Here is a 113968-nt window from a genome sequence, read left to right on the forward strand (position 1 = left end):
TGCGATCGGCATCGAATTCGCGTCGTTCTACCGGTCGATGGGCGTCGACGTTACCGTCGTCGAACTGATGTCCGACATCATGCCGGTCGAGGATGCGGAAATCTCCGCCATAGCGCGCAAGGCGCTCGAAAAGCGCGGTATGAAGATCATCACCGACGCAAAGGTCAGCAAGGTCGACAAATCCGCCAGCTCGGTCACAGCGCATATCGAGACCAAGGACGGCAAGACGCAGACGATCACGGCCGACCGGCTGATCTCAGCGGTGGGCGTTCAGGGCAACATCGAAAACCTCGGCCTCGAAAAGCTGGGCGTGAAGACCGACCGCGGCTGCGTCGTCATCGATGGCTACGGCAAGACCAACGTCGCCGGCCTCTATGCGATCGGGGACGTGGCCGGGCCGCCGATGCTCGCCCACAAGGCAGAGCATGAAGGCGTGATCTGCATCGAAAAGATTGCAGGCGTTCCAGGCGTCCATGCCATGGACAAGAACAAGATCCCAGGCTGCACCTATTGCCACCCGCAGGTGGCATCCGTGGGGCTGACCGAAGCCAAGGCAAAGGAAGCCGGCCGCGATATCCGCGTCGGCCGCTTCCAGTTTGCCGCAAACGGCAAGGCTATTGCGCTCGGCGAAGACAACGGACTTATCAAGACGATCTTCGACAAGAAGACCGGCGAACTCATCGGCGCGCACATGGTCGGGGCCGAAGTGACGGAGCTGATCCAGGGCTTCGTCGTCGCCATGAACCTCGAGACCACGGAAGAGGACCTCATGCACACGATCTTCCCGCACCCCACTCTGTCGGAGATGATGAAGGAGAGCGTGCTCGACGCCTATGGCCGCGCTTTGAACGCCTGATACGTCTGGCAGCAGTCCATCAGCAAATTCGAAGACACCGGGAACCGCGAAGCGTTTGTAACGTTTTAAGGCCGACTTCTAATTGAAGAAAAGGAGATGGGGTCATGGATCTGAACGGCATGGGACTGCTGGGCGCAATCATCGTCGGCGGCATCGCGGGTTGGCTCGCGGAACAATTCATGAAGAGCAATCACGGTCTCTTCATGAACATCATTCTCGGCATCATCGGTGCCGCGCTGCTGAACTTCTTGCTCAGCGTTCTCGGCATCTACACCGGCACCGGCGTTCTGATCTACTTGATCGTTGGCTTCATCGGCGCGTGCATTCTGATTGCCATTGGTCGCGCCGTCAGGCGATAAACGACCTCAAGCAATGCTTTGAGACAAGGCCGCCATGCAGATGGCGGCCTTACTTTTTTCTGGCCAACCGCCTATAACCGCTCCATCTATTTCATCGCGCGCCTGATCGCGTTCTGGAGCATTCATGGTCACTGTGCTGGATACAATCGCCGAGGCAAAGCAGCGTCTGCGTCATCCCGAAAAGGCCCACCGGCCCGATAACGAGATCGCGCGCAAGCCAGAGTGGATTCGCGTCAAGGCGCCAACGTCCCAAGGCTATCGCGAAACCCGCGAGCTCGTGAAATCGCACAATCTCGTCACGGTTTGCGAGGAGGCGGGCTGCCCCAACATCGGCGAGTGCTGGGACAAGAAGCACGCCACCTTCATGATCATGGGCGAGATCTGCACCCGGGCTTGCGCGTTCTGCAACGTTGCAACCGGCATGCCGAACGCGCTCGATCCCAATGAGCCCGAGAATGTAGGCCTCGCCGTCGCGAAGATGGGCTTGAACCACGTGGTGATCACATCGGTCGATCGCGACGATCTCGCCGATGGCGGTGCCCATCATTTTGTCGAGGTGATCCACGCGATCCGGCGCCACGCTCCGGGAACGACAATCGAAATCCTGACCCCTGATTTCCTGCGCAAGCCAGGAGCCTTGGAAACTGTGGTCGCGGCGCGGCCGGATGTCTTCAATCACAATCTGGAGACCGTCGCCTCGAACTACCTGACGGTGCGTCCCGGAGCGCGCTATTTCCACTCGATGCGTCTTTTGCAGCGGGTTAAAGAGCTCGATCCGACGATCTTCACCAAATCCGGCATCATGGTCGGTCTCGGTGAGGAGCGGAACGAAGTGCTGCAGTTGATGGACGATCTGCGCACGGCGGATGTCGATTTCATCACGATCGGCCAGTATCTGCAGCCAAGTCGCAAGCATCACCGCGTCGTCAGCTTCGTGACGCCGGACGAATTCAAGTCCTATGAGACCGTTGCATACTCCAAGGGCTTTCTGATGGTTTCGGCCAGCCCGCTGACTCGCTCTTCCCACCATGCGGGCGACGATTTTGCCCGGCTTCGCGTTGCGCGCGAAAAGAAGCTCGCGCTGGCGTCCTGAATGCGCTGTCGGCGCCGTGCCGGCCTTTTATGGTCGACATGGCGCCAACAGCCCTTATCTATGGGCAAATCGACTTGTCCCGAAGCGGCCCTGCCGCCAACAGCCGTGATTCATGCCTCAGTTCGAAACCACCCGCCAAGTGAATCACTCCGCACGCGACATGTTTGCACTTGTCGCCGATGTGGAGCGCTATCCTGAATTCCTGCCGCTCTGCGAAAGCCTCACGGTGCGCTCCCGCAAGGAGGGTGAGGACGGGAAAGAGCTGCTCGTCGCCGATATGTCGGTCGGCTACAAGGCCATTCGCGAGACGTTTTCGAGCCAGGTCGTTCTGCGCCCCGCCGAGAATCGCATCGACGTGAAATATATCGATGGCCCGTTCCGGTATCTCGACAACCGCTGGACGTTCGAAGAAACGGGCCCGGACAGTTGCGCCGTTCACTTCTTCATCGACTACCAGTTTCGCAATCGCATGCTGGGCATGCTGATGGGCACGATGTTCGATCGCGCCTTTCGCACCTTTGCCGAAGCATTCGAGCGCCGCGCCGACAAGATTTACGGTCTGCGCAAGCAGACCGGCTGATTTCTCCGCCGATCAAAGTGCAGCGCGGATTTTCTCCGCATTGGCTTTCAAAATGTCCGGATCTTCCATGGTGCCGGTGTGCGGCTTCAGCGCAACGCCGTCGAAGCGCGGGATCACATGGACATGCAGGTGGAAGACGACCTGACCGCCAGCGCTTTCGTTGAACTGCTGAATGGTCACGCCATCGGCATCGAACGCCTTCTTCACCGCCCGGGCAAGTTTCTGCACGGTGGCCATCACATGCGAGAGATCGCCGGGCTCGACATCCAGGATGTTGCGTGATGGAGCCTTGGGCAGGACGAGGCAGTGGCCGTCGCCGCGCGGCATGATGTCCATGAACGCAAGAGTGTGATCGTCCTCGTAGACGCGATGCGCCGGCAGCTCGCCGCGCAGGATCCTGGCAAAGATGTTGGCGTCGTCATAAGCCTCGGGCGTGGTCATCGTCGTGTCTCCTCGGATTGCGTCCATGTGCGAAATTCTCCGCCGGCCCGTCAAGCCTTTGGCTGTGTCACGCCCCCAAACGATGAACCGGTACCCACTTCACCTGAAACGCTTCAGTGGCCGACGGTTCGCGAGAAGAGATTGACGATCAGGACGCCTGCGATGATCAGCGCGAGGCCGATGATGGCTGGAAGATCGAGCCGCTGCCCGAAAGCGAAATAGCCGATGGCCGCAATCAGCACGATGCCTGTGCCCGACCAGAGCGCGTAGACGATCCCGACCGGCATCGTCTTCAGCGTCAGCGATAGGAAGAAGAACGCTATGCTGTAGCCGCCGACCGTGACGATGGAAGGCCACAACCGCGTGAAGCCTTCCGACAGCTTGAGCGCAGACGTGGCGATCACCTCGAAGATGACGGCGACGACGAGGTAGACGTAAACCATGGAGCTGCTCTCGGGCGCGTGTGGCGACTGTTCTCCGTCTAGCCGGTCGGATGGGCGAAAGCGAGCGTCATGCCTTCTTGAACGGACCGTGCTCGGTGAGGATCGCGCCGATCTGGTCGACCTCGCGGCGCTCCCGTTCGAGATAGTCGGCAACCGCGCGCTTCAGGCCTGGATGGGCGATATAATGGGCGGAGTGGGTGGTGACTGGCAGATATCCGCGCGCCAGCTTGTGTTCCCCCTGGGCGCCGGCCTCGACACGGGGCAAGCCCCGTTCGATCGCGAAATCGATGGCCTGATGATAGCAGATCTCGAAATGCAGGAAGGGGTGATCCTCGATGCAGCCCCAATGGCGACCAAAGACGCAGTCGCCGCCGATGAAATTGATCGCTCCGGCGATGTAGCGACCCTCTCGCTTCGCCATCACAAGCAGGATGTCGTCCGCCATCGTCTCCCCGATCAGGCTGAAGAAGGCGCGGTTGAGATAGGGCCGGCCCCATTTTCGGGCGCCGGTATCGATATAGAAGGCGTAGAACGCGTCCCAGTGCTCTTCGGTGATCGATGGGCCCGTGAGGCGCTCGATGGAGATGCCGTTTTCCATCGCCTGCTGACGTTCGCGCCTGAGCGCCTTGCGTTTGCGTGACGCCAACGTGGCGAGAAAATCGTCGTAACTGCCGTAGGATTGATTGTGGAAATGGAATTGCTGGTCGGTTCGATGGAGGAAGTCTGCTTCTTCGAACACGGGCATCTCGTCTTCGGGAACGAAAGTAATATGAGCCGATGAAATGCCCAGCCGATCCGTCAGCGCTATAAGGCCTTGCGCCAGCGCGGCCTGCACGACCGTGCGGCGTGCATCCGCAGGTGCCAGAAGTCGTGGCCCGGTCGCCGGCGTGAAGGGGATCGATGCCTGCAGCTTGGGGTAATACTCGCCGCCGGCACGCTCGAAGGCATCCGCCCACCCGTGATCGAAGACATATTCGCCCTGGCTGTGGCTCTTGAGATAGGCCGGCACGGCGCCACAAAGCGCCCCTTCAGGGTCTTTCAGCATCAGATGGCGCGGCAGCCAGCCGGTCTTGGCGGCGACCGAGCCGGATTGTTCGAGAGCAGACAGGAAATCGTAGGAAAGAAAGGGATTGTAGGGGATATCCGGAGTGGCGCTCGCCCGCGTCGTTCCGGCCAGCTGGTCCCAGGTTGGCCGGTCCACATCGACCATCGATGACGCAACTTCGATCGTGAATTCGATCTGGCCGCGATCCTCAGCAGCTTTTCCGGCGGTCATCGCATTCCCCATGTTCGCACTTGCGAGAAAGTAGTGCGCCGCTCGGCTATTTTAAGGCCTGCCTAGATCGGGGATGGCGAGACCGTTCGCGGATCGAAGCCTTCAAACGTGATCTGGTCTGCATGGCGCATGCTGTGAGCCAGAGCCGCTTCGTCGCGCACCGTCCACGTGATGACCGGTTTGCCGCTTTCACGCACGCCGTCGATGAAGCGGTTCGGCAGATGAAACGCACAGTAGGACACGAAATCGAGCCCGAGACGCATCGCATCCTCGTGCCGCTGCAGGTCCTCGTTGCGCTGTCCCTCGGCCGTAAGCCCAAGCGGGTAGGGGCATTCGAGCGCCCTGAGGTCCCTGAGGAGCCAGTGGTCGAACGACATCAGGGCTACCGGTCCCTCGTAACCGTCCAGATCTTCGAGAACCGCCCCGGCGAAATCGTCATCGTCACCCTCGCAGCCTTTCAGCTCAACGACGATCGGAACACGGCCGGCAACAAGCGCCAAAAGCTGTTTGAACGTTGGGATCCGCTCCCTGGTGCCGCCGACGGTCAGCAGTGCAAGCTCCGTCGAAAGCTTGTCGCGCGTTCGCCCGGGCAGGCTGCACAGGCGCTCGAGCATATCATCGTGAAAAACCACCGGCACGCCGTCGGCAGCCAGGTGCAGGTCGCACTCGATGGCGAAGCCGGCCTCCACCGCCCGCTCGAATGCGGCAATCGTATTCTCCCAGACGGTGCGATTGAGGTCGTGATATCCACGGTGGGCGATGGGGTGTTCAGTCAGCCAGGCAAGCGTCTGCATAGGTGTTCCGCGGCAATTCGATCAGGGGATCAGGCGATCTGGAAGATGGCGTCGACCTCGACGGCCGCATTGAGCGGCAGCGAGGCGGTGCCTACCGCAGCGCGGGCATGCTTGCCCTTGTCTCCGAGGACCGCAGCGAAGAGATCGGACGCGCCGTTGACGACGAGGTGCTGCTCGACGAAATCCGGCGTCGACGCGACATAGCCAGTGATCCGCACGAGCTGGACGATCCGTTCCAGATCGCCATCAAGCGCCGACTTGGCCTGGGCAAGAACATTGATGGCGCAAAGTTCGGCAGCCGCCTGGCCCGCCAGAACTTTGTGGTCATGACCAAGGTGCCCCGTATAGGCGAGGTGCCCCTTCTCGAGAGGAAGCTGGCCGGAAATGTAGAGCATGTCGCCTGCGATCACCCAGGCAACGTAGTTGGCGGCTGGAGCAGCCGCTTGTGGAAGATCGATACCGCGTTCGGCAAGTCGATCGGCAATCGTATTGGCCATGAAAGGTTCACCCGTTTTTCTGCGCCTAAGATGTCGTATGCGGACGCGGCGTCAAGCGCCTCGCTTTTGCCCCGAGGCTTCCTGTAACATGTGTGAGGTTTTGCTAGGAGACATGAATGTTGGGATTTGCCGGTCGTATGGCATTCGGATCAGCTGCGGTAATGGCCGGGCTGCTTTCAACCACTGCGTCCGGCATGGCGCAGCCGGCAGGTGCTTCGGCCCTCGTTCCGCACCGTGCCGTCTATGATCTCGAACTCGCCAATTCGGAGGAGCGATCGGGCATCTCGGGTGTCTACGGCCGCATGGTCTACGAAATGAACGGCTCGGCCTGCGACGGCTTCACCGTGAACTTTCGATTCGTGACGCGAATCGACACCGAGGAATTTTCCCGGGTCACCGACCAGCAGACGACAACTTATGAGGATCTGCGCGCCGGCACATTCGAATTCGTCAACCGCTCCTTCGTCGACGATGCGCTCGACAGCGAAACGCGCGGCACCGCCCGCCGCACCGATGATTCGATCGACGTCGAGATGGAGGAACCCGAGGAGACGTCGCTGGCGCTCGACCGCGCGCTCTTCCCGACCGACCACATGATCGAGCTGATCGCAAAGGCGAAGGCAGGCGAGCGTTTCTACCAGTCGCACATCTATGACGGGTCCGACGACGGCGACAAAATCATGCTGACGACGACCGTCATCGGAACGCCGCGTGAGCCGGAAGCGGAGGATGCCGAGGCGGAGCAGGCCGGCCCATTCGCCAACGAAGCCGCCTGGCCCGTGACGATCGCCTATTTCAATGAAGCCGAAACCGGCGACGGCGTTCCGGATTACCAGATCTCGTTCAAACTCTACGAGAATGGCCTGACCCGGGACCTGGAGATGGACTATGGCGATTTCGTCCTTCGCGGCACGCTGACGGGCCTTGAAGTGTTTGACGCCAAGGAATGCGCCGAACAGCCTTAGATCTCAAATTCCCGCATACCAGTCATAGGCTCCTGCATCTTCCCAGTAGCCGCCGCGACCTCGGCCGATCGCATCGAGGCTTTCGACGGCTTCGATGCGCATGACGAACTTCGCCTGCTTGTAGCCGAGCTGCCGTTCGACGCGCAGACGCAACGGTGCGCCATGGCCGATGGGCAGGTCGCCGTCATTCATGCCGTAGGCAAGGATGGTCTGCGGATGAAACGCTTCGACGAGGTCGATGCTTTCGTAATAGGGCGTCCCGCGAAAATCGTCCGCACAGTGGAAGACGATGTAGCGGGCGTTGGGGGCAAGCTCGGCACGGTCGAGCAGTGGACCGAGTGGCGTGCCCGTCCATTTGCCGATCGCGCTCCAACCTTCCACGCAGTCGTGACGGGTGATCTGGGTACGGGCGGGCAGGGTGCGAATCTCGGCCATCGAGATCGATTGCGGCCGCGCGACGAGTCCATCGATGCGGAGGCGATAGTCGGAAAACGCCGAAGCTGCGTGCCGCTCCCATTCAGAATTTTCCGGCCGCGTGTTGCCGTTCATGCAGAAGGTCGGTGACAGGGATCCCTCCGGATATTCGCGCGCCAGGGCGTCGCCCACGATGAACCGCTGGATACGGTAGCTCAACCATTCGCCGCCCGAGAGAAACTGGCGGAACGCCGGGCTCTGGCCGAGCGCATCGCAGCCTGAGAGTGCCATTGCGGAGCCCGTCAGCGCTGCTCCGGTAATCAGCCGGCGCCTGGAAAGAAGAGTGGTCATCGTGTTTTCTCCTGGGGCAGGCGATAGCGGCCGGTGATCATGGAGCGGATCTCGTTGATAGGTCCTGCCAGCACGACCATGACGAGATGGACCAGGATGAACGCCACCATGCCGAATGCGGCGATGAAATGGATGGAGCGTGCGGACTGTCGGCCGCCGAAGATGTCGATCAGCCATGGCCAAGCAGCGACCATCGTCGGCGACATCGTCAGGCCGGTGAGCACGAGAACGGGCAAAAGCACGGCCAGAACGGAAAGATAGGCGAGCTTCTGCAGCACGTTGTAGTGTCGCGCGGCCTCGCCTGTCGGAAACCGAAGTCGCGCATGGGCTGCGATGTCACCGAGGATATGCGACGGCGCCAGTTCGGCGCGCTTCGGGAGGAGGTCGCGGCGCAGGTGACCGTTCACGAGACTGATCAGCGCGTAGAGCGCGAGACCACCTGCAAAAAGCCAGCTGAACGTCAGGTGCCAGCGCCGTGAAAGCGCGAGATTGTAGCTCGATGGTATCGTGACCCAATGCGGGAAGGCCCGGTTCTGCCAGGCCCCTTCCGCGTTCTGCCAGCGTCCCAGAACGCCTGTCGTATCGAACTGGATCGCACCGACGCGCAAATATCCGCGCTCGTCCTCGGCTCCGATCTGCAGCCATGCGGGATCGGGGTTCGCGCCGTAGTCGCCCCAATAGAGGCGGGGATGCGCGTTGAAGATCATCAGTCCGCTCATCAGCATGACAAGAAAGACGACCACATTCGTCCAATGCCACAGCCGCGTCGAAAGCCGATGACGGCGAACGACGATCGGCGCATCTGCGATCGGCGGTGAAAACTCGGTTGCAGACATGGCGGCGCTCCAGGCGGGTTGCGCCGGGTGACGCCTGTCGCGGGTCACCCGGCTCCAAGGCATGCGGCGATGCTTACATCGTGTCCGAAATCATGCTGTCGGGTGCGTCGGCGCAGGCGGTCGTGACACTGGCAACGGTTGCGTCTGCAGCCATGTCGTCAGCGGCCATATCGTCGGACGCCATGTCATCGGCAGCCATATCGTCGGACGCCATGTCATCGGCAGCCATGTCATCGGACGCCATGTCATCTGCGGCCATGTCATCGGCAGCCATGTCGTCAGCGGCCATGTCATCAGAAGCCATGTCGTCGGCCATCATGTCGTCGCTGTGCAACGCCTCGACGGCAGCCATCTGACCGGCTTCGTCGAGGGCAAGGAAATCGGCGCAGGTGAGATCCGAACCGCTCTGTGCGAAGGCCGGCATGGCAAGCATGAGGGTGAGGGCAGTCGTCGTCAGGATCGTCTTCATGGTGGTGGCTCCCAGGGGTTGCCGCCTCAGCGGGCGGTGAGAGCCAATCCACACCAAGTGCCGATCACTGTCGAAACAACACTGCGCGCGTTTTTGCCACAGCCAACTCACGCCGATGTCGGCGCTGCGTGAAGTCGGCGTGATCCGGTCTGGCAGAGCAGAGATATCCGGGGCTAGAACCCCATCGTCACCTTGGCTCGGGTGCCGGGATGCTGCAGCTCGTAAGTGAGCGTGGCGCCGAGATTGGCGGCCATGGAATTCACGAGGCGCGTGCCGAGGCCGGTGCCCTTGGCGCTCTGACCGGTACCGTCCCAGCCGACACCATCATCTTCGACGACAAGCACGGCACCGTCCGGGACAGCGTCGAGAAAAACCCGGACTTCGCCTTTGACGCCTTCGGAGTATGCGTATTTCAGCGCATTGGTCACCAGTTCGGCGGTCATGATTCCAATGGAAATCGCCATGTCGGTGGGCACGCGCACCGCGTCCATCCGGATCCTGAGCCTGGCGCTCGATGCAAGCGACATGTCCAGTTCCTTGACGAGCGTCGTCAGGTACTCGCCAATATCGACGAAGCGCACGTCGTCGGACGTATAGAGGCGCTTGTGCACGCCGGCGATGGCGGAGATGCGCGCCTGGGTTTCGATCAGCGCATTCTTGGCGGCGGGTTCGGTCAGGGTGTTGGCCTGCATGCGGATCAGCGCCCCGACGATCGCGAGACTGTTCGCCACGCGGTGGTTCACTTCGCTGAGCAGCAACTCCGCGCGCTCTTTTGCCTCGCGCAGCTCGCCTTCGACTCGCTCTTTCGCCCGCATCAGGCGGGCGCGCTCGACTGCCTGGTCGATAGCGCTTGCCAAAAGCTCGGGGAAGTCTTCCGAGACGCTCTTGGTGACGTAGTCGAAGGCTCCTGCCTTCAGCGCCGCAACGGCGATTGCCGTTTCGGCCGAGCCCGTGACGTAGACGACCGGCGGCGCATGCTCGATCTTGGCGAGTTCGGCCAGCACGTCCAAGCCGGTTCCCGTATCGAGATAGTGATCGAGGCCGACGACGTCGATGCCGCCGGCGCGGATCCGCTCCAACCCGCTGCTGGCCTTGTCGGCACGTTCGACCACATAGCCACGCCGCTCCAGATTCTTCTGGATGAGACGCGCCAGTCCGGGATCGTCATCGATATAAAGAACGCGCGTCGGCCGGGAAGCCATCATCAGGCACTTTCGGGGATCTGCATCACCGAGAAGAACAAGCCAAGCTGACGGATCGCATTGGCGAAGCCTTCGTAGTTGACGGGTTTGGTAATGTAGACGTTGGCGCCAAGGTCGTAGCAGCGCTGGATCTCGCGTTCGTCGTCCGTCGTCGTCAGCACCACGACGGGTGCCCGCTTCGTGTTCGGGTTGGCCTTGACCTTTTCGAGGATCGAGACGCCGCTCATGTCCGGCAGATTGAGATCGAGCAGGATGAGGAGGTGGCGGCTTGCGCTGACGTCGCCAGAGCCATCGGAGCCGAAGAGGTGGGCAAGCGCGCTCGTGCCGTCGGTGAACGGAATGATCTCGTTGCTGACGCCGGCGCGCCGGATGTTCTTCTCGATGAGTCTCGCATGGCCTTCGTCGTCTTCGATCATCACGATCGTGACGGGCTTCGCTTCACTGCTCATTGCATGCTCCCGATAAATCTACGCATATCGCGGGCCAGAACGACCCTGAATGTCGATCCCTTGCCGAGCTCGGACGTGACGGTGATGTCGCCGCCGAGATTTCGGACGAGGGTCCTCACATGGGCGAGGCCGATGCCTTCACCCGGTTTGCTTTGCTCTCCGGACCGCCGGAACAGTTCGAAGACGCGTTCGTGATCGTCGGCCGCGATCCCCCGGCCATTGTCTGCGACATCGATCGCGATACGGTTTCCGATCAGCTTCTCGCCCGAGATCTTTATGCGCAACGGCCGGCTCGCGTCTGCGTACTTTACCGCATTGTCGAGCAGATTACCGAATATCTGATCGAGCGACATGCGGTCGGACAAGATCGTCGGCAAATCGTCGGCAACTTCGATGACGCCGTCGAGTTCGCCGACCTGATGCTGGATGGCGTCGGCGCTGGCCTGAAGCATGGCCGTCAGCGCAATCGATTCTGCCCTGATCGGTCGGCGCCCGTCGCGGGAAATCTTGAGGATAGCGTTGATCAGACCATCCATCTTCCGAGTCGATGAGCGGATGAACCCGACGGCTTCCGGCAAATCCTCCGTCGCTGCGAGATGCGCTTCGTTGGCGAGCTGGTCGTCACCGGCAACCTCACTGCGCTCCATGTAGTCCCGGATCGGCTTGATGCTGGCTTCGAGCTCGCTCGTGAACCCCATGATGTTGACGAGCGGGGCTCTGAGGTCGTGCGTCACGATATAGGCGAAGCGCTGAACCTCTTCGTTCGCCCGCGCAAGTTCCGCGGTGCGCTCGGAAACGCGCTCCTCAAGCGTGATGTTCGTCGACGACAGAAGCCTTCGCGCCTCCGCGATCTCGCGCGTATAGAGAATGACCACCCATGCGCTGCCGCCGACGACGGCTATGATGACGAGGGCGCCGATCAGGCTGACCCAATAGAGAGCGGACGCGCTGCCCCGCTGTTGCTCGACGCTTTCGGCAAGACGCCGGTCTGCGTCCTCAACGATGCCGGTGAACAGCTCCCGCAGTTCGCTCATCGCCGTCTGGCCGGTATCGGACTGGACGAGTTCCAGGGCTGTCTGACGGTCGCCGGTGCGGGCGAGGCGGACGGTCTCCTCAAGTTCATCCAGTTTGACTGCGGCCGCATCGTTGATTGCTGACGAGATCGCGTCGCCGTTTGGGCGAGACTGAAGAAGGGTCGTCAATCGCTGCCGGTGCGATTCCAGCTCTTGCCGAGCTTCGTTGTAAGGCGCCAGATAGCTGTCGTCCTGGGTCAGCAGATAGCCGCGCTGACCGGTCTCCGCATCCTGCAGTGTCGTGCGGAAATCGAGTGTCGCTGCCCGCAGATCGCGGGCCGCCAGCACCTCGTTGAAATGGTCCTGGCTTCGATTGCCGAGCCACAGGCTCATGCCGACGATGACGAGCAATGCGGCAAGCCCGGCCAGCATGAGAGCTGCCGTCGTACGGACGAGTGTCGAACTTGAAATGGGCATGGGGTGCTATCTTTTGGAAACGATGTTTGATGACCGAAAACCAGCCCTTGTGCAAGCGAGTTGTCAAACGCAGGAAGGGCCGTCCACGGCTGTCGCTGAGAAGCAGTATGCGGGGCTTGGCTGAGGCGACGGGTTGCCATCCGTCGGCGAGTTCTATATGGCAGCCACCATTCCACACGCGCGGTTTGGGATTGGCCGGGAGAAATCCGGTCCGTTCCGCCGGTGGCCGAAAGGCTGTTGCCGCGCGGAGGTTCAACCGGAAAGGATACCCAAGGCATGTCACTGCCCGATTTTTCCATGCGTCAATTGCTTGAAGCTGGCGTTCACTTTGGTCACCAGACCCACCGTTGGAACCCCAAGATGAAGCCTTTCATCTTCGGTGACCGCAACAACGTCCACATCATCGATCTCGCACAGACCGTTCCGCTCCTGCACCAGGCGCTGAAGGTGGTGTCTGATACGGTAGCCGGCGGCGGCCGCGTGCTCTTCGTCGGCACCAAGCGCCAGGCTTCGGAAATCATTGCCGATGCTGCCAAGCGTTCGGCCCAATACTACGTCAACGCCCGCTGGCTCGGCGGCATGCTGACCAACTGGAAGACGATCTCCAATTCGATCCAGCGTCTGCGCAAGCTCGATGAGCTACTGGCCGGCGACGCCCAGGGCCTGACCAAGAAAGAGCGTCTCAACCTCGACCGCGAGCGCGAGAAGCTTGAGCGTGCGCTTGGCGGTATCCGCGACATGGGCGGCACACCGGACCTGATCTTCATCATCGACACCAACAAGGAAGCAATCGCGATCGACGAAGCAAAGCGCCTCGGCATCCCGGTTGTCGCCGTTGTCGATTCGAACTGCGATCCCGACCGCGTCGACTACCCGATCCCAGGCAACGACGATGCTGCCCGTGCGATCTCGCTCTATTGCGAACTGATCTCGCGCGCCGCTCTCGACGGCATCGCGCGTCAGCAGGGCGCTTCGGGCGTTGACGTCGGCGCATCCGCCGAAACGCCAGTCGAGCCTGCGCTCGACGACGCCGGCAGCGTCGAAGGCGAAGGCGCCACCGCCTAAGCTCCGATCGTCCTGAAATTCAGACGGCCGGCGCTGCGACAATCGCTTCGCCGGCCGTCATGCATATGAAGGCGATGTCGGCCTAACGTGCCGAAGCATTCGACAGGGCGCGGTCCCCACGCCCCAACCAGGTCCCGCCCAAGCCGGCCGGACCATGACAGACGACAAGAGGCTAGAATGAACATTACCGCTCAGATGGTGAAAGAACTGCGCGAAAAGTCCGGCGCAGGCATGATGGATTGCAAGAAGGCGCTGGCCGAAACCAACGGCGACATGGAAGCAGCGATCGATTGGCTGCGCGCCAAAGGCATCGCCAAGGCCGACAAGAAGGCAAGCCGCACGGCCGCCGAAGGTCTGGTCGGCGTTGCCAGCGAAGGCACGAAGGCCGTCGTCGTCGAGCTGAACTCGGAAACCGACTTCGTTGCGCGCAACGACAAGTTCCAGGATCTCGTGGCAGGCGTGGCCAAGGTCGCGCTGACCACCGATGGTTCGGTCGATGCCGTTACGGCAGCGACTTATCCCGCGACATCCAAGCCGGTCGGCGAGACCATCAAGGATGCGGTCGCCACCATCGGTGAGAACATGGCCCTGCGCCGGACCGCTCTCCTGACCGTGTCCGACGGCGTGGTCGCGACCTACATGCACAACGCTGTTGCCACCGATCTCGGCAAGCTCGGCGTGCTCGTTGCGCTGGAATCGACCGGTGACAAGGACAAGCTCAATGCGATCGGTCGCCAGGTTGCCATGCATGTGGCAGCAACCAACCCGCTTGCTCTGACGTCGCAGGACGTCGATGCGACCGTTGCCGATCGCGAGCGCCAGATCTTCATCGAGCAGGCCCGCGAGTCCGGCAAGCCGGAAAACATCATCGAAAAGATGGTGGAAGGCCGCATGCGCAAGTTCTACGAGGAAGTCGCCCTGCTGTCGCAGGCCTTCGTCATGAACCCCGACCATACGGTTGGTGATGCCGTGAAGGCAGCCGAAGCTGAAGTCGGCGCGCCGATCAAGGTCACGGGCTTCGTTCGCTTTGCGCTGGGTGACGGCATCGAACGCGAAGAAACCGACTTCGCAGCCGAAGTCGCAGCAGTCGCCAAAGGCTGATCGCCCAGTCGATCGTACACGGCCGTAAACGCCGCAAGGGCACTGCGTGACAACGTGGTGCCCTTCGTGTATGCGGCTTGTCCAGCTTCAGAAAAAGACGAGTGAACGTATGAAAACCGACGCCCCGCGCTACAAGCGCATCCTGCTGAAGGCCTCGGGTGAGGCGTTGATGGGCAGTCAGGGCTTCGGAATCGACGTCGAAGTGGCCGACCGCATCGCCGGTGATATTGCCGAAGTGCGAGCCATGGGTGTCGAAGTCGGCGTGGTCGTCGGCGGCGGCAACATTTTCCGCGGCGTCGCTGTCGCCTCCAAGGGTGGCGATCGCGTGACGGGCGACCACATGGGCATGCTTGCGACGGTGATCAACGCACTGGCGTTGGCGACCTCGCTGCGCAAGCTTGGCATCGACACGGAAGTGCTGTCGGCCATCGCCATGCCGGAGATTTGCCAGAGCTTCTCGCAGCGCGCGGCGCTCCATCACCTCGACAAGGGCCGGGTCGTGATTTTCGCCGGCGGAACGGGCAACCCGTTCTTTACGACCGATTCCGCTGCAGCATTGCGCGCGGCAGAAATGGGTGCTGAAGCGATCCTCAAGGGCACGCAGGTCGATGGCATCTATTCGGCCGATCCGAAAAAGGATCCGACGGCGACCCGGTTCGACAGCCTGACCCACGCCGAGGTCCTTGAGAAGGGACTGGCCGTCATGGACGTCGCCGCGGTTTCGCTTGCCCGAGAAAACGCGATCCCGATCATCGTTTTCTCCATCCACGAAAAAGGCGGCCTGGCCGCAATCGTAACAGGCGGCGGCCGCGGTACGGTCGTCACCGACAGATAGAACGAGGTGGCTGGTGAGCGTTGAGGCGCCGCCGATCACCCGCGCATGGGAGCATTATCATGGCTGATGGAACCAACTTTTCCGAGCTGAAGCGGCGCATGGAAGGTGCTGTCACGGCATTCAAGAACGACGTCAACGGTCTTCGCACGGGCCGCGCTTCGGTAAACGTCCTGGATCCGGTGATGGTCGAGGCCTACGGCTCGCGCATGCCGATCAATCAGGTCGCAAACGTCGGTGTCGCGGAAGCGCGCATGCTGTCCGTTCAGGTTTGGGACAAGCAGATGGTCGGCGCCGTCGATCGCGGCATCCGTGAAGCCAATCTCGGCCTCAACCCGATCGTCGACGGTCAGACGCTGCGCATCCCGCTGCCGGACCTCAACGAAGAGCGTCGCCGCGAGCTGGTCAAAGTGGCACATAACTATGCCGAGACTGCGCGAGTCGCGGCGCGGCACGTTCGTCGCGATGGCATGGACGAATTGAAGAAGAACGAAAAGGCCGGCGTCATCAGCCAGGATGACAGCCGCCAGCAGTCTGACCGGGTCCAAAAGATGACCGATGAGACCATTGCCGAGATCGACCGCTTGCTCGTCGATAAGGAAAAGGAAATCATGCAGGTCTAGATTGGCGCCTGCATGACCGGGCGGCCTTGTCGTTCTCGGTGCGAAGCCTCAGCGGAGTTCTGCCTTTGACCACGCCGCATCACGTCGCGATCATCATGGACGGCAATGGCCGGTGGGCCAAGCGGCGCGGCCTCCCACGGACCATGGGACACCGCAAGGGTGTCGAAGCCGTGCGCGAAACGGTGCAGGCAGCGGGCGAGGCGGGTGTTCGCTATCTGACGCTGTTCGCCTTTTCGTCGGAGAACTGGAACCGCCCGGAAGACGAGATCACCGATCTCATGGGGCTTCTCAAACTCTTCATTCGGCGCGACCTGGCGGAGCTCCACAAGGAGAACATCCGCATCCGGGTCATCGGCGACCGCGCAAGGCTCGATCGCGAAATCCTCGGCCTCTTGGTCGAAGCGGAGGAGTTGACCCGCAACAACAGCGCGATGCACCTCGTCATCGCTTTCAACTACGGCGGTCGCGACGAGATCGTGCGCGCGGCCAAGCGTCTCGCCGAAGCAGTCGGGCGAGGCGAACTGTCTCCGGCAAATGTCAACGAGCACACGTTGTCTGCTTTTTTGGATACCGCTGGCATTCCCGATCCGGACGTCATCATCCGCACCAGCGGCGAACAGCGGCTGTCGAATTTTCTCCTGTGGCAGGCGGCCTATACGGAATTCGTCTTCGTACCCGTGCTCTGGCCGGATTTCGACAAGTCGGCATTTCACCGCGCGCTTGACGAATACGCCTCGCGGGAGCGCCGCTTCGGGGCCGTTCCCGAACGCGATGTCGCGCTCGGTTCGTGATGCAGCTGGAATTGAAGCAGCGGGTCGTTTCCGCAGTTATCCTCGGCATTGCAGTCCTGTTTCTGGCCTGGTTCGGCGGCCTGCCGTTCCGCATCTTCTGCGCCGTTCTTGCCGCGCTCATCTATTATGAGTGGACAGCGATCGTTCAGGCTGAACGCCGGTCGCGGCCTGCCTTTCTTGTCGGCTGGGCAAGCATGGGCGCCATCATGTGGTTCATCGTCGGCAACGCCTTTGCGTATTCGACGGCAGCCATCCTGATCGGCGCAGGCGCTGTTGCCCTGGCGGCGCGCACCAGTGGCCGCGGTCCATGGATGGGTCTCGGCGTTCTCTATGCCGGCTTTTCCGGCCTGGCACTCGCCGCGTTGCGCGACGATACGACGCTCGGTCTGATCGGAATGGCATTTGTGTTCGCCGTCGTCTGGGCAACCGACATTCTCGCCTATTTCTGTGGTAGGGCCCTCGGCGGACGAAAGCTTGCTCCGCGGATTTCACCCGGCAAGACGTGGTCCGGCGCAATATTCGGCATGTTCGGCGGCATTGCAGCCGGCACGGCTGTCGCGCTCTTGACCCTCGACAGAGGCGGTATCTGGATCCCTATCCTGTGCGCTGTCCTCTCGATCGCCAGCCAGGTCGGGGATCTGTTCGAATCCTGGATGAAGCGACGTTATGCGGTAAAGGACTCCGGCCGGCTCATTCCCGGCCACGGTGGCGTCATGGACAGGGTCGACGGTCTCGTATTTGCCGCTTTTGCGGCCTTTCTCATAGCTCTGGTGATCGCGGGTGGGATTCCCAGTTCTTCCAGCGGTTCACCGATTGCCGCGGCGTTGTTGGGCGGATAGGAACCAGCAGTCGTCACTCACAAACCTTCCATGCGCGCCTCACGGTGCGCCGCCATTGAGCAGGGACACGTCCGATGGATGCGCTGGCATCGACCTTCGCCTTTCTGACCGGCTACATTCTTCCATTTCTCGTGGTTCTGACGATCGTCGTCTTCGTCCACGAAATGGGCCACTACCTTGTCGGTCGGTGGTGCGGCATCCGCGTGATGGCCTTCTCGGTCGGCTTCGGTCCGGAAATCTTCGGGTTCAACGACAAGCACGGAACGCGCTGGAAGCTCTCCGCCATTCCGCTTGGCGGCTACGTGAAATTCTTCGGCGACGAGAACGCCGCCAGCGTGCCTGACAATGACGGCTATGCGGCCATGAGCGAGGCGGACCGCAGGAGCTCCTTCCAGGGCGCGGCCTTGTGGCGCCGGGCTTTGACTGTTGCAGCGGGTCCGATCGCGAACTTCATCCTCGCGATTGCCATCTTCGCGACGGTCTTCACGCTTTACGGTCGACCTGTGTCCGATCCGGTCGTGGCCGAAGTTCAGCCGGGCAGCGCAGCGGAAACCGCTGGCATCGCTCCCGGCGACATCTTCGTCGCAATCGACGGGAACCCGATCGAGACCTTCGATGACGTGCGCCGCTACGTGTCGAGCCGCCCCGAGGTCGAAATCACCGTCACCATGCAGCGCGATGGGGTCGAGCGTGATTTCACGTTGGTCCCGGCCCGTGAGGAGATCGAGGACAATTTCGGAAATCGCCTGGAAGTCGGCCTGATCGGCGTGGTCACAAACCAGGACACGGGCAATTTCCGCACAGTCGAGATGGGGCCGTTGGAAGCGACGGGGCAGGCGGTCGCCGAGACGAGCTATATCGTCACCCGCACCTTTGGTTACATCCGCAACATCATCATCGGCCAGGAGAAGGCAGACCAGCTTGGCGGACCGATCCGCGTGGCCCAGGTTTCAGGCCAGATGGCGACGCTGGGCATCCTTGCCGTGATCCAGCTTGCCGCAGTCCTGTCGGTTTCCATTGGACTGTTGAACCTTATGCCGGTACCGATGCTGGACGGCGGCCATCTGTTCTTCTATGCGATTGAGGCGGTCCGTGGGCGACCTCTTGGCGAAAATGCGCAGGAGATGGCGTTTCGGATCGGTTTGGGGATGGTGCTTGCGCTCATGGTCTTTGCGACCTGGAACGATGTCAACATGCTGCTGGGGTAGCAGTCGAAAGTCCGCTATCCGCCCGAAAATAAAGGGTTTGTTGACCACGTTTCAATGCTTGAGTGGCCTTTGGGCCACGCCTCTAAATGAAGTAAACAGAAATTAACCGCCAGCCTTGCTTGTAAGGCAAAAGCGGGTAAAAAACGACGGACCATTCGGAATCGGGGCATCCGTCTGGTGTGGTAGTTCGGGCAAAAAGGTTAGAGTTCATAATGAGAGCCGGTTCGAAGTTCATGGGTGCGGTATCTGCCGTCGCCCTAGCCACGGGGATTGCATCCAGCGGAGCGGGTATTGCTTTCCTGAGTGCAACGACCGCTGCCCAGGCAGCCGTCGTCAACAGCATTCAGGTGCAGGGGAACAGCCGCGTCGACGCCGAAACGGTCCGCGGCAACATCACCATCCGCCCGGGGCAGGACTTCTCCAATGCCGATATCGACGAATCCGTTCGTCGCCTGTTCGCCACCGGCTTGTTCTCCGACATCCGTATTGCCCAGCAGGGTGGGGCGCTCGTCGTCACGGTTTCCGAAAACCAGATTCTCAATCAGGTGGTCTTCAACGGCAACAGCCGTATCCGCGACCGTCAGTTGGAGACGATCGTCCAGACCAAGCCGCTCGGACCTTACAGCGAGCCTCTCGTCCAGGCAGACATTCAGGCGATCCGCGATGCTTACGCCGCGATCGGCCGAAACGATGCCACGGTGACCACCAACACGGTCACGCTCGCCGATGGCCGCATCAACCTTGCATTCGAAGTCAACGAAGGCGACCGCACGAAGATTTCGACGGTGAACTTCGTCGGCAATCAGGCATTCAACGATGGCCGTTTGCGCGAAGTGATCACGACGAAGCGCTCGAACTTCCTCTCGTTCCTGACGCGCCGTGACGTTTACGCGGAAGACAAGCTGCGCGCGGATGAAGAGCTGCTGCGCCGCTTCTATTACAATCGCGGATATGCCGACTTCCAGGTCGTGTCCTCTTTCGCTGAGCTTGACCCTGCAACGAACGAATACACGGTGACGATCACCGTCCAGGAAGGCGAGCGTTACAATTTCGGTGCGGTCAACGTCGAAAGTTCCGTCGCCGACGTGAACACAGCCGACCTTCAGGCTCTGGTCGAAAGCCGTTCCGGCGCAACCTACAGCGCCGAAGATGTCGAAGACACCATCGTCGCCATTTCCGAGCGCGTCGCCGATTCCGGTTTCCCGTTCGCCCAGGTCACCCCGCGTGGCGATCGCGATTTCGCGAACCGCACTATTTCGGTCAGCTACCTGATCGACCAGGGTCCGCGCGCCTATGTCGAGCGCATTGAAATCCGCGGCAACACCCGGACGCGCGACTACGTCATCCGCCGCGAATTCGACCTGTCGGAAGGCGATGCCTTCAACCAGGCCATGGTTCGCCGGGCACGTGAGCGCCTGCAGCGTCTCGGCTATTTCGGTTCGGTCGAAATCTCGACCGCGCCAGGCTCGCAGCCGGACCGCATCATCATCATCGTCGATGTTCAGGATCAGCCGACCGGTGAGTTCTCGATCGGTGCCGGTTACTCGACGGGCAGCGATGGCGGTGCATCCGTCGAAGCGTCCGTGACGGAACGCAACTTCCTCGGCCGTGGCCAGTTCATCCGTGTTGCCGCCGGTGGCGGCGAGAATTCGCGCAGTTACCGCGTCAGCTTCACCGAGCCCTATTTCCTCGGCTACCGTCTTGCCGCCGGTTTCGACGTGTTCCGCGTCGAAGACGACCGTCCGGACAACTACAGCTACGAGCAGACCGGCGTGACGCTGCGTGTTGCAGCGCCGATCACCGACAATCTGACGGCGGGCCTTGCCTACAACTTCTCCGAAACCCGTTACACGGGCACGGACTCGTCGTTGTCGCTGGCCTATCAGCAGGGCATCGCCAGCAGCCCGTGGATCAAGTCGTCGATCTCGCCGACCTTGACGTTCAACACGTTGGATGATCGCCAGCTGCCGCGCGAAGGCATTTTTGCCGAAGCAGGCATGGAGTTTGCTGGTCTTGGCGGCGACGCCGAGTTCATCAAGTTCACGGGCGAAGCCAATTATTTCCAGCTTCTGTCTGAGTCCCAGGACATCATCGGTTCGGTGTCCGTTGGTGCAGGCCACATGGTTTCGCTTGGCGACAATGCCCGCGTGTTCGACCAGTTCCTGCAGGGCGGAGAGACCATCCGCGGCTTCGATGCGCGTGGCTTCGGTCCTCGGTCTGAACTGCTGGCCGATGGCGATCGCGATGCGCTGGGTGGTACGACCTACTTCAACGCATCGGCCGAAGCGTCCATGCCTATGCCGGTTGTCCCGCGCGACTTCGGTCTCCGCGTCGCTGCCTTTGCCGATGCCGGTACGCTTTACGGCACGGATCTCGATCCGGCGGTCACTGTCGGTGGCGTTGGCTTCGACCAGAGCTGGCGTGCGTCTGTTGGCGCGTCGCTCATCTGGGCGTCTCCTTTCGGCCCTCTGCGTCTCGACTACGCCGTACCGGTCGCCAAGGAAGAGTACGACGATGTGCAGGAATTCCGTTTCGGTGCATCGTCGCGGTTCTAGCCGCTTCTTGCCGCGAGCACGCAATCCAAAGCCGGGTATGATGCCCGGCTCATTCATTCTGTAAGCTGCCGATGGATCGTCCAATTTTCTTCCCGCCGCATAGAGGCATCCCGCTTGGGCAGCTCGCGGCGGACATCGGCGCGGAATTGCACGATCCGCGTCTGTCTGATCGTCTGATCACCTCGGTTGCCCCACTTTCGCGCGCGGATATCCAGGATCTGACCTTCATCACGTCCCGGCGTCATGCCGAGATGCTGATTGGGTTGAAAGCTGGCGCGATCGTCTGCCATAGAGACATGGCGCCCTCTGTTCCCGAAAATGTCGCGGCGCTGCTTGCTCCGGCACCCCAGTCGGCCTTCGCCCGGGCGGCAGCACTGCTTTACCCCTCATCCATGCGTCCGCTGACTCTCACGAACGAAAGCGGCATCTCGCCAAAGGCGTATGTGCATCCGGGTGCGCACCTCGAGCCGGGCGTGGTCGTCGATGTGAGTGCCGTCGTCGGCGATGGCGCGGAAATCGGTTCGGGAACGATCATCGGCGCTGCCGCCGTTATCGGGCCCGGCTGCAAGATCGGTCGCAACTGCTCTATCGGTCCCAACACCACCGTGCAGTGCTCCTTCATCGGCAACGATGTGATCATCCATCCGGGCGCACGGATCGGTCAGGATGGCTTCGGTTATGCTCCGTCGCCCTCCGGCATGCTCAAGATCCCGCAACTCGGACGCGTCATCATTCAGGATCGTGTCGAGATCGGCGCCAATACGGCTGTCGACCGTGGCGCCATGGACGATACGGTGATCGGAGAGGGCACGAAGATCGATAACCTCGTCCAGGTCGGGCACAATGTCCGCGTCGGCCGACACTGCGTGATCGTCGGGCAGGTCGCCATCGCCGGCAGCGTGACGATTGGCGACCAGGTGATGATCGGCGGCGGCACCACGATCGCCGGACATCTTCAGATCGGAGCCGGCGCACAGATTGCCGGCATGAGCGCAGTTGCTGCCGATGTGCCCGGCGCTGCCCGCTGGGGCGGCATCCCGGCCCGGCCGATGCGAGCCTTTTTGCGCGATATGGCCGAAATCCGTGCCCGCGCATTCAACAGAAGCCCAAAGAACGTAGGAGTTGAGCCGGATGAATGACCTGACCGGCACCGAGACGATGGATGAACTCGATGTGCGGGCGATCATGCGTCTGTTGCCCCATCGCTATCCATTCCTGCTCATCGACCGCATCGTCGGCATCGTTCGTGACGAGCGTGCGATCGGCATCAAGAACGTGACGGCAAACGAGCCGCACTTCACCGGGCATTTTCCGGAGAACCCCATCATGCCGGGTGTTCTGATCGTCGAAGGCATGGCGCAGACGGCCGGCGCGATTTGCGCGCGCCATCAGGCACGCAGCTCGACCCTGGTCTACTTCATGACCATCGACAATGCGCGCTTCCGCAAGCCGGTTGTTCCGGGCGACCGGGTGGAGTATCACGTCGCCAAGATCAAACAGCGCGGCAATGTCTGGAAGTTCCACTGCGAAGCGCTCGTCGGCGGCGTCAAGGTGGCCGAAGCCGATATCGGCGCCATGCTTGCGCAGCAGGAAAGCGAGAACGAATGACCTCTGCCTCAGCGCGGGTTCACCCTTCCTCGGTCATCGAGGAAGGCGCAATCATTGGCGAAAACGTCACGATCGGCCCATTCTGCCATATCGGCCCGAATGTCGTTCTGGGAGATGACTGCCAGATCCTGAGCCATGTCGCGATTTCCGGTTCGACCGTTCTTGGCAAAGGCTGTCGTGTGTTTCCCGGCGCCATGCTTGGGTTCGAACCGCAGAATCTCGCCTACAAGGGCGAGGAGACGCGTCTCGAGATCGGCGAAGGCTGCACGATCCGTGAAGGCGTGACCATGCATCCCGGCATGCCGAATGCTGGTGGGCTCACGTCGGTCGGCAAGAACTGCCTGTTTCTTGCCTATAGCCACGTCGCCCATGACTGCCATGTCGGCGATAACGTCGTCCTATCCAACAACGTCATGCTGGCCGGCCACGTCACGGTTGGTGACCGGGTCATCATCGGCGGCGGCGCTGCCGTTCACCAGTTTGCCCGCATCGGCCACCGCGCCTTCATCGGTGGTCTGTCGGCCGTCAATTTCGACGTCATCCCCTACGGTATGCTGAACGGCAATCCCGGGGTGCTCGGCGGTTTGAACATCATCGGCATGCAGCGCGCCGGCATGGACAAGGCCAGCATCCACGAAGTGCGCCGCGCCTTCCGCCATATCTTCCAGGGTCCAGGCTCCGTGCGTCAGAATGCCGGCGAGGCGCGCGCGCTTTATACCAGCAACGAGACTGTCGGACAGATCATCGATTTCATCGAGGCTCAGAGCGAACGCGCGCTGTCGTCGCCGGCCCGGGCTCATCGGTAAGCCTCCCATGGCTGCGGTCAGCCGAGAACCGGGCAGGGGTCGCGTCGCGATCCTGGCCGGTGCCGGCAATCTGCCGACCCATGTCGCCCGCGCCATCCGATCCGCGGGCGAAGATCCTTTCATCATTGCCCTGAGCGACGAAGCCGATGGTGACTGGTCCAGTTTCCAGCACGAACGCATCGGCACAGGCGATTTCGCCGCCGTGGAGCGTATCGTCAGGGTCAACAGCATCGACCGCCTGATCCTGTCGGGAAGCGTCAAGCGACGTCCGGAGTGGCGCGAAATCCGCCCCACATGGAAAACGCTCGCACGCATGCCCAGCGTCGTCCGTACGTTGCTGCGAGGCGGCGACGACCAGGTATTGCGCATGGTGATCGCTCTGATCGAAGGCGCGGGCGCTCGTGTCATCGGCGCACACGAAGTGGCACCAGATCTGGTCGCGACACACGGATCCCTGACGTCCATTGAGCCCGACGCAGCCAGCAAGCGTGACATTGCCGCCGGACGGGAAGCCGCTTTGGCCCTCGGCCGGCTGGATGTCGGTCAAGCCGCCGTTGCGATCGGCGGCCGGGTCGTAGCGCTTGAAGGTGTCGAAGGAACCGACGAGATGCTTGCGCGCGTCGCCGATCTGCGGGGCCGCGGCCGGCTTTCCACATCGCGCAAGGGCGTACTGGTCAAATTCTGCAAGCCCGATCAGGATGAACGCGCCGACCTGCCGACGATCGGTGCCGGCACCGTGAAGGGCCTGATCGAGGCGGGCCTCGCGGGCGTTGCCGTCGAAGCCGGACGATCATTGTTGCTGGAGCGCGAAGCCGCGATTGCGGCTGCCGATCAGGCAGGCATCTTCATCGCCGGCGTAACGCGGGAGGATTGATGATCGACCGGGCCATGACATCGCGCCGCGTGAAAGTCGCGATTATCGCCGGCGAACCATCTGGCGATCGCTTGGGGGCGGATTTGATCGCCGCCATGAAGATGCAGGTGGGTGATCTCTCGATCGATCTGGTGGGCATCGGTGGCGAGGAGATGCAAGGCGAGGGGCTGGTGTCGCTGTTCGACTATTCCGAGCTCTCCATCGTCGGCGTGAGCGCCGTCGTCGCCAAGTTACCCAAGCTGTTGTGGCGCATCCGCCAGGCGGCCGATGCGATCGTCGAGGCCAAGCCCGACGTCCTGGTCATCATCGACAGCCCGGATTTCACGCACCGTGTTGCCCGCCGCGTAAAGGCGAGGCTGCCCGATCTGCCCGTCATCGACTATATATGCCCGTCCGTCTGGGCGTGGAAGCCGGAGCGCGCGCCGGCGATGCGCGGCTATATCGACCACGTGCTGTCGGTTTTCCCGTTTGAACCCCAGGTGGTTGCCGCGCTGGGTGGTCCTCCGACCACCTATGTGGGCCACCGGCTGATTTTCGACATGGGCCTCTTATCAGCGCGGGCCGAACAACTGGATCGCCGGCGCAAGCAACAGCTGACCGGCCTCTGCATGCTGCTTCCCGGTTCGCGCAAATCCGAGCTGACGCGCCTGCTGCCGGTTTTCGCCGATGCCGCGGCTGAGCTGTCCGCCTTGCGTCCGGGTGTGCGGTTTATCCTCCCCACGATCGCGCGCCATCATGCGTTTGTCTCCGAACAGGTCACGGCCTGGCCGGTCAAAGTGGACGTGGTCGCGGGCGAGGACGCCAAGTGGGGCGCGTTCGCACAATCCGACGTCGCGCTTGCCGCCTCAGGCACCGTGCTCCTGGAATTGGCACTGGCCGGCGTCCCTTGCGTCTCGGCCTATAAGCTGGACCCCTTGGCCAAATTGCTGATCTCGAAGATCACCGGCTGGAGTGCTGCGCTTCCCAACCTGATTGCCGATTATCCCGTCATCCGCGAATTCTTCAATGATCAGGCCCGTGGCAACCGTCTGGCCCGTGAGACCTTGCGTCTGATGGATCATACGATCGAGCGCAAGGCGATGCTGGAGGGCTTCGATATCGTCCGCCGGGCGATGTCCGTGACCCGAACGCCGGGCGAGCACGCCGCCGAAATCGTGCTTGCTTTCATCGATCGTCCAAACGTGACCGCCGATCGTCCTGCAATTGCGCATTGAATGCGCAATCCCTACATAAAGGCCGGGAAAAGCACCGTTCGAGAGCCCTCGAAATTGGCTTTGACCGCACCGTTTCGTTATAAACGGCAAGCCGAATCTGACCTTAGAGAACGTGATCCATTTTGACTGAGATAGTTCCCCCCGGCGGGCCGCAGGGCCCATCTGGCATAGAGCCGGTTTCGATCGTCGATGAGATGCAGCGCTCCTATCTCGATTACGCCATGAGCGTGATCGTGTCGCGCGCATTGCCCGACGTGCGCGACGGCCTAAAGCCGGTGCATCGGCGTATCCTCTATGCGATGCACGAGAGCGGTTACCACTGGAACAGGAAATACGTGAAGTCGTCGCGCATCGTCGGCGACGTCATGGGTAAATATCACCCGCACGGCGACAGCGCGATCTACGACGCCATGGTCCGCATGGCGCAGCCCTGGTCGCTGCGCGCGATGCTCATCGACGGGCAGGGCAATTTCGGCTCGATCGACGGCGATCCGCCGGCGGCCATGCGTTACACCGAAGCGCGGCTCGCGAAGCTAGCGCATGAGCTGCTGGAAGACATCGACAAGGATACGGTCGATTTCCAGGAAACCTACGACAGCTCCGGCTCGGAGCCGAAGGTGCTGCCGGCGAGGTTCCCCAACCTGCTCGCCAATGGCGCAGGCGGCATCGCCGTCGGCATGGCGACGAACATTCCGCCGCACAATCTCGGTGAACTGGTCGATGGCTGCATAGCGCTGATCGACGATCCGTCGCTCGACCTGATCCAGCTCATGGAATTCATTCCCGGTCCCGATTTCCCGACCGGCGGCATCATCCTTGGACGCTCCGGCATCCGCAGCGCGTTCGAAACCGGCCGTGGCTCGGTCGTCATGCGCGGCAAAGTGCATTTTGAGCAAATCCGAGGCGACCGCGAAGCCATCATCATCACCGAAGTTCCCTATCAGGTGAACAAGGCGACGATGATCGAGAAGATGGCCGAGCTGGTGCGCGACAAGCGCATCGAGGGCATCTCGGACCTTCGCGACGAGTCCGACCGGCAGGGTTACCGCGTCGTCGTCGAGCTGAAGCGCGACGCCAATGCCGACGTCATCCTCAACCAGCTTTATCGCTACACGCCACTGCAGACCTCGTTCGGCTGCAACATGGTGGCGCTCAACGGCGGCAAGCCGGAGCTGATGAACCTGATGGACATGCTGAGGGCGTTCATCGCCTTCCGCGAGACCGTCATCTCCCGGCGCACCAAGTTCCTGCTGCGCAAGGCGCGCGACCGCGCCCACGTGCTTGTCGGGATGGCGATCGCCGTCGCCAACATCGATGAAGTCATCCACCTGATCCGCAATGCGCCGGACCCGCAGGCTGCACGCGAGCAGTTGATGGAGCGCCGCTGGCCGGCAAAGGACGTTGCGCCGCTCATCCGGCTCATCGACGATCCGCGCCATCGCATCAACGAGGACGGTACCTACAATCTTTCCGAGGAACAGGCGCGCGCCATCCTCGAGCTGCGTCTGCAGCGCCTCACTGCGCTCGGCCGCGAGGAAATCGACGACGAGCTCAACAAGATCGGCGAGGAGATCAAGGATTACCTCGATATCCTGTCTTCGCGCGTTCGCATTCGCGAGATCATCAAACAGGAACTGCGCGACGTCAAAGACGAGTTCGGCACGCCGCGGCGGACTGAACTGGGCGACGGCGGCCCCGACATGGACGATGAGGACCTCATCGCCCGCGAAGACATGGTCGTCACCGTTTCGCATTCCGGCTACATCAAACGCGTACCGCTTGCGACCTATCGCGCGCAGCGCCGCGGCGGCAAAGGCCGCTCCGGCATGGCGACGCGCGACGAGGATTTCGTAACCCGCCTGTTCGTCGCCAACACGCACACGCCCGTTCTGTTCTTCTCCTCACGTGGCATCGTCTACAAGGAAAAGGTCTGGCGCCTGCCGATCGGCACGCCACAGTCCCGAGGCAAGGCGCTCATCAACCTCCTGCCCATCGAGCATGGCGATCGCATTACTGCGATCATGCCGCTGCCCGAAGACGAGGACAGCTGGGCCAATCTCGACGTCATGTTCTCCACGACGCGGGGAACGGTTCGTCGCAACAAGCTGTCGGATTTCGTCCAGGTGAACCGCAATGGCAAGATTGCCATGAAGTTCGACGACGATAGCGATCAGATCCTGAACGTCGAGACCTGTACCGAACAGGACGACGTCGTACTCACGACCGCGCTCGGACAGTCGATCCGTTTCCCGACGACGGATGTGCGTGTCTTCGCCGGCCGCAACTCGATCGGCGTGCGCGGCATCTCCTTGGCCGACAGCGACCATGTGATCTCCATGGCGATCCTGTCGCATGTCGATGCGGATCCGGCCGAACGCGCTGCATTCCTGAAGCGGGCAACCGCGGAACGGCGTGCGGCGAACGGTGACGAGGAAGAAGTCACGCTGGTGGGCGAGGACGTCGTCGAAGCCGTCGACCTCAACAACGAGCGCTTCGAGGAACTGAAGGCCCGCGAGCAGTTCGTCCTGACGGTCAGCGCCAAGGGTTACGGCAAGCTTTCCTCATCCTACGATTTCCGCATCTCCGGACGTGGCGGCAAGGGCATCCGGGCAACCGACATCGCCAAGATCGGCGAAATCGGTGAACTCGTGGCCTTCTTCCCGGTCGAGCGTGGCGATCAGATCATGCTGGTGTCCAATGGCGGCCAGCTGATCCGGGTGCCCGTGAGCGGGATCCGCATCGCCAGCCGTGCGACCAAGGGCGTCACGATCTTCTCGACGTCGAAGGACGAGCGGGTCGTCTCGGTCGAGCGCATCAGCGAGCCTGAGCCCGAGGCTGTCGATGAGGTTCTTGAAGAAGCGGCCGAAGCGGATGCCTTGGAAGAGATCGCACGCGAGAACGACGGCGACGAGACCGGCAGCGGCGAAGAAACGGGCAGCAGCGAAGAATAAGCTGCTGCATCAGCCGCCAGAATACAAAAAAACCGGTCGCGGAGGGAACGCGACCGGTTTTTTGATGTGTCCTCGTCGGGGCAGGGAAACCCAAACTTCGGACTGGAGGTCAGTCAGTAGTTTTGCCCGGGGGGCAAAGTCTAAAAGCGGCGCGTGGTCCGCGCTCTTGCTCTTGCTTGTTTTGCTTCTCGTCTCATCTGCGACAGCATCGCCGCCACATCTGTAATCAACACGCACGCTATGAAAGCGGCAAAGATGGTCAAGGTCGTCAGCATGGCGTGCTCTTTATGCTCGAGCTTAATAGTATTGGTGACGAACCGGGTTACGCACAGACTTGGACTGCCGGTTTTCGCTGCTGAGCGCCACTGCGGTGGCAACTGTCATAGCGATGAACATGACGATAGCGAGGATCAGAAGAGGCATGGTTCCAGTCTCCGTTATGCCCAATGAACGCAGGCGTCCCAAAAAGGTTTCATTCGATACTTGGATTTTAAGCAGTGTATCGCTGAGCCGGACTTGAACACGCCATTCATTCACCGTTCATATGCCGGATATCGGACGCTGGACGTCTAGACTCCGTCGCTTGCACGACGGCCAACGCCGTGACAAAAGGCAGCCCACGCCAGGGAACCACCGATGACCACTGCCTTCTATCCCGGGTCTTTCGACCCACTGACCAACGGCCATCTCGATGTGCTGCTGCAGGCGTTGTCGCTCGGCGAGAAACTCGTCGTCGGCATCGGCATCCACCCGGGCAAGAAACCACTCTTCAGCTTTGAAGAGCGCGCCGATCTCATTCGCGCCTCCTTGAAGGAAGCCCTGCCGGAAGGTCTGTCCCGGGTCACGGTCGTCGATTTCGGCAATCTGGTCGTCGATGCTGCGCGCGACAACGGCGCATCCATCCTGATCCGCGGCCTGCGCGACGGCACCGACTTCGATTACGAAATGCAGATGGCAGGAATGAACCGTCAGATGGCGCCCGATATTCAGACGGTGTTTCTGCCGGCCGGCGCTTCGTCCCGGCCGATTACGGCCACATTGGTGCGCCAGATCGCTTCGATGGGTGGCGATGTCAGTGCCTTCGTTCCGGGTTCGGTTCGATCGGCTTTGGCGGCGCGTTTCCCGGCCACAAACCACATTTGATTCAATTGGAGATTGCCTGATGAAATTCGTGCTGGCCGCGACAACCGCACTTATGTTGGGAGGCCTTTCGGCCATTGCACAGGAAAGCGGCGCACAAGAAGCCGGTGGTGATCTCGTCATCGAATTGAAGGATGGGGTCGTGCGCGTCGACCTGCTCGACGAGTTGGCACCTCAACACACGCAGCGCCTGCGCGACCTCGCCGCTGCGAGCGAATACGACAATGTCGCCTTTCACCGCGTGATCGACGGTTTCATGGCCCAGACCGGCGATGTGGAATTCGGTGACCTGACGGATGGCTATATGGCACCACGTGCCGGCACCGGCGGCTCCGACCTGCCGAACCTTCCTGCCGAGTTCTCCGATCTTCCGTTCGAGCGCGGTGTCCTCGGCATGGCCCGTTCGCAGGATCCGAATTCGGCGAATTCGCAGTTCTTCATCATGTTCGACGAGGGCTCGTTCCTGAACGGCCAATACACGGTCGTCGGCCGCGTGACTGAAGGCATGGAATTTGTGGACGCGATCAAGAAGGGCGATCAGGCAGCCAACGGCTCCGTCGACAGCCCGGACCGCATGATCAGTGTCCGCGTCGAATAATCAACGATACCAATCAAAAAACAGGAGCGACCCATGGCCGAGATCAAGGATCCGGAAAACGCACTCGTGATGGAAACGACCAAAGGCAAGGTCGTCATCGAACTCATGCCGGACCTCGCGCCCGAGCACGTCAATCGCATCAAGGAACTCGCCCGCGAGACCGCCTATGACGGCGTCGTCTTCCATCGCGTCATCGATGGCTTCATGGCGCAGACCGGCGACGTCAAGTTCGGCAAGAGCGGCGGCAACGACTTCAACCCGGGCCGTGCCGGCATGGGTGGATCCGACAAGCCGGACCTGAAGGCGGAATTCTCCAACGTCAGCCATGTGCGTGGCACATGCTCGATGGCCCGCTCGCAGAGCCCGAATTCAGCCAACTCGCAGTTCTTCATCTGCCTGGCCGATGCTCCTTGGCTCAACAAGCAGTATTCCGTCTGGGGCCAGGTCATCGAAGGCATGGACGTCATCGACCTGATCAAGAAGGGCGAGCCCGTTCGCGACCCGGACCAGATCGTCTCGCTGCGTATCGCCGCCGACGCATGATGGTTTTGCGCTACGCCGCCCTGATCCTCGCATTCCTGGCGATCGCGCCGGCCGCCCACGCGACCGGTACGATCACTTGTGCCGATCAGGACGACCGCGTGGCTCTGGAGCTTTCAATCGGCTCCTTGCCGGTCCTCAAGGTGGTCGGCGGCTCCATTGCCGTCGACGACCGGATGATCGCCATCGGCGGTGACGACGCGGATGCCTTCGCCGTCGGTCAGGCTTTCCGCGCAGACGGACGACTGATGGTGGATTTCACCGACATGAATATCGAGGCGGTGACCGCTCGGTTGCGCCTCGAAGAGGCCGGTGAGGACCGCGATTTTGTGACAGCCGGGACCTTTCAGCTCGTCGGCACCGGCGCCTACGCCGTCACCTGCGTCGGACCTTGATCCATGCGCGTCGATCTCTTCGATTTCGATCTGCCCGATGAGCGGATCGCCCTCCGACCTGCCGTTCCGCGTGACAGCGCCAGGCTGCTGGGCGTCGATCCAAACGCTAAACCCCACTTAAGCGACCATATCGTCAGCGATCTGCCGTCGTTGCTCAAGCCGGGCGACGCGCTCGTCTTCAACGATACCAAGGTTATTCCCGCGCAATTCGAGGGTCTGCGCCGCCGTCCGGGTCCGGATGGCGCTGATGGCACCGTCGGCGTTTCGGCGACCCTGCACATGCGCGCGGCTTCAAACCGCTGGTGGGCATTCCTGAAGCCCGGAAAGCGCGTGAAGCACGGCGACCGCATCGAATTCGGTGGCTCCACCGATACCTGCCTGGTCGGCCGCCTCGATGCGACGGTGATTGAGAAGGGCGAGGGCGGCGAAGTCCTGCTCGCTTTCGATCTCGACGGTCCCGCGCTTGATGAAGCGATCATTTCCGTCGGACACGTGCCGTTGCCGCCCTATATCGCCTCCAAGCGACCGGAAGACGCGCAGGATCGCGCCGATTATCAGACGATCTATGCCCGCGAAGACGGAGCCGTCGCCGCTCCGACCGCTGGTCTGCACTTTACCGACGAATTACTGAGCGCTCTGGAAGAGCGGGGGGTCGAACGCCACTTCGTGACCCTACATGTCGGGGCAGGGACCTTCCTCCCCGTAAAGGCCGACACGACGGAAGATCATCGCATGCATTCCGAGATCGGCCATGTGTCTGCGGCGACCGCCGATGCTCTGAACGCTGTGCGCGCCCGTGGCGGGCGGATCGTTTCGGTCGGCACGACCTCGCTGCGGCTTCTGGAAAGTGCCGCCAGCGAAGACGGAAAGATCGAGCCATGGTCGGGTGCGACCGATATCTTCATCACGCCCGGCTATCGCTTCCGCGCCGTCGATATGCTGATGACGAATTTCCATCTGCCGCGCTCGACGCTTTTCATGCTGGTATCCGCCTTTGCCGGGCTGGAAACGATGCGGGCGGCCTACGCGCACGCAGTCGCCAACGAGTACCGCTTCTATTCCTACGGCGATTCCTCGCTGCTCAAGAAAGCCGATCATGAGTGACGTCTTCCGCTTCGACATCGCCGCGACCGACGGGGCGGCGCGCACCGGCGCGATATCGATGCCGCGCGGCACCGTACGCACGCCGGCCTTCATGCCGGTCGGCACCGCCGGCACCGTCAAGGCGATGTATCTCGATCAGGTGCGCGATCTCGGCGCCGACATCATTCTGGGAAACACCTACCACCTGATGCTGCGGCCAGGCGCCGAACGAGTCGCCCGACTTGGCGGCTTGCACGACCTGATCCGCTGGCCGCATCCGATCCTGACGGATTCGGGCGGATTCCAGGTGATGTCGCTTTCCGGTCTTCGCAAGCTCGACGAGCAGGGCGTCACGTTCCAATCGCATGTCGATGGCAGCCGCCATCATATGAGCCCCGAGCGATCGATCGAGATCCAGGGGCTCCTCGGCGCGGACATCCAGATGCAGCTCGACGAATGCGTGGCGCTGCCGGCCAATCGCTCCGAAGTCGAGCGCGCCATGGAAATGTCCGTTCGCTGGGCCGAGCGCTGCAAGACTGCGTTCGGTGATCAGCCGGGCAAGGCGATGTTCGGCATCGTCCAAGGCGGAGATCAGCCGGATCTGCGCGTCAAGTCGGCCGAAGCGCTGAAGGCGCTGGACCTCAAGGGTTATGCTGTCGGCGGTCTGGCGGTCGGCGAACCGCAGGACGTGATGCTGGCCATGCTGGAGACCACGTGCCCCGTGCTGCCCAGCGAGAAGCCGCGCTATCTCATGGGCGTCGGCACACCGGACGACATTATCAAGTCGGTCGCCCGCGGCATCGATATGTTCGATTGCGTAATGCCGACCCGCGCCGGTCGTCATGGCCTGGCGTTCACCAGGCGCGGGCGGATCAATCTACGCAACGCCCGCCATGCGGAAGATACGCGGCCGCTGGATGAGCAGTCGTCATGCCCCGCTAGCCGCGACTATTCGCGTGCCTACCTGCACCATCTCGTGCGCGCCAACGAGGCTCTGGGCGGCATGCTGCTCACCTGGAACAACCTGTCCTATTATCAGGATCTGATGCGCGGAATTCGCCAGGCGATCGCCGATGGTCGCTTTGCCGATTTCATGGCCGAGACGCAGGATGAATGGGCGCGCGGAGACATCGCGCCGCGCTAATCGAGCGTCAGGTCTGGGGTGCGGCGGACTTCACCATCTGCACGCCGTTGATCTTGAAGGCGCCGTCTTCCTGCTTCTTGAGGATATAAAGCGCTGTCCAGTCGTCGCCGTCGGGCCCGGCGATCAGCACCTCTTGGGCGATGCGATCGCCATCCATCGCCCGTGACCGGCCGAAGGCAAAATTGTCGGGTCGGTAGACCGGCGCATAACTATTCTGGACCATTTCGAAAAAGCGATCCTTGTCGATGAACATCGTCTGGATTTCTGGCGCCGCATGAAAATAGGCGCTCTCGGCGTCATCGTTTAGAAACGCCGCGATCTGGCTTTCGATGACGGCCTGAGCGTCCTCGACATCGTCCGCCAGGGCCGCAATCGGAGCGAGAGGCAAGGCGGCAAGAAGCAGGCGGACAAATGCAGTCTTGATGCGCATGGTGACCTCCAGCAGGGCTCATGACTGGAAGGATAGGCCAGTTCCAGCGCGGGGGAAGTGCTCGGCGATCACATTCGAGCGACCCGAATGGCCGATGTGGAGCGCCTCATCGAAACCTCTTTGATTTCCTGAAGATTTTTGCGCTTCCGGCGCTTCAGGAAGAAATCGTTCGCTTTTCCCGACGGAGATGAAAAGCGCATCCGGCAAGACTTTTGCGAACGCATTCCTGTTTCTTCATTGAGGCGCCGCGCTCCGGCACAATGCACGCTAGATCAACAGGAGTGCATCGTGGCCGACCGCGAACAACAGCTCAGCGTCTTTCCGGCCTTTTTCAAGGTCGAGGACCGCGTTGTTGCGATCTTCGGTAACGGCGCCGAAGCTTTCGCCAAGACGCGCCTGCTTCTGAATACGCGCGCCGACATCCGCCTTTACGCAGACGCTCCGGAAGATGATTTCGCGCGTTTCATCCGCGAAAACGCCATCTCCCACATCCTCGCCGGCTTTTCGCGCGACGCGATCGAGAACGCGGTTCTCGTCTTCGCCGCGACGGGCGATGCTGCCGAGGATCGGCGGATCGTGGCGGAAGCGCGTGCGTTGCGCATCCCGGCAAACGCGGTCGACCAGCCCGATGAATGCGACTTCTATACCCCGGCTCTGGTCAATCGCGCGCCGGTGGCCGTGGCGATCGGCACCGAAGGGGCTGGGCCGGTTCTCGGCCAGATGATCCGTTCGCGCATCGACCAGATGCTGTCACCGTCACTAGGACCTTTGGCGCGTCTTGCAGCGAGCTACCGTATCGCGGTCGACCGGCTGATGCCTCGTGGCGTCGCCCGACGCATTTTCTGGCGCCGGTTCTTCGAAGGCGGCGTTGCCGACCAAGTCGCTCGCGGCGATCTCTCCCAGGCACGGCGCGAGGCGACACTCATGCTGCGCCAGCGCGAGGATGTCGAAGGCCATGTCTGGCTGGTTGGCGCTGGTCCTGGTGCGGTCGATCTCCTGACGCTGCGCGCCCAGCGCGTGTTGATGGAAGCCGATGTCATCGTCTACGACGCGCTCGTTCCCCAGGCGATCGTGGATATGGGCCGTCGCGATGCCGACCGCATTGCCGTCGGCAAGCGCAAGGGCTGCCATTCCAAGTCGCAGAATGAAATCAATGCGCTGCTGGTTGAACTGGGATCGTCCGGCCGTCGCGTTGCGCGGCTGAAATCCGGCGACCCGCTGGTCTACGGCCGTGCCGCAGAGGAAATGGCGGCACTGCGTGACGCCGGGATCGGTTATGAGATCGTCCCTGGGATCACGTCTGCGTTCGCCGCCGCCGCCGACTTCGAGTTGCCGCTGACGCTGCGCGGCGTCGCATCCTCGATGGTGTTCACGACCGGCCATGATCTGCAGGGCGAGACGCTGCCCGACTGGGCCAGCCTGGCGTGCTCGGGTGCGACGATCGCCGTCTATATGGGCCGCACGGTGGCCGCCGATGTGGCGCGCAGGCTGGTCGCCGCCGGCATGTCGTCCGATACGACGGTTGCCGTGATCGAGAATGCCAGCCGCTCGGACCGGCGGCTCTTTCACGGCGTCCTTGCCGATTTGCCAGTCATCCAGGATCGAAGCGACCTGTCCGGTCCCGTCATGGTCATCATCGGCGACGCGGTCGCCGGCGCCAATTTTGCAAATTCAACGCTGCTGGAGCCGCTGATGGCGGCCAGCGAAGCGGCATAGCGATAAGAAAAGGAGTTCACGCATGGCTCTCAAGGTTCTCACCGCCAATCGGCTGAGCGACGGCATCGCTGTCTGGCTCGGTGCCGACGGTTCCTGGCAGGAAACGATCGACGAAGCTTTCGTCGCGCGCCACGAGGCAGCGCTGACAGGTCTTCAGGATGCCGAAAAGGTGGCAGCATTCGACATCCAAGTCGTCGATGTCGCGCTGGTCGATGTCGAGGAGCGCGAGGGACACCTTTATCCGCTTCGGTTGCGTGAGCGCATTCGTGCGACAGGCCCGACCGTACGCCTCGATCTCGGTAAGCAGGCCGACGCGCTTGCAGATGATTCCGCTGCAATCGCAGCCTAAAGGACGCTCCGCATGTATCGTTACGATGAATTCGACCACGCCTTCGTGCGCGAGCGGGTCGAGCAGTATCGCGACCAGGTCGATCGCCGCGTCTCCGGCGAGATCACCGAGGATCAGTTCAAGCCGCTTCGGCTGATGAACGGCGTCTATCTGCAGCTGCATGCCTACATGCTGCGCGTGGCGGTTCCATACGGCACCCTGTCGTCGGCGCAGATGCGCAGGCTCGCCCACATCGCGCGCATTTACGACCGTGGCTACGGCCATTTCACCACCCGCCAGAACATCCAGTACAACTGGCCGAAACTGGTCGACACGCCAAAGATCCTCGAAGAGCTTGCCGAAGTCGAGATGCATGCCATCCAAACCTCGGGCAACTGCATTCGCAACGTGACGGCCGATCACTTCGCCGGCGTCGCCGCCGACGAGGTCGCCGATCCGCGGCCTTACGCCGAAATTCTGCGTCAATGGTCGTCCGTACATCCGGAATTCTCGTTCCTGCCGCGCAAGTTCAAGATTGCCGTCACGGGTGCAGAGCGGGATCGCGCCGCGATCCAAACGCACGATATCGGCTTGCACCTGAAGAAGAACGATGCCGGCGAGCTCGGTTTTGCCGTCTACATCGGTGGCGGGCAGGGCCGTACGCCCATGGTCGCCAAGAAAATCCGGGATTTCCTGCCGGAAAGCGAATTGCTGTCCTACACGACGGCAATCCTGCGCGTGTACAACCTCTTCGGTCGCCGCGACAACAAGTATAAGGCACGCATCAAGATCCTCGTCCACGAAACCGGCACCGAGGAACTGACGGCCCAGATCGAAGCCGAGTGGGAAAAGCTGCGCGCCGGCGACCTTGCTTTGCCGGATGCGGATATCTCGGCGATCACCAGCTATTTCGCCATGCCGGATCTGCCCGAGCGCTCCGAAGGCTGGGCTCAACTGGCTGCGGAAAAGAAGCGTGACGCACAGTTCGCCGCTTGGGTGCAGCAGAACGTGACGGCGCACAAGAACCCAGACTATGGCGTCGTGACCATTTCGTTGAAGCCGATCGGCGGCATTCCCGGCGATGCGTCCGACGTGCAGATGGATCTGATCGCCGACATCGCCGAGGAATTCAGCCACGACGAGATCCGTGTGACCCACGAGCAAAATCTCGTCCTGCCACACGTTGCTCTTGGCGATTTGAAGGCCGTGTTTGATCGTCTGGCTGGTGCGGAGCTCGCCACGGCCAACAACAATCTGATCACCGACATCATCGCGTGCCCCGGTCTCGACTACTGTGCGCTGGCAAACGCACGCTCGATCCCGGTCGCCCAGGAAATCTCCAACAGGTTTGGCAGTGCTGAGCGTCAGCTTGAGATCGGCGAGTTGAAGATCAAGATATCGGGCTGCATCAATGCCTGCGGCCACCACCATGTGGGCCACATCGGTATTCTCGGCGTCGAAAAGAAGGGTGCCGAACTCTACCAGATCACGCTTGGCGGATCGGCCGACAACGAGACATCCATCGGCGAGATCATCGGACGTGGCTTCGAGCCCGAAAAGATCACCGATGCGATCGAGACGGTCGTCGACACCTATCTCGGACTGCGCAGTTCGCCGGAAGAAACCTTCATCCAGGCCTATCGCCGTGTCGGCGCGCAGCCCTTCAAGACAGCGCTCTACGGCGAGCCGGCCAAGGCGGCGTGAGGACAGGTGATGACCGAGAACAAAGTCTGGACGGAGCAAGGTTTCGTCGACAACGATCCCTGGCAGATCGTGGAGTTTCAGGATGAACTGCCGGAGGGCGACGTCATCGTCCCCCTGGAAGCTTTCGTCGCGCTTTCCGATGAGCAGCGCCACGGCGTTGGCCTGGAAGCCGGGCGCAACACGCGCCGTATCGGCGTGTTGATTTCGCCCGATGACGAGCCCGAGACGATCGCCGACATGCTGGGCGACATCGCATTGGTCGCCATCGATTTCCCGAAGTTCTCCGACGGCCGCGGCTTCTCGCATGCCGCGATGTTGCGCGAGCAGTTGGGATACCGTGGCGAAATCCGCGCCGTGGGCGATGTGCTGATCGATCAGATGCCGCTCATGCGCCGCGTCGGCTTCGACAGCTTTTCGGTCAAGAGCCCAACGACGCTGAAGCGGCTTGAGGAAGGCCGGTTAGGCGGTATATCTCTGCACTATCAACCGACTGCGAAGGATGCGCAGGCCGGACAAGGCTATAGCTGGCGGCGTCGCTCCGCCTGATCCCCGTTCCTTTCCATGAAGGCGATCTGATGCATATCAATGTCACCGATCAGGACGGCGCCCAACACCGTCTCGAGGCTCTCGAAGGCTTCCGGGTGATGGAAATCATCCGCGACTGGGGCTTGAACATCAACGCCGAGTGTGGTGGCGCCTGCGCTTGCGCCACCTGCCACGTCTATGTCGCGGATGAATGGCTCGATCGGCTGCATCCGCAGGAAGACGAGGAAGTAGACATGCTCGACGCGGCCTTCATGGTCGAAGGCAACTCGCGCCTGTCGTGCCAGATCATCATGAGCGAAGACCTCGACGGGCTGGAAGTCACGCTTGCGCCCGGCACCGAAAAGGAAAAGGCGGCAGCCTGATCTTGGATCATAGGCGGCGGGTGATGACCGCGCCTTAGCCATTGCTGGCAATTGTCATTCCATCGCGATAGTGCAACCTTCCGCCAACGATCGGGAGGGTCATACGATGGATTTTGCGCTGAGCGAGGAGCAGCTCGCGATATTCGAAATGGCGCGCGATTTCGGTGCCGAACGAATCGCGCCCCATGCCTCCGCCTGGGAAGAGGCGGGCACCATCCCGAAAGACGTGCTGAAGGACGCTGCCGCACTCGGCCTGGCTGCGATCTACGTCCGCGAAGAGAACGGTGGCTCCGGCCTCACGCGGCTCGATGCGGCACTGATCTTCGAGGCGCTGTCGATGGCCTGTCCATCGGTCGCCGCTTTTCTTTCCATCCACAACATGTGCGCCTGGATGATCGATCGATTCGGCGACGAAGCGATGCAGGAGCGCTGGTTGGCGCCGCTCGCCCGCATGGATGTGATCGCATCCTATTGCCTGACGGAGCCGAATTCCGGCTCCGACGCCGCCGCGCTTGCCACGCGGGCCGAGCATATCGGCGACATGCTGCGCCTCAATGGCACCAAGTCGTTCATTTCGGGCGGCTCCTATTCCGATCTCTATATCGTCATGGCGCGCACCGGCCAGGCCGGAGCTGCGGGCATCTCCGCCGTCATCGTCGAGGATGGAACGGCGGGGCTGTCTTTCGGAGCGCTGGAAAAGAAGATGGGATGGCGTGCGCAGCCGACGAGCGAAGTGCGGTTCGATGATTGTGAGGTTCCGGCTCACAATCTCATCGGCAAAGAAGGCGAAGGCTTCAAATATGCCATGGCCGGCCTCGACGGCGGGCGCCTGAACATCGCTGCCTGCGCATTAGGAGCGGCCCAGACGGCGCTGGACAAAGCGCTGGCCTACACCGGTGAGCGCAAGGCTTTCGGCCAGACACTCGATCAATTCCAGGGCTTGCAGTTCCGCTTGGCGGATATGGAAACGGAGTTGCAGGCCGCGCGTATCTTCTTGCGTCAAGCCGCCTGGAAACTCGATCAAGGCGCGCCAGACGCAACGAAATTCTGCGCCATGGCCAAGCGTTTTGTGACCGACACCGCATTCGAGGTCGCCAATCAGGCCCTCCAGCTGCACGGCGGCTACGGATATTTAGCCGACTATGGAATTGAGAAGATCGTGCGGGATTTGAGGGTGCACCAGATCTTGGAAGGCACGAACGAGATTATGCGCCTCATCACCGCGCGCGCGCTTTTGAAGGAACGCGGGCATTGAGCGAAGCGCCTGAAGTCATAATCCGCAAGCAGGGCCGAGCAGGGCGCGTTACGCTCAACCGTCCACATGCCTTGAACGCGCTGACGCATGCCATGGCGCTCGCCATCGAGCACGCGCTGCTGATCTGGCGCGACGACCAGGAGGTGGCGTTGGTCATCGTCGACGCTGCCGGTGAAAAGGCGTTTTGCGCTGGGGGCGACATTCAGGATTTATACCGGTCCGGCATGGAAGGGGACCTGGAGCACGGTCGGCGTTTCTGGAGCGACGAATACCGCCTCAATGCGCTGATCGCCTATTATCCGAAGCCCTATGTGGCGTTGATGGACGGCATCACATTGGGCGGCGGCGTCGGCATCGGCGCCCATGGCTCGCACCGCATCGTCACCGAACGCACCATGCTCGCCATGCCCGAATGTGGCATCGGGCTCGTCCCGGATGTCGGCGGGTCTTTCATTCTCGGCCATGCGCCCGGCCGGATGGGCTTCTATCTTGGGCTCACCGGCATGCGTCTGAAAGCCGATGGCGCGATCTACACGGGCTTTGCCGATCATCTGGTCCCGCACGACCGCATTGCCGATCTGATTGCTGCGCTTTGTGAGAATGGCGACATATCCGTGATCGGTGACCATTGCGCTGAGCCGGATGCCGGCAATCTGCGCTCCATTGCGCTTGAGGTCGATGACGTATTCCAGGGCACCGATCCGGTCCTGCATCTGCAGCGCCTCGATGCAGCATCGGCGGACGGAAATTGGCAGCAGGATGCTGCGAGGGCGATCAGGCGTGCCAGCCCGCTGTCGGTTCAGTGTACAACCAGGATCATTGCAGCGGCTGCCGATTTTTCCGACATCAGCGACGCTCTCCGCCAGGAATATCGGTTCGTTTGGCGTTGCATGGCCGAGGGCGATTTCCTGGAAGGCGTGCGCGCGCAACTGATCGACAAGGACCGCAATCCGCAATGGCGCCATGCAGGCCTTGAGGAGGCTGCCGGTCACGCCGACGCGATGTTGGCGCCGCTCGGTGACGATGAACTGGTAATTTGACTGCGAAAGACGAGGGAGGTTTCATCATGCGCATCGGTTTTATCGGTCTTGGCAACATGGGTGCGCCGATGGCGACCAATCTGGTCAAGGCTGGCCACGAGGTCACCGGCTTCGATGTGGCCGGCATCCAGATCGATGGCGTAAGAGCAGCCACAACCGCCGCCGAGGCTGCGCGTGATCAGGACGTGGTGATCACCATGCTGCCGAGCGGGAGCATTTTGCAGTCCGTTTATGCCGAAATCGTTTCGGCCTGCCGCAAGAGCGCCTGCGTCATCGATTGTTCGACCGTCGATGTCGAGAGCGCGCGCGCGGCCCATGCCGCTGCCGATGCGGTCGGGTTGCTCAGCGTCGACGCCCCTGTGTCCGGTGGCGTGGGTGGTGCTGCTGCTGGCACATTGACCTTCATGGCAGGCGGGACCGACGATGCGTTCGCCGTGGCGTTGCCGCTGTTCGAGATCATGGGCAAGAAGGCGGTGCATTGCGGTGCCGCCGGTGCCGGCCAGGCTGCGAAGATCTGCAACAACATGATCCTCGGCATTTCGATGATCGGCGTCTGTGAAGCCTTCGTGCTGGCCGATAAGCTCGGTCTGTCGCGACAAAGCGTTTTCGACGTGGTCTCGACGTCATCGGGATCCTGCTGGTCGATGAACACCTATTGCCCTGCACCGGGCATCGGTCCGCAAAGCCCCGCAGATAACGACTACCGGCCAGGCTTTGCCGCAGAACTCATGCTGAAAGATTTGAAATTGTCCCAGGCGGCGGCGGAGGCAGTCGACGCGGCGACGCCCATGGGCGAACGGGCGACGGAGCTGTACGAAGCCTTTGTCGCCGCCGGCGGGAAGGGCAGGGACTTCTCCGCCATGATCGAAGACCTAGCCGGGCAATCCCGCCGCTGATCGGCGAGCTCGAAGTTGGATATATTTGGCGTTGCGGCTATCAGGCCGCGCGCAGCACCGCGTTCAACGCGTCCAGATCGACGACGGCTTCACGCACCACGAGCCGGTGAATCTCATCGGGCTCGCACCCATCCTGTCGCAAGCGTTCGACGATCGCCTGCAGGGTCTCGTCATCCGTGACGCGTGGTTTGTGGCCAATCGGCTTGCTGCGCATTCCTGATTATCCTCATCCATTTCGATTGGTCTCGGGGTAGGAATCAATCGAGTCCGAACTGTGTCGAGATTCTCACGATCCACAGATCAGTTGAACCTGTGGATTCTTGAGGTGGACAATCGAACAGGATGCCGCGCGATGTCGTGAATCAGACATGGCGTGTCCATGTGAAGCAGAGAAGCGGGCTTGTGCTCGGCTACAGCGCATGGACAAGCATATTTCCTTGGCAACGAATGAGACCGCGATGACCCACCCCTATGTCCTGACCCTTTCCTGCACCGACCGTCCCGGCATCGTGGCGGCCGTGACGACGGAACTTGCGGCTAGCGGGTCGAATATCGCGGAAAGCGCCCAGTTCTGGGATCGCGTGACCGGGCGATTCTTCATGCGCATCGCCTTCCAGGCGCCGGATGCCATGACGAAGGACGAAATCGAGCGTGCCCTGAAGCCGGCCGTCGAACGCTTCGACATGAAGACTGCGATCAACGATCAGGCGCGCCGGCCCCGGATGATCGTGATGGTCTCGAAGTTCGACCATGCGCTTCTGCATCTTCTCTACCAGATCCGTGTCGGCTGGCTGGATGCGGAGGTGGTCGCCGTCGTATCGAATCACGAGACCTCGCGCCGCACGGCGGAGCTCGAAAACATCCCGTATCACTACTGGCCGGTGAACAAGGAGAACAAGACCGAGCAGGAGGAGAAGCTGATCACGCTGGTCAAGGAGACGGGCGCCGACATCGTCGTGCTCGCCCGCTACATGCAGGTGCTGTCGGACACTCTGTCGAAGCGGCTGTTCGGCAAGGTGATCAACATTCACCACTCCTTCCTGCCGTCCTTCAAGGGCGCCAAGCCCTATCACCAGGCGCATGAGCGCGGCGTGAAGCTGATCGGCGCAACAGCGCACTATGTGACGCCGGATCTGGATGAAGGCCCGATCATCGAGCAGGAAACCGAGCGCGTCACCCATGCCATGAGCGCCGATGATTTCGTGGCGACCGGCCGGGATATCGAAAGCCGCGTGCTCGCGCGTGCGGTCAAGATGCATCTCGAAAGCCGCGTCATGCTGAACGGGCACAAGACGGTCGTCTTCAATTGATCACAAAAGAACGCCGGACCAACAGCCCGGCGTTCTTCTGGAGGTTTGTCAGCCCATCGTCGGGATGACGAATTCTGCCCCATCCTTGATGCCGGACGGCCAGCGCTGAGTCACCGTCTTGGTGCGCGTGTAGAAGCGGAAGGCGTCCGGGCCGTGCTGGTTGAGATCGCCGAAGCCAGAGCGCTTCCAGCCGCCGAACGTGTGGTAGGCGAGCGGCACGGGGATCGGGACGTTGACGCCGACCATGCCGACATTGATGCGGCTGACGAAGTCGCGGGCTGCGTCGCCATCGCGGGTGAAGATCGCGACGCCGTTTCCGTATTCATGCTCCATCGGAAGACGGATCGCGTCCTCGTAGTTCTTGGCGCGAACGACCGAAAGCACGGGGCCGAAAATCTCCTGTCGGTAGATGTCCATGTCCGTCGTGACGTGGTCGAACAGGCAGCCGCCGATGAAATTGCCGTTCTCATAGCCCTGAAGCTTGAAGTCGCGACCGTCGACGACGAGCTTTGCACCCGCTTCCACGCCCGAATTGACGAGCCCGAGCACGCGGTCGCGCGCTTCCTTAGTCACGAGCGGCCCGAAATCGACATCGTCGCCGCCGGTGTAGGGGCCGATCTTCAGCGCTTCGACCATAGGCGTGAGCTTTTCGATCAGACGGTCTGCCGTTTCCTGGCCGACGGGAACGGCCACCGAGACGGCCATGCAGCGCTCGCCCGCCGCACCGTATCCCGCCCCGATCAGGGCGTTCGCCGCCTGGTCGAGATCGGCATCGGGCATGATGATCATGTGGTTCTTGGCGCCGCCGAAGCACTGGACGCGTTTGCCGTTGGAACAGCCGCGGCCATAGATGTATTCGGCGATCGGTGTCGAGCCGACGAAGCCGATCGCCATGATGTCCGGATGATCGAGAATCGCGTCGACGGCTTCCTTGTCGCCATTCACGACGTTGAGGATGCCAGCCGGCAGACCGGCTTCCAGCATGAGTTCGGCAAGCATCATCGGAACGGACGGATCGCGCTCGGAGGGCTTGAGAATGAAGGCGTTGCCTGCTGCGATGGCCGGGCAGAACTTCCACATCGGAATCATCGCGGGAAAATTGAACGGCGTGATGCCGGCCACGACGCCAAGCGGCTGACGCATCGAATAGAGATCGATGCCGGGGCCGGCCCCTTCGGTGTATTCGCCTTTGAGAAGATGCGGTGCCCCGATGCAAAACTCGGCCACTTCGAGCCCGCGGATGATGTCGCCCTTGGCATCTGGGATCGTCTTGCCGTGTTCGCGCGACAGCATTTCTGCAAGCTTTTCCATGTCGCGGTGGAGCAGGTCGACGAACTTCATGAGGACACGTGCGCGCCGCTGCGGGTTGGTCGCAGCCCAAGCGACCTGTGCCGTCTTCGCGTTCTCGACTGCCGCTGCGAGATCGTCCTTCGACGCAAGCGCAACCGTGGCATCGACTTCGCCGGTAGCCGGATTGAAGACCTGGCCACTACGGCCGCTCCCTCCGCCGACGTGCTCTCCGCCGATGAAATGACCGATTTCCCGCATGTGTTCCTCCGCTATCGCCATTGAACTGGTGAATTGTGCCGGCATTAGTGCACTATAAATTCGGCAGAACAACAGCGCTGAAGCCGGATCCGTTGTGCGAAATTCGAAGGAGGGTTTTCCGTGAACTGGGACGACGTGCGCATATTCCTGGCAGTCGCGCGCCGCGGACAGATATTGTCGGCCGCCCGTGCGCTCGGTCTCAATCACGCAACGGTCAGCCGGCGGTTGACGGCGCTCGAGAAGGCACTGGAAACGCGACTGGTCCTGCGGCGAACCAATGGCTGCGAATTGACCGGCGAGGGCGAGGCCTTCGTCGACGCCGCGGAACGCATGGAGGCCGCCATGCTCACCGCACAGGCGGGCTTTTCGGGTCAGGATGCGGCCTTGTCCGGCACCGTCCGCATTGGTGCCCCGGACGGCTTCGGTATTTCATTCCTCGCGCCACGCCTCGGCCGGCTTTTGACGCGCTATCCGGGGCTGCATGTGCAGCTCGTCCCGGTGCCTCGCGTGTTTTCTTTGTCGCGCCGCGAAGCCGATATCGCAATCACCGTCGAGCGACCGGATCAGGGCAGGGTCGTCGCGCGCAAGCTCGTCGACTACTCTCTCGGCTTCTATGCTTCGCGGGACTACGTCGCCGAGTATGGCATGCCGGGTGCGATGGAAGATCTGAGGCATCATCGGTTGATTGGATATGTGGAAGACCTCGTCTTCTCGCGCGTTCTGAATTTTGCCGAGGAGCTGCCGCGCGACGTGCGTGCGACCTTCGAGATATCGAGTGCCGTGGGTCAGGCCGAAGCCGTGCGTTCCGGCGCGGGCATAGGCATCCTGCACGATTTCACCGCCCGGCACGATCCGGATTTCGTGAATGTCCTGAGCGAGCACTCATTCAAGCGGGCCTACTGGATCGTCTACCACGAGAACGCGCGTGGCGTGGCGCGGGTCAAGGCGGTCAGCGATTTCGTCATGGAGGAGGTGGCGGCAGCGAGGGGCGCTTTTCTGCCCGATTCGGGCATGGTGAGTGGCGAGGTCCTAGCGGCGACGGGTTGATGTCATGGCCTCGTCTGGTAGAACCGGACCCATGGAGCGCTTCGGGCAGCGCATATCAACCGTCAAACCTTGGATCACGAGTGGGGTGATTTGTGGTGATCGACGGGAAACAAGAATAAGAGCGACGTCTCGATGTTTGAGCCTAAGACCATCGTCTCCCAGTATTTTCTATTTTTCAGAACGTGCCTGTCAGTTCTTCTTCTGGTCGCAGCGTTCAGCACCGCCGGCAGTCTTCCCGTTTCCGCGCAGGACGCCGAGCCCGCGGCCGAGACCGAGGAAACTACGCAGGGCGCGTCTCCCGAACTTCAGCTTCTGATCGAAGCGCTGCGCAACGACGAAAGCCGAACCCGGCTGCTGGAAGAGTTAGAAGCGATTGCCGGTGAGGTCGAGCCCGGTCCGGTCGAGACGATCGACGATGCTCTGTTCGGTACCTCCGAAACGTCGCTGGGACGGCGTATTGCGGAGACGACGCGGTTCTTTGCTGAAAATGCCGCTGGCTCAGCTGCGGCATTCGCCAATCAATTGTCTGCCGCACCACGCATGTTCTCGGCGCTGGATGCCGATCAGATCGAGGTCCTGTGGCAGGCTCTGCGCGATCTGGCTCTGGTGATCGTCGCGACCTACGCGATCTTCGCTACGCTTCGCAGTTTTGCCAAGGGCTATTACCGGTCGATGGGCGCTCGGTCGGCATCCGCCACACTGCTGCAACGGATCGTCTTCATCGTCGTATCCGCTCTGCTTGACGTGCTTGTCGTCGTCGCCGCCTGGGCGGCTGGGTATATCATCGCGTTGACGCTGTTCGGTGAGCTCGGCACGATTGGCCTGCGCCAGACGCTCTATCTCAATGCATTCCTGATCGTCGAACTGGCGAAGGTTATGCTGCGCATCGTGCTGTCTCCGTCAGCACCCGAACTGCGGCTGTTGCCGGTATCGAACGATGCCGCAAGGCGAATGAACCGCGGCTTCACCTGGATCATATCGATCCTCGGCTATGGCCAGCTGTTGCTTCTGCCGATCTTCAACCAAAGTGTTTCTACGGCTGCGGGCCAGGCGATTTCCGCGCTGGTGGCCTTGATTGCGCTGCTCATCGCCGTCGGCATGACGCTGACCAACCGCCTGCGCGTGTCCCGATGGCTGCTCGATACGCCCGAGGATCAGCCGCGCAGCCGGCACGTGCGGTTCCTGGCGCATCGCTGGCACTGGCCGGTTCTGCTCTATCTGGCATTCCTGTTCATCATCGTGCTGGCGAGCCCCGCCGGGGTGTTGCTGAGCGTGCTCGCTGCCAGCGGCCAAATCCTGCTCGCGGTGATCATCGGCTTCATGGTCTCGAACTGGATCGCGCGGGCGATCGCGCGGGGCATCAATCTGCCCGAGCGCCTCAATCAGCGCCTGCCGCTCCTCGAACGGCGCCTCAACGCGTTCGTGCCGAAGTTCCTGACCGTCATACGCGGTCTGATCTTTCTGGCCGTTTTGCTGTTCGTCCTCGACACCATCAATTTCTTCGATCTGCAGGGCTGGATGCAAAGTCAAGTCGGCGTGCGCACGACTGCCGCGATCATCTCGGTGTTCTTCATCCTCATTTTCGCATTCGCCGCCTGGCTCGCCCTGAATTCCTGGGTCGATTATCGCCTCAACCCCGACTACGGGCGCCCGGCTACGTCGCGAGAACAGACGCTGCTCAGCCTGCTGCGCAATGCGGCGACGATCGCTATCCTCGTCATCGGCATCATGTTCGCCCTCTCGGAAATCGGCATCAACATCGCACCGTTGATTGCGTCCGCTGGTGTGCTCGGACTCGCCATCGGTTTCGGTGCGCAGAAGCTCGTTCAGGACATCATCACCGGTGTCTTCATTCAGCTTGAGAACGCCATCAACGTCGGCGACGTCATCACGGTCGGCGGCACTACGGGCACCGTGGAACGCTTGACGATCCGCTCCGTCAGCCTGCGCGACCTGGAGGCCGGGTACCATATCATCCCGTTCTCCTCGGTCGACATGGTCACCAACTTCGTTCGTGACTACGGCTATCATGTTGCCAATATCGGCATCGCCTACCGCGAGGATGTCGAGGATGCACACCGGGCGATGGAAGAGGCGTTTGCGCTCATCAAGCAAGATCCTGCCATCGCCGCCAACATCATCGGTGATCTGGAATGGTTCGGCGTGACGCTGCTGGGCGACAGCGCCGTTACGGTGCGTGCCCGCATCAAGACGAAGCCCGGCACGCAGTGGGGTGTCGGCCGCGCCTACAATGCAGCCGTCAAGCGCGTCTTCGACGAACACGACATCGAAATCCCGTTCCCCCATCAGACGCTCTTCTTCGGCGTCGACAAGCACGGCAAGGCGCCGGCGGCGCACATTCAGGTCGATGGAGCAGCCTCGACAGGGCAGGAAGTACTCGCCGCGGCGGCGCAACCGGCAGAAGAGCGCAACGTCGATCCGGGGAGCGACGCGGCATTGCCTGCGTCAGCCACCTCCGCGCCCGCGAAACGTCGACGCCGTCGGGTTATCCGCGACGACGTCCCTGATGATGACGAGGAAACTTGAAGGTGCGAATGCAGGCAATCGGCTTTGCGGCTAGAAAGCCTTGAAGGTCAGCACCGTGTGGGTGCGCTGCACGCCCTCGATAGTGTGCAGGTTTTCTGCCACGAAGTGCCCGATATCGACGGAATCCTCGACATAGAATTTGACGAGAAGATCGTATTGGCCGCTGACGGAGTAGATCTCGGACGCGATCTCACGCGCGGCGATTTCTGCCGCCACCTGATAGGCCTTGCCGAGCTGGCATTGGAACTCAACGAAAAAACAGCGCATCAAAGGTCTCCGCTCGATCGATCCACACGATGAGGCCTAGCCGGTTTGGGGCGCTATTAGAAGCGCCCATTGCGATCGCCCCGGTCGATCATGACAAGACGGAGCGAAGCGGCTAGGGTCCGGCATCCGCAACGGGAAAGGCTGAAATGGGCATGACTGGCATCGTTATCGGGGTGATCGTCGTCGCGCTCATCCTCTACGGCATCGTCGTCTATAACGGGCTGGTTCGGGCAAGACAGCTCGTCCAGGAGGCGTGGAGCGGCATCGACGTTCAGTTGAAGCGCCGCGCTGACCTCATACCCAACCTGGTCGAAACGGTACGTGGTTACACCGATCACGAAGCCAACACGTTGCGCGAAGTCACAGAAATGAGGGCGCGCGCGCAAGCGGTCCCGGCCGATGACGTCAAGGGCAGGGCGGCTGCCGAAGGATTGCTGAGCCAGGCGCTTGGCCGCCTGATTGCCGTTGCCGAATCCTATCCCGACCTCAAGGCGAGCGCGAATTTCAGCCAGTTGCAGACCTCGCTCGAAACGCTTGAAGGCGAAATCCAAATGTCCCGTCGTTATTATAACGGTGCCGCGCGCGACCTGAACATCAAGGTCGAGAGCGTGCCGTCAAACATCGTGGCGAACATGTTCGGCTTCCAGAAAGCAGAGTATTTCGAAATCGACGATCCAGCCGACCGGATCGTTCCCAAGGTCGCCTTTTCCTGAATTAGCCAGCGAGCCGTCGAAAGCATGACTGCCAAGCCCTGCCATCTGTATCGGCTGGTTGCCGTATTTTGTGCGGCTCTCACATTGGCGATGATGCCGATCGCCGCGAGCGCTCGCGAGGAAATCCTCGCATTCGACTCTCAGATCGACGTGTCAGCGGATGGTGTTTTGTCCGTTGTCGAGACGATCCGGGTGCGCGCTGAAGGCGACCGGATTCGGCGGGGCATCTACCGGGATTTTCCTCTGCGCATGGAGGACGCCTCCGGCAGGCTTCGTGACGTCGGCTTCGATGTCCTGAGCGTCTCGCGCGACGGCGCCAACGAGCCCTATCGAGTGGAAGAAAGCAGCGGCATCGCACGGTTGTACATCGGGGATGCGGACACCATCGTGTCCCCAGGCCTCCACACCTATGAGATTCGCTACGAGACCGACCGCCAGATCCGCTATTTCGACGCGCACGACGAGGTCTATTGGAACGTCACCGGCAATGGCTGGCTCTTTCCGATCCTGTCCGCATCGGCTGAGGTTAATTTGCCAAGCGGCGCTACCATTGAGGATCTCGCAGTCTTCACCGGTCTCTACGGTGAGACGGGAGGTGCCGCGACGTCAGAACAGCTCGCCGATAACCGGGCGGTCTTCGCCACGACGGAGGTTCTTCAGCCGCAAGAAGGCCTGACAATCGCGGTTAAGATTTCCAAGGGTGAGATCGCTGCGCCGAGCAGCGCTCAGGAACGCGCCTGGTTCTGGCGTGACAACGCGGGCAGCATTCTGGCCGTCGTCTTTCTCGTTCTGATCGGCCTTTATTATATGTGGGCGTGGAACCGCGTCGGTCGCGATCCGCCGGACGGCGTCGTCGTGCCGCGATGGGATCCGCCGGAGAATGCCTCTCCGGCCATGGTGAATTACATTGCCAACCGTGGGCTCTCCGGCGGCGGATTCACTGCCATTGCCGCGGCCTTGCTGAACCTCGCGGTCAAAGGCTTCGTTACACTGCGCGATCTCGACGGCGACATGATCGTCACCCGCACGGAACAGCGCGATGATGGCAAGCTGCCCGTGGGCGAGAGGGCCGTGCTTGTCGGCCTGGGCGAACCTGGGAGCTTCCTGGCCATGAACCGCGCCAATGGCCCAGCCGTGCAAAGCCTGTCTCGCAAATTCGTGAGCGCAATCGAAAGCGAACACCGCGGCAAGTTCTACCGCCATAATTGGGCTTATGTGGCCGGCGGCATTGCGCTGACTGTGCTCGGTCTTTTTATGATCATCCTGTTCGGCGGCATGGATCAGGCGGCCGTCATCGCTCTGGTGATGGCGGCGATACCTGGCATCATCCTTGCCGGCGTGATGGTGCGCATGGGCAAGACGTTCCGTTCGGCCCGCAGTCTCGCGCAACGCATCCTGTCCATCATCGTCCTCGGCTTCATCGCATCGACGGCGCTGACGATCGGAAGTGGTCTGATCGGGGCGCTCTTCTTCACGGAATTCAACGGCTTTCTCGTCGGCGCGATGGTCGCGATCTTCCTCTTGAACGGTGTGTTCTTTTTTCTGATGGGCGCCCCGACAGCCATCGGAGCGCGCATGCAAGATGGCATCGCCGGTCTGAAACAATATCTGACGGTTGCCGAAGCGGATCGCATGAACATGCAGGGCGCGCCCACCATGTCGCCGCGCCATTTCGAAACGCTCTTGCCTTATGCTGTCGCGCTCGGTGTGGAAAAGCCCTGGAGCCAGGCCTTCGAGCGCTGGCTGGCCACGGCTGCCGGAGCTGCGATGGCGAGCCAAGCGGTGCCTTACTGGTTCTCCGGAAGGGATTTCTCGCCCGGTTCTTTCGCTGACAGCATCGGCGATGTCGGCCATGACATCTCGCGCAGTCTCTCGGCGGCAATACCGCCTGCCAAATCGTCGTCGTCAGGATTTTCCGGTGGCGGCGGCTTCTCCGGTGGTGGCGGCGGCGGCGGCGGCGGTGGGGGCTGGTAGAAGCCTGTGGATGGTCGACCTCTGCGTTGACTTGACCGGGCTGCCGGGTTTGTCTCCGCACGCGTGATTTGCCCGCCGGATTGATCCAGAGGTTCCAGAGTGTACGACAGCCCGAATTCCGTGCTGCGTGAAGTCTTCGGCTATCGAGACTTCAGGCCCGGCCAGCGCGACGTCATCGACCGGATCATAGCCGGGCGCAACGTTCTCGCTGTCATGCCGACGGGTGCCGGCAAGTCGATCTGCTTCCAGGTACCGGCTCTTATGAGCCCACGTCTCACGATCGTGATCTCGCCGCTGGTCGCCTTGATGGACGACCAGACCGCGGCTCTGCGTGCGAACGGCGTCGCCGTTGCAGCGATCCACTCCGGCCATGACCGCCAGGTGAATGTCGACGCATGGCGCGATGTTTCCTCCGGCCGCGCCAAGCTTCTCTATCTGTCGCCGGAACGATTGATGACCGACCGGATGCTGGACGCGATCGGGCGGCTCGACCCGGGACTGTTTGTCATTGATGAAGCGCACTGCATTTCGAAGTGGGGAGCGAACTTCCGGCCGGAATACGAACGCCTGTCGGAGTTGAAGACACGCTTTCCGAAAGCGCGCATCGCTGCCTTTACGGCGACGGCCGACAGCGCGACGCAAGGCGACATTGCCGAGAAGCTGTTTGGCGGCAAGGGCGAGATCGCCCTTCAAGGGTTCGATCGTCCGAACCTCTTCCTTGCGGTCGAGCCGAAGCGCGACTGGAAGCGCCAACTCGTTGCGTTTCTGGAAGAGCGCGCCGATCAATCCGGCGTCGTGTATTGCCTGTCGCGGCAGTCGACCGACGATGTCGCTGCCTATCTTGTCGAGAAAGGCTTCAACGCCATCGCCTATCACGCCGGTCATCCGCCGGAAGTGCGCCGCGAGCGGCAAGGGCGTTTCATGCGCGAATCCGCCATCATGGTGGCGACCATCGCCTTCGGCATGGGCATCGACAAGCCGGATATCCGCTTCGTCTGCCACATGAACCTACCGAGCAGCATGGAGGCCTATTACCAGGAGATCGGCCGCGCCGGCCGTGATGGTCTGCCCGCCGACACCCAGCTCTTCTTCGGCCTCGACGACGTCCGCATGCGGCGACAGTTCATCGAAAATGATGGCGAAGACCGAGACCACATTCTGCGCGAACACAAGCGACTGGACGCGCTTCTCGCCTATGCGGAGACCGCCGGATGCCGCCGCGTCGCGCTGCTCGCCTATTTCGACGAGGAAGCGAAGCCCTGCGGCAACTGCGACAATTGCACCGATCCACCGGAGGTCATCGACGGTACAGGCGAGGCACTGAAGCTCTTCGGTGTGATCGCCGCCACCGGCCAGAGTTTTGGCGCGTCCCATCTGATCGACGTGCTGCGTGGCGGACGAACGGCCAAGATCGAGGAACGCAAGCATCAGGAGCTGCCGCTTTTCGGTAGCGGATCGGCAAAGTCGAAGGCCTATTGGCAGGCATTCGTCCGTCAGGCGGTAGCGAACCGCTATCTCGCCATCAACATCCAGCGCTACGGCGCCCTGGAACTCACGGCCCTTGCCGATCAGACCTTGGCGGGGAAGGCTCGCTTCGAGCTCCGCGAGATCGTCGAGCAGGCTCAATCGAGCCGCCCCACGCCCCGCAGGGCCGTCACGATCGATGCGGACGCCGAGCCTCTGTTCGCGCGCCTCAAGGCGCTCCGGCTGGAATTCGCCCGCGAGCGGGCCGTGCCTGCCTATGTCGTCTTCCCGGATGCCACGTTGATCGACATGGCGCAGCTTCGTCCACGCACGATGGATGAACTGGCCATGGTCAATGGCGTCGGTCCGAAGAAACTCGGTGATTACGGAGAAGCGTTCCTGAAGGTCATGCGCGAGGCATGAACCTATCCGCGACAGACCAGCCGATCAGGTGACGACGGCGACGATCGACAGGGCGATGAGCACGATCGAGCAGAAGAGCAACGAACCGAAAATCCGGGGACGGTCGAAGACCACGGCAAACGACGATCCCCAGACGACAACTGCTGCGCCTAGCGCGTACATGAAGGCGGGCTTGTCCGCCGTGGCGACTCCAAACGCCATCAATCCGCAGATGATGATCGCGCCGAAGATCACCATGATGGCGAAGCCAAGCTGCTCGAAGTGATCCATCCGGCTCGTCCGTTCCGTCCAATACGCTAAATTCACCAGAACATCGCTCTGGGCAATCGGAGGTCTTCGCTACGCTCGCACTCTGAGTGTTGCGCTTGAATCAGCCTCCGGACCGTGCGGCGCCATCATATCCATCCGCATTCTAGACGCTAGAGTGCAAACGTTTTTTTCCATATGCGCAGGCTGACTCCAGAAAGAAAACCCCCGCGGCACGCCGCGGGGGTCGAAGGTCACCAGTCGCCCGGATCGACCGGGCAGGTCGGTTTAGACCGAGTAGTACATGTCGAATTCGACCGGGTGTGGCGTCATTTCGAAACGCATCACTTCGGCCATCTTCAGGTCGATGAAGGCATCGATCTGGTCGTCGTCGAACACGCCACCGGCCGTCAGGAACTTGCGGTCGCGGTCGAGGCTCTGAAGAGCTTCACGCAAGCTACCGCAGACGGTCGGAATCTTCTTCAGCTCCTTCGGCGGCAGGTCGTAAAGGTCCTTGTCCATGGCCTTGCCCGGATGGATCTTGTTCTTGATGCCGTCGAGGCCAGCCATCAGCATGGCAGCAAAGGCGAGGTAGGGGTTCGCCGTCGGATCCGGGAAGCGGACTTCGACGCGCTTCGACTTCGGCGAAGAGCCGAAGGGAATGCGGCACGATGCCGAGCGGTTGCGGGCCGAGTAGGCGAGCAGAACGGGTGCTTCATAGCCCGGGACCAGACGCTTGTAGGAGTTGGTCGACGGGTTGGTGAAGGCGTTCAGCGCCTTGGCGTGCTTGATGATGCCGCCGATGTAGTAGAGGCAGTTCTCCGAAAGGCCGGCATATTCATCGCCTGCGAAAGTCGGCTTGCCGTCTTTCCAGATCGACTGGTGAACGTGCATGCCCGAGCCGTTGTCGCCATAGATCGGCTTTGGCATGAAGGTCGCCGTCTTGCCGTAGGCGTTCGCGACCTGATGGATCACGTACTTGTAGATCTGCATCTTGTCGGCGTTGCGGGTCAGGGTATCGAACATGATGCCGAGTTCGTGCTGGGCAGCAGCCACCTCGTGGTGGTGCTTTTCGACCTTCACGCCCATCTCGGCCATGACCGTCAGCATTTCAGAACGCATGTCCTGGCAGCTGTCGATCGGGGGAACCGGGAAGTAGCCGCCCTTGACGCGCGGACGGTGGCCGAGGTTGCCCGTGTCGTAGTCGGAATCGTCGTTCGACGGCAGTTCGGTCGAGTCGAGCTTGAAGCCCGTGTTGTACGGGTCGGCCTTGTACTTGACGTCGTCGAAGACGAAGAACTCGGCTTCCGGACCGACGTAGCAGGTGTCGCCGATGCCGGATGCCTTCATGTAGGCTTCGGCTTTCTTGGCGGTGCTGCGCGGGTCGCGGTTATAGGACTCGCCCGTGACCGGATCGAGAATGTCGCAGATGATGACCATCGTGGACTGGGCGAAGAACGGATCGACGTGAGCCGTTTCCGTGTCCGGCATCAGCACCATGTCGGACTCGTTGATGGCCTTCCAGCCACCGATCGAAGAGCCGTCGAACATCACGCCATCGGCGAACATGTCGTCGTCGACCATCGACGAATCCATCGTGACGTGCTGCAGCTTACCCTTGGGGTCGGTAAAGCGCAGGTCGACGAATTTGACGTCGTTGTCCTTGATCTGTTTCAAGATGTCCTTGGCACTCATCAGCAATTTTCCCTGTTTGAGATATTAAGAAAACGATGGCACGCAGAAGTCGGCGCGCCGGGCAACTTAGATGGCGTCGACACCGGTTTCACCGGTACGGATGCGGATCACCTCTTCCACATTCGACACGAAGATCTTGCCGTCTCCGATCCGGCCGGTTTGGGCCGCGTTGCGGATGGCCTCGATGGCGGCGTCCGCCGTCTCGTCCGACAAGACGATCTCGACCTTCACCTTAGGCAGGAAGTCGACCACATATTCGGCGCCGCGGTAGAGTTCGGTGTGACCCTTCTGGCGTCCGAAGCCCTTTGCCTCGGTGACCGTGATGCCCTGCAAGCCGACTTCCTGAAGTGCTTCTTTCACCTCGTCGAGCTTGAAGGGTTTGATGATCGCCTCGATCTTTTTCATGAGAAAACCTGCTCTCCGCTTTTCCCGGTTACGCGTGGTGCCGCGCCCGCTCCCAGACGTATGCACGGGCCGTGCCACATCGCACGAATTCGAGCTCTAATGTCACAAAAGCGCAAGTTGCGGCAGCAATTTTTCTGCAAATCCGCCCAAGAAAGCCTATCGTCGTGCAAAAAATGTTCGTCTTGCTCGAAATCGACACAGATGGCGCCAGACTCAGGCGGTCATTGCGCCGTGTTGTTGTGATCACATTTTTAGCAGTATGCACAAATATACGGCGGAATTCTCAGCGGGGCTTGTCGCTGAATTTGAACTAAGCATCACCTGCCAACCGAAGATAAGCCTTCGGTGCTGCGCCTAAAATGCGCTTGAACATCGTAGTGAAAGCCGGAACGCTGTCGTAGCCGAGATCGAGCGCTACCGTTGTAACGGTCTCGCCTTCGCTGAGGCGCGGCAGCGCGGTGACGATACACGCTTGCTGTCGCCAGGCGGCAAGCGACAAGCCTGTTTCACGCCGAAAAATGCGTGTGAAGGTTCTCCGACTCATGCCCGCGTCAGCGGCCCAACGATTGGTGTCTGCATGCGGTGTTGGGCGAGCCAAAAATCCTGACACAACGCCGCCAGCCGGGGATGGGCAGGGAAGGGCACGCCAAGCGGCCGTTCCGCCAGCTGCGGTATCTCATGCAGCAGGCATTGCATGATGAGCCGAGAACGCTCGTCCGTCGGTGCCACAGAACCAATCGCCTCCGCTTCGGCAATCAGGCTGCGCATCAAAGGCGTCAATCCGGCGACATGAAGGTGGCGGGGCAGATCGGGCAGAACGCCAGGGCGCACATACACCGAATACATCCGGACGTCGCCGATGGCATCGACGGCATGTGTCGTTTCCGCTGGGATCCAGAGTGCATGCTCGGGAGGGACGAGCCAGCGACCCATGCGTGTGGTCACGGTGACGACGCCGGTCAACGCGTGCAGCAGTTGCGAGCGCGTATGGTGGTGGTCGGGAATATGGTCGCCATCCTGGTAGCGCGTCGCCACGGCGACGATCGGATCGTCGGCTGCATCCAACAGCCGCTCGCGATCAGCCAGATAGGCCACCAATGTCGTCTTGGAGTTTTCCATGTGATTGGCCCGATCCCGTAAGAAATCGACCAGACCACGTAAGCGGGACGTGCACAACGGGATTATGGAATGCTGATGGCCCATCCCGGAGAGGAAATTGCGTGACCATCAGTGAAGCCCAGACAGAACGGCCGGCAGCCGAGAGTGCGGCGATGGCTGTCGTCTTCGCGCTCAGCGCCTGTCATTTCCTCAATGATCTGATGCAGTCGATGCTGGCCGCAATCTACCCGATGCTGAAAGACAATTACGGATTGTCCTTCGGACAGATCGGCCTGTTGACTCTGACATTTCAGGTCACGGCGTCGCTCCTGCAGCCGCTGATCGGCGCCTATGCCGACAAGCGACCGCTGACTTATTCCCTACCGGTCGGAATGGCTTTTACGTTCATCGGCCTGATCATGCTCGCCTATGCCGGCCATTTCGGCCTCCTGCTCCTGGCGGCAGGCGCAATCGGCCTTGGCTCCGCCGTCTTCCATCCAGAGTCCTCGCGGGTAGCCCGGCTGGCCTCGGGCGGGCGGCATGGTACGGCCCAATCGATCTTTCAGGTCGGGGGCAACCTTGGCTCGGCGGCAGGTCCGCTGCTTGCCGCCTTCATCGTCCTGCCGGCCGGCCAAACGAGCGTAGCCTGGTTTTCTGTTGCAGCGCTGCTCGGCATCACAGCTCTCACATGGGTCAGCCGCTGGTACGGTCGGTACCGAGCTCGCGCCGCCAGCCGTGCGGTTCGCGAGCCGGTCGACCACTGTCTCACGAAGCGGCGGGTCATCATTGCCTTGACGTTCCTCGCGCTGCTCGTCTTCAGCAAGTACATCTATATGGCCAGCATCACGAGCTACTACATCTTCTACCTCACCGATCGCTTCGCGATGTCGGTGCAGCAGGCGCAGATCTACTTATTCCTGTTTCTCGGCGCGGTCGCATTCGGCACGCTGATCGGAGGTCCGATCGGCGATCGCATCGGCCGGCGCTCCGTCATCTGGTGCTCGATCCTTGGAGTCCTGCCGTTCACCTTGGCGCTGCCCTATGCCGATCTTTACTGGACCGCGATACTGTCGGTGATCATCGGAGTTGTGCTGGCCTCGGCGTTCCCCGCGATCGTGGTGTTCGCGCAGGAACTCGTCCCGACGCGCGTCGGCATGGTGGCCGGGCTCTTCTTTGGTTTTGCCTTCGGCATGAGCGGAATATCGGCGGCGGTACTAGGGCAGATCGCCGATGCGCGCGGCATCGCTTATGTCTATACGATCTGCTCGTTCCTGCCGTTGCTCGGATTGCTCACCGTGTTCCTGCCCGATACGCGCCGCCGTTCGGCGGCCGCCGGATAGGATTCAGCTGGTCCTCTCGGCCAGTGCAATCGCACCTTGAGGCGCGCGCAGCTTGCCTTCGTGAATGATGTAGACAAAGACGTCGCGAGGCTGGTGATCGGGCACGAAATCCGGGTCGGCCAGTGGCAGGTCGTCAGGCCGCTTTCCCTGCGTCCAGAGCCGGGCTCGCTTCGCCCATGCATCCAGCTCATCGGCAGGATAGGCGGTCTCGACATCGTCGCTGCCGCGCTGCAGTCGGGCATAAACGAAGTCCGCCGTTACATCGGCGATTTCGGGATAGTCGTGATGGTGCGCGTAGCAGATGGCGACCGCGTGCTTGCGTGCCAGAGCGACGAAGGCGGCATCGATGAAGCTCGCGTGGCGCACCTCCAGCACATGCCGAAATTTCACGCTGCCATCCTTTTTCGGTAGCAACTGAAGAAAGGCCTCGAATTCATCGGGCTCGAACTTCTTGGTGGGAGCGAACTGCCACACGATTGGCCCCAGCCGGTCACCCAATTCGACCACGCCCGTGTCGAAGAACTTCCGCATCGAGTCGCCCGCCTCGGCGAGAACCTTCTTGTTGGTGACGAAGCGGTTGCCCTTCACCGAGAAAACAAAACCTTCCGGCGTGTCGGCTGCCCATTTGGCGAATGTCTCGGGCGTCTGCCCTCGATAGTAGGTGCCGTTGATTTCGATAGTCCGCAATTCCCGTGAGGCGAAATGCAACTGCTGTTTCTTGGGCAACTTGTCCGGATAGAAAGTGCCTTCCCAAGGCGCAAAGGTCCATCCGCCGATGCCGCATCGAATGGTTCCAGCGTCTGCCATGGGGCGCTCCTAAGCCGGTGGGATGAAGGGTTGGTAGATCGACTGAAACACGGGCATGGCCCGCAGCAGATCGGCGTGCTCGCGCAATGCGGGGTATTGCTCCAGATCGAAAAGCTTCGGATGAGCGGCGATCAGGTGGTCGAGCATCGCACCGATGGCGATATCCGCATGACCGATGCGCTCGCCGCTCCAGAACGCCGTGGCCCGGCGGGAACCTTCCAGTTCGAGGGTAGCAAGCGCAGCCCCGATCTGCCGTTTGCAGCGCTCGATCCATTGGGTGGATGGGTGATCGTGCAAGACGTTTTCGTAAAAGAGGCTGACGGCCTTGTCCGAAATGCCGGTAGCCAGCGATACCGACTTCATGGCGCGGCGGCGCGCTGGCTCATCCGTCGGCAACATTGTTGAGCCGGAAGTCACGAGGCCATCCACATGGTCGATGATGCCGTGACTGTCGAGCAGGATGTCGCCATCGTCGGCGACGAGCACCGGAACGCGAAGCAGGGGGCTATAGGCCTGAAGCCGGTCCGCATCGCCGAAGGTCGACCACGGCCAGTGCTCGAAAGGCAGATCGTAGAGCGTCAACGCGATGCCGACGCGGCGCACGAAAGGAGAATCATACTGACCGATCAGGATCATATCCGTCTCCATGATACCGTTGACGCTGTGGTAGCGGAAAAGCCTATTCTGCCGCCTGCGACTTCGTCTGCGGGCGTCGCTCCAGCAGTTCCTTCAGGAACCGGCCCGTATGGGAGCGCTTCTCCTTGACGACATCTTCCGGCGTTCCGATCGCGACGATCTCGCCGCCGCCATCGCCGCCTTCCGGTCCGACGTCGATCAGCCAGTCTGCCGTCTTGATGACCTCGAGATTGTGCTCGATCACCACGACCGAGTTGCCCTGGTCCACGAGTTCGTGCAGCACCTCAAGCAACTTCGCCACGTCGTGGAAGTGCAGGCCGGTGGTGGGCTCGTCGAGAATGTAGAGCGTGCGTCCGGTCGAACGCTTGGCCAGTTCCTTGGCCAGCTTGACGCGCTGCGCTTCGCCACCCGAAAGCGTCGTCGCCTGCTGCCCGATCTTGACGTAGCCGAGACCGACGCGGTTGAGGGTGATCAGCTTGTCGCGCACGGCCGGCACGGCTGCGAAGAATTCAACGCCTTCCTCTACGGTCGTGTCGAGCACGTCCGCTATCGACTTGCCCTTGAAGGTGACATCCAGCGTTTCTCGATTGTAACGCTTGCCATGACAAACGTCGCAGGTGACGTAGACATCCGGCAGGAAGTGCATCTCGATCTTGATGACGCCGTCGCCCTGGCAGGCTTCGCAGCGGCCACCCTTCACGTTGAAAGAGAACCGGCCGGGCTGATAGCCGCGCGCCTTGGACTCAGGAAGTCCAGCGAACCAGTCCCGGATGGGCGTGAACGCGCCCGTATAGGTGGCGGGGTTCGAACGCGGCGTGCGGCCGATCGGCGATTGGTCGATATCGATGACCTTGTCGATGAACTCGAGCCCATCGATGCGGTCGTGGTCTGCCGGGTTCTCGCGCGCGCCCATGATGCGGCGTGACGCGGCCTTGTAGAGCGTTTCGATCAGGAAGGTCGACTTGCCGCCGCCCGAGACGCCGGTGACCGCCGTGAACAGGCCGAGTGGAATGGCGGCCGTTACGTTCTTCAGATTGTTGCCGCGTGCACCGACGACCTTCAGCTCTTTTCGTTTCACCGGCTTACGGCGCTGCGCCGGAACCGCAACGGAAAGGGCGCCGGACAGGTACTTGCCGGTCAGCGATTTGGGATTGGCCATGACCTCGGCCGGCGTGCCTTCGGCGATGACCTCACCGCCGTGTATGCCCGCAGCCGGGCCGATATCCACCACGTGATCGGCACTCAGGATCGCATCCTCGTCGTGCTCGACGACGATCACCGTGTTGCCGATGTCGCGCAGGTGTTTCAGCGTATCCAGAAGCCGGGCATTGTCGCGCTGGTGAAGGCCGATCGACGGCTCGTCCAGCACATAAAGCACGCCCGTCAGGCCCGAACCGATCTGCGAGGCAAGCCGGATGCGCTGACTTTCGCCGCCGGACAGGCTGCCCGAGTTACGCGATAGCGTCAGGTAATCGAGCCCGACGTCGTTGAGAAAGTTCAACCGGTCGCGGATCTCCTTCAGGATGCGAACGGCAATCTCGTTCTGCTTGTCGTTCATCGCGGACGGCAAATCCTGGAACCACGCGCCGGCCTGCCGGATCGACATTTGCGAGACTTCGCCGATATGGCGGGAGTCGATTTTGACCGCGAGTGCTTCCGGCTTGAGGCGATAACCATTGCAGGCCGGGCAGGGGGCGGCCGACATGTAGCGCTCGATCTCTTCGCGGGCCCACGCGCTGTCGGTTTCCTTCCAGCGCCGTTCCAGATTGGGCACGATCCCCTCGAACGTCTTCGCCGTCTTGTACGACCGTAGGCCATCGTCATAATTGAAGACGACCTTGTCGTTCGTGCCGTTCAGAATTGCGTTCTGCGCATCCGCCGACAGATCGATCCATTTATCGGAAATCTTGAAGCTGAAATGCTTGCCGAGCGCTTCGAGCGTCTGGCGGTAGTAGGGCGACGAGGATTTCGCCCACGGTGCAATGGCACCATCGCGCAGCGTGCGCGCCGTCTCCGGGACGATCAGCGCCGGATCGATCTTCTGCTGGGTGCCCAGGCCGTCGCAGGTTGGGCAGGCACCCGATGGGTTGTTGAAGGAAAAGAGACGAGGCTCGATCTCGGAAATGGTGAAGCCGGAGACCGGGCAGGCGAATTTTTCCGAGAACAGGATACGTTCATGGGTCTCGTTCTTCGATTTGTTCGCGCCGCCGCCCTCGGCCGTCTCTTCCGCCGGCAGAGGTTTGTCCGCGAATTCCGCGACCGCCAGACCGTCAGCCAGCCGCAGACAGGTCTCCATGCTGTCGGCAAGCCGTGCGCCGATATCGTCGCGCACGACGATCCGATCGACGACGATATCGATGTCGTGCTTGTATTTCTTGTCGAGCGTCGGCGCCTCGGCGATCTCGTAGAATTCGCCGTCGATCTTGACGCGCTGGAAGCCCTTCTTCAGCAACTCGGCGAGTTCTTTGCGATATTCGCCCTTCCGTCCGCGCACGATCGGAGCGAGAATATAAAGCCGCGTGCCTTCTTCGAGTGCCATCACGCGGTCGACCATCTGGCTGACCGTCTGGCTTTCGATCGGAAGGCCCGTGGCGGGCGAATAGGGAACGCCGACGCGGGCAAACAGAAGCCGCATGTAGTCGTAGATTTCGGTGACGGTTCCGACTGTCGAACGCGGGTTCTTCGACGTCGTTTTCTGCTCGATCGAGATGGCCGGGCTCAAGCCGTCGATCTGGTCGACGTCCGGCTTCTGCATCATTTCCAGGAACTGGCGCGCATAGGCCGAAAGGCTCTCGACATATCGCCGTTGGCCCTCGGCGTAGATAGTGTCGAAGGCGAGCGACGACTTACCCGATCCCGAAAGACCGGTCATGACGATCAGACTGTTGCGCGGTAGATCGAGATCAATCCCCTTGAGATTGTGCTCGCGCGCACCGCGAATGGAAATGGTCTTGAGTTCGCTCATGGGATCGCCAGATGACACGTCGATAAGATGGGGAGGTTCGAGGCTGCGCATCCACCCTCGTCGATCAGCGCAGTATCCGTCAAATCATGTAGGTTCTCACAGAGCAATGTCGAGAGGCACATTCCCGCTGCGAACCGACTCGGTTGACAAGCGGGTGGAGCCTTCATAGAACAAAGAAAGAACAAAAAATAGCCTGCCTTGCAAACGCCCAACTGCCCTGTGGAAATGCGGCCGATGGGGCGCGGGTTCCTCCGAGTTCCGATAAGATGCCGCCTTTCAAATGACGATCGCGCGGCAGTGGCTCAAGGCTATTCAACTGAAGACCATTCGACCGGCGACTATTAAAAGGCATTCACCATGGCAGGAAGCGTCAACAAGGTCATTCTCGTCGGAAATCTCGGTGCCGACCCGGAAATCCGCCGCACACAGGACGGCCGTCCGATTGCCAATCTGTCCGTCGCGACATCGGAAACCTGGCGCGATCGCAACTCCGGCGAACGCAAGGAGAAGACCGAATGGCACCGCGTCGTCATCTTCAATGAAGGCCTTTGTAAGGTCGCGGAAAGCTACCTGAAGAAGGGCGCCAAGGTCTATATCGAGGGCCAGCTTCAGACCCGCAAATGGCAGGACCAGAGCGGCCAGGACAAGTACTCGACCGAGATCGTGCTGCAGGGCTTCAACTCGACCCTGACGATGCTCGACGGACGCGGCGAAGGTGGCGGCATGGCGCCCAGCGGCGGCGGCGGACGCGGCGGCTCGGATTATTCGGGCGGCGGTGGTGGCGGCAACGACTACAACCGGCAGTCACCCGCGCCACGCAACGACGACTTCTCCCGCGACATGGACGACGAAATTCCGTTCTGACCGAAAAGTCGTCTCGAACATTTGAAGAGCGATGCGGGGAGGGCCCCGCATCGCGCAACTTTCTTCAGTAGAGAAACTGTTCGGCCAGGATCCGATCGTCCCAGGAATGGTCGGGATCCGACAGAAGGCGGGCGGTCGTCTGCCTCGACTGAACGATGCGGACAAGCCGCACGGACTTGACTTCCGTGTTGTCGGCAACGGCGTTGACCGGCCGCTTTTCGCGCTCGAGCACCTCGATCGTAACTTCTGCCTTGTTCGAGAGAAGCGCACCGCGCCAACGCCGAGGACGGAATGCGCTGACCGGCGTCAGCGCCAGAAGCGGCGAGACGAGCGGCAGGATCGGGCCGTGTGCCGACAGATTGTACGCGGTCGAGCCAGCTGGCGTCGCGACCATCAGCCCATCACAGACGAGCTCTTCGAGCCTGACCTTGCCATCGACGCTGACACGCAGCTTTGCAGCCTGGTAGGACTGACGCAGGACCGAGACTTCATTGATCGCAAAAGCGTGCGTCTCGGTGCCATCCTCGTCGGTGGCCACCATTTCGAGTGGATTGATCTCGCTTTCGACCGCGCGCTCGATGCGTTCGCGCAGGCCGTCCTTGGCATACTCGTTCATCAGAAAGCCGATCGAACCCCGGTTCATGCCGTAAAGCACTTTGTCGGAATTCATCATGCGATGCAGCGTCTGCAGCATGAACCCGTCGCCACCCAGTGCGACGATAACGTCCGCATCCTCGGGGGCATACGTGCCAAACAGCGCTTCCAGATCAAGGCGGGCCGCCTGCGCGTCCGGAGCATTGCTCGAAATGAAACTCAATTTATCCGTAGGGCGCGCCATCCGGTCTCATCTCCCAATTGATGCGGCACATTGGAGACGGATGAGGGATGGGGCAAGCGCCGAGCAGTCGCTTCCGACGCAAATTTTTCTGCGTCGCGAGCCGGTGCATTTCTCATTTTACAGCGCCGGCAATTGTGCTAATCACCCGCCCGTGCCCTTGTAGCTCAGTTGGTAGAGCATCTGATTTGTAATCAGAGGGTCGGGAGTTCGAGTCTCTCCGGGGGCACCAGTTCCGGCGCAAAGATCGACCTGGCCACCAATTTTCCTGACATTTTGTCATTTCGAGCGCCGTAATCTACGGCTGCAAGCTCAAAAAAGTGACATTCTGGCATCACTACACGCACCACCGACATTGCGCCGCAATCTCAGCTTGCGGATGCATCGCACGCGACCAATAGTGTTCATGGCCGGACAGCCTCATACGTTTCTGGAGAATCGGAACATGAAGAGACTGATCTTGACCGCGTCCATCTTGGCCGCGGCCGCACCGGCTATGGCAGCCGACGCGGTAATGTACAACGAGCCGACGCCTGCGGCGGCCCCAATGATGGCTGCTGCCGATTGGTCGGGCTTCTACGTCGGCGGCCAGCTCGGCGGCGTTTTCGGCGAAACGGGCACATTCGGCCTGTCACCCTTTACGCCGGCACTGCAGGGCGCTTTCGCACCCGGCTTTTCGGGTGATTTTGATACCGGTCTGATCGGCGGCGTGCATGCCGGTTACGACATTCAGTCCGGTAACTTCGTCTTCGGCGGTATCATCGACATTTCGGCCACGGACGTTTCGGACACGCAGAACGGCTTCTCCGTCACGCCTGCTCGTTACACGGTCACCCGTGAACTCGACTACCTCGCAACGCTGCGCGGACGCGTCGGCTATGCGATCGGCAGCAGCTTCCTGGTCTACGGAACGGCCGGTCTCGCCTATGGTGAGGTCGACTTCTCCTACGAACAGCCCGGCTCGGGCGCCACGACGACGACGTCTGGCGGTCAGGACGATGACTTCGGCTACACGGTCGGTGCCGGCGTCGAAGCCATGGTCACATCGAACATCTCGGTCGGTCTCGAGTACCTCTATACCGATCTCGGCGACAACGATTTCAATGCCAACCTCGTAGGCGGTCCTTTCGGCGCCGGCACGACGGGCTTTGGAACGGATCGCTCGTTCGACTTCCACACCGTCCAGGCGAAGGTCTCATTCCGCTTCTAGGACACTCCGGAAGGCGGTCGAACTCTGACCGCCTTCCATCTCGCCGAACACATCTATAGCTCTACCCGACGCGGCGCATTAAGGTGCGGCGTATCTGAGCGAATCCACGCGACCGAACGGGCAGGGCATGCGAATCATTATTTGCGGGGCGGGGCGCGTCGGCTTCGGCATTGCTGAGAAGCTGGCCCAGGAACAGAACGACGTCTCCGTTATCGACACATCGGCCACGCTGATCAACGCCATCCGCGACACGCTCGATGTGCGCGGCTATGTCGGCCATGGAGCCCATCCGGAAGTGCTGGCGCAAGCCGGCGCTGAGGAGGCGGACATGATCATCGCCGTCACGCTGTCGGACGAAGTGAACATGGTCGCCTGCCAAGTGGCGCACTCGCTTTTCAACGTCCCGACGAAGATCGCCCGCATTCGCGCGCAGAACTATCTGGCGCCGCACTATCTCGACCTTTTTTCCCGCGAGCACATGCCGATCGACGTCATCATCTCGCCCGAGGTGGAAGTCGGCAAGATGGTGCTGCGCCGTATCGCACTGCCGGGCGCAACCGATGCCGTACGCTTCGCCAACGACGCGATCGTTCTCGTTGCAATCGAATGCCTTGAAGATTGCCCGGTCGTCAACACGCCGCTGGAGCAGCTTTCGGAACTCTTTCCGGACCTGACCGCGACGGTCGTCGGCGTCGTGCGCGATGGCGAGTTGATGGTGCCCCATTCCACCGACCAGCTTAGCACCGGGGACCTGGCCTATGTCATCTGCGATAAGGACCATGTCCGTCGCACGCTCGGCCTGTTCGGCCACGAGGAGCCCGAAGCGATCCGAATCGTCATCGCCGGCGGCGGCAATGTCGGCTATTTCGTCGCCAAGGCGATCGAGGAAAGGCAGCCGAGCATCAAGGTCAAGATCATCGAGCATGATCGCAGCCGCGCCATCGCGATCGCGGATCAGTTGCGCCGGGCGGTGGTGCTGAACGGCTCGTCTCTCGACCAGTCGATCCTCACCGAAGCCGATATTCATGACGCCGATCTCATCGTCTCGCTGACCAATGATGACCAGGTGAACATCCTTACCAGCGTCATGGCAAAGCGCCTCGGCTGCAAGGCTAGCCTTGCGCTGATCAACGAACCGTCTTTCCAGGAATTCACCAAGCCGATGGGGATCGATGCCTATATCAATCCCCGGGCCGTCACCATTTCGCGCATACTTCAGCATGTGCGCCGAGGCCGGATCCGCGCAGTTTACAGCGTGGAGAAGGGGCAGGCCGAGGTGATTGAGGCCGAAGCAATGGATACATCGCCCCTCGTCGGCAAACCGTTGCGGGATCTCGATCTGCCGGATGGCGTGCGCATTGGTGCCATCTACCGCGACAAGCAGGTGGTGCAGCCGACGGGATCGACCAAAATCAAGTCTAAGGACCGGGTCGTCATGTTTGCCCGCTCGCGCGACGTCCGCCATGTCGAACAGATGTTCCGCGTCAGCCTAGAATTCTTCTGACCGCCGATGCTCGGCGCGATTTATCTCCTTACCCTTGCCTCCGGTGGCGTTCTCGCTCTGCTCATTCCGGCGCTGCTGATCGCGCTTGCCGGTGGCGAATTCGCGTTGGCGGAGGATATGGCACTCGTCACCGCATTCGGCGCCTGCATCTGCACGATGGTGCTGGCCTCGCTGTCACAGCGGATCGGGCCGCTGGAGCGAGAGTTGAATTTCGTCTCTCTCGTCCTGGTCTGGATCGTCACGCCCATCACCGCCGCGCTCTGTATGATGGCGCTGGTCGGCCTCGGGTTCATGCAGGCCTGGTTCGAAGGCGTGTCGGCATTAACGACGGCTGGCGCGACCGTGCTGCAGCGTCAGAGTATGCCTACGGCGCTTCTGTTTTGGCGCTCATCGCTCGAATGGTATGGCGGTTTTCTGATTCTGGTCTCGATCATCCACGTTCTGGCCCCGGCGGGCTTCGGTGGGCTCAAGGCAAGTGCCAGACGCCGTGGATCAGGCGGTAGGGCCGACGGCCACTGGGGTGCGATCGCCGCTTATTCTTCCATCTTCTGGCAGTACGGAGCGCTGACGATCGCCATCGCGCTGATGCTTGTCATCGCCCGCGTTGAGCCGGCCAACGCGTTCATGCTCGCCATGATGAGCATCTCGACAGGCGGATTTCTGCCCTTCGAAGGTACACTCGACGAGCATATCGGCATGGGAGCCATCTTCGTTCTGGCGGTCGGCTTGTGCTTCGGGACGCTCAGCGTGTTCTGGCGCCGAAATATCCTGCGCAATCCAAGGCGTGTGCTGGCCGACAACCGCGAAGCAAAGATCGTGATCGTCGCGATCGTGGGATTGGGCGTCGTCTATGCCGCGCGCATATCAGAGGCATCGGGCTCGTTTTCGGTATCCGGCCTTCTCGCGTCGCTCGTGGAAGGATTTTTCACCGCGGCATCACTTATAGCGACAAGTGGAACGGAGACGCGTCCTGGCATATTCGGGCTCCTGCCATCCTTTCTTGTCCTATGCGTCGTGTTCGTAGGGGCAAGCGTCTATTCGACCTCGGGCGGCATCAAGGTCTATCGCCTTGCCACCATGTGGATCTTTGCCAAGGCCGAGCTGAACCGTCTGATCTATCCAAGCGCAGTCGCCCCATCGAAATTCGGGCGCGACCACATCGGCGATGATTCCATCCGCGCCGTTTGGTCTTATTTTGTCCTGGCGCTGCTTTGCATCGCCACTGGAACGGTTCTGATCACCGCAACCGCAGCCAATTTCGAAGGCGGGCTGGCGATGGCGGTAACATTTTTTGCAGGAGCAAGCCCTGCCTACGAAGCGCTGATCCCGATCGAGGCGGAGAGCTCTCAGGCCATGGCTGACTCATGGCCCGCCTTCGAGGCGCTGCCGGCGACGGCGCTTCTTCCGGCCATCGTGCTCATGACGATCGGCAGGCTTGAAGTGCTCATCGTCTTCGCCGTAATCAACATCAAATATTGGCTGCAGCGCTGAATCATCCGCAGCAACCTGAAAGGGAATTCGATCATGTCGCGCATCGCCTATGTGAACGGACGCTATCTGCCCCATGGCGCGGCTGCTGTGCACGTGGAAGACCGCGGCTATCAGTTTGCCGATGGCGTCTATGAGGTCTGTGAGGTCCGTCAGGGCTTCATTGTCGACATGACCCGCCATCTCGATCGGCTAGCGCGGTCGCTCAGCGAACTGCAGATGGACTGGCCGCTTGGCCGGGACGCGTTCAAGCTGGTGCTGCGCGAAGTCGTGCGCCGCAACCGCGTGCGCAACGGGCTCGTCTACCTGCAGGTCACCCGCGGCGTCGCGCGCCGTGATCATGTGTTTCCCAACGCGACCACCATGCCGTCGCTCGTCGTGACGGCAAAGAAGACCGACCCCCGCGTCGTGCGGGCAAAGGTCGAGAAGGGGATCAGCGTCATCACCGTGCCCGAAAACCGCTGGGATCGCGTCGACATCAAGACTGTCGGCCTCCTGCCCAACGTGCTGGCCCGGCAAAAGGCCAAGACCCAAGGGGCGCAGGAGGCGATTTTCGTGGATGCGGACGGGACCATCAAGGAAGGTGCCGCCACCAATGTCTGGATCGTCAGCGAAGACGGGATCTTGATGACCCGACCGGCAGACCACGGCATCCTGCGCGGCATCACCCGGGCCACGGTCATGGATGTCGCGGCCAAGCTCGATCTCAAGGTGGAGGAGCGCGCGTTCACAGTCGAGGAAGCCAAGCGCGCGCGGGAAATGTTCCTGACGGCTGCAACCTCCGTCGTCATACCGATCGTGACGCTGGACGGAACCACCATTGCCAACGGACACCCCGGCACCATGTCAGCGGAAATGCGGGATGCCTTTTTTGACGTTGCAGAAAAGACACCAACCTGATACCACCAAGGGAATAGGGGACCTTCACACTTCTCTTTTTTAGCATATTTTCAAAGGGTTACAGTGTGACGATTATCCGGCCCGGTCGAGGTCGGCAAAAAAGAAAGATGCGGCGCCATGGCGGAACGTTCTCAAAATTTGCAGGACCTGTTTCTCAACACCGTTCGCAAGCAGAAGATTTCCCTGACGATCTTTTTGATCAATGGGGTCAAGCTGACCGGTGTCGTGACGTCCTTCGATAATTTCTGCGTACTCCTGCGCCGAGACGGGCATTCGCAGCTCGTTTACAAACATGCGATTTCAACGATCATGCCGGGCCAGCCGCTTCAGATGTTCGAGAGCGACGACAGTGCCGGCAGTGGATCGTGACCAAGGCTGATTGATCATCAGACAGCGTGATAAAGACGAGAAGGCCGACGATACGCCGAAGCGGAAGCTTCGTGACGATAAGCGCGCCTTCGTGCTCGTACCAATCCTGAAACGTGACACGCGGGGCGATAAGTCCGGCTCGGTCGAACGCTCCGACGAGGCGCGTCTCGAAGAAGCCGTGGGGCTTGCCCGCGCGATCAATCTCGAGATCGTGCATGCGGCCGTGGTGTCGGTCGCCAAGCCGCAGCCGGCGACGCTGCTCGGCAGCGGCAAGGTCGAAGAGATCGGCGGCATGCTCGACAGCCTCGATGCTGGCCTCGTCATCGTCGATCACCCGCTGACACCCGTCCAGCAGCGCAATCTCGAGCGGGAATGGCATGCGAAGGTCATCGACCGCACGGGCCTCATTCTCGAAATCTTCGGCAGCCGCGCATCGACGCGGGAAGGCGTGCTGCAGGTCGAACTCGCACATCTGAACTATCAGAAGGGCCGTTTGGTTCGCAGCTGGACCCACCTTGAGCGCCAGCGTGGATCGACGAGCTTCATCGGCGGTCCTGGCGAAACGCAGATCGAAGCCGACCGCCGCATCCTTCAGGACAAGATCATCAAGCTGGAGCGGGAGTTGGAGCAGGTGCGCCGCACCCGCCAGCTTCACCGTGCCAAGCGCAAGAAGGTGCCGCATCCGATCGTTGCGCTCGTCGGCTATACGAATGCCGGCAAGTCCACGCTCTTCAACAGCATCACCGGCGCATCGGTAATGGCGCAGGACATGCTGTTTGCGACGCTGGACCCGACGCTTCGGCGCATGAAACTGCCCAAGGGCAGGGCGGTGATCCTGTCCGACACGGTGGGTTTCATCTCGAACCTGCCGACCCATCTGGTGGCCGCCTTCCGCGCGACGCTCGAAGAAGTGCTGGAAGCCGATCTCGTGCTCCATGTGCGCGACATCGCCGACCCGGATACGGGCGCCCAGGCTGAGGATGTACGTGCGATCCTCGAACAGCTCGGTCTTGGTGGCGAAGACGCTATCTCCCGTGCGCCGATCATCGAGGTCTGGAACAAGATCGACCGGCTTGCGCCGGAAGCTGCAACCGCCGTCAGCGAGAAGGCTGCCACTATGGCCGATACGGTCGTCGTGTCCGCCATCACGGGCGAGGGCGTTGATCGTCTCCTGTCGAAAGTCGAAGAGGCCCTTTCCGGCCAGACGATCGAACGTCAGGTTGTTATCGGAACCGAGGACCAGGCGACGCTGTCGTGGCTTTATGAGCACGCAAACATCCGCAATCGTGTCGACAACGACGATGGCACGGTCTCACTCGACGTCGAGGTTACGGAGCACGATTTCCGGGATCTTGAGATTCGCCTGAGCAGTCATTCGGAAGAATGAAGCTCTGATGGTCTCCGGCTGAAAGGCGAGATCGTTCGTCGTCAGCCGCGCTCGATCTGTTTTGCCTGCTGCCACAGCGCTTCCATGCGCTCCAGCCCGGCGTCGGCAAGCGCGACGCCATCGGCATCCAATGTCCGTTCGATATGACCGAAACGGCGCCGAAACTTTGTATTGGTGTCACGCAGTGCCTGCTCGGGATCCACGTCGAGCTGTCGGGCGAGATTGGCCATCGCGAAAATCAGGTCGCCGATCTCGTCCTTCACCGCTTCGGGGCGACCGCCGGCCAGGGCTTCGCGCAGCTCGGCGATTTCTTCCTCGATCTTGTCGAGCACAGGTTCAGGATCAGCCCAGTCGAAGCCTACTTTCGAAGCCTTCTGCTGAAGCTTCAGGCCTTCGGTCAATGCGGGTAGGGCGCGGGGAACACCATCCAGCAGCCCTTCCCGGTCCGTCGCTGGCAGTCCACGGGCTGCCCGATTTTCCGCTTTCGCGGCCTGTTCGGCAGCCTTGATCTCATCCCAAGTCGCCTTGACGGCCGCAGCGTCGGACGCCTCACGATCCGCAAAGATATGCGGATGGCGTCGGATCATCTTGGCCGTGATGGCACGCACGACTTCGCCAAAATCGAACGACTGTTCTTCCTCGGCCATGCGCGCGTGAAAGACGACTTGCAGAAGAAGATCGCCCAGCTCGTCGCAGAGATCGTCGCGATCACCGCGCTCGATGGCGTCGGCCACCTCGTAAGCTTCTTCGATCGTATAGGGCTTGATCGTCTCGAAGGACTGCTTGATGTCCCACGGGCAGCCGGTCTGTGGATCCCGAAGCCGAGCCATGATGTCGAGAAGGGCGGCGATGTCGCGTGAGGGCTGCATGAGAGATGTGTAGCGCAGCATCTCTGTCCGGGCACAGCATGATCTTTGCCAGCCGCAAATTTCCACAGGCCAGCCGCGCCAATAACGGACACATCAAAATCGCATAAGATATATTATGGAACTAGAAGGTTTATGCGACTTGTGACTGGGTGGGCGATTTAAATCAACCGATCAATGTGATGCGGCGCTTTTCTGATTCACATTCAGAGCTGTCGCACCGATAGCCTGCCGCAGTTGCCGGGGGTCGACAGCAAAGACACTGTTCGGCCTGCCTGCCGCGGCATAAACAATCCCAAAGCCATCAAGCACGCGATCCATCCAGATGCTCGGCTTCGTCAGATGTCCGATCGGCGCAACGCCACCGATCGCGAATCCGGTTTCGTCGCGAACCCGGCGCGGATCGCACCGGCGAAGGTCGAGGCCATGATGGCTGCGCAGGAAATCGAGATCCACATTGTGACGACCTGACACGAGTAGCAGGACGATCTCGCCAGCTCCACTGTCTTCGAAGACGAGCGATTTGACGATCTGAGCCACGTCACAACCGCAAGCCGCCGCAGCTTCTTCTGCCGTGCGTGTCGAGGCGTCGAGCGTGCGGATTTCGATTGCCAGTCCGAGTTCGGCGGCGTCTGCCGCAACCCTGTCGATGCTCGCCATCTTGGCTCGAGAAGCGTTATTGGTCACCTGTTCCATTCCTCCAGCGAGAAGTCCCGTTCAAAGCGCAGCAGATCGAACGCTGGCGTCACGTTGTCCGGCGTCTCTCTGTCGACGGTCGCGTAGTCCATCGGGATATGCATATGTGTCAGATAGGTCTGACGCGGCTTGAGCCGCTCGATCCAGGACATCGCCTGAGTTAGCGACAGATGGCTCGGATGCTCGCGATACTGGAGCGCATCGATGATCAGAACGTCGAGATTCTGAAGTTTCGAGACGGTTTCGTCCGGGAAGTCGCTGATATCGCAGCAATAAGCTACGTCACCGATCCGGAAACCCAACGATTGGATAGACCCGTGGATTTGTCGGAGCGGCCTGAATTCGATATCCCCACCGGCACCTGAGATCACGATCGGCCGATCGTCATCCTCGATCAGAACAGGCATGACGATCGGCGGATAATCGCTGCCTTCCGGCGTCTCGATGCAATAGGCAAAACCTTCGTGGATCCGTCTCAGCGTGAACGCGTCGGCATGGATCGGCATGCGCCGCCGTGCAGACAGCGCGAATATCCGCAGATCATCGATGCCGTGGATGTGGTCCGCATGCGGATGGGTGTAGATCACGGCATCGAGTGCGCGAACCTCGGCCGCAATCATCTGAGCGCGGAAATCCGGTCCGGTATCGATGACCACGGTCGTGCGGCCACCATCCTCTGCAATCTGTTCGATCAGGAACGAAGCGCGGGTACGCCGGTTTTTCGGCTCGCTGGGATCGCAAGCGCCCCAGTCGCCGTCGATGCGCGGCGTCCCGGGCGAAGAGCCGCATCCAAGAATGGTGAACCGCCTGCGCACCATGCGGTCGGTCATTCGCTGTTGGCAGCAATGGCGGGCATGCGCGAAAACACTCTCAACACGTTTTCCGTCGTCTGTTTGGCCAGGACATCGACGCTGATACCTTTGACCTCCGCGAGCACGCGCGCCGTCTCGACGACATAAGCTGGCTCGTTGCGTTTTCCACGATAAGGCTGAGGCGCCAGATAAGGTGCGTCCGTTTCGACGAGCAACCGGTCGATCGGCACCGTTTTGGCGATTGCACGCAGCGCTTCGGATTTCTTGAAGGTGAGAATGCCCGAAAACGACACGTAGCCGCCAAGCGCCACGCCGACTTCTGCGAGGCGCGCGCCGGAAGAGAAGCAATGCAGGATGAACGGGAAGGCGCCCTTCCCGCTTTCCTCTTCAAGGATCGCGATCATATCGTCGTCTGCGTTGCGTGCATGGATCACGAGCGGCAGCCCAGTTTGGCGCGACGCAGCGATGTGTCGGCGAAAGCCCCGAGCCTGAAGGTCGCGTGGTGCCTTGTCGTAGAAATAGTCAAGGCCGGCTTCGCCCATCGCAACGACTTTGGGATGCCGCGAGAGTTCGATCAGTTCTTCGGTCGTGACATCCTGTTCTTCGGCCGCGTTGTGCGGGTGGGTGCCGACAGAACAGAACACGTTTTCGTAGGCCTCCGCCAGCGCACGGATGCCGTCGAAGCGGCGCACGCGCGTCGAGATCGTGACGAGCCGACCGACGCCGGCCACCCGTGCGCGCTCCACTATGGCGTCGCGCTCCTCGGCAAAATCGGGAAAGTCGAGATGGCAATGGCTATCGATAAGCATTCCCACGCCTCATGCTTGTTTTTGACGATCCGGCGCTCAGACGCTTTCGGGCGCCACGTAGCGCGGAAAGACACCCGATGGTGTCGGCAACGCAGTGCCGCTCACCAACCGTCCGGCATCGCCCAACTGCGCGAAGTCGCGCGCGTCTTCGCCGACCGCCAGGAGATCCAGCAGCTTTGCGGCTGATTGCGGCATGAAGGGCTGGCAGAGAATGGCCACCTGCCGGATGACCTCGATCGTGACATAGAGCACGGTTTCCATGCGCGCCGGATCGGTCTTGCGCAGCGCCCATGGTTCTTCACCGGCGAAATAGCGGTTGGCATCGGAAACGACTGTGAACACGCGGGCCAATGCCTTGTGGATCGCCTGCGCATTCATGTCGTCGCGGACCGGCTCCAGAAGCGCATCGGCGGCAGACAGAATCTCACGGTCGTTGGCCGACAGCTCGCCACAAGCCGGCACCCTGCCCTCGCAGTTCTTAGCGATCATCGACAGCGACCGCTGGGCCAGATTGCCGAGATCGTTGGCAAGATCGGCATTGGTGCGCGTCGCGATCGCGTCCTCGCTGTAGTTGCCGTCCTGCCCGAACGGCACCTCTCGCAGCAGGAAGTAGCGTACCTGGTCCAGCCCGAAATGCGTGACGAGATCGAACGGATCGACGACGTTGCCGACCGATTTGGACATCTTCTCCCCGCGATTGAAGACGAAGCCATGGGCATAGACGCGCTTCGGTAGAGGCAGGCCAGCCGACATCAAAAATGCCGGCCAATAGACCGCATGGAAGCGGATGATGTCCTTGCCGATGATGTGGATGTCCGCAGGCCAGAAAGCCGCTCTCTCACTGTTTTCATCGGGATAGCCCGTTGCGGTGATGTAGTTTGTGAGGGCGTCGACCCACACATACATCACGTGCCGCTCGTCGCCGGGAACCTTGATGCCCCAATCGAACGTCGTGCGCGACATGGACAGGTCCTTGAGCCCGCCCTTCACGAAGGAGATGACCTCGTTGCGTCGTTCGGCCGGGCCGATGAAGTCGGGGTTCTCCTCGTAGTGCTTCAGCAATGGTTCGGCGAAGGCCGAGAGCTTGAAGAAATAGCTCTCCTCTTCGACCCATTCGACGATCGTCCCCTGCGGCCCGTAGCGCTGGCCATCGGCGCGCAGTTCGGTCTCGCCTTCCTGGTAATAGGCCTCGTCACGGACCGAGTACCAGCCGGAGTAGACATCCTTGTAGAGGTGACCGGCGGCCTCCATCCGCTGCCAGATGTCCCGGCAGGCGGCATGGTGACGCTCTTCGCTCGTGCGGATGAAATCATCATTCGACGCGTTGAGAAGTTCGCCCATCTTCTTGAATTCGGACGAATTCCGGTCTGCAAGCTCTTGCACGTCCATCTCGAGCTTGCGCGCAGTCTGCAGCATCTTCTGGCCGTGCTCGTCCGTCCCGGTGAGGAACAGGACGTCCTTGCCGTCATGGCGCTGGAAGCGCGCCAAGGCATCGGTCGCGATCAACTCGTAGGCATGGCCGATATGCGGCTTCGCATTCGGATAGGAAATGGCGGTCGTGATGTAGAAGCGATTGTTCTTGTTCATGGCGTCGGGATCGAGCGGTTCCATTGCGTTTGTGGCGTCTTAGGACAAAAGCCCGGTCATGGCCATGGCTGAGCGGCCTCGATCAGCACGCCCAGCAGTGAAAGCATCGTTTGCTTCCGGTCGAGATTGTAGGCCTGAGCCGTCTGCAGGTCACGGGAGGCCCGCTCGGCGGCCTCTGCCTGCCGCGCGGCACGGGCAGTCATGCCCTGAACGCCGGAGTCGTGCGCCATGTCGCCAAGGCGTGCCAGCGCATAGTCGCTGAAGAAACCGTAGGCCTCCTCACGCTCTCGCGCGGCCAGCGTATCGGCCAGCGCGTGCATGTCGCGGCGCGAGGCGTCCTTGCCGGCCTGGAGGAGCTTTTCGAGGGCGTCGATGAGATCCAGCCCTCCATAGTTCAGCATCATGATCGCACGGCGCAGGCTGCCTTCCGAGCGCAGAGCAACTTTCTCGATCACCGCAGCGTCGAGACTGGCACCGACCGGCAGCCGACGCAGTCCCGCAGCCACCTCTTCGGGAAAGAGCTGTGTGAGGCGAAGCGTCAGGCATCGAGACCGGATGGTGGGCAGGAGCCTGCCGGGCGCATGGGAAACCACGAGGAACATCGCCCGCGCCGGCGGCTCCTCGAGCATCTTGAGGATCGCGTTCGCGGCGGACCGATGCAGATCGTCGGCCGGATCGACAATGACGATGCGCCATCCGCCGGTTCCGGATGTCTGCTGCAGGAAGCGCCCTGCCCGCCGAACTTCGTCCACGGTGATTGCGCTCTTCACGCGGCCGGTCTTCTCGTCGACCGGACGCGTAAGATGCAAAAGGTCGTGGGAAGCGCCGGAAGCGACCTGGCGAAAGACTGAAGATGCGGGGTCGGGAACGGCAAGCGTCTCGGGGGCCTTCGCCGGATCGGGATAAGTCAGGACGTGCTGCGCGAAATGGAACGCGAGCGTTGCCTTGCCGATGCCTTCCGGGCCCTCGATCAGCACCGCGTGGTGAATGCGTCCGCTGCGATAGGCCTGCGCAAGGAACGCGGCCGCGTCGTGATGCCCGACAAGACCGGGATTCTCACGAGGGCTGATCCCGCCATCAAGGCCGTCAGCGTCAGAGGTCAAGATCTGGCACTCCCTTGGCGGCGATCCATGCGATGCAGTTGAAGATCGACCAGGGCAAGAATGTCTGCCGTCACGTCGGAAAGCGGCTGCGTTCCGTCGACGATCTTGCAGCGGTCCGGTTCGGCCAGCGCGATATCGAGAAACGCCTGGCGCCGCATCTCATGCGTTGCCACAGCCTCCTTCTCGAACCGGTCGGGCGCCACCTGGTCGCCGGCTCTTTGCGCCGCACGCTGCAGGCCTGTCGCGGCGGGAACGTCTATGACGATGGTGAGATCCGGGATCAATCCGTTGACGGCGATCCGTTCGAGTGCCTTGACGAATTGCGGCTCGAGATTGCCCGTCACGCCCTGGTAAACACGCGTCGAATCCATGAACCGATCGCAAAGCACGATCGTCCCCCGCGCGACGGCCGGCCGGATGACCTCTTCGACGTGGTCGCTACGCGCCGCCGCAAAGAGCGTCGCTTCCATGCGAATGCCGAATTCCTCGGCGGCGCCCGACAGGAGCACGTGCCGCACGGCTTCGGCGCCGGGTGAACCGCCCGGTTCGCGCGTTGCGAGAACGTCGTATCCGCGTAGCGTCAACGTTTCCCTCAAAGCTCGAACCTGTGTGGACTTGCCGGTGCCCTCGCCGCCTTCGAACGTGATGAATATGCCGCGGCGTTCGGACAAGATGGGCGTTACCTGAAGAAGTTCATGTGGCAAGCCCGGAAGCTCGGGCCGATCCCGGGTGTCTTAACGGAATTCCACCCGGCGGTGAACCGCCTTTAGAACGGCCCTGTGCGTTGATGCGGCTACATCCAGCCGAGCAGCAATTCCTGCAGCGCGTCGAGAGCCTGCCGGTGGATGGGCCCCTCGCCGACCGCAGCCGCCGCATAGAGCGGGGTTTCCTGGCTGAGCGTCTCGCCGATCCAGACGCGAAGATGTCCGACCTGTGCGCCCTCTTCGAGCGGCGCTTCTAGCGGCCAGTCATAGACGATCCGCGCCGACAGCCGGTCGGCATTGGCTGCCGGCACGAAGATGTCGATCGGGCCCTTGGCCTTCAGCGGCACGGAGCCGCCTTCCCCACCATAGACGCTCGCCCAGCCGACGACTTCGTCGGCTGCAAAAACCGGACGACGCTCGAAGGCGCGCATGCCCCATTCCAGGATCTTGCGCGCTTCCTCGGCGCGCTCCCGCTCGGTCGCCATTCCGCTCATGGCGAGAAAAAGCCGTCGACCATCCCGGTCGATCGAGGAGACGATGGCGTAGCCAGATTCTTCCGTGTAGCCGGTCTTCAGGCCGTCGACGCCGATATTTGCGTTCAGCAGCGGGTTGCGGTTGGACTGACGGATATCGTTCCAGGTGAAATCGGGCTGCGAATAGAAGCGATAATATTCAGGATAAGCCGCTTGGATATGCCGTGCCAGCACGACGAGCTCGCGCATGGTTACGCGGGCATCCGGATGCGGCAGACCCGTCGCATTGCCGAAGACGGACGTTTCCATGCCCAATTGTCGGGCGCGCTCGGTCATCAGGCCCGCGAAGTTCGGCTCCGAACCTGCCATGCCTTCGGCAATCACGATGCATGCATCGTTGCCGGACTGGACGATGACGCCCTGGATAAGGTCTTCCAGACGAATGGAGGACCCGAGTTCCGCAAACATAGTCGATGTGCCGGAAATAGCGCCGCCCGTCCGCCAGGCGTTTTCAGAAACGACGAACTCGTCGTTCATCGAAAGGCGGCCCGACTTGATGGCGCTGAAAACGAGTTCCATCGTCATCAGCTTGGCGAGAGATGCCGGAGGAACGGCTTCGTTTTCGTTCTTGGCGTAGAGGACCGTGCCTGTTTCAGCCTCGACCAGATAGGCCTGCTTGGCGCGTGTCTCGAACAGCTGAGCATGCGCTAAACCCATGCATGCCACCCAGAGGATGACGCTGAAACCGATCACACGTGCGAAATCATTGGTCGAACGAGCCATGCCGCCACCCCAGTCCAAAGGCATCCCTACCGAGACTGAGCGTAGCAAGCGGAACGACCCCGATCAATAAATCCTCGGGGCACGTTTCCGATTTATGGGTAACGGGTAGGTCAGCAAGCCTTAACGGCTGGCAGCCGTCCGGTTTTTCCAGGCGCCGATGATCGTTTCCACCGACAAGACGGCATCATCGTCGACCAGAACCGTATCGAAGGCGCCGGAAGCCGCCTGCAGACGATTTTCCGCATAGGCCGACACCGAAACACGTTCCGTCTTCGCAGTCTCGAACGAAGGCCGCTCGGGCAGAACGGGACCGATATCGGGCAACGTCAGAACAACGGCAAGAGCCTCGCCACCGACGGGTGCTACGGCAGGCGCTGCAGTCGCGTCGAGCGTCTGCGCGGCGATGTTGGTCGACTCGATCTGCTGTGCGACAGGTGCTGCTGGCGCTTCCGTAGACGCTGTTGGTTCAGCTGCCGGCTGAAGCAACTGCTGCTGCGCCATCTGGGCGTCGCTCATGACACCCGGCACGCCGCTTGCTGCGCCGCTGTTCATCGCCAGCATCACGCCGGATGCGATCTGGCCTTCGGGGGCGACCGTGGGGCCATTCTCGCCAGGACGGCGATAGGACGCCATCAGAAACGGCATGTCGTGGCCGTCCAACTCGGCTGGACCGACATATTCGACGTTGACGCTGGCGACGCCGTCATTCTTGAAATCAAGCAGATCGGCTGCCTTGCTCGAAACGTCGATGATCCGTCCGCGGGTAAACGGTCCGCGGTCGTTCACTCTCACCATCACGGAATGGCCGTTCTCTTCGTTCGTCACGCGCGCATAGCTCGGCAATGGGAAGGTGGGATGCGCCGCGGAAAGATGGTGCTGATCGTAGACTTCACCATTGGCCGTGCGTCGACCGTGGAAATTAGGTCCGTACCAGGACGCCAATCCGGAGCGATTGTAGTCGGGATCCTCGGCCGGCGTGTACCATTTACCAGCTATTTGATAGGGTTTTCCCACCATCTGGCGTCCGCCGCCTTTAGGGACCGAAAGCGCTGTCGTAACGCGTGTGCTCGCTGGCACGCCATATTCTGCTTCGGTGAATGGCGGCGCCGTATCGATTTTAGCCTGCTGAACGATCGGCTCGGAAGTGGCGGTGCTGTCGCCGGTCGTCGTGCATGCCGCCGTCGAAAGGCCGAGGAAGCAGAGGGTCACGACGCGGCTTACGCCCAACGAACGAAACGATGCTGCTTGCGCGCTGTCGTTGCTGTGTCGATGCGCCCCCGCACCAGATGGTCTTTTTGAATTGGTCAAGCCGCCTCTCGTCCCGCAAAGTCTGCCACCAGAGCGCCGTAAAATACACCGGCGGCTCGGCGACACAACGTCCCCACGTTCTCGGTCGCCTAAATCCCGGTCAATCATGGCAGAAATGAGAAGGGCGCGGCCACATTTGCGACCGCGCCCCGCGACAAAATCTACGAAATCTAACTAGCTCTCGATGCGAGCGCTGCCGCTCTGACCATCATCTCTAACCCACGTAATGGTCGCATCGCCGGTCTTTTCGATGGTGAAACAGGACACTTCGCCCTTGTACCATGTGGGAAATTGCTGGCAGAGATTTGCGCCCTCCACCCACCATTTCCCGGTCTCGCGCGGGGCGAAGAAGCGGGCGAGGCCCAACTCGGATCCATCTCCGGTGACGGTGCCATCCACATTGTAAATCAAGGGAAATTCACCGCCATAAGGGGTCGAGAGATAGACCCGTTTCCCCGATATCAGCGTTTCCAGTCCATTGCCCTCGACGGGCTCTTGTGCCGAGGCGACGCTCAAGAGCAAGGCCGACGATAGGGTCGCAAAGGCGACCAGCTTGTTCAACGCGTTCATCATCGTCTCCAGATCAGGTAAAGCTGTCTGGTTCTGAAAACGCAGGGTCATGCCGAACGGTTCAACGTAAGGCAGGCTGTTGCGGGCAAGATCGGTCACTTTTTCTTGCCTTTTGATATAAAGGCATTTTCTTGGACGCGGCTGGATTGTGCGGCCGACGAGCGGTGCCATTGACGCCGCTGTTTCCCACGCGCTAGAAGCGCCGATGCTCGGAAAGCGCAGCGATCGCCCCATGATCCGAACCAGCGCAGATCGAACGATGCACCTATGGAGGGGTGGCCGAGCGGTTTAAGGCACCGGTCTTGAAAACCGGCGTGCGGGAGACCGTACCGTGGGTTCGAATCCCACCCCCTCCGCCACACGCCTATAGACTGGATCTATCGGACCTCGCTCGGGGCCACTGCCGAACCTCGTGACATTGCAGAACGAGCCTTAAGGCGCCGGTCTTGCAGGCATGAAAGTCGCTGCTCGAACGATCGGCGAATAACGATACTTCGGGACGAAATAATTGTCTGAAACCGAAGTTGGGTTTCCTCCCAAAGGAGACCGCCAGCTCAATCAAATCCAGAAAGATCCGATAGTCGCAACATCGTCGCGCAGACCGAAGATGACGGGTCCTTCAGCGGGATCGAAGCGATCTTCCAGCTGTTCGTAATAGGTCCGGATCCCGAGCGACGCATCGCCGGTTGCACTGTCCGTTTCCACAAAGCTTTGTTGCTGCGTCAGGACAGCCGCTCCGATCAAGCCGGCTGCTTGCAGTGTCGCGGCCCGCCGTGCTGGCGTAACCGTTGAAACAATCGCATTCTTGATCGTGGAGAGGTCATCGGCCGGAGCCGGAGGCGCCGCGGCAGCCGACCAGGCCATTGTGCTTTGAACAATCGGCGTATCCATGCCTGCCATCGCTCAACTCCTCGTGCGTTCCGATCAGCCAGGACAATCAAAAGGTCTGGCGGCGCGAATGAGATCCTTTCACGGAAAAGTTTCCGCCCACAGGGTTAAGGAACGATGAAGGTGAACGTTTTCGTCAGACCCCGAGTGATTTCAGCTTTCTGTGCAAGGCGGAACGCTCCATGCCGACAAATTCCGATGTCCGCGAAATATTGCCGCCGAACCTGTTGATCTGGGCGATCAGGTAATCGCGCTCGAACATTTCGCGGGCTTCGCGCAATGGCAGCGTCATGATGTGGCTGTCGCCGCGGCTCGCGGTCTTCGGCAGCATGTCGCCGATCTCGCCGGGCAGCATGTCGGCGGTGATCGGCTTGTCGGTGCCGTCGTTTCGCGCAAGGATCATCAGCCGCTCGATGTTGTTGCGCAGCTGCCGGATGTTTCCCGGCCAGTCATGCGCCTGCAGAACCGCCATGGCATCGTCGGCGATCGGGCGCGGCCGGATGCCGGCCTGCTCAGCGATCTGACGCATGAAGACGTCGACGAGGAACGGGATGTCTTCTCGTCGTTCCGCAAGTGACGGAACCTTGATCGGCACCACCGCCAGGCGATGAAAGAGATCCTGTCGGAAAAGCCCTTCCGCGATCATCTGCTCGAGATTGAATGCGGTGGAGGAAATGATGCGCACATCCACCTTGACGCGCTTGGAACCGCCTACCCGCTCGAACTGCTGGTCGACGAGCACCCGCAGGATCTTGTTCTGCGTCTCGCGAGGCATGTCCGCCACTTCGTCGAGATAGAGAATGCCGCCATGGGCCTCCTCCAGTGCGCCGACCTTGCGCTCATAGCCATTGTTGTTCTCGGTGCCGAACAGCGCCATTTCCATGCGCTCCGGCGTGATTGCCGCGGCATTCATGGCGACGAACGGGCCATTCGCCCGGCTTGAATAGCGGTGGATCAGCCTCGCGACCAGTTCCTTGCCGGATCCCGACGGACCGAGGATCATCACGCGGCTGTTGGTCGGTGCTACCTTGTCGATCGTGTTCTTCATCTGCGAAATGGCGATCGAGGTACCGATCAGTTCGACCGCATCCCCACTTCGCCGCTTCAACTCGCTGACTTCGCGTTTGAGCTTGGATGTCTCGAGCGCACGTTCCGCAATGAGGATCAGGCGGTCGCTCTTGAACGGCTTCTCGATGAAATCGTAGGCGCCCCGCTTGATGGCCGAAACGGCAGTCTCGATGTTGCCGTGACCCGAGATCATCACCACCGGAAGGTCGGGATAACGCGTCTTGATTTCGTCCAGCAAAGCCAGCCCGTCCAGCCGCGAGCCCTGCAGCCATATGTCGAGGAAGACCAGCCGCGGAACGCGGTCGGAAATCGCCTGGATTGCGCTGTCGCTGTCATAGGCGGTGCGCGTTTCGTGTCCTTCGTCGGAGAGGATACCTGCGACGAGTTCGCGAATGTCCTGCTCGTCGTCCACGACGAGAATGTCAGACGCCATGATTGGCCTCCTCAAGCATTGTGCTGTCCCTATCGGTTTCTTTCGCACCCGTCGAAAGGCGCACCCGAACCATCGCGCCACGGCCGGAATCGAAGTCCGGCGGCGCGTCGTGCAGTTCGAGAGAGCCGTCATGGTCCTCGACGATCTTCTTGACGATCGCCAGACCCAGTCCGGTGCCCTTCTCACGCATGGTGATGTAGGGCTCCAGGATGCGGTTCCTGTTTTCCATCGGCAATCCGCGACCGTTGTCGATCACATCGACGACGATCTGATCCTCTTCGGTGCGCGCACGAACTTCGATGCGCCTGCCGTCACGCTCGGAATCCGCGGGCACGGCATCGATCGCCTCGCTGGCGTTCTTGATCAGGTTGGAGAATGCCTGTCCCAGCATCCGAGCATCGAAAAGACCCTGGATCGGCCCGCTTGCGGCAACGAGCTTGAAGGAAATGTCGTTCCGGCTGACCTCGCGTAGAAAGATCGCATCGCGCAGGATGTTTTTGAGGTCCGCCGGCTCTTTGGTAGGCTTGGGCATGCGTGCAAATGCCGAGAACTCGTCGACCATGCGACCGATATCTTCGACCTGGCGCACGATCGTGTCCGTGCACTGGTCGAAAACGGCGCGGTCGTCCTGGTTGATCTGCTTCCCGTAACGCCGCCTGATACGTTCGGCGGAGAGCTGGATCGGGGTCAGCGGGTTCTTGATTTCGTGCGCGATGCGACGGGCAACGTCGGCCCAGGCGGTGGAGCGCTGGGCGATGACGAGATCTGTGATGTCGTCGAGCGTCACCACATAAGAATTTTCTTCGCTAAGCGATTCTTCGCGCGTCACCTGCACGTTCAAGGTTCGCTCCGTGCCGCTGCGGATGACGGTCACCTGTTCGCGGGCTTCCTGGCGCTTGCGTTGCACGGCCTGCGAAAGCACGGCGTCGATCTCGGGCGCGATATCCGCCAGGCGTCGCCCGACCAAGCCGCCGGACGGTGTGTTCATCATGATCTCGGCGGACGAGTTGGAGATGGCGACACCGCCGTCACGGTCGATGCCCATCACCCCTGCCGAAACGCCGGACAGCACTGCTTCGGTAAAGCGTCGGCGTTCATCCATCTCGTCTTTCGCGGACAGGATTTGGTCGCGCTGCGTCCCGATCTGAACGATCATATTGTTGAACGTGTCCGACAGATGCGCGACGTCGCCGTCCGATCCTCGCACAGGCACCTGAACGGAAAGATCACCCGCCGCCACCTGGTCTGCCGCGCCGATCAGCTGCCGGATTGGCCTTACGATGCGGTCGGCAACGGCGATCGCGGTCCAGATCGCGGCAAGAAGCACGATCAGGGCAAAGCCGATATAGAGAATTCCGAACGCGAGCTGCAGCGGTCCGCGATTGGACTCCAGCGCCTGGTATTCGGCGATGTTGTCTTCCATCAACCGCATGGACTGGATGACATCGGGATCGACGGCGCGGATCGTGTAGAGGAACGTATCCGGAATGTCCTGCAGGCGCATGATCGCACCCACGAGATTGGTGACACCCGGCGGAATCAGTGTCGGACGGCCCTCGCTCGCCGAGCGCAGCGCATCCGGCGGAATGGCCGGCAACGGCCGCTCCGTCTCGATATCTGCACGCAAAATGACGGTGCCGTCGTCGCGCACCAGGAAGGCACCCAGCAACCCGCGTCCCGTCGCCTGCCTGGTCAGCAGAACCTGGAAGCCCGTGCGGTCCAGCGAATAGAGCTGACGGGCATTGTCAAGATCGTTGGCCATCGAAACGGTCTGGCCCTGCAGGTACCGTGCATTCTCCGTGACATAGGCTTCGGCCACATCGAGCGACGAACTGACGATCGATTGGGTACGCATGGAGAACCAGCGGTCGAGCCCGATATCCAGCGTGATGGACGCAACGATCGCAACCAGGATGGCCGGTACGATGGCGACGATCGAGAAGAGGCCGATGATGCGAACGTGGAGACGTGCAGCCGCCTTTCCGCGCCGACGTGCCTGGAAAACGCGGCGGATTTCGTAGGCGATCAGACCGAGAAGTGCGACGACGAAGATGAGGTTGACGATGACGGCCGTCATCACGACTTCGTCGCGTGGCGCGATCGGCGTCAGTCCCATCAAGATCACAAAAGATCCGACAGCGCTGATCAGTGCCGTGACGACGACGATCAGACCTGGATTGGCAAGAATGCGGCGACCTTCGCCCTGTTCGAGCGCCCCCGGTGGGGCGGCGCCGTGACTTTGGCTATCGACTGAAAAAGTACTGATCGCCATGTCCGCCAGATGGTTGGAAGTTTCCCCCGCGGCGACTCGGCCGCCGTTGCCTTAGAGCAACGCTTTGTGGCGAAAATGCAACTATCTGGTCAGCCGGTCAAGCGCTGCGCTGGCTGCGATACACGCTGACGCCGAGCTCGCGGATTTTCTTGCGCAGCGTGTTTCGGTTGAGGCCGAGAAGCTCGGCAGCCCGGATCTGGTTGCCACGTGTGGCCGTCAGGGCAGCGAGAATCAGCGGGAATTCCATCTCGTGCAGGACGCGGTGGTAGAGCCCCGGCGGCGGCAAGTCCTCGCCATATTGGGCGAAATAGGTCCGCATATTCTCTTCGACGGCCTGGGATATCGTGACCGGTCCGGACAGCCCGTCATTGCTGATCGCGCTGCTGGGTGCATCCGTGCGCAGCTCGTTATCGATGATCTCTCGTGTGATGACCTCTTGCGGATAGAGCGCCGTAAGGCGGCGAACCACGTTCTCCAGTTCGCGGACGTTGCCCGGCCATGGATAGGATTTCATCAGTTCGAGCGCGTCGCCATCGAAGCGCTTGGCGTCCAAGCCCTCCTTTTGGCAAAGCTTCACGAAATGGCGCACGAGATCGGGCACGTCTTCCGCCCGGTCGCGCAGTGCCGGTAGACGCAGCGGCACGACATTGAGGCGGTAGTAGAGGTCTTCCCGGAAAAGACCCTGATTGATCGAGGTTTTCAGATCCTTGTTGGTCGCCGCCACGATCCGCACGTCGGTCTTGATCGGCGTACGCCCGCCGACGGTCGTGTACTCGCCTTGCTGCAGCACGCGCAGCAGACGCGTCTGCGCCTCCATGGGCATGTCGCCGATTTCATCGAGGAACAGCGTGCCGCCTTCGGCCTGCTCGAAGCGGCCGGTAGAGCGATTATGCGCACCGGTGAACGCACCCTTCTCGTGTCCGAAAAGCTCCGATTCGATGAGGTCTCGCGGGATGGCTGCCATGTTGATGGCGACGAAGGGTCCGTTGCGACGCTTGCCGTAATCGTGCAGCGCACGGGCAACGAGTTCCTTGCCGGTCCCGGACTCGCCGGTGATCATCAATGTCAGGTCAGTCTGCATCAACCGCGCCAGAACGCGATAGATCTCCTGCATGGCAGCAGAGCGGCCGACCAGCGGGATACCGTCGTTCTGGTCGGGATCGACCCGATCCACGCGTTTCTTCGGCTCCGACAGAGCCCGCCCGATGATCCCGATCATCTCTGTCAGGTCAAACGGCTTCGGCAGGTAGTCGTAGGCACCCTTTTCAGAGGCCTTGATCGCCGTCATGAAGGTGTTTTGCGCGCTCATGACGAGAACAGGGAGTTCCGGCCGCGCCTTCTTGATTCGCGGCAGGAGGTCGAACGCATTCTCGTCGGGCATCACCACGTCGGTGATGACGAGATCGCCCTCGCCCGCCGAAATCCACCGCCAGAGTGTCGAGGCATTCGACGTGATGCGGACATCGTACCCCGCCCGTGTCAAAGCCTGATTGAGCACTGTGCGGATGGCGGCGTCGTCGTCGGCTACCAGAATTGTCGCTGATTTCATGCCTTGGCCTCGGCTTCGTCGTCCGGCCAGAGTGCCGTGCCCTTGGACACCGGCATCAATATGCGGAACACGGTCTTCTTGTTCTGGCTGTCACACTCCACGATGCCGCCATGGGCACCCACGATCTTCGCAACCAGTGCGAGGCCGAGCCCCGATCCGTTGGTCTTCGTGGTGATGAACGGATCGAAAAGATGAGGCACCAGATCGTCCGGCACCCCCGGACCATTGTCGATGACGCAGAATTCGAGCGGCAACGACACCTTCTCCCGCGATCCGGGCACCGACAGGCGGATCCCCGGACGATAGGCAGTGGTCAGCATGATTTCCCCATCGGCCGCGTCGCCGATCGATTCGCTCGCGTTCTTCACCAGATTGAGAAAGACCTGGATCAGCTGATCGCGATTGGCGAAGACGTAGGGGAGCGACGGGTCGTATTGCTCGCTGATGCGGATGTCGCGGGCGAACCCAGCAAGTGCAACCGCCTTCACATGGTCGAGGACCGAGTGGATGTTGACGGGCTGGCGATCGACCGGGCGCTCATCGGAGAACACTTCCATCCGGTCCACGAGCGATACGATTCGGTCCGTCTCGTCGCGAATGAGCCGCGTCAGGGCGCGGTCTTCATCGTTGACCGAGCTTTCCAGGAGCTGTGCCGCGCCGCGAATTCCCGAAAGCGGATTCTTGATCTCATGCGCAAGCATGGAGGCAAGACCGGTCACGGAGCGGGCCGCGGCCCGGTGCGTCAGCTGGCGGTCGATCTTGTCCGCCATGGTGCGGACCTGCAGCACGATGACGACGGAATTGTCGTCGTCGGCTTCACCGGAAACCGGCGCGACATAAAGATCGACGAGCTTCTCGCCTCCGAGCTTTGGCGAACTCAAATCCACCCGGTACTCGTTGATAGGTCCCCGGCGCTCGCGCACGTGGTCGATCAGGGCAAGAAGAGGACTGCCGAACGGAATGTATTGGTCGATCGTGTGGCGCCGTAAAAGGTCGGCACTCACCCCGAAAAAGATCTCAGCTGCCCAGTTGGCGTAGGAGATGTTGCCTTCGCCGTTCACCATGATGACCGGATGCTGGATGGTGTTCAGGACATGGGCGGTTACGCCAACGTCGGAAGGAAGGTCGGTGGGACCGACCGAGCCTGCGCTCATTTTTGCGCTCTTCATCAGGCGGCCTCGCCGTATGCCGTAGGCTTCATCGAAATTTCCGAACCAAGAAACAGCTCTGACAAGGCAGCGATGACGGCCTGTGGGTCACGACTGCCCATGACGATGGACCGCATCGCGGCGGACACGTCCCCGCAATGCTGGCCGAGATACCAACCGAGGTGCTTGCGCGCACAGCGCAGGCCGAGTTCGGTTCCGTAATGGGCGAGCATCGCCTCGTAATGCTCGATCACCACGTCCAAAATCCCGGCGGCGCTGGATGGGGCAAGCCCGCTTCCCGCTAACGCACCCGGCAGCCATGGTTGCCCTTGAGCCGCACGCCCGACCATCACGGCGTTTGCGCCCGATGCGGCCATGATCGCCTCGCAATCGGCAGTGGTCGCCACATCGCCATTGGCAACGAGCGGGATCGAGATGGCGTCGCGCACAGCGCGTATCGCATTCCAGTCGGCGCGCCCCTCATAGAATTGTTCCCGGGTGCGGCCGTGAACCGTAATCATCGCCGCGCCGGCATTCTCCGCCCGCGCTGCGATCGCCGGCGCATTGATGGAGTTCTCGTCCCAGCCGAGGCGCATTTTGACGGTCACCGGCACGGAAACGGCAGCGATCGTTGCATCGACGAGCGACAGCGCGTGATCCGGATCGCGCATGAGCGCGGAGCCCGAATAGCCGCCGATCACCTTCTTGGCCGGGCAGCCCATGTTGATGTCGATGACGTCGGCGCCCTCTCCTTCCGCGATCCTCGCAGCTTCGGCCATCCAGGAAGCGTCGCGGCCGGCAAGCTGCACCACGTGGACGACGCCTTTTTCCTGCGCCATGCGCCGGCGAGAGTCACCGCTGTCGCCAACGAGTTCGCGGCTAGCGATCATTTCCGTCACGACGAGGCCTGCCCCGAACCGATGCGCCAGCCGCCGGAACGGCAGATCTGTCACGCCGGACATGGGCGCCAGCACGACACGGTTGCGAACCACGACGGTGCCGATCGCCCAGGGATCAGAAAGATGGGAGACGGGTTCAAGCTGCATGCGCAAAGGGCATCCTTTGTAATTGCCTTATTTTTAGACAGGTTTGTGGCCGCTGCCAAGGGGCATCGGAAGACTTCTTGGCTGACCGATGGCATTTCACATAGGCTGGGGATAGACCATTCGTATGACGCACACGGCTCGTGTGCATCGCGCGCAGAGGTGACTGAAGTGACGACTGAAATGGATGGCGTGGCAGCCGTGATCGTAGCGGCCGGCCGTGGCGAACGGGCTGGCGACCCCTCCGACGGGCCGAAGCAGTATCGGCGCATCGGTAATGCCCCAGTTCTGGCCCATGCCCTGTTGCCATTCATTGCCCATGAACGAATCGACGACATCGTCGTCGTCATCCATCCGGATGACGAAGATGTGTTCAACGAAGCCGTTCAGCCGCATCTCCAAGGCGCCGAAATCAAAATCGTTTTTGGCGACAGGACACGACAGATGTCCGTGCGCCGAGGGCTCGAATCGCTTTCAGATCGCCGTCCCAGCCATGTGCTGATCCATGATGGCGCCCGACCATTCATCGAGCGGCCCGTGATCGATCGCGTTCTTGCTGGGCTCAAGGACGTCGGTGACGCCATCCTGCCCGGCATCGCGGTAGCCGATACGTTGAAGTCGACGACGCTCAGTCAGCGCGTGCTCAAGACCGTCTCGCGTGAAGGCCTGTATGCTGCCCAGACCCCCCAGGGCTTTGCGTTTTCATCGATATTGGACGCGCATCGGCGCGCCGCGATCTCCGCCGACGATGGCTTTACCGACGACGCATCTATTGCCGAATGGGCCGACATTCCGGTGAGGGTCGTCGAAGGCTCGACGCAGAACATCAAACTGACCGTACGTGAGGACATCGCCATGGCTGACCAAAAGTTGCGCGCCAAGGCCGACGATCCCGACGTGCGCACCGGAAACGGCTACGATGTGCACCGGCTCGAAGCCGGTGATGGCGTCACGCTCTGCGGCGTGTTCATCGCCCACGACCAGCGCCTCAGCGGCCATTCCGATGCCGATGTCGGTTATCACGCATTGACCGATGCGCTCCTGGCCACCTGCGGTGCCGGAGACATCGGCGACCATTTCCCACCCTCCGATCCGCAGTGGAAAGGCGCGCGCTCGAGCATCTTCCTGCAGCATGCCGCCGAGATCGTGCGCGCACGCGGCGGAACAATCACCAATGCCGACGTTTCTCTCATCTGCGAGGCGCCGAGAATCGGACCGCATAGGGAAGCCATGCGCGCGGCCATGGCTCAGGATCTCGCCATCGCGATGGATCGCTGCTCGGTGAAAGCAACGACCAACGAGATGCTTGGCTTCGTCGGCCGCGGTGAAGGCATTGCAGCCATCGCCACGGCGACGGTCATTTATGGAGGATTGAGAGATGGACGCGACAATCGTTGAACTCGCCGCTTCGCTCGTCGAGAAGGCACGCAACGCCAAGGTGATGATCGCGACGGCTGAATCCTGCACGGGCGGGCTGATCGCCGGTGCGATCACTGAAGTGCCCGGTTCTTCCGACGTCTTCGACCGCGGCTTCGTCACCTATTCCAATGACGCCAAGATGAAAATGCTGGGCGTCAAGACGGAAACCTTGGCGACGTTCGGCGCCGTTTCGGCCGAAACCGCCCGCGAGATGGCGTTCGGCGCGCTCGCCAATTCGAATGCGGATTTCGCCGTCGCCGTCACGGGCATCGCCGGGCCTGCGGGCGGAACGCCTGAAAAGCCCGTCGGCCTCGTCTATATCGGCGTCGCCGAACTGGATGGAAAGACGCAGGTTGCCGAGCAGCGCCTTGGGGACATCGGCCGCAGCGCCGTGCGCCAGGCCACCCTGGAGGCGGCGTTGCGCGCTTTGATCGTCGAAATCCACTGAGCGATCAAATCGCGAGAAAGATACCGAGCAGCAAGAGCGCCTCGCCGACGAAGATACCGACCAGAATGCGGTGTCCCGAAAGCAAATAGGCCAGAAACCCGACTGCCGCAGCACCGATGCGCAGGACGACCGGGACGTCTGCAAGCGCGCCGGACGGCGAAACGATGAGGTTGGCGATCACGGCCGCCACCAATGATGTCGCAATGGCTCGGACCAGCACGAGGATTTCGGCATCGTCGGACAGTCGCCCCCCGAGATAGACACCGAGAAAGCGCCAGCTGTCGGTTGCAAGCCAACCGGCGACAAGTATGAAGAGATAAGGCCACCACCAGGCATCTAGGGCGTCGAAGCTCATGATGCCGCGCCCTTGTTCCGTCGGCTGAACCTATGAAACCCATAGGCCGCGAAGCCGCCAATCAGGCCGGTGGCGAGAAGCGCGAAATCAGGCGTGACGATCGCCATCAACGGCCCAAGCAGCAGGCCGAGTACCATGGCGACATGCCCTGCCCGCTCTCGCGCCGACCCCCAGAGCGAGGTGAGGAAATAAAGCGGCGTGAGAAAAAACAGGGCGGCCGAAACGCTGGACGGCAGCGCGTCCGCCACCATGTAGACGGCGGCCACCACCATCATGTTCAAAAGAATGAGCGAAGCACCGAGGCCGCCATACCAAGCGGTGCGGAAGTCGCGCGGAATGGAACGCACCTCCTGCATGGCCAGCACCCAGGACGTGACGGCGACAAAATGCGCGAGCAGGTACAGCACCCATCGGCGCGTGCGCGGTCCGCGGATTTCCGGCACCAGCGCCACGACCATCGGGCCCAGACGAATCGACGAGAGAGCCACTGCGAAGGTGGCGGCAGCAATCCCGTTGCCGGCCGCAATCGCTCCGACGAGCACCACCTTGGCGGGCAAGGCCCAGACGGCGGCGGTCATGAAAACAGCATGCGCCATCGACAGCCCCGCCTCGACACACAGCGCTGCGAACCCGACGAAACTGGACATCAGGATCAATGCTGGAATGGAAAACGCCGCCCCGATCCCACGCAGCAACCAGCGCAAATGGGTGTCATTGGGATTGGCAGCGGGATCCGCTGGGTCGGGAGGATCAGTCGAAAGCATCGATGCCGGCGATATCACAGCAATCCGCACGATGAAATGAAAAGATCAGGCTGCCTTAGCGTTTTGTCTCGCCTCCACGGAACAGCGAAGGGCCCGGCTGATATTCAGCCGGGCCCTTCGCTCGTGTCAGCTTAGATGCCGCTTACTTCCGGCGTGGCACCTTCGGCACGGAACTGCCGGATTTGCGGCTCGTCTGGTCGGACCGCTCGGCGACTGCAACACCCGCGCCGGCATCCGTTGCCGGATCGCCATCGGGCATGGAGCCATCATCCGGACGGTCCACGGACCGCTTCGAAGCCCTTGCCTTGGCTGCGGCAGGCTTCGGTTTTGCGGCCTTCTTCGCGGCTGGCTTGCGCGCGGGCTTGACCGGCACTTCGTCCGGGATCGCATCGAGCTTCAAGCCGGTCTTGCCGCCGTCTTTCGTCTCGACGGTCACCTTGACCGTACCGCCCTTCTTGAGCTTCCCGAAAAGAACCTCGTTGGCCAGTTCCTTCTTGATGTGCTCCTGAATCACGCGACCGAGCGGACGCGCGCCCATGTTCTCGTCATAGCCCTTCTCGGCGAGCCAGGCGATCGCATCCTTGGACAGATCGAAGGTCACGCCGCGCTCTGCCAGCTGCGCTTCGAGCTGCATGACGAACTTCTGCACCACCTGGTGGATCACCGGCGTAGGCAGCGAGCCGAACGGGATGATCGCATCAAGACGGTTGCGGAATTCCGGCGTGAAGAGCCGGTTGATCGCTTCCGTGTCCTCGCCGGTCCGCTTGGCGGAACCGAAGCCGATCGCGGCCTTCTGCATGTCAGATGCGCCCGCGTTGGTCGTCATGATCAGGATGACGTTGCGGAAATCGATCTGCTTGCCGTTGTGATCGGTCAGCTTGCCGTGATCCATGACCTGCAACAGGATGTTGAACAGATCCGGATGGGCCTTTTCGATCTCGTCGAGCAGCAGCACGCAATGCGGATGCTGGTCGATGCCATCGGTCAGAAGGCCGCCCTGGTCAAAGCCGACATAGCCGGGAGGCGCACCGAGCAGACGCGAAACCGTGTGCCGCTCCATGTATTCCGACATGTCGAAGCGCAGAAGCTCGACGCCGAGCGATTTCGCCAGCTGCTTGGCCACTTCCGTCTTGCCGACGCCTGTCGGGCCGGAGAACAGATAGCTGCCGATCGGCTTGTCCGGCTCCCGCAGGCCGGCACGTGCCAGCTTGATGGCGGAGGACAGCGCGTCGATTGCCGTGTCCTGGCCGTAGACGACCGTGCGAAGCTCCTTTTCGAGATTGGCGAGCACCTGCTCGTCGTCCCGTGAAACGTTCTTCGGAGGAATGCGGGCCATCGTCGCGATGGTCGCTTCGATTTCCTTTTCCGTCACGGTCTTACGGCGCTTGTTCGCAGGCAGCAGCATCTGCGACGCACCGGTCTCGTCGATCACGTCGATCGCCTTATCCGGGAGCTTGCGGTCGTTGATGTAGCGAGCCGACAGTTCGACGGCCGACTTGATCGCCTGATCGGTGAATTTGATCTTGTGATATTCCTCGTAGTAGGGCTTGAGGCCCTTGAGGATCTTCACCGCATCTTCGACGGACGGTTCCTTCACGTCGATCTTCTGGAAGCGCCGCACCAGAGCGCGGTCCTTTTCGAAGAACTGACGGTATTCCTTGTAGGTGGTCGAGCCGATGCACCGGATCAGGCCGGAAGACAGAGCCGGCTTTAGAAGGTTCGATGCATCCATCGCGCCGCCGGATGTCGCCCCGGCGCCGATCACCGTATGGATCTCGTCGATGAAGAGAACGGCGCCCGGGGTATCCTCGAGTTCCTTGACGACCTGCTTCAGCCGCTCTTCGAAATCGCCACGGTAACGCGTGCCGGCAAGCAGCGTGCCCATGTCGAGCGAGAAGATGGTGGCGTCCAGAAGCACTTCCGGAACGTCCTTCTCGACGATGCGCTTTGCAAGTCCTTCAGCGATGGCAGTCTTGCCGACGCCCGGATCGCCCACATACAGCGGATTGTTCTTTGAACGACGGCAAAGCACCTGGATGGTGCGATTGACCTCTTCCTGCCGGCCGATCAACGGATCGACGCGGCCCTTTTTGGCCTTCTCGTTCAGATTGACGCAGTAGGCGGTCAGCGCATCCTGCGCCTTCTTCTTGCCGCCCTCTTCCTGGTCGGAACCGGCACTCGGGCCGCCCTCTTCCTGCTCGTCCGAGCCGGAAGCCGGACGGGCCTCGGAAGCGCCTGGGCGCTTTGCGATGCCGTGGGAAATGAAGTTGACCGCATCGTAGCGAGTCATCTCCTGCTCCTGCAGGAAATAGGCGGCATGGCTCTCGCGTTCGGCGAAGATTGCGACGAGCACGTTCGCGCCGGTCACTTCTTCGCGACCGGACGACTGGACGTGGATGACCGCGCGTTGGATGACGCGCTGGAAGCCGGATGTGGGTTTGGAATCCTCATCATATCCGGTGACGAGGTTCTGCAGCTCGTTGTCGACATATTGAGTGACGATCGAGCGCAGCTGTTCGAGATTGACGTTGCAGGCGCCCATGACGGCGGCCGCATCGGCGTCGTCGATCAGGGCCAGCAGCAAATGTTCGAGCGTCGCGTATTCGTGGTGGCGCTCGTTTGCCAGTGTAAGTGCCTGGTGCAGTGCCTTTTCAAGGCTGGAAGAAAATGTCGGCACGCTATCGGTTCCTTATTTCTTTTCCATCACGCATTGCAGCGGGTGCTGGTTCTGACGTGCGAAATCCATGACCTGCGTCACCTTGGTCTCGGCCACCTCGTAGGTGAACACACCGCATTCGCCGACACCATGATTATGAACATGCAGCATGATGATCGTGGCGGCTTCGCGGTCCTTTTGAAAGAACCGCTCGAGCACGTGGATGACGAACTCCATGGGCGTATAGTCGTCGTTGATCAGGAGGACCCGGTAGAGGCTCGGTTTCTTGACCTTGGGTTTGGTGCGCGTGATGACAGAAGTCCCGCGCCCGGGTCCATCGCCGTTCTTGTCGTTTCCGCCTTGCGAGCGAACAGGCCACGCGTGCATCTTGAGAAGTCACCTCATTCATCGGATCGACACACCCGCCGTGCGTCGCCCTCGATCATCCTAAGCGTAATCTAAGTCTTCGCCACTGCATTTTAAGCCCCCCGCACTGCCGTTTCATCACATTCGTTCCGATCGGCACGGGATTGCAGGCACAAAAAAACCCGGCCGGGCCGCTGCGATCAGCGGTCTGGCCGGGTGCATTTCGTCAACCTCTGCCCGTGCGACCGGGCAGGACGGCTCACTAAGCTTTGTCGCTCAGTTGCCAGCCTTGCCCATGGAGCGTTCGAAGGGCTTGTAAACGTCCTTGGCGAGATCGGCATAGATTTCACCCATCTTCGTCGCCTGCTGGACGAAGGCTTCGTAAGACGACTTCGCGAAGTCGGTCTGGATCTCGAAGACCTTTTCCATCGACTTGGCGCCGGACAGCTTCTCGACCATTGCGGCGCTGTGCTCGAACGACTTCTTGGAGTAGTCGGCGGCTTCGGAAGCGATCGTCTGCATGCCCGTCGCCATGGTCGAGCAGCTCTTCAGCATCGTGTCCATGGTGTCTTTTCCTGCCTTGTTGGCATCATCGAAATTCAGCATATCGCACTCACCTTCTGGGTTGGGTTGCGCCGGTATGATCACATGTCATCTGCACTGGGCCGCATTCATAAGTGCAGTGCAGCACGAGGTCAAGTTTTCTGGTGCATTGCAGCATGACCGTCTCCAAATGGTCCGAATTTGTCCGTTTGGTTCAAATCCGAACCGGGGGATTCAGACTTTGTCCATCATAAACCAGTTGGTAACGATGCCGCGATTATGGTTTCGGCAACGGTGGCTGTTGTGGGGGCTCAGCCGTCGGAAGCAATTCAATACTGCGTCGCGTATCAAGAGTTAGCCCGTGATCAATGTTGCAGAAGGCATCGCCGGCCGTAAAACGAGCGAAATCCTCGCTATCACCACGAGACTCCTCTTCACCGCTTTGGTCGTCATGATCGTTGCCGCCGCTTCGCCGGCAGCGGCCAATCCCAAATACGCTGGCATCGTCATCGATGCACGCACGGGCAAGACGCTCTACGCGAACAATGCCGACGCGCCGCGGTATCCAGCGTCGCTCACCAAGATGATGACCATGTATCTCGCCTTCGAGGCGATCGATGCGCGCCGCATCACCAAGGAAAGCAAGATCCCGGTGTCGAGACAGGCTGCTGCTGAGCCGCCTTCTAAAATCGGCATCCGCTCCGGGACCACGATCACCGTCGAGCAAGCGATGCGCGCCCTGGTGACACGCTCCGCCAACGATGCCGCGACGGCGCTCGGCGAATTTCTCGGAGGTTCCGAATCGCGTTTCGCCGAACTGATGACGCAGAAGGCCCGTCAGCTTGGCATGTCCAAGACGACGTTCCGCAACGCCCACGGACTGCCGAACTCGCAGCAGGTCACGACGGCCCGCGACATGGCGCGCCTCGGCATCGCGCTGCGGGAGCACTTCCCGCACCACTACCACTATTTCTCCACCCGCTCGTTCCAGTTCGGTGGCGCCACATTCGGCAACCACAACCGCCTGCTCGGCAACGTGCGTGGCGTCGACGGCATCAAGACCGGCTTCATCAACGCTTCGGGCTTCAACCTCGTCTCTTCAGTCAACGACAATGACCGTCTCGTGGTGGCCGTCGTGATGGGTGGCCGCACCGGCGCAAGCCGCGATGCACAGATGCGCAAGCTGATAGCCGAGTATCTGCCGCAGGCGACCCGTGGTGGCGGCGGCAACCTGATCGCGCGCTCCGGCGCTTCGCCGGTTCTCGCAGCCAGTGCTTGGGCGCTGCCAGAGCGCGGCCCCGTACCGGTCTTCCGTGATCCGATCGACATGCGCGTAGCAACAGCCTATGCGGCTCCCGCTGCGGCTTCTGCACAGGCAGCGATTGCCGCCGCCTTCCCGGTACCGAACGAACGTCCGGTGGTTGGCCGCGAGGCACTCGCCCAGGTTCTTCGTGAACAGCAGGCATCCGTACCGACCCCGCCTGCCGCCATCGTCGGACCAGAAATGGGCTCCAGCGAGATTGACGCCGTCACGACGGCCAGCACCGCTGCCGAAGTTGCAACCGCCTCGGCCGCGATGCCTAGCGGTTGGGTCGTGCAAGTCGCCGCTATGCCAGACGCTTCCGAGGCCATGGCCTATCTACAGACGGCGCAGAGCAAGGCAGGCGGCCCCATCTCGTCGGCCACGCCGTTCACCGTTGCCTTCCAGGATGGCGGGTCCACGCTGCACCGCGCACGTTTCGGCGGCTTTGCCGGCAAGAACGATGCCTGGGCTGCCTGCGAGAGCCTGAAGCGCTCCGGCTACGGTTGCTGGGCCACGCAGCAATAGGCTGCAGACGATCAAGCCGCGCGGACGCGTTCCTTTGTGAAGTCCGCGCGGTCGAGTTTTCGAGATCCACCCCTGTTTGTATTGTGTTGATGGGGATCAGCGATGACGACGCAAGAGAATATCCTTGGCTTCATTGAGGCGCGCAGCAAGAAAGACCGAGCCGCCCGTGTCCGGGTGAACCCGCTTCATGAGGCTGCGATGCGCCTGGCGGATTTCGGTTTCACTCGCACCCGGACGAAGACCAAGGACCTGGTAGGCCTCCTTCTCTGTCATGGCGCCCGTGCTTGGCGCAGCTCCCAGCCCGCTGTCCGGGTCCGCCTCAGCGTCGCTTCGCCAACTGGGTATGCGGCGGTCAAGATACGCCTCTAGGAGCTGGCGGCTTTCCTCGTCGCTCGCGAGTGCGTCATGGAGGGTCATGAGTTGCACCTCATCAAGCGAAGAAAGCTCTGCACCTTCGAACGGACCGGCAAGCACCAGGCCGTTCATGTCTCCGGTATCGAGATCAAGTTCCATTTCAAGCGCCGCGCTGCGCACGGTTGAATAACGGCCAGGTTCCGATTGCACTGTGGACGATCGGCCAAGCCTGCCGAACATGGCGGCCGACAGACCGATCAGCGTCATCCCCACCCCTGCCCGGCCAACGAAGGTGAGTATCAGTCCGAAGATGGCGAGAAGGCTGGGGCCTGCATATTTCAGCCCAAAAGCCACATGTTTCGGATTGGCTTTTGTGAACGCATAACCGATCGCGAGCAGGGCCAGCAGCGCAAGCAGGATATAGAAAAGCACCGCCATCCTAAGTGCCCTGCCGCCCGCCGGGCAGTTGCGAAAGCAGAAGCTGCGATCCGCGGCTCTTCGAGGCCTTGAGCGCCTTCAGTCCGCCGGATGCATAGGTTGCGACGGCTTTCAGCAGCTCCGCCAGCTCGCCGGCAGCATTTTCGTCGAAACGGATATGCGCGCCGCCCGACAATCTTGCCATTTCTTTGAATGCGGTCTCAGCCGCGCTGTTGCGCCCTTCCTGAAACAGGAAGAGCGGCACTTTGCGAAGCCCCAGCTCTCCGGCCTTGTGGCAAAGCGCATCGATGTCCTCTTCCATTGCGTCGCCGATATAAACGGCAGCGCTGACCGGCTTTTTCACGGTCTCGTCCCGAATATGGCTGAGCACCTTGCCGATCTGCGTCTGGCCGCCCCGGCAATCGATCTTCGTCATGAGGTCGCGAAGGCTCCGCGTGTCCGACACCCAGCGCGAGGCACGGCATTCGTCATAGCCACGGAAATATACCAGTTGCACCGCCAGATTGCCTGCGGCCCCCACTGCACCGAACATTTCACCCTGCAGCCTGCAAGCGGCGTCCCAGGTCGGTTGCCGGCTCATCGTGGCGTCCAGGGCAAAGACCAGGCGTCCGCCGCCGGCCTGCGGCTTGATGGCGCGTGCCGCCGCCAGGAAGCCACTGATGGCGCCCTTGGCCGAAACGGCCACGTCGTCGCTGCCTTGGCGTGCCAGCGGCCGGTTCGCCGTGCGATCCTTATCCTTATCGGTCATGATGGGCGCATATCCTTCTCATGAACCGAATCTGGCGTCTCGGGCCGCAAACGCAAGAGCGCTGCCGGCACACCAGGTTAAAGGAGGCCGAGCGAAGCGAGTTCCTGTCGCATCTCCATAGGCATGTCGGCGATCTCGGCGCCTGAACTTCCAAGGTCGGCCGGCGCATCAGTGGAGACCAGATACCGCCATCCCTGAAACGGTCGGCGCGGCTGCCAGTTGGTCGCGATCAGCTCTGGATGCAGTACGAGATTGCAGCGCGAAATGCCCTCGCCGTCGACGAAAGGCCGAATGTCCTTCAGCCGTTGGCGCACCTGCACATTGCCTTTGATGACCCAATAGAGCGAACCGCCGTCCAGCAGTTCATCCATCCGCTTGGGCTGCATACGCGTCGTGTGAAACTGCTCGGGCTCAAGCCCCTGCGCACGCATGGCGGAGAATCGCCACTCGATATGGGCTGCCAGATCCTCGATGCTCTCGGCACCGACGCACAGTTTCAGAAGATTGAGGGCCATTGCCCCCGGTTAGATAAAAAGCGTGGCCGATGGAAGGCCCGCGCGGTTTTCCACAGACGCTCGGTGGGCTGCCGTCAGCACTCCACCACGTTGACCGCCAGACCGCCGGTACTCGTTTCCTTGTAGCGCTCGTTCATGTCGAGACCGGTCTGGCGCATCGTCTCCACGCACGCATCGAGCGAGACGAAATGCGTGCCGTCTCCCTTCATGGCGAGAGACGCGGCCGTCACGGCCTTCACGGCGCCGAGCGCATTGCGCTCGATGCAGGGTACCTGCACCAACCCGCCGACGGGATCGCATGTCATGCCGAGGTGATGTTCCAGCGCGATCTCGGCTGCGTTTTCCACCTGTGCGGGGGTTCCGCCCATGAGTGCGGCAAGGCCCGCAGCGGCCATCGCGGCGGCCGACCCGACTTCGCCCTGACAGCCCACCTCCGCCCCCGATATCGATGCATTGTGCTTGATGAGCCCGCCGATCGCCGAAGCCGTCAGAAGGTAGTCCCGGATGGATCGAGGGTCCGCGTCATTATGGAATTTCAGATAATAGCGAATGGTCGCTGGAATGACCCCGGCCGCACCGTTGGTTGGTGCCGTCACGACTCGGCCGCCCGACGCGTTCTCCTCGTTGACCGCCATGGCGAACACCGACAGCCAGTCGTTCGCCAGGAGCGGATTGACCGTGTTGCGCTGCCAGTCGTCCTCAAGCTTCTGGTGGATCGCACGCGCCCGTCTCCGCACCTTCAGCCCACCCGGCATGATGCCGTCTTGCCCAAGCCCGCGCTCGATGCAGTCATCCATCGCGGTCCAGAGCGCGTCGAGGCCCTGGTCCAGTTCGCCGCTCGCCATGAACGTCTCTTCATTGGCCCGCTTCATCTCGGCAATGCTCAGACCCGATCGGGACGCCATCTCCAGCATCTCGTTTGCCTTCGCGAATGGAAACGGGACGGGCCGTTGCGTTGATGATGGCCGCGCGCGGTCCTTTGCCGCCAATTCTTCCTCCGAGAGGACGAAGCCGCCGCCGATCGAATAGTACACGCGCCGCAACAGCACCCGTTCGTCGCGATCGAGTGCCGCGAACGCCATCCCGTTGGCATGGCCCGTCAATGGCTGCTTGCGATCGAAGATCAGGTCGTGGGCGGGATCGAACGCGTAGACGGGATGTCCGGGTGGCGCGATCCGCTTCTCCCGTTCGACGCCGTCGACGATGGCGTCCATATGGTCCGGATCGACCTGATCCGGCGTCTCACCCGTCAGGCCGAGGATGACCGCCCTGCCAGTTCCGTGTCCGATGCCCGTGAATGCCAGCGACCCGTGCAGGCTGACGCGAATGCGCGCCACCTGCGCAGAACTCGGCCGCGGCCAGTCGCCATGTAGGATTTCGTCGAGAAAGCGCACCGCCGCCGACATCGGCCCCATCGTGTGGGAGCTGGATGGGCCGACGCCGATCTTGAAGACGTCGAAAACGGAAAGAAACATGAGCGCGCGGTCCTTGATGAGACCGCCACCCTAATCCCATCGGCTCGCCGCGCAACCGCCAGGAACGGCATCTCGCATGTCGATACGCGGCATTTGCCAAGATCGCCCGACCCAAAACGCAAAAAAGCGCGGGAGGACCCGCGCTTTTTGGAGTTTTGCTCTTTCGTGGCGGCTCTTAGATGCCGCCGAACAGATAAGCCAAAACCAGAATTCCGGCAAAACCGATCACTGCACGTGCCGTAAAGGCCCAGCAGGACTTTTGAGCGGTCTCTTCCATCATGACTCCACTTGATGCCCCGATATCGTAGGGAACGGTTGTTGTTCTTGTCTCGCTCCTGAAGGCCGTCATGTACAGAACCCATTCCGACTTCGCAACTGCGAAATATGGCCACTTCAGGGCACAATTTCGCATGACACCTATGAACAATTCGCACCCTACGCTGCTATTCAAGGGGTCGCTTGGTTAATGAACGGTTAAATAGACCGTTAAACTTCGCCCCACTTTCACCGCATGCGTGAAGATTTGGTTGCCAGTTCAAACGCCGGATGCCGCAATTGGTTGCGTCATGCGTCGAGCTCAAGGCATGGTGCCTCGATTTCGCGAACCCATGGAATTCCGGCTGATGACCTATTTGGATGGCGCTGCCATCGTTCTGTTTCTGTTGTCCTGGGCCATGTTTGCATGGCTGACAGACGGAGCGCGGCGATTTCACCGGCAAAGCCTGACGAGGCTGATGAATCGGCACCGTGCGCTCTGGATTCGCAACAGTCTCAAGCGGGATCTGCGGATGATCGACACGCAGATCATTGCGGGCTTGCAAAATGGCACAGCTTTTTTCGCCTCAACGGCAATAATCGCCATCGGCGGCTGCTTCGCCCTGCTCGGAGCGACCGATCAGGTGCTGCGCGTCTATGCCGATCTGCCCGTATCGATTCCCGGCGGCAGAGCGGCGTTTGAGATGAAGGTCGTCGGCCTCATCATCATCTTCGGCCATGCCTTCTTCAAATTCGGCTGGTCCTACCGCCTCTTCAATTATTCCTCGATTCTCTACGGCGCCCTGCCGATGCGCGAAGAGCTCGAGCGGGCGCCTGGGCGTGCCGACCGGCTGGTCGAGAGTGCGATCATGATGAACGTACTGGCAGGCCGGCACTTCAATGCAGGCCTGCGCTCCATTTTCCTGTCGATCGGATATCTAGGCTGGTTCGTCGGACCCCTGGTTTTCATGGCGAGCACGCTGCTCGTCCTGTCGGTCCTGGTGCACCGCCAGTTCTTCTCGGCGGCGCGCCAGGTTCTTGCCGACAATCAGGCTGCGACGGAATCCCAGTCCGGCGAGAAATCGTAATCGCAAATCCGGTGGTTGGCTGATCGCAGAGCAGAGATCGAGGTCATTTCCGCCTCGCTCAGCTGGAAGTCGAAGATATCGGCATTCTGCGGCAGACGGTTTGGTTTGGATGTGCGCGGAATGGCCACGACGCCGTCCTGCTGGATATGCCACCGCAGCACGATCTGTGCGGGCGATTTTCCATGCGCCTCTGCCGCTGCCATCACAGGAGCGGCTTCGAACACGTCGCCGCCGCGCCCGAGTGGGCAGTACGACGTCATTGCCATGCCGCGCGCCCGGCATGCCGCATGCACCTTCGACTGGTCGAGCATCGGATGGTATTCGACCTGGTTGCAGACCAGCGGCTCATCTGTCAGCGCCCATGCTTCGTCGAGCAGCTTCGTGGTGAAGTTCGATACGCCGATATGAGCGGTCAGCCCCTGCTTCTTGACGCGGTTGAGTGCTGTGATCGAGTCGGCCAACGAGATTTGCGGGTTCGGCCAGTGAATGAGAAGCAGATCGAGACGGTCCACGTCCAGCCGCTTCAGGCTGGCTTCGGCAGCGCGCTCGAGTGCGCCGGCGCCGATGTCGGTGTACCAGACCTTGCTCGTCAGGAAGATGTCGCTCCTGGCCACACCACCGGCACGGATGCCCTCGCTGACGGCTTCCTCGTTGTCGTACATGATGGCGGTGTCGATATGGCGGTAGCCGGCATCGAGCGCGGCACGAACCATCTCGACGCAGTCCTCGCCCTTCAAGGTCCATGTGCCGAGGCCCAGCACGGGAATGTTCGCACCATGGGCGGATACGGTCTTCATCGGGAGTACTCCTTCGCTGTCATCGGTTTCATTCGCATCTGATGGTGAAACGATCTAGATCGGACCTAGTGCCTTCGCCGATTCGACGTAAGCGTCCGCTTCAGGGAGACAAGATGGTAGATCAGGCCGGGATGCCCCATCGGAGCCCCTCGACACGTCTGATGCGCCTGGATGTGGCGCGCGGCTTGGCGCTGGTGGCCATGGCCATCTACCATTTCACCTGGGATCTCGAATTCTTTCGCTACGTTCCGCTTGGGCTGACATCCGAGGGCGGCTGGAAGATCTTCGCCCGTGGCATCGCCAGCACGTTCCTTTTCCTGGCCGGCTTCAGCCTCGTGCTCGGACATTACCCGACGATCCGCTGGAGCCCGTTCCTGCGGCGGCTGGCGATGATCGTCGCGGCGGCATTGGCCATCACGGTCGCCACCTACATCGCCTTTCCGCAGGCATTCATTTTCTTCGGCATTCTTCACGCGATCGCAGCCGCAAGTCTGATTGGCTTGGCGTTTCTGAGACTGCCGCCGGCAATCACGGTGATCATCGCGGTCCTGATCATTATCACGCCCAATGTCTTCAGCTCGACAGCTTTCGATTGGCCGGGGCTATGGTGGATCGGCCTTTCCGCGAACCGGCCGATCTCAAACGATTACGTCCCGATCTTTCCTTGGCTTGGCGCGACGCTTCTCGGCATTGCCGCCGCACGCGTCATGAAGGCGAAGGACTGGCTCGGCCACCTCGCAACCCGCTCCGAACCGGGCCGCTTGACCCGCGGGCTGGCCTTCGCAGGTCGTCACAGCCTTGCCGTCTACCTGCTCCACCAGCCGATCCTGCTCGGCCTGGTCTATGTGGCAAGCCTTGTCGCGCCACCGCCGGCCGCCGATCCCGGCGTCGCCTATATGAACAGCTGCGTCCAAAGCTGCTTGGCCGCGCAAGGCGAGACATTCTGCCAGTCGTTCTGCGGTTGCACGCTGGATGCCTTGAATTCGGCCGACCTGTTCGACGATCTGATGGGCGGCACGCTCGATCCGGCGGGAGATCCGCGTGCGGTCGAGATCGCCAATCAATGCACGGCGGATATCCTCGGCGGCCAGCGCTGAGGCTGCGCGTCTCAGCTCAAGTGCTGACGCCGATTTCGGCAAGGCGCGTCAGACATGCCTCCTCGACATTGTCGAGTTCGTTCAACGTCTCTTCGATGTCTTTGCGCTTCTGCCGCAACTCGTTGCGCTTCTCGTCGACACGCTTCATCAAAAGCTTGAGTTGACCCTCTTCACCAGGCGGATCCTTGTAGACCTGGATGATCTCGCGGATTTCGGCGATCGTGAAGCCGATACGCCGGCCACGCAGAATTTCCTGGATCAAACGGCGGTCAGCCTGACGGAAAAGCCGCGTGCGCCCACGCCGCTCCGGCTGGACCAGCCCTTCATCTTCGTAGAAGCGAAGCGTTCTCGTCGAGACGCCGAACTCGCGCGTCAACTCAGTGATGGTGTAGTATTTGTTCAACGCATTCAAATCCCCGACTGACTGCGGAGGCTAAAGACTTTTACGTAAAAGTCAATTTTTTAGAGCTAAAGTAGCCACCACCCGGCGAGGCCAAGGAACGCGAAGAAGCCGACGATATCGGTTACCGTCGTGACGAAGACAGCCGATGAGATCGCCGGATCGGCCCCGAGCTTATCGAGCAGCAGCGGCAGCAGGATCCCCGAAAGCGCAGCGGCGACCATGTTGATTACCATTGCCGCAGCGATCACCAGACCGAGATCGACATTTCCGAACCAAAAATAGGCAACGAAGCCGATGATCAGCGCGAAGAGCGATCCGTTGATCACCCCGACCGTCGCTTCACGGCGAATGATGCGCGCAGCGTTGTAGATATCGAGGTCACGCGTCGCCAATGCGCGAACTGTCACTGTCATCGTCTGCGTGCCAGCGTTGCCGCCCATGGAGGCGACGATCGGCATCAGGATGGCTAGCGCCACCATTTGCTCGATCGTCGCATCGAAGAGCCCGATGATCAGCGAAGCGAGAACCGCCGTTCCCAGATTGATCAGCAACCATAGAAAGCGTGAGCGTACGGTCGCGCGAACACTATCGGACAGCTCTTCGTCGCCGACGCCACCCATGCGCATCAGATCTTCTTCAGCTTCCTCCTGGATGACGTCGACCACGTCATCGATCGTCAGTACGCCGACCAGACGTCCGTTGGTATCGACGACGGCTGCAGACAGAAGATCGTACTGCTCGAACAGTTGGGCAGCCTCTTCTTGGTCCATCTCGGCCGGCACGGGATAGTTGGTATCCCGCATGATGTCTTCGATCTTGACCTTGCGCTTGGTGCGGAGGATGCGGTCGAGATCGACGACACCCATCAGTCGGAACGTCGGATCGACGACGAATATCTGAGAAAAACTCTCCGGCAGGTCCTCGTCTTCGCGCATGTAGTCGATCGTCTGGCCAACCGTGCAAAACGGCGGCACTGCGACGAACTCCGTCTGCATGCGGCGGCCGGCTGTGTCTTCCGGGTAATCCAGCGCGCGACGAAGCTTGATCCGCTCCGTGAACGGCAGTTTCGCCAGAATGTCGTCCTGGTCTTCCTGGTCGAGGTCTTCGAGAATGTAGACCGCATCATCGGAATCGAGATCAGCGAGCCCCTCGGCGATGCGCTCGTTCGGCATCGCGTCGATGATCTCGAGACGCACGGCTTCGTCAACTTCGGTGAGCGCCGAAAAATCGAAATCCGAGCCGAGCAGCGTGACGAGTTGTCCGCGCTCGTCTGCATCGAGCGACTCGAGAAGGTCGCCGAGTTCCGACTCGTGCAGTTCGCTGACTTCGGCGACCAACGCCGTTCGGTCGCCCGCTTCGAGCGCCGCGACGACCCGATCCATGAAATCGGATCGCAGGGCCCCGTCATCCGCATAGACGTCGGCATCCGCGTCCTGACCGGCGGCGCCGGATCCGCCTTCTTCCGCCTGCTCGGGATCTACGCCAGACCGTGTTTCATGGTCTCGCTCGGCGTCGGCCATTCGCTGCTCCCTGATGGCTGTGATTCGCTCGCGGCTCCGCGATACGCTAAGAGCGTAGCATCACGGCTGCATTGCGGTCGTGGCGATCGGCATTTTTCTTTGAGTTGGAAACACATGCCGCACCATGGCCCATTTCCCGCTAGCGCGTGGCAATGGTCCAAATCAAACGGCTTTAGGCGACGGCTGAACGCAGCCGCCGCTCTTCATACCACTGCAGCCTGGACTTCAGGCGTCTTGCCCGAACTCCTCACAGCGAAATGTCTCGATATGCCAGCCGGGATGATCGCCGGCCCAGCGCGCCAGCGTCATGATAGACGACTGCATGCAGGCCCGTGTCGAACCTTCGGCGGTGATGATGTGCTGCCGGCAATGATCCGGCTGCGAAATGAGGCACGCGAGCACTACGAGATCGATCATACTTGGGTCTCCGAACGAGATGACGGACTATACCCAGCCAACATCGTTCCGGAAATGGGTCTGTCGACCTGCTCAGCCGGCGTCGTCCTCGGCGCAATCATCGGCTGTTGCCGCCGCGGTATCTTCGCCTTTCTGCTGCGCCTCGACATCATCGGAGGACATGGCCTGATCCGCGCTTTCCTCGAGAGGCATATCTGATCCGTCCTTGGAAAGTTCGCCATCCGAGGTGGACCCGCTCTCCGCTTCGGACTCGAGCGGCGCGATCGAACCGTCTTTGGAAATCGACCCGGCGGCCTGATCATCGGCACATTGTGCAAACGCCGATCCAGCCGACATGGCAAAAGCGGCGACGGCTACTGTCAGAATACGGGACATCGCTGGTCTCCTTCTCCCTGGAAAGAGACCAAATCGCCGGCGCGCGCCGAAGTTCCTGCAGCAGTACGAAGGTGCCGCATCGCGAGGTCGGCAGGACCAATGAAGGAGAGAATGGTGCGGTCGAGAAGACTCGAACTTCCACGGGTTGCCCCACAGCGACCTCAACGCTGCGCGTCTACCAATTCCGCCACGACCGCACGTGGTAGATGCCGTTCTTGCCGGCGCCGGTCATCTAGCAAATCGGTTTGGTGCACACAAGCGCGAACGGTGAGAAAAACGGCCTTCCAAGCAGGCAATCGCGAAAGCGTTGCGATCGAGCGCGTTCGAGCATAGATCAGGCGCCATGACCGTGCCTCCGCAAGCCCAGATACGAGTGAATGCCGATCGCTCGTCGATGGCCGATCGATTCCTGCCGCAGTCGGAAAGCCCTCCGGTGCGCTGGCGCGTCACCCAGGGCCTCACCGATTACGAATCGGCCGTCGAGGTGATGGAATCCGAAGCGGCCCGTATCCACGATGGTCTCGCAGACGAACTCGTTTGGCTCGTCGAACACCCACCGCTCTATACTGCCGGCACCTCGGCCAGGATGGACGACCTGATTGCGCCGGATCGCTTCCCCGTATTCCACACGGGCCGCGGCGGCGAATTCACCTATCACGGACCCGGTCAGCGCGTTGCCTATGTGATGCTCGACCTTAAGCGTCGCCGGCCGGATGTGCGCGCGTTTGTGGCCGCATTGGAAACCTGGGTCATCGCGACGCTGGCGGAGATGAATGTGCGCGGCGAGCGCCGCGAGGATCGTGTCGGCGTGTGGGTGGTGCGGCCGGAGCGCCCTCGCCCGGCCATCGATCGCGCGGCTGAAGACAAGATCGCCGCGATCGGCATTCGCTTGCGCAAATGGGTAAGCTTCCACGGCATCGCGCTGAACGTCGAACCGGATCTCGACCACTTCAGCGGCATCGTGCCTTGCGGCGTGAAGGACTATGGCGTGACGAGCCTCGTCGACCTCGGCCTGCCGATCACCATGGGCGATGCCGATCTGGCGCTGAGACAGGCTTTCGAGACGATCTTCGGCCCGACTGTCGACGGTTGAGCCGTCACTCGAATTCCATGATCACGGCATCGACCGCCAGGCTTTCGCCCGGTGCCGCATTGATCTTGGCGACGACGAGGTCGCGCTCGGCGCGCAGCACGTTTTCCATCTTCATCGCTTCGACGACGGCGAGCGTCTCGCCGGCCTTCACGTCCTGCCCTTCGGTAACGGCGATCGACACGACGAGGCCCGGCATCGGGCAGAGCAGCATCTTGGATGTGTCCGGCGGTTGCTTGACCGGCATCAGGCGGTCCAGTTCCGCAAGCCGCGGCGTCAGTACGCGGGCGGTGACCGAATAGCCCTGCCAGTCCACGCGGATGCCGTTCAGAACAGGCCGTGTCTGCGCCGTCACAGGACGGCCGTCGATCGTTCCGTTCCAGATGGCGTCCCCGGGCCGGAACTGCGTGGCCACGGTGACAGGATCTGCGCCGGCAATGCTGATGTCGAGTTCCAGCGGCATGGATGCCATGCCGTCGAGAACTGCGACATCGAGATAGACATCGCCTAGCCGCACGACCCACTCGCGCCTCAGCGCACCATTGTGGGGCGCCACGCGGTCGGCAAAACGGTCGAGCCTGTCCTTGCGCAACAATTCGGCCGACAGCGCCACGGCTGCCAGCACGGCAAGTTCGTCGTCACCGGGCTCTTCCGGCACGAAGCCATCCGGATATTCCTCTGCGATGAAGCCGGTCGACAGGCGGCCGTCACGCCAGCGCGGATGCCGCATCAGGGCCGAGAGAAACGGAATGTTGTGCGCGATGCCATCGACCACGAATCCATCGAGCGCCAGGCCCATCGCCTCGACGGCCTGAGCGCGCGTTGGCGCCCAGGTGCAGAGCTTGGCGAGCATCGGGTCGTAGAACATCGAAATTTCGGCGCCTTCGAAAACGCCGGTGTCGTTGCGGATCACCGCGTCCGAAACGCTGATTTCTGCCGGTGGCCGATAGCGCGTCAGCCGGCCGATCGACGGCAGGAAATTGCGGTACGGATCTTCGGCATACAGCCGGCTCTCGATCGCCCAACCTTTCAACTGCATGTCGTCCTGTTGGATCGCCAGGCGCTCACCTGCTGCGACCCGGATCATCTGCTCCACGAGATCGATGCCCGTGACGAGCTCCGTTACCGGATGCTCCACCTGCAGGCGCGTGTTCATCTCGAGGAAGTAGAAGTTTCGCTCCTTGTCGACGATGAATTCGACCGTTCCGGCGCTTTGATAGTCCACGGCTTGCGCAAGGGCCACGGCCTGCGCGCCCATGGCGGCCCGGGTCGCCTCGTCGAGGAATGGGGACGGCGCCTCCTCCACGACCTTTTGGTTGCGCCGTTGGATCGAGCATTCGCGTTCGCCGAGATGGATGCAGTGGCCGTGGGAATCGGCCAGCACCTGGATTTCGATATGCCGTGGCTCGACGATGAACTTCTCGATGAAGACACGATCGTCGCCAAACGAGTTCTTCGCTTCGGACCGCGCACGATCGAAGCCGTCGCGCACCTCGTCGCGCGAATGGGCGATCCGCATGCCCTTGCCGCCACCGCCGGCCGAGGCCTTGACCATCACCGGATAGCCGATCTCGTCGGAAATCCTCTCCGCCTCGTCGGCATCTTCGATCACCCCGATATGGCCGGGCACCGTTGATACGTTCGCGTCCTTGGCGAACTTCTTCGATTCGATCTTGTCGCCCATGGCGCGGATGGCCTTGGGCTTCGGGCCGATGAAGACGATACCTTCGGCTTCAAGCGCCTCGCAGAAAGAAGCGCGTTCCGACAGGAACCCGTAGCCGGGATGCACGGCCTCCGCACCGGTCTCCTTGCAGGCCGCAATGATCTTCTCGGCAACGAGATAGCTCTCGGGCGCTGCAGGAGGCCCGATATGAACCGCTTCGTCGGCCATCTCGACATGCAGGGCGTCACGGTCCGCATCGGAATAGACGGCGACGGTAGCGATGCCCATCCGCTTGGCCGTCTTGATCACGCGGCAGGCGATTTCGCCGCGATTGGCGATCAGGATCTTAGAGAACATGCGGTCAGTACCCCTCCGGCGCCGGCCTCAAGCTGGCAAATGTCCTTTTGCGCTTTTAGCCCAAGGCAAATCGAGTTCAAGCCTGCGGCGCGCCGGCAACGATACGTTCACGCCTAAAGATGAAGAGGCCGGACGCGACGATGATCGCAATTCCAACCCATTTCGACGCACTCGGCACATCGGAAAACACCAGGTAGCCAATAAGCACGGCCGAGATGATTTCGAGATATTGGAACGGCGCGAGCAGCGATGCCGGGGCCTTCTGGAAAGCGAGCACGACCAGCCCATGCCCAACGGCCGCCAAGGCTCCGAGCAGAAGAATGAGGCTGAAGCTCAGCGTGTTGGCCGGCCAGGATGGCGCGAGATCGGTAATGCCTGCCACGCTCCCGACGCCCATGGCGATCGCGATCAGGACGGTGCCGCCGATGCCTGCCAGATACTGCATCACCATCGGCCCGTCATGCACGCCGAGCGATCGATTCAGCAGCATATAGAAGGCAAAGAGGCTCGCGGTACCAAGCGGCAGAAACGCGATGAAGCCGAAGCGTGCGAAGCTTGGCTGGATGACGATCAGTGCGCCGACGAAGCCGAGACCGATGGCCGCCCAGCGCCTCCATCCCACCTTCTCACCGAGGATCAGCGCCGACAAGGCGGTCAGGATGAACGGCTCGACGAAGAAGATCGCGAGCGCATCTGCGATCGGCATGTATTTCACCGCAGCGAAGAAGCAGAGGCTGGCGCCACCGATCAGGAAGCCGCGCAGGATGTTCAGCCAGAATCGGTTGGACTTGAAACCCGAACGCCCGCTGATGAATGCAATGGCCGCAACCGTCAGGATCAACTGCACGATGAAGCGGTAGAACGACACCTGGCCCGGCGACATCGCCTGTTCCGTCGCGAGATACTTGCCTATGCCATCCATGACCGGCAGTATGAGCATGCCGACCGACATGATCATCATCCCCTGGGCATGGCTGCTGTTCGCAGCCTGAACGGCAGTCGCGGTCTCACTCATGAGACGTCGTTACGGCTTTTCAATCCGGGGAACAACGCCTTTACATCCGGCGATATGGAAGAGGAGCTCCGATGCAGCATCCGGCGACGATTCTCGACGACAAGCCCGAAGCGGACACGCTCGGCGGCCGCATATCCACCGCGCGAGACGCCCTGGACATGTCCATCCCCCAATTGGCGCGCCGCCTGGGCGTCAAGACCGAAACGATTTCTGCCTGGGAGGGCGACCGTTCCGAGCCGCGCGCAAACCGCCTGATCATGCTCGCCGGCATTCTCGGCGTCGCCCCAACCTGGCTCCTCAGCGGCTTCGGCTCGGCACCCGCCTCCCAATCGTTGAACTCGGCGCTCGGCGTCGTCACTCTGCAATTGGCGAAGCTCAAGGAGCAGCATCAGCGCACAGCCGCAGCGATCGATGCACTGGAGCGGGAAATCGGCTCTCTTGGCCGCAATTTGCAGGATGATGCCTAAACTGCTGCGCCAAGAGCGCGCAGGACGGTCATTGTTCGAAAGGCCCCTTGAGGCAGAAGCCCCGGTCTGACATTTTCGCCGGCAATTCAGACAGGAGCATCACCCCATGGACGTACGCGCCGCAGTCGCCTTTCAGGCGGGCAAGCCGCTTGAAGTTACCACCGTACAACTGGAAGGCCCACGCGACGGCGAAGTCCTCATCGAAGTGAAAGCGACTGGCCTCTGCCACACCGACGATTTCACCCTGTCGGGCGCCGATCCTGAAGGTTTGTTCCCGGCCATTCTCGGCCATGAAGGTGCTGGCATCGTCGTGGATGTCGGCAAGGGCGTGACGTCTGTGAAGAAGGGCGATCACGTCATCCCGCTTTATACGCCTGAATGCCGCACCTGCCCGTCCTGCCTGTCGCAAAAGACCAATCTCTGCACGGCGATCCGCTCCACCCAGGGCCAGGGCGTCATGCCTGATGGCAGCTCGCGCTTCTCCATCGGCAAAGACAAGATCCACCACTACATGGGCTGCTCGACCTTCGCGAACTACACGGTCCTGCCGGAAATCGCCGTCGCCAAGGTCAACCCGGACGCGCCCTTCGACAAGATTTGCTACATCGGCTGCGGTGTCACGACAGGTGTAGGCGCCGTCATCAACACGGCCAAGGTCGAGATCGGATCCACCGCGATCGTCTTCGGCCTCGGCGGCATAGGTCTCAACGTGATCCAGGGCCTGCGACTGGCGGGCGCCGACATGATCATCGGCGTCGATCTCAACAACGACAAGAAGGAATGGGGCGAGCGCTTCGGCATGACCCATTTCGTCAATCCGAAGGAAGTCGGCGACGATCTCGTGCCCTTCCTTGTCAACATGACGAAGCGCGGCGCGGACCAGATCGGCGGCGCGGATTACACCTTCGACTGCACGGGCAACGTCAAAGTCATGCGCCAGGCGCTGGAAGCGGCCCATCGCGGCTGGGGCGAATCGATTGTCATCGGCGTCGCCGGTGCCGGCCAGGAAATCTCCACCCGACCCTTCCAGCTCGTCACCGGCCGCACCTGGAAGGGCACGGCCTTCGGTGGCGCGCGCGGTCGCACCGACGTACCGAAGATCGTCGACTGGTACATGGAAGGCAAGATCGAGATCGATCCGATGATCACCCACACGCTGAAACTCGAAGAGATCAACAAGGGCTTCGAGATGATGCATGCGGGCGAATCGATCCGCTCCGTCGTGGTCTATTGATCCCGATGGCGACCGCTCCGCTCGTCATCTTCGATCTCGACGGGACGCTCGTGGATACGGGTCCGGATCTTGTCGACAGCCTCAACCACACGATCGGCACTGTTGGGCTCGCCCCCGTGGTGCTCGAGGACCTGAACCACCTCGTCGGCCAGGGTGCCCGCGTCATGATCGCGCGCGCCTTCGCCATGCAGAAGGTCGAGACCACGCCGGAACAGGGCGACCACCTGTTTGCGGTCTTTCTCGAGCATTATTCCGCGAACATGCCAGGGCACTCCCGTCCGTTTCCGGGCCTGGTGGAGGCCATGGACCGTCTGGAAGCCGAAGGGTTTGCGCTGGCGGTCTGCACCAACAAGAGCGAGACGATGTCTCTGCGGCTCCTGCAGACGCTGGGGCTGTCGGAACGCTTCAAGGCCATCGTCGGTGGCGACAGCCTTCCGCACCGCAAGCCTGATCCGCGCCACATCCTCGGCACGATCGAGCGTGCCGGCGGCGATCCCGCCACTTCGGTGATGATCGGCGATTCCATCAACGACATCGCCGCTGCCCGCGACGCCGGTGTGGCCTCGATCGGGGTTCCATTCGGTTACACGGATGTCCCGATCACCGAACTGAAGCCGGATCGCGTCATCGAGCATTTCGATGCCCTGACGCCTGCCCTCGTCCACGATCTCATCCGGGCGGCAAGAGCCGCCTGATCGTCGCGTCAATCCTGATACGAAAACGGCGGCCCGAAGGCCGCCGTTTTGCTTTGTATCGGTCTCGACTGCATCAGCTGTCGGCGTTGCGCGCCTGATCGGTGACGTCCATTGCCCGGTCGAGATAGACGTCGCGCTCATAGACGTCGTCGAAATATTCCACCGTGCCCTTGGCGTTCGGCCAGGCAGTGAAATAGGCGATGTAGACTGGGATATCGCCTTCGACCTTGATCGCCTTGTTGCGCCCATCGGCGATTTGGCTGCCGATATCGG

General features: G+C 61.4%; 111 protein-coding genes, 3 tRNA genes and 2 pseudogenes (2 of these 116 cut by a window edge). 58 read left to right on the top strand and 58 right to left on the bottom strand.

Annotated features, from left to right (window positions below):
- The 4 genes from lpdA to GC125_RS11450 form a co-directional block, all read left to right on the top strand.
- Positions 1 to 856, top strand: the 3' portion of a protein-coding gene (lpdA, locus tag GC125_RS11435; RefSeq protein ID WP_151985785.1) for a dihydrolipoyl dehydrogenase. Its footprint begins 590 nt before the window's first position; the window shows 856 of its 1446 coding nt (coding positions 591–1446); its start codon lies off the left edge, out of view; it ends in the stop codon at positions 854 to 856.
- Between the two features lie 104 nt (positions 857 to 960).
- A complete protein-coding gene (locus GC125_RS11440) occupies positions 961 to 1215 on the top strand; it encodes a GlsB/YeaQ/YmgE family stress response membrane protein (RefSeq protein WP_151985786.1) in 255 nt (84 codons plus the stop codon).
- 124 nt (positions 1216 to 1339) lie between these two features.
- The gene (gene lipA / locus GC125_RS11445; protein ID WP_151985787.1) at positions 1340 to 2308 is read left to right on the top strand and encodes a lipoyl synthase; all 969 of its coding nucleotides are present in this window, start codon (positions 1340 to 1342) and stop codon (positions 2306 to 2308) included.
- A gap of 112 nt (positions 2309 to 2420) precedes the next feature.
- The gene (locus GC125_RS11450) at positions 2421 to 2888 is read left to right on the top strand and encodes a type II toxin-antitoxin system RatA family toxin (RefSeq protein ID WP_151985788.1); all 468 of its coding nucleotides are present in this window, start codon (positions 2421 to 2423) and stop codon (positions 2886 to 2888) included.
- Positions 2889 to 2900: 12 nt separating this feature from the next.
- Here the strand turns inward: GC125_RS11450 and GC125_RS11455 are convergent, their stop codons facing one another.
- From GC125_RS11455 to GC125_RS11475, 5 genes are all read right to left on the bottom strand, one after another.
- Positions 2901 to 3329: an HIT family protein gene (locus GC125_RS11455; RefSeq protein ID WP_151985789.1), complete on the bottom strand. Its 429-nt coding sequence runs from the start codon at positions 3327 to 3329 to the stop codon at positions 2901 to 2903.
- A 113-nt stretch (positions 3330 to 3442) separates the two neighbouring features.
- Positions 3443 to 3772 (bottom strand): DMT family transporter, encoded by a 330-nt coding sequence (locus tag GC125_RS11460; protein ID WP_151985790.1) that lies wholly within the window; start codon positions 3770 to 3772, stop codon positions 3443 to 3445.
- 67 nt (positions 3773 to 3839) lie between these two features.
- On the bottom strand, positions 3840 to 5048 hold the full coding sequence (locus GC125_RS11465) for a GNAT family N-acetyltransferase (RefSeq protein WP_502706052.1): 1209 nt from the start codon (positions 5046 to 5048) through the stop codon (positions 3840 to 3842).
- A gap of 62 nt (positions 5049 to 5110) precedes the next feature.
- The gene (locus GC125_RS11470; protein ID WP_151985791.1) at positions 5111 to 5842 is read right to left on the bottom strand and encodes a glycerophosphodiester phosphodiesterase; all 732 of its coding nucleotides are present in this window, start codon (positions 5840 to 5842) and stop codon (positions 5111 to 5113) included.
- Between the two features lie 29 nt (positions 5843 to 5871).
- Positions 5872 to 6339, bottom strand: coding sequence for a RidA family protein (locus GC125_RS11475; protein WP_151985792.1), 468 nt, complete (start codon positions 6337 to 6339; stop codon positions 5872 to 5874).
- Positions 6340 to 6455: 116 nt separating this feature from the next.
- Between GC125_RS11475 and GC125_RS11480 the strand changes: the two genes are divergently transcribed.
- The gene (locus GC125_RS11480) at positions 6456 to 7304 is read left to right on the top strand and encodes a cell envelope integrity EipB family protein (protein WP_286165478.1); all 849 of its coding nucleotides are present in this window, start codon (positions 6456 to 6458) and stop codon (positions 7302 to 7304) included.
- A gap of 3 nt (positions 7305 to 7307) precedes the next feature.
- Here the strand turns inward: GC125_RS11480 and GC125_RS11485 are convergent, their stop codons facing one another.
- From GC125_RS11485 to GC125_RS11510, 6 genes are all read right to left on the bottom strand, one after another.
- Complete coding sequence (locus GC125_RS11485; RefSeq protein WP_151985793.1) at positions 7308 to 8069, bottom strand: molybdopterin-dependent oxidoreductase; 762 nt, start codon at positions 8067 to 8069, stop codon at positions 7308 to 7310.
- On the bottom strand, positions 8066 to 8905 hold the full coding sequence (locus GC125_RS11490; protein WP_151985794.1) for a cytochrome b/b6 domain-containing protein: 840 nt from the start codon (positions 8903 to 8905) through the stop codon (positions 8066 to 8068). Before GC125_RS11490 ends, GC125_RS11485 begins: the two co-directional genes overlap by 4 nt.
- 73 nt (positions 8906 to 8978) lie before the next feature.
- A complete protein-coding gene (locus GC125_RS11495) occupies positions 8979 to 9374 on the bottom strand; it encodes a hypothetical protein (protein ID WP_151985795.1) in 396 nt (131 codons plus the stop codon).
- Between the two features lie 173 nt (positions 9375 to 9547).
- Complete coding sequence (locus tag GC125_RS11500; protein WP_151987820.1) at positions 9548 to 10576, bottom strand: histidine kinase dimerization/phosphoacceptor domain -containing protein; 1029 nt, start codon at positions 10574 to 10576, stop codon at positions 9548 to 9550.
- 2 nt (positions 10577 to 10578) lie between these two features.
- Positions 10579 to 11025, bottom strand: a complete 447-nt coding sequence (locus GC125_RS11505) for a response regulator (protein ID WP_126010421.1) — start codon at positions 11023 to 11025, stop codon at positions 10579 to 10581.
- Positions 11022 to 12515: a sensor histidine kinase gene (locus GC125_RS11510; protein ID WP_151985796.1), complete on the bottom strand. Its 1494-nt coding sequence runs from the start codon at positions 12513 to 12515 to the stop codon at positions 11022 to 11024. Before GC125_RS11510 ends, GC125_RS11505 begins: the two co-directional genes overlap by 4 nt.
- A 276-nt stretch (positions 12516 to 12791) precedes the next feature.
- Here GC125_RS11510 and rpsB point away from each other — a divergent pair, with 276 nt between their 5' ends.
- The 20 genes from rpsB (at position 12792) to tgt (ending at position 33882) form a co-directional block, all read left to right on the top strand.
- A complete protein-coding gene (gene rpsB / locus GC125_RS11520; protein ID WP_126010419.1) occupies positions 12792 to 13580 on the top strand; it encodes a 30S ribosomal protein S2 in 789 nt (262 codons plus the stop codon).
- Positions 13581 to 13757: 177 nt separating this feature from the next.
- Entirely contained in the window at positions 13758 to 14681 is a 924-nt protein-coding gene (gene tsf, locus GC125_RS11525) for a translation elongation factor Ts (protein WP_151985798.1), read from the top strand.
- A 109-nt stretch (positions 14682 to 14790) separates the two neighbouring features.
- Positions 14791 to 15516 (top strand): UMP kinase, encoded by a 726-nt coding sequence (pyrH, locus tag GC125_RS11530; RefSeq protein WP_151985799.1) that lies wholly within the window; start codon positions 14791 to 14793, stop codon positions 15514 to 15516.
- Positions 15517 to 15575: 59 nt separating this feature from the next.
- Entirely contained in the window at positions 15576 to 16136 is a 561-nt protein-coding gene (gene frr / locus GC125_RS11535) for a ribosome recycling factor (RefSeq protein ID WP_151985800.1), read from the top strand.
- Between the two features lie 59 nt (positions 16137 to 16195).
- Complete coding sequence (locus tag GC125_RS11540; protein WP_286165640.1) at positions 16196 to 16927, top strand: isoprenyl transferase; 732 nt, start codon at positions 16196 to 16198, stop codon at positions 16925 to 16927.
- A complete protein-coding gene (locus tag GC125_RS11545) occupies positions 16927 to 17766 on the top strand; it encodes a phosphatidate cytidylyltransferase (protein WP_151985801.1) in 840 nt (279 codons plus the stop codon). The genes GC125_RS11540 and GC125_RS11545 overlap by 1 nt, the downstream gene beginning before the upstream one ends.
- Positions 17767 to 17840: 74 nt before the next feature.
- The gene (rseP, locus tag GC125_RS11550; protein ID WP_151985802.1) at positions 17841 to 18974 is read left to right on the top strand and encodes an RIP metalloprotease RseP; all 1134 of its coding nucleotides are present in this window, start codon (positions 17841 to 17843) and stop codon (positions 18972 to 18974) included.
- Between the two features lie 212 nt (positions 18975 to 19186).
- On the top strand, positions 19187 to 21529 hold the full coding sequence (bamA, locus tag GC125_RS11555; protein WP_151985803.1) for an outer membrane protein assembly factor BamA: 2343 nt from the start codon (positions 19187 to 19189) through the stop codon (positions 21527 to 21529).
- A gap of 71 nt (positions 21530 to 21600) precedes the next feature.
- On the top strand, positions 21601 to 22668 hold the full coding sequence (gene lpxD, locus GC125_RS11560) for a UDP-3-O-(3-hydroxymyristoyl)glucosamine N-acyltransferase (RefSeq protein ID WP_151985804.1): 1068 nt from the start codon (positions 21601 to 21603) through the stop codon (positions 22666 to 22668).
- A complete protein-coding gene (gene fabZ, locus GC125_RS11565) occupies positions 22661 to 23137 on the top strand; it encodes a 3-hydroxyacyl-ACP dehydratase FabZ (RefSeq protein WP_151985805.1) in 477 nt (158 codons plus the stop codon). The genes lpxD and fabZ overlap by 8 nt, the downstream gene beginning before the upstream one ends.
- Positions 23134 to 23943: an acyl-ACP--UDP-N-acetylglucosamine O-acyltransferase gene (gene lpxA / locus GC125_RS11570; protein ID WP_151985806.1), complete on the top strand. Its 810-nt coding sequence runs from the start codon at positions 23134 to 23136 to the stop codon at positions 23941 to 23943. Before fabZ ends, lpxA begins: the two co-directional genes overlap by 4 nt.
- A gap of 7 nt (positions 23944 to 23950) precedes the next feature.
- Complete coding sequence (locus GC125_RS11575) at positions 23951 to 24817, top strand: LpxI family protein (protein ID WP_151985807.1); 867 nt, start codon at positions 23951 to 23953, stop codon at positions 24815 to 24817.
- Between the two features lie 14 nt (positions 24818 to 24831).
- Positions 24832 to 26031 (top strand): lipid-A-disaccharide synthase, encoded by a 1200-nt coding sequence (lpxB, locus tag GC125_RS11580; protein WP_151987824.1) that lies wholly within the window; start codon positions 24832 to 24834, stop codon positions 26029 to 26031.
- Positions 26032 to 26153: 122 nt separating this feature from the next.
- The gene (gene gyrA, locus GC125_RS11585) at positions 26154 to 28982 is read left to right on the top strand and encodes a DNA gyrase subunit A (RefSeq protein ID WP_151985808.1); all 2829 of its coding nucleotides are present in this window, start codon (positions 26154 to 26156) and stop codon (positions 28980 to 28982) included.
- Between the two features lie 636 nt (positions 28983 to 29618).
- On the top strand, positions 29619 to 30125 hold the full coding sequence (gene coaD, locus GC125_RS11590) for a pantetheine-phosphate adenylyltransferase (RefSeq protein WP_151985809.1): 507 nt from the start codon (positions 29619 to 29621) through the stop codon (positions 30123 to 30125).
- A 19-nt stretch (positions 30126 to 30144) separates the two neighbouring features.
- Entirely contained in the window at positions 30145 to 30720 is a 576-nt protein-coding gene (locus GC125_RS11595) for a peptidylprolyl isomerase (protein ID WP_151985810.1), read from the top strand.
- A 33-nt stretch (positions 30721 to 30753) separates the two neighbouring features.
- Positions 30754 to 31263: a peptidylprolyl isomerase gene (locus GC125_RS11600; protein ID WP_151985811.1), complete on the top strand. Its 510-nt coding sequence runs from the start codon at positions 30754 to 30756 to the stop codon at positions 31261 to 31263.
- On the top strand, positions 31263 to 31655 hold the full coding sequence (locus GC125_RS11605) for a hypothetical protein (protein ID WP_210251655.1): 393 nt from the start codon (positions 31263 to 31265) through the stop codon (positions 31653 to 31655). The genes GC125_RS11600 and GC125_RS11605 overlap by 1 nt, the downstream gene beginning before the upstream one ends.
- 3 nt (positions 31656 to 31658) lie before the next feature.
- On the top strand, positions 31659 to 32759 hold the full coding sequence (gene queA, locus GC125_RS11610) for a tRNA preQ1(34) S-adenosylmethionine ribosyltransferase-isomerase QueA (protein WP_151985813.1): 1101 nt from the start codon (positions 31659 to 31661) through the stop codon (positions 32757 to 32759).
- Positions 32752 to 33882 (top strand): tRNA guanosine(34) transglycosylase Tgt, encoded by a 1131-nt coding sequence (gene tgt / locus GC125_RS11615; protein WP_151985814.1) that lies wholly within the window; start codon positions 32752 to 32754, stop codon positions 33880 to 33882. Before queA ends, tgt begins: the two co-directional genes overlap by 8 nt.
- A 7-nt stretch (positions 33883 to 33889) precedes the next feature.
- Here the strand turns inward: tgt and GC125_RS11620 are convergent, their stop codons facing one another.
- Positions 33890 to 34312: a DUF4864 domain-containing protein gene (locus GC125_RS11620; RefSeq protein WP_151985815.1), complete on the bottom strand. Its 423-nt coding sequence runs from the start codon at positions 34310 to 34312 to the stop codon at positions 33890 to 33892.
- A gap of 288 nt (positions 34313 to 34600) precedes the next feature.
- On the opposite strand from GC125_RS11620, the gene cysG reads away from it, so the two are divergent.
- The 8 genes from cysG (at position 34601) to mmsB (ending at position 42159) form a co-directional block, all read left to right on the top strand.
- On the top strand, positions 34601 to 36028 hold the full coding sequence (cysG, locus tag GC125_RS11625) for a siroheme synthase CysG (protein WP_151985816.1): 1428 nt from the start codon (positions 34601 to 34603) through the stop codon (positions 36026 to 36028).
- A 22-nt stretch (positions 36029 to 36050) separates the two neighbouring features.
- Positions 36051 to 36377 (top strand): DUF2849 domain-containing protein, encoded by a 327-nt coding sequence (locus GC125_RS11630; protein WP_151985817.1) that lies wholly within the window; start codon positions 36051 to 36053, stop codon positions 36375 to 36377.
- A 12-nt stretch (positions 36378 to 36389) separates the two neighbouring features.
- Positions 36390 to 38060, top strand: a complete 1671-nt coding sequence (locus GC125_RS11635) for a nitrite/sulfite reductase (protein WP_151985818.1) — start codon at positions 36390 to 36392, stop codon at positions 38058 to 38060.
- Positions 38061 to 38069: 9 nt separating this feature from the next.
- Positions 38070 to 38606, top strand: coding sequence for a DUF934 domain-containing protein (locus GC125_RS11640; RefSeq protein WP_151985819.1), 537 nt, complete (start codon positions 38070 to 38072; stop codon positions 38604 to 38606).
- Positions 38607 to 38635: 29 nt separating this feature from the next.
- Positions 38636 to 38968, top strand: coding sequence for a 2Fe-2S iron-sulfur cluster-binding protein (locus tag GC125_RS11645; RefSeq protein WP_151985820.1), 333 nt, complete (start codon positions 38636 to 38638; stop codon positions 38966 to 38968).
- Between the two features lie 106 nt (positions 38969 to 39074).
- On the top strand, positions 39075 to 40223 hold the full coding sequence (locus tag GC125_RS11650) for an acyl-CoA dehydrogenase family protein (RefSeq protein WP_151985821.1): 1149 nt from the start codon (positions 39075 to 39077) through the stop codon (positions 40221 to 40223).
- Complete coding sequence (locus GC125_RS11655; RefSeq protein ID WP_151985822.1) at positions 40220 to 41263, top strand: enoyl-CoA hydratase/isomerase family protein; 1044 nt, start codon at positions 40220 to 40222, stop codon at positions 41261 to 41263. The genes GC125_RS11650 and GC125_RS11655 overlap by 4 nt, the downstream gene beginning before the upstream one ends.
- 26 nt (positions 41264 to 41289) lie before the next feature.
- A complete protein-coding gene (gene mmsB / locus GC125_RS11660) occupies positions 41290 to 42159 on the top strand; it encodes a 3-hydroxyisobutyrate dehydrogenase (RefSeq protein ID WP_151985823.1) in 870 nt (289 codons plus the stop codon).
- Positions 42160 to 42199: 40 nt separating this feature from the next.
- Here mmsB and GC125_RS20025 read toward each other — a convergent pair whose 3' ends face one another.
- The gene (locus GC125_RS20025; RefSeq protein ID WP_199864558.1) at positions 42200 to 42373 is read right to left on the bottom strand and encodes a hypothetical protein; all 174 of its coding nucleotides are present in this window, start codon (positions 42371 to 42373) and stop codon (positions 42200 to 42202) included.
- A gap of 244 nt (positions 42374 to 42617) precedes the next feature.
- Here GC125_RS20025 and purU point away from each other — a divergent pair, with 244 nt between their 5' ends.
- The gene (gene purU / locus GC125_RS11665) at positions 42618 to 43469 is read left to right on the top strand and encodes a formyltetrahydrofolate deformylase (RefSeq protein ID WP_151985824.1); all 852 of its coding nucleotides are present in this window, start codon (positions 42618 to 42620) and stop codon (positions 43467 to 43469) included.
- A 48-nt stretch (positions 43470 to 43517) separates the two neighbouring features.
- Here the strand turns inward: purU and GC125_RS11670 are convergent, their stop codons facing one another.
- Positions 43518 to 45017 carry a CoA-acylating methylmalonate-semialdehyde dehydrogenase gene (locus GC125_RS11670; RefSeq protein ID WP_151985825.1) on the bottom strand — a complete coding sequence of 500 codons (1500 nt, stop codon included), beginning with the start codon at positions 45015 to 45017 and terminating at the stop codon, positions 43518 to 43520.
- Positions 45018 to 45137: 120 nt separating this feature from the next.
- On the opposite strand from GC125_RS11670, the gene GC125_RS11675 reads away from it, so the two are divergent.
- Together GC125_RS11675 and GC125_RS11680 are read left to right on the top strand one after the other, a co-directional pair.
- Positions 45138 to 46064, top strand: a complete 927-nt coding sequence (locus GC125_RS11675) for a LysR family transcriptional regulator (protein ID WP_151985826.1) — start codon at positions 45138 to 45140, stop codon at positions 46062 to 46064.
- A 132-nt stretch (positions 46065 to 46196) separates the two neighbouring features.
- Positions 46197 to 48611: a mechanosensitive ion channel domain-containing protein gene (locus tag GC125_RS11680; RefSeq protein WP_151985827.1), complete on the top strand. Its 2415-nt coding sequence runs from the start codon at positions 46197 to 46199 to the stop codon at positions 48609 to 48611.
- A gap of 30 nt (positions 48612 to 48641) precedes the next feature.
- On the opposite strand, the gene GC125_RS11685 is transcribed toward GC125_RS11680, so the two are convergent.
- A complete protein-coding gene (locus GC125_RS11685; RefSeq protein WP_151985828.1) occupies positions 48642 to 48878 on the bottom strand; it encodes an Lrp/AsnC ligand binding domain-containing protein in 237 nt (78 codons plus the stop codon).
- A gap of 152 nt (positions 48879 to 49030) precedes the next feature.
- Between GC125_RS11685 and GC125_RS11690 the strand changes: the two genes are divergently transcribed.
- From GC125_RS11690 to recQ, 3 genes are all read left to right on the top strand, one after another.
- Entirely contained in the window at positions 49031 to 49591 is a 561-nt protein-coding gene (locus tag GC125_RS11690) for a LemA family protein (protein WP_151985829.1), read from the top strand.
- Positions 49592 to 49615: 24 nt separating this feature from the next.
- The gene (locus GC125_RS11695; protein WP_502706053.1) at positions 49616 to 51565 is read left to right on the top strand and encodes a DUF2207 domain-containing protein; all 1950 of its coding nucleotides are present in this window, start codon (positions 49616 to 49618) and stop codon (positions 51563 to 51565) included.
- Positions 51566 to 51664: 99 nt separating this feature from the next.
- On the top strand, positions 51665 to 53452 hold the full coding sequence (gene recQ / locus GC125_RS11700) for a DNA helicase RecQ (protein ID WP_151985830.1): 1788 nt from the start codon (positions 51665 to 51667) through the stop codon (positions 53450 to 53452).
- A gap of 24 nt (positions 53453 to 53476) precedes the next feature.
- On the opposite strand, the gene GC125_RS11705 is transcribed toward recQ, so the two are convergent.
- From GC125_RS11705 to GC125_RS11720, 4 genes and pseudogenes are all read right to left on the bottom strand, one after another.
- On the bottom strand, positions 53477 to 53722 hold the full coding sequence (locus tag GC125_RS11705; RefSeq protein WP_151985831.1) for a hypothetical protein: 246 nt from the start codon (positions 53720 to 53722) through the stop codon (positions 53477 to 53479).
- Between the two features lie 264 nt (positions 53723 to 53986).
- Positions 53987 to 55393, bottom strand: a complete 1407-nt coding sequence (gene glnA / locus GC125_RS11710; protein WP_502706054.1) for a type I glutamate--ammonia ligase — start codon at positions 55391 to 55393, stop codon at positions 53987 to 53989.
- Positions 55394 to 55459: 66 nt separating this feature from the next.
- Entirely contained in the window at positions 55460 to 55798 is a 339-nt protein-coding gene (locus GC125_RS11715) for a P-II family nitrogen regulator (protein WP_126010387.1), read from the bottom strand.
- Between the two features lie 310 nt (positions 55799 to 56108).
- A pseudogene (locus GC125_RS11720) lies at positions 56109 to 56917 on the bottom strand (AraC family transcriptional regulator).
- A 101-nt stretch (positions 56918 to 57018) separates the two neighbouring features.
- Here GC125_RS11720 and GC125_RS11725 point away from each other — a divergent pair.
- The gene (locus tag GC125_RS11725; protein WP_286165481.1) at positions 57019 to 58236 is read left to right on the top strand and encodes an MFS transporter; all 1218 of its coding nucleotides are present in this window, start codon (positions 57019 to 57021) and stop codon (positions 58234 to 58236) included.
- A 3-nt stretch (positions 58237 to 58239) separates the two neighbouring features.
- Here GC125_RS11725 and GC125_RS11730 read toward each other — a convergent pair whose 3' ends face one another.
- Genes GC125_RS11730 through uvrA form a run of 3 tightly spaced genes read right to left on the bottom strand, consistent with a single transcriptional unit; the run spans position 58240 to position 62644 of the window.
- Entirely contained in the window at positions 58240 to 59043 is an 804-nt protein-coding gene (locus GC125_RS11730; RefSeq protein WP_151985832.1) for a DUF72 domain-containing protein, read from the bottom strand.
- Between the two features lie 9 nt (positions 59044 to 59052).
- Positions 59053 to 59679: a glutathione S-transferase family protein gene (locus GC125_RS11735; protein ID WP_151985833.1), complete on the bottom strand. Its 627-nt coding sequence runs from the start codon at positions 59677 to 59679 to the stop codon at positions 59053 to 59055.
- Between the two features lie 43 nt (positions 59680 to 59722).
- Positions 59723 to 62644 carry an excinuclease ABC subunit UvrA gene (gene uvrA, locus GC125_RS11740; RefSeq protein ID WP_151985834.1) on the bottom strand — a complete coding sequence of 974 codons (2922 nt, stop codon included), beginning with the start codon at positions 62642 to 62644 and terminating at the stop codon, positions 59723 to 59725.
- A gap of 357 nt (positions 62645 to 63001) precedes the next feature.
- Here uvrA and GC125_RS11745 point away from each other — a divergent pair, with 357 nt between their 5' ends.
- Positions 63002 to 63508 (top strand): single-stranded DNA-binding protein, encoded by a 507-nt coding sequence (locus GC125_RS11745; RefSeq protein WP_151985835.1) that lies wholly within the window; start codon positions 63002 to 63004, stop codon positions 63506 to 63508.
- 64 nt (positions 63509 to 63572) lie between these two features.
- On the opposite strand, the gene GC125_RS11750 is transcribed toward GC125_RS11745, so the two are convergent.
- Positions 63573 to 64346: an NAD kinase gene (locus GC125_RS11750; protein ID WP_151985836.1), complete on the bottom strand. Its 774-nt coding sequence runs from the start codon at positions 64344 to 64346 to the stop codon at positions 63573 to 63575.
- A 153-nt stretch (positions 64347 to 64499) separates the two neighbouring features.
- On the opposite strand from GC125_RS11750, the gene GC125_RS11755 reads away from it, so the two are divergent.
- From GC125_RS11755 to hflX, 7 genes are all read left to right on the top strand, one after another.
- Positions 64500 to 64575: transfer RNA gene (locus GC125_RS11755), tRNA-Thr, on the top strand.
- A gap of 213 nt (positions 64576 to 64788) precedes the next feature.
- The gene (locus tag GC125_RS11760; protein ID WP_199864559.1) at positions 64789 to 65553 is read left to right on the top strand and encodes an outer membrane protein; all 765 of its coding nucleotides are present in this window, start codon (positions 64789 to 64791) and stop codon (positions 65551 to 65553) included.
- Between the two features lie 127 nt (positions 65554 to 65680).
- Complete coding sequence (gene trkA / locus GC125_RS11765) at positions 65681 to 67057, top strand: Trk system potassium transporter TrkA (RefSeq protein WP_151985838.1); 1377 nt, start codon at positions 65681 to 65683, stop codon at positions 67055 to 67057.
- A gap of 6 nt (positions 67058 to 67063) precedes the next feature.
- The gene (locus tag GC125_RS11770; protein WP_151985839.1) at positions 67064 to 68548 is read left to right on the top strand and encodes a potassium transporter TrkG; all 1485 of its coding nucleotides are present in this window, start codon (positions 67064 to 67066) and stop codon (positions 68546 to 68548) included.
- Positions 68549 to 68581: 33 nt separating this feature from the next.
- Positions 68582 to 69445, top strand: coding sequence for a D-amino-acid transaminase (locus GC125_RS11775; RefSeq protein WP_151985840.1), 864 nt, complete (start codon positions 68582 to 68584; stop codon positions 69443 to 69445).
- Positions 69446 to 69562: 117 nt separating this feature from the next.
- Positions 69563 to 69814, top strand: a complete 252-nt coding sequence (gene hfq / locus GC125_RS11780) for an RNA chaperone Hfq (protein WP_126010377.1) — start codon at positions 69563 to 69565, stop codon at positions 69812 to 69814.
- Between the two features lie 13 nt (positions 69815 to 69827).
- Complete coding sequence (hflX, locus tag GC125_RS11785) at positions 69828 to 71201, top strand: GTPase HflX (RefSeq protein WP_502706098.1); 1374 nt, start codon at positions 69828 to 69830, stop codon at positions 71199 to 71201.
- A 41-nt stretch (positions 71202 to 71242) separates the two neighbouring features.
- Here hflX and mazG read toward each other — a convergent pair whose 3' ends face one another.
- The 10 genes from mazG to GC125_RS11835 all read right to left on the bottom strand — a co-directional run bounded on the left by mazG (position 71243) and on the right by GC125_RS11835 (position 81083).
- Entirely contained in the window at positions 71243 to 72070 is an 828-nt protein-coding gene (mazG, locus tag GC125_RS11790) for a nucleoside triphosphate pyrophosphohydrolase (RefSeq protein ID WP_151987832.1), read from the bottom strand.
- Between the two features lie 171 nt (positions 72071 to 72241).
- Positions 72242 to 72727 (bottom strand): YbaK/EbsC family protein, encoded by a 486-nt coding sequence (locus GC125_RS11795; RefSeq protein WP_286165482.1) that lies wholly within the window; start codon positions 72725 to 72727, stop codon positions 72242 to 72244.
- 23 nt (positions 72728 to 72750) lie between these two features.
- Positions 72751 to 73593, bottom strand: a complete 843-nt coding sequence (locus tag GC125_RS11800; protein WP_151985843.1) for an MBL fold metallo-hydrolase — start codon at positions 73591 to 73593, stop codon at positions 72751 to 72753.
- Positions 73590 to 74384 (bottom strand): TatD family hydrolase, encoded by a 795-nt coding sequence (locus GC125_RS11805; RefSeq protein ID WP_151985844.1) that lies wholly within the window; start codon positions 74382 to 74384, stop codon positions 73590 to 73592. The genes GC125_RS11800 and GC125_RS11805 overlap by 4 nt, the downstream gene beginning before the upstream one ends.
- A gap of 36 nt (positions 74385 to 74420) precedes the next feature.
- Entirely contained in the window at positions 74421 to 75971 is a 1551-nt protein-coding gene (metG, locus tag GC125_RS11810) for a methionine--tRNA ligase (RefSeq protein WP_151987834.1), read from the bottom strand.
- A 56-nt stretch (positions 75972 to 76027) separates the two neighbouring features.
- Positions 76028 to 77074, bottom strand: coding sequence for a DNA polymerase III subunit delta' (locus GC125_RS11815; RefSeq protein ID WP_151985845.1), 1047 nt, complete (start codon positions 77072 to 77074; stop codon positions 76028 to 76030).
- Positions 77071 to 77745 (bottom strand): dTMP kinase, encoded by a 675-nt coding sequence (gene tmk, locus GC125_RS11820; RefSeq protein ID WP_151985846.1) that lies wholly within the window; start codon positions 77743 to 77745, stop codon positions 77071 to 77073. The genes GC125_RS11815 and tmk overlap by 4 nt, the downstream gene beginning before the upstream one ends.
- Before the next feature lie 122 nt (positions 77746 to 77867).
- A complete protein-coding gene (locus GC125_RS11825; protein WP_286165483.1) occupies positions 77868 to 78968 on the bottom strand; it encodes a D-alanyl-D-alanine carboxypeptidase family protein in 1101 nt (366 codons plus the stop codon).
- Positions 78969 to 79154: 186 nt separating this feature from the next.
- Complete coding sequence (locus GC125_RS11830; RefSeq protein ID WP_353617078.1) at positions 79155 to 80243, bottom strand: septal ring lytic transglycosylase RlpA family protein; 1089 nt, start codon at positions 80241 to 80243, stop codon at positions 79155 to 79157.
- Between the two features lie 273 nt (positions 80244 to 80516).
- Positions 80517 to 81083, bottom strand: a complete 567-nt coding sequence (locus GC125_RS11835) for a hypothetical protein (RefSeq protein ID WP_286165485.1) — start codon at positions 81081 to 81083, stop codon at positions 80517 to 80519.
- Between the two features lie 98 nt (positions 81084 to 81181).
- Here GC125_RS11835 and GC125_RS11840 point away from each other — a divergent pair.
- Positions 81182 to 81271, top strand: a tRNA-Ser gene (locus GC125_RS11840).
- 199 nt (positions 81272 to 81470) lie between these two features.
- On the opposite strand, the gene GC125_RS11845 is transcribed toward GC125_RS11840, so the two are convergent.
- The 6 genes from GC125_RS11845 to dusB form a co-directional block, all read right to left on the bottom strand.
- Positions 81471 to 81812 (bottom strand): hypothetical protein, encoded by a 342-nt coding sequence (locus tag GC125_RS11845; RefSeq protein WP_151985849.1) that lies wholly within the window; start codon positions 81810 to 81812, stop codon positions 81471 to 81473.
- Positions 81813 to 81936: 124 nt separating this feature from the next.
- The gene (gene ntrX / locus GC125_RS11850; protein ID WP_151985850.1) at positions 81937 to 83301 is read right to left on the bottom strand and encodes a nitrogen assimilation response regulator NtrX; all 1365 of its coding nucleotides are present in this window, start codon (positions 83299 to 83301) and stop codon (positions 81937 to 81939) included.
- Positions 83291 to 85573, bottom strand: a complete 2283-nt coding sequence (locus GC125_RS11855) for a sensor histidine kinase NtrY-like (protein WP_151985851.1) — start codon at positions 85571 to 85573, stop codon at positions 83291 to 83293. Before GC125_RS11855 ends, ntrX begins: the two co-directional genes overlap by 11 nt.
- 97 nt (positions 85574 to 85670) lie before the next feature.
- Entirely contained in the window at positions 85671 to 87122 is a 1452-nt protein-coding gene (gene ntrC / locus GC125_RS11860; RefSeq protein ID WP_151985852.1) for a nitrogen regulation protein NR(I), read from the bottom strand.
- Complete coding sequence (locus GC125_RS11865) at positions 87119 to 88276, bottom strand: two-component system sensor histidine kinase NtrB (RefSeq protein WP_151985853.1); 1158 nt, start codon at positions 88274 to 88276, stop codon at positions 87119 to 87121. The genes ntrC and GC125_RS11865 overlap by 4 nt, the downstream gene beginning before the upstream one ends.
- A gap of 14 nt (positions 88277 to 88290) precedes the next feature.
- Positions 88291 to 89316, bottom strand: coding sequence for a tRNA dihydrouridine synthase DusB (dusB, locus tag GC125_RS11870; RefSeq protein ID WP_151985854.1), 1026 nt, complete (start codon positions 89314 to 89316; stop codon positions 88291 to 88293).
- A gap of 180 nt (positions 89317 to 89496) precedes the next feature.
- Between dusB and GC125_RS11875 the strand changes: the two genes are divergently transcribed.
- Together GC125_RS11875 and GC125_RS11880 are read left to right on the top strand one after the other, a co-directional pair.
- Positions 89497 to 90711, top strand: a complete 1215-nt coding sequence (locus GC125_RS11875; RefSeq protein WP_151987838.1) for a bifunctional 2-C-methyl-D-erythritol 4-phosphate cytidylyltransferase/2-C-methyl-D-erythritol 2,4-cyclodiphosphate synthase — start codon at positions 89497 to 89499, stop codon at positions 90709 to 90711.
- Positions 90692 to 91165 (top strand): annotated as a pseudogene (locus GC125_RS11880) (CinA family protein); the annotation flags it as partial. The gene GC125_RS11875 and the pseudogene GC125_RS11880, both read left to right, overlap by 20 nt.
- A gap of 19 nt (positions 91166 to 91184) precedes the next feature.
- On the opposite strand, the gene GC125_RS11885 reads toward GC125_RS11880, so the two are convergent.
- The 5 genes from GC125_RS11885 to GC125_RS11905 form a co-directional block, all read right to left on the bottom strand.
- Positions 91185 to 91535, bottom strand: a complete 351-nt coding sequence (locus GC125_RS11885) for an AzlD domain-containing protein (RefSeq protein ID WP_151985856.1) — start codon at positions 91533 to 91535, stop codon at positions 91185 to 91187.
- Positions 91532 to 92182: an AzlC family ABC transporter permease gene (locus tag GC125_RS11890; protein WP_286165486.1), complete on the bottom strand. Its 651-nt coding sequence runs from the start codon at positions 92180 to 92182 to the stop codon at positions 91532 to 91534. The genes GC125_RS11885 and GC125_RS11890 overlap by 4 nt, the downstream gene beginning before the upstream one ends.
- A gap of 259 nt (positions 92183 to 92441) precedes the next feature.
- Positions 92442 to 94976: an ATP-dependent Clp protease ATP-binding subunit ClpA gene (gene clpA, locus GC125_RS11895; protein ID WP_151985858.1), complete on the bottom strand. Its 2535-nt coding sequence runs from the start codon at positions 94974 to 94976 to the stop codon at positions 92442 to 92444.
- Between the two features lie 12 nt (positions 94977 to 94988).
- Complete coding sequence (clpS, locus tag GC125_RS11900; protein ID WP_126010351.1) at positions 94989 to 95342, bottom strand: ATP-dependent Clp protease adapter ClpS; 354 nt, start codon at positions 95340 to 95342, stop codon at positions 94989 to 94991.
- 255 nt (positions 95343 to 95597) lie between these two features.
- Positions 95598 to 95927, bottom strand: a complete 330-nt coding sequence (locus tag GC125_RS11905; RefSeq protein WP_151985859.1) for a phasin family protein — start codon at positions 95925 to 95927, stop codon at positions 95598 to 95600.
- 298 nt (positions 95928 to 96225) lie between these two features.
- On the opposite strand from GC125_RS11905, the gene GC125_RS11910 reads away from it, so the two are divergent.
- On the top strand, positions 96226 to 97692 hold the full coding sequence (locus GC125_RS11910) for a D-alanyl-D-alanine carboxypeptidase (RefSeq protein WP_286165487.1): 1467 nt from the start codon (positions 96226 to 96228) through the stop codon (positions 97690 to 97692).
- Positions 97693 to 97788: 96 nt separating this feature from the next.
- Here the strand turns inward: GC125_RS11910 and GC125_RS11915 are convergent, their stop codons facing one another.
- The 5 genes from GC125_RS11915 to GC125_RS20030 all read right to left on the bottom strand — a co-directional run bounded on the left by GC125_RS11915 (position 97789) and on the right by GC125_RS20030 (position 101571).
- Positions 97789 to 98484 (bottom strand): DnaJ domain-containing protein, encoded by a 696-nt coding sequence (locus GC125_RS11915; RefSeq protein ID WP_151985860.1) that lies wholly within the window; start codon positions 98482 to 98484, stop codon positions 97789 to 97791.
- Between the two features lies 1 nt (position 98485).
- Entirely contained in the window at positions 98486 to 99232 is a 747-nt protein-coding gene (locus GC125_RS11920) for a VWA domain-containing protein (protein WP_151985861.1), read from the bottom strand.
- A gap of 77 nt (positions 99233 to 99309) precedes the next feature.
- The gene (locus tag GC125_RS11925) at positions 99310 to 99747 is read right to left on the bottom strand and encodes a DUF1489 family protein (RefSeq protein WP_151985862.1); all 438 of its coding nucleotides are present in this window, start codon (positions 99745 to 99747) and stop codon (positions 99310 to 99312) included.
- 74 nt (positions 99748 to 99821) lie between these two features.
- Positions 99822 to 101222, bottom strand: coding sequence for an L-serine ammonia-lyase (locus GC125_RS11930; protein WP_151985863.1), 1401 nt, complete (start codon positions 101220 to 101222; stop codon positions 99822 to 99824).
- A 175-nt stretch (positions 101223 to 101397) separates the two neighbouring features.
- Complete coding sequence (locus GC125_RS20030) at positions 101398 to 101571, bottom strand: hypothetical protein (RefSeq protein WP_199864735.1); 174 nt, start codon at positions 101569 to 101571, stop codon at positions 101398 to 101400.
- A gap of 274 nt (positions 101572 to 101845) precedes the next feature.
- On the opposite strand from GC125_RS20030, the gene GC125_RS11935 reads away from it, so the two are divergent.
- The gene (locus GC125_RS11935; RefSeq protein ID WP_151985864.1) at positions 101846 to 102565 is read left to right on the top strand and encodes a DUF599 domain-containing protein; all 720 of its coding nucleotides are present in this window, start codon (positions 101846 to 101848) and stop codon (positions 102563 to 102565) included.
- On the opposite strand, the gene GC125_RS11940 is transcribed toward GC125_RS11935, so the two are convergent.
- Positions 102526 to 103362, bottom strand: a complete 837-nt coding sequence (locus tag GC125_RS11940; protein WP_151985865.1) for an aldo/keto reductase — start codon at positions 103360 to 103362, stop codon at positions 102526 to 102528. The genes GC125_RS11935 and GC125_RS11940 overlap by 40 nt on opposite strands.
- Positions 103363 to 103475: 113 nt before the next feature.
- Between GC125_RS11940 and GC125_RS11945 the strand changes: the two genes are divergently transcribed.
- Positions 103476 to 104459 (top strand): acetyltransferase domain-containing protein, encoded by a 984-nt coding sequence (locus tag GC125_RS11945; protein ID WP_151985866.1) that lies wholly within the window; start codon positions 103476 to 103478, stop codon positions 104457 to 104459.
- Positions 104460 to 104475: 16 nt separating this feature from the next.
- Here the strand turns inward: GC125_RS11945 and GC125_RS11950 are convergent, their stop codons facing one another.
- The 5 genes from GC125_RS11950 to GC125_RS11970 all read right to left on the bottom strand — a co-directional run bounded on the left by GC125_RS11950 (position 104476) and on the right by GC125_RS11970 (position 107371).
- Positions 104476 to 104862 (bottom strand): MerR family transcriptional regulator, encoded by a 387-nt coding sequence (locus GC125_RS11950; RefSeq protein WP_126010344.1) that lies wholly within the window; start codon positions 104860 to 104862, stop codon positions 104476 to 104478.
- A 65-nt stretch (positions 104863 to 104927) separates the two neighbouring features.
- Positions 104928 to 106382: a magnesium transporter gene (gene mgtE / locus GC125_RS11955; RefSeq protein ID WP_151985867.1), complete on the bottom strand. Its 1455-nt coding sequence runs from the start codon at positions 106380 to 106382 to the stop codon at positions 104928 to 104930.
- A gap of 225 nt (positions 106383 to 106607) precedes the next feature.
- On the bottom strand, positions 106608 to 106799 hold the full coding sequence (locus GC125_RS11960; RefSeq protein WP_151985868.1) for a hypothetical protein: 192 nt from the start codon (positions 106797 to 106799) through the stop codon (positions 106608 to 106610).
- A 72-nt stretch (positions 106800 to 106871) separates the two neighbouring features.
- The gene (locus GC125_RS11965; RefSeq protein ID WP_151985869.1) at positions 106872 to 107174 is read right to left on the bottom strand and encodes a hypothetical protein; all 303 of its coding nucleotides are present in this window, start codon (positions 107172 to 107174) and stop codon (positions 106872 to 106874) included.
- A gap of 112 nt (positions 107175 to 107286) precedes the next feature.
- Positions 107287 to 107371, bottom strand: a tRNA-Leu gene (locus GC125_RS11970).
- Positions 107372 to 107517: 146 nt separating this feature from the next.
- Here GC125_RS11970 and lipB point away from each other — a divergent pair.
- Positions 107518 to 108267 (top strand): lipoyl(octanoyl) transferase LipB, encoded by a 750-nt coding sequence (gene lipB, locus GC125_RS11975; protein ID WP_151985870.1) that lies wholly within the window; start codon positions 107518 to 107520, stop codon positions 108265 to 108267.
- A 4-nt stretch (positions 108268 to 108271) separates the two neighbouring features.
- On the opposite strand, the gene GC125_RS11980 is transcribed toward lipB, so the two are convergent.
- Complete coding sequence (locus GC125_RS11980) at positions 108272 to 110284, bottom strand: acetyl-CoA carboxylase biotin carboxylase subunit (RefSeq protein WP_151985871.1); 2013 nt, start codon at positions 110282 to 110284, stop codon at positions 108272 to 108274.
- Between the two features lie 76 nt (positions 110285 to 110360).
- Positions 110361 to 111299 (bottom strand): DMT family transporter, encoded by a 939-nt coding sequence (locus GC125_RS11985; RefSeq protein ID WP_286165488.1) that lies wholly within the window; start codon positions 111297 to 111299, stop codon positions 110361 to 110363.
- Positions 111300 to 111370: 71 nt separating this feature from the next.
- Here GC125_RS11985 and GC125_RS11990 point away from each other — a divergent pair, with 71 nt between their 5' ends.
- From GC125_RS11990 to gph, 3 genes are all read left to right on the top strand, one after another.
- Positions 111371 to 111766, top strand: a complete 396-nt coding sequence (locus tag GC125_RS11990) for a helix-turn-helix domain-containing protein (RefSeq protein WP_151985872.1) — start codon at positions 111371 to 111373, stop codon at positions 111764 to 111766.
- A 106-nt stretch (positions 111767 to 111872) separates the two neighbouring features.
- Positions 111873 to 113000, top strand: coding sequence for an S-(hydroxymethyl)glutathione dehydrogenase/class III alcohol dehydrogenase (locus tag GC125_RS11995; protein ID WP_151985873.1), 1128 nt, complete (start codon positions 111873 to 111875; stop codon positions 112998 to 113000).
- A gap of 5 nt (positions 113001 to 113005) precedes the next feature.
- Positions 113006 to 113695: a phosphoglycolate phosphatase gene (gene gph / locus GC125_RS12000; protein WP_151985874.1), complete on the top strand. Its 690-nt coding sequence runs from the start codon at positions 113006 to 113008 to the stop codon at positions 113693 to 113695.
- 73 nt (positions 113696 to 113768) lie between these two features.
- Here the strand turns inward: gph and GC125_RS12005 are convergent, their stop codons facing one another.
- On the bottom strand, positions 113769 to 113968 hold the final stretch of the coding sequence (locus GC125_RS12005; RefSeq protein WP_151985875.1) for a L,D-transpeptidase family protein. Its footprint extends 1777 nt past the window's final position; 200 of the gene's 1977 nt are visible here — the last part of the coding sequence; its start codon lies beyond the right edge, outside the window; it ends in the stop codon at positions 113769 to 113771.

Origin of the sequence: Rhizobium sp. EC-SD404 (assembly GCF_902498825.1) — a bacterium.
Classification (GTDB): Bacteria; Pseudomonadota; Alphaproteobacteria; order Rhizobiales; family Rhizobiaceae; genus Georhizobium.

Bases quoted from the DNA above. Each gene is read 5' to 3' on its own strand.
- GC125_RS11855 (WP_151985851.1), bottom strand. From the start codon at position 85,573: ATGGCGATCAGTACTTTTTCAGTCGATAGCCAAAGTCACGGCGCCGCC.
- GC125_RS11640 (WP_151985819.1), top strand. From the start codon at position 38,070: ATGACCGAGAACAAAGTCTGGACGGAGCAAGGTTTCGTCGACAACGAT.
- fabZ (WP_151985805.1), top strand. From the start codon at position 22,661: ATGAATGACCTGACCGGCACCGAGACGATGGATGAACTCGATGTGCGG.
- GC125_RS11990 (WP_151985872.1), top strand. From the start codon at position 111,371: ATGCAGCATCCGGCGACGATTCTCGACGACAAGCCCGAAGCGGACACG.
- GC125_RS11495 (WP_151985795.1), bottom strand. From the start codon at position 9,374: ATGAAGACGATCCTGACGACGACTGCCCTCACCCTCATGCTTGCCATG.
- rpsB (WP_126010419.1), top strand. From the start codon at position 12,792: ATGTCACTGCCCGATTTTTCCATGCGTCAATTGCTTGAAGCTGGCGTT.
- GC125_RS11475 (WP_151985792.1), bottom strand. From the start codon at position 6,339: ATGGCCAATACGATTGCCGATCGACTTGCCGAACGCGGTATCGATCTT.
- hfq (WP_126010377.1), top strand. From the start codon at position 69,563: ATGGCGGAACGTTCTCAAAATTTGCAGGACCTGTTTCTCAACACCGTT.
- GC125_RS11480 (WP_286165478.1), top strand. From the start codon at position 6,456: ATGTTGGGATTTGCCGGTCGTATGGCATTCGGATCAGCTGCGGTAATG.
- GC125_RS11500 (WP_151987820.1), bottom strand. From the start codon at position 10,576: ATGGCTTCCCGGCCGACGCGCGTTCTTTATATCGATGACGATCCCGGA.
- glnA (WP_502706054.1), bottom strand. From the start codon at position 55,393: ATGAGTGCCAAGGACATCTTGAAACAGATCAAGGACAACGACGTCAAA.
- ntrC (WP_151985852.1), bottom strand. From the start codon at position 87,122: ATGAAATCAGCGACAATTCTGGTAGCCGACGACGACGCCGCCATCCGC.
- lipA (WP_151985787.1), top strand. From the start codon at position 1,340: ATGGTCACTGTGCTGGATACAATCGCCGAGGCAAAGCAGCGTCTGCGT.
- GC125_RS11915 (WP_151985860.1), bottom strand. From the start codon at position 98,484: ATGGCGGTGCTTTTCTATATCCTGCTTGCGCTGCTGGCCCTGCTCGCG.
- GC125_RS11905 (WP_151985859.1), bottom strand. From the start codon at position 95,927: ATGCTGAATTTCGATGATGCCAACAAGGCAGGAAAAGACACCATGGAC.
- GC125_RS11770 (WP_151985839.1), top strand. From the start codon at position 67,064: ATGCTCGGCGCGATTTATCTCCTTACCCTTGCCTCCGGTGGCGTTCTC.
- GC125_RS11865 (WP_151985853.1), bottom strand. From the start codon at position 88,276: ATGAGCGCAGGCTCGGTCGGTCCCACCGACCTTCCTTCCGACGTTGGC.
- gph (WP_151985874.1), top strand. From the start codon at position 113,006: ATGGCGACCGCTCCGCTCGTCATCTTCGATCTCGACGGGACGCTCGTG.
- GC125_RS11455 (WP_151985789.1), bottom strand. From the start codon at position 3,329: ATGACCACGCCCGAGGCTTATGACGACGCCAACATCTTTGCCAGGATC.
- GC125_RS11930 (WP_151985863.1), bottom strand. From the start codon at position 101,222: ATGTTTCTTTCCGTTTTCGACGTCTTCAAGATCGGCGTCGGCCCATCC.
- queA (WP_151985813.1), top strand. From the start codon at position 31,659: ATGCGCGTCGATCTCTTCGATTTCGATCTGCCCGATGAGCGGATCGCC.
- GC125_RS11460 (WP_151985790.1), bottom strand. From the start codon at position 3,772: ATGGTTTACGTCTACCTCGTCGTCGCCGTCATCTTCGAGGTGATCGCC.
- GC125_RS11690 (WP_151985829.1), top strand. From the start codon at position 49,031: ATGACTGGCATCGTTATCGGGGTGATCGTCGTCGCGCTCATCCTCTAC.
- mazG (WP_151987832.1), bottom strand. From the start codon at position 72,070: ATGCAGCCCTCACGCGACATCGCCGCCCTTCTCGACATCATGGCTCGG.
- lpxB (WP_151987824.1), top strand. From the start codon at position 24,832: ATGACATCGCGCCGCGTGAAAGTCGCGATTATCGCCGGCGAACCATCT.
- GC125_RS11795 (WP_286165482.1), bottom strand. From the start codon at position 72,727: ATGGCGAGCATCGACAGGGTTGCGGCAGACGCCGCCGAACTCGGACTG.
- tsf (WP_151985798.1), top strand. From the start codon at position 13,758: ATGAACATTACCGCTCAGATGGTGAAAGAACTGCGCGAAAAGTCCGGC.
- coaD (WP_151985809.1), top strand. From the start codon at position 29,619: ATGACCACTGCCTTCTATCCCGGGTCTTTCGACCCACTGACCAACGGC.
- GC125_RS11670 (WP_151985825.1), bottom strand. From the start codon at position 45,017: ATGCGGGAAATCGGTCATTTCATCGGCGGAGAGCACGTCGGCGGAGGG.
- mmsB (WP_151985823.1), top strand. From the start codon at position 41,290: ATGCGCATCGGTTTTATCGGTCTTGGCAACATGGGTGCGCCGATGGCG.
- GC125_RS11680 (WP_151985827.1), top strand. From the start codon at position 46,197: ATGTTTGAGCCTAAGACCATCGTCTCCCAGTATTTTCTATTTTTCAGA.
- metG (WP_151987834.1), bottom strand. From the start codon at position 75,971: ATGAACAAGAACAATCGCTTCTACATCACGACCGCCATTTCCTATCCG.
- GC125_RS11890 (WP_286165486.1), bottom strand. From the start codon at position 92,182: ATGTCCAGTTTCGTCGGGTTCGCAGCGCTGTGTGTCGAGGCGGGGCTG.
- GC125_RS20025 (WP_199864558.1), bottom strand. From the start codon at position 42,373: ATGCGCAGCAAGCCGATTGGCCACAAACCACGCGTCACGGATGACGAG.
- GC125_RS11490 (WP_151985794.1), bottom strand. From the start codon at position 8,905: ATGTCTGCAACCGAGTTTTCACCGCCGATCGCAGATGCGCCGATCGTC.
- GC125_RS11745 (WP_151985835.1), top strand. From the start codon at position 63,002: ATGGCAGGAAGCGTCAACAAGGTCATTCTCGTCGGAAATCTCGGTGCC.
- mgtE (WP_151985867.1), bottom strand. From the start codon at position 106,382: ATGGCCGACGCCGAGCGAGACCATGAAACACGGTCTGGCGTAGATCCC.
- GC125_RS11600 (WP_151985811.1), top strand. From the start codon at position 30,754: ATGGCCGAGATCAAGGATCCGGAAAACGCACTCGTGATGGAAACGACC.
- rseP (WP_151985802.1), top strand. From the start codon at position 17,841: ATGGATGCGCTGGCATCGACCTTCGCCTTTCTGACCGGCTACATTCTT.
- GC125_RS11440 (WP_151985786.1), top strand. From the start codon at position 961: ATGGATCTGAACGGCATGGGACTGCTGGGCGCAATCATCGTCGGCGGC.
- GC125_RS11545 (WP_151985801.1), top strand. From the start codon at position 16,927: ATGCAGCTGGAATTGAAGCAGCGGGTCGTTTCCGCAGTTATCCTCGGC.
- GC125_RS11800 (WP_151985843.1), bottom strand. From the start codon at position 73,593: ATGACCGACCGCATGGTGCGCAGGCGGTTCACCATTCTTGGATGCGGC.
- GC125_RS11630 (WP_151985817.1), top strand. From the start codon at position 36,051: ATGGCTCTCAAGGTTCTCACCGCCAATCGGCTGAGCGACGGCATCGCT.
- GC125_RS11505 (WP_126010421.1), bottom strand. From the start codon at position 11,025: ATGAGCAGTGAAGCGAAGCCCGTCACGATCGTGATGATCGAAGACGAC.
- clpS (WP_126010351.1), bottom strand. From the start codon at position 95,342: ATGCACGCGTGGCCTGTTCGCTCGCAAGGCGGAAACGACAAGAACGGC.
- GC125_RS11465 (WP_502706052.1), bottom strand. From the start codon at position 5,048: ATGACCGCCGGAAAAGCTGCTGAGGATCGCGGCCAGATCGAATTCACG.
- GC125_RS11980 (WP_151985871.1), bottom strand. From the start codon at position 110,284: ATGTTCTCTAAGATCCTGATCGCCAATCGCGGCGAAATCGCCTGCCGC.
- GC125_RS11985 (WP_286165488.1), bottom strand. From the start codon at position 111,299: ATGAGTGAGACCGCGACTGCCGTTCAGGCTGCGAACAGCAGCCATGCC.
- ntrX (WP_151985850.1), bottom strand. From the start codon at position 83,301: ATGGCGTCTGACATTCTCGTCGTGGACGACGAGCAGGACATTCGCGAA.
- GC125_RS11805 (WP_151985844.1), bottom strand. From the start codon at position 74,384: ATGCTTATCGATAGCCATTGCCATCTCGACTTTCCCGATTTTGCCGAG.
- GC125_RS11935 (WP_151985864.1), top strand. From the start codon at position 101,846: ATGACCTATTTGGATGGCGCTGCCATCGTTCTGTTTCTGTTGTCCTGG.
- GC125_RS11705 (WP_151985831.1), bottom strand. From the start codon at position 53,722: ATGGATCACTTCGAGCAGCTTGGCTTCGCCATCATGGTGATCTTCGGC.
- GC125_RS11735 (WP_151985833.1), bottom strand. From the start codon at position 59,679: ATGATCCTGATCGGTCAGTATGATTCTCCTTTCGTGCGCCGCGTCGGC.
- GC125_RS11485 (WP_151985793.1), bottom strand. From the start codon at position 8,069: ATGACCACTCTTCTTTCCAGGCGCCGGCTGATTACCGGAGCAGCGCTG.
- GC125_RS11730 (WP_151985832.1), bottom strand. From the start codon at position 59,043: ATGGCAGACGCTGGAACCATTCGATGCGGCATCGGCGGATGGACCTTT.
- GC125_RS11875 (WP_151987838.1), top strand. From the start codon at position 89,497: ATGGATGGCGTGGCAGCCGTGATCGTAGCGGCCGGCCGTGGCGAACGG.
- GC125_RS11450 (WP_151985788.1), top strand. From the start codon at position 2,421: ATGCCTCAGTTCGAAACCACCCGCCAAGTGAATCACTCCGCACGCGAC.
- GC125_RS11825 (WP_286165483.1), bottom strand. From the start codon at position 78,968: ATGGGTTTAGCGCATGCTCAGCTGTTCGAGACACGCGCCAAGCAGGCC.
- GC125_RS20030 (WP_199864735.1), bottom strand. From the start codon at position 101,571: ATGACGGCCTTCAGGAGCGAGACAAGAACAACAACCGTTCCCTACGAT.
- lpxA (WP_151985806.1), top strand. From the start codon at position 23,134: ATGACCTCTGCCTCAGCGCGGGTTCACCCTTCCTCGGTCATCGAGGAA.
- GC125_RS11750 (WP_151985836.1), bottom strand. From the start codon at position 64,346: ATGGCGCGCCCTACGGATAAATTGAGTTTCATTTCGAGCAATGCTCCG.
- uvrA (WP_151985834.1), bottom strand. From the start codon at position 62,644: ATGAGCGAACTCAAGACCATTTCCATTCGCGGTGCGCGCGAGCACAAT.
- GC125_RS11845 (WP_151985849.1), bottom strand. From the start codon at position 81,812: ATGGCAGGCATGGATACGCCGATTGTTCAAAGCACAATGGCCTGGTCG.
- GC125_RS11575 (WP_151985807.1), top strand. From the start codon at position 23,951: ATGGCTGCGGTCAGCCGAGAACCGGGCAGGGGTCGCGTCGCGATCCTG.
- GC125_RS11885 (WP_151985856.1), bottom strand. From the start codon at position 91,535: ATGAGCTTCGACGCCCTAGATGCCTGGTGGTGGCCTTATCTCTTCATA.
- lpxD (WP_151985804.1), top strand. From the start codon at position 21,601: ATGGATCGTCCAATTTTCTTCCCGCCGCATAGAGGCATCCCGCTTGGG.
- GC125_RS11960 (WP_151985868.1), bottom strand. From the start codon at position 106,799: ATGATCGATCTCGTAGTGCTCGCGTGCCTCATTTCGCAGCCGGATCAT.
- GC125_RS11620 (WP_151985815.1), bottom strand. From the start codon at position 34,312: ATGCGCATCAAGACTGCATTTGTCCGCCTGCTTCTTGCCGCCTTGCCT.
- GC125_RS11945 (WP_151985866.1), top strand. From the start codon at position 103,476: ATGGTAGATCAGGCCGGGATGCCCCATCGGAGCCCCTCGACACGTCTG.
- GC125_RS11775 (WP_151985840.1), top strand. From the start codon at position 68,582: ATGTCGCGCATCGCCTATGTGAACGGACGCTATCTGCCCCATGGCGCG.
- GC125_RS11965 (WP_151985869.1), bottom strand. From the start codon at position 107,174: ATGTCCCGTATTCTGACAGTAGCCGTCGCCGCTTTTGCCATGTCGGCT.
- dusB (WP_151985854.1), bottom strand. From the start codon at position 89,316: ATGCAGCTTGAACCCGTCTCCCATCTTTCTGATCCCTGGGCGATCGGC.
- pyrH (WP_151985799.1), top strand. From the start codon at position 14,791: ATGAAAACCGACGCCCCGCGCTACAAGCGCATCCTGCTGAAGGCCTCG.
- GC125_RS11920 (WP_151985861.1), bottom strand. From the start codon at position 99,232: ATGACCGATAAGGATAAGGATCGCACGGCGAACCGGCCGCTGGCACGC.
- GC125_RS11995 (WP_151985873.1), top strand. From the start codon at position 111,873: ATGGACGTACGCGCCGCAGTCGCCTTTCAGGCGGGCAAGCCGCTTGAA.
- GC125_RS11835 (WP_286165485.1), bottom strand. From the start codon at position 81,083: ATGGCACCGCTCGTCGGCCGCACAATCCAGCCGCGTCCAAGAAAATGC.
- GC125_RS11470 (WP_151985791.1), bottom strand. From the start codon at position 5,842: ATGCAGACGCTTGCCTGGCTGACTGAACACCCCATCGCCCACCGTGGA.
- GC125_RS11760 (WP_199864559.1), top strand. From the start codon at position 64,789: ATGAAGAGACTGATCTTGACCGCGTCCATCTTGGCCGCGGCCGCACCG.
- GC125_RS11510 (WP_151985796.1), bottom strand. From the start codon at position 12,515: ATGCCCATTTCAAGTTCGACACTCGTCCGTACGACGGCAGCTCTCATG.
- GC125_RS11645 (WP_151985820.1), top strand. From the start codon at position 38,636: ATGCATATCAATGTCACCGATCAGGACGGCGCCCAACACCGTCTCGAG.
- GC125_RS11605 (WP_210251655.1), top strand. From the start codon at position 31,263: ATGGTTTTGCGCTACGCCGCCCTGATCCTCGCATTCCTGGCGATCGCG.
- purU (WP_151985824.1), top strand. From the start codon at position 42,618: ATGACCCACCCCTATGTCCTGACCCTTTCCTGCACCGACCGTCCCGGC.
- GC125_RS11940 (WP_151985865.1), bottom strand. From the start codon at position 103,362: ATGAAGACCGTATCCGCCCATGGTGCGAACATTCCCGTGCTGGGCCTC.
- bamA (WP_151985803.1), top strand. From the start codon at position 19,187: ATGAGAGCCGGTTCGAAGTTCATGGGTGCGGTATCTGCCGTCGCCCTA.
- GC125_RS11925 (WP_151985862.1), bottom strand. From the start codon at position 99,747: ATGGCCCTCAATCTTCTGAAACTGTGCGTCGGTGCCGAGAGCATCGAG.
- GC125_RS11715 (WP_126010387.1), bottom strand. From the start codon at position 55,798: ATGAAAAAGATCGAGGCGATCATCAAACCCTTCAAGCTCGACGAGGTG.
- GC125_RS11685 (WP_151985828.1), bottom strand. From the start codon at position 48,878: ATGCGCTGTTTTTTCGTTGAGTTCCAATGCCAGCTCGGCAAGGCCTAT.
- GC125_RS11650 (WP_151985821.1), top strand. From the start codon at position 39,075: ATGGATTTTGCGCTGAGCGAGGAGCAGCTCGCGATATTCGAAATGGCG.
- GC125_RS11695 (WP_502706053.1), top strand. From the start codon at position 49,616: ATGACTGCCAAGCCCTGCCATCTGTATCGGCTGGTTGCCGTATTTTGT.
- GC125_RS11595 (WP_151985810.1), top strand. From the start codon at position 30,145: ATGAAATTCGTGCTGGCCGCGACAACCGCACTTATGTTGGGAGGCCTT.
- GC125_RS11635 (WP_151985818.1), top strand. From the start codon at position 36,390: ATGTATCGTTACGATGAATTCGACCACGCCTTCGTGCGCGAGCGGGTC.
- tgt (WP_151985814.1), top strand. From the start codon at position 32,752: ATGAGTGACGTCTTCCGCTTCGACATCGCCGCGACCGACGGGGCGGCG.
- lipB (WP_151985870.1), top strand. From the start codon at position 107,518: ATGACCGTGCCTCCGCAAGCCCAGATACGAGTGAATGCCGATCGCTCG.
- frr (WP_151985800.1), top strand. From the start codon at position 15,576: ATGGCTGATGGAACCAACTTTTCCGAGCTGAAGCGGCGCATGGAAGGT.
- trkA (WP_151985838.1), top strand. From the start codon at position 65,681: ATGCGAATCATTATTTGCGGGGCGGGGCGCGTCGGCTTCGGCATTGCT.